The organism is Pseudomonas sp. Je.1.5.c (assembly GCF_051129895.1).
GTDB lineage: Bacteria > Pseudomonadota > Gammaproteobacteria > Pseudomonadales > Pseudomonadaceae > Aquipseudomonas > Aquipseudomonas urmiensis.
Genome location: NZ_JBCPSP010000008.1, coordinates 57,018 through 169,748 on the forward strand (window position 1 = coordinate 57,018; position 112,731 = coordinate 169,748).

At 62.8% G+C, this 112,731-nt stretch carries 104 protein-coding genes and 2 pseudogenes (2 of these 106 running past the window's edge); 56 read left to right on the forward strand and 50 right to left on the reverse strand.

The window, feature by feature from the left end:
- The 8 genes and pseudogenes from paaC to AAZU54_RS09040 form a co-directional block, all read left to right on the forward strand.
- Positions 1–556, forward strand: partial view of a 1,2-phenylacetyl-CoA epoxidase subunit PaaC gene (gene paaC / locus AAZU54_RS09005; RefSeq protein WP_405129160.1) — the 3' portion only. It extends 203 nt beyond the left edge of the window; only the last 556 of its 759 coding nucleotides appear in the window; its start codon lies beyond the left edge, outside the window; it ends in the stop codon at positions 554–556.
- Positions 543–1,076: a 1,2-phenylacetyl-CoA epoxidase subunit PaaD gene (paaD, locus tag AAZU54_RS09010; protein WP_434727029.1), complete on the forward strand. Its 534-nt coding sequence runs from the start codon at positions 543–545 to the stop codon at positions 1,074–1,076. The genes paaC and paaD overlap by 14 nt, the downstream gene beginning before the upstream one ends.
- A 15-nt stretch (positions 1,077–1,091) precedes the next feature.
- Complete coding sequence (gene paaE / locus AAZU54_RS09015; RefSeq protein ID WP_186554478.1) at positions 1,092–2,168, forward strand: 1,2-phenylacetyl-CoA epoxidase subunit PaaE; 1,077 nt, start codon at positions 1,092–1,094, stop codon at positions 2,166–2,168.
- A 163-nt stretch (positions 2,169–2,331) separates the two neighbouring features.
- Complete coding sequence (locus tag AAZU54_RS09020; RefSeq protein ID WP_186554477.1) at positions 2,332–2,640, forward strand: DUF485 domain-containing protein; 309 nt, start codon at positions 2,332–2,334, stop codon at positions 2,638–2,640.
- Positions 2,631–4,199 (forward strand): annotated as a pseudogene (locus tag AAZU54_RS09025) (cation acetate symporter); the annotation flags it as partial. The gene AAZU54_RS09020 and the pseudogene AAZU54_RS09025, both read left to right, overlap by 10 nt.
- A 32-nt stretch (positions 4,200–4,231) precedes the next feature.
- Entirely contained in the window at positions 4,232–5,464 is a 1,233-nt protein-coding gene (locus AAZU54_RS09030) for an OprD family porin (RefSeq protein ID WP_186554475.1), read from the forward strand.
- Between the two features lie 37 nt (positions 5,465–5,501).
- Positions 5,502–7,556 (forward strand): phenylacetic acid degradation bifunctional protein PaaZ, encoded by a 2,055-nt coding sequence (gene paaZ, locus AAZU54_RS09035; RefSeq protein ID WP_434727030.1) that lies wholly within the window; start codon positions 5,502–5,504, stop codon positions 7,554–7,556.
- Between the two features lie 276 nt (positions 7,557–7,832).
- Positions 7,833–8,144, forward strand: coding sequence for a hypothetical protein (locus AAZU54_RS09040; protein ID WP_264232857.1), 312 nt, complete (start codon positions 7,833–7,835; stop codon positions 8,142–8,144).
- 40 nt (positions 8,145–8,184) lie between these two features.
- On the opposite strand, the gene AAZU54_RS09045 is transcribed toward AAZU54_RS09040, so the two are convergent.
- Entirely contained in the window at positions 8,185–9,804 is a 1,620-nt protein-coding gene (locus tag AAZU54_RS09045; protein WP_405129164.1) for an ATP-binding response regulator, read from the reverse strand.
- Positions 9,805–9,919: 115 nt separating this feature from the next.
- Between AAZU54_RS09045 and AAZU54_RS09050 the strand changes: the two genes are divergently transcribed.
- Together AAZU54_RS09050 and AAZU54_RS09055 are read left to right on the forward strand one after the other, a co-directional pair.
- Positions 9,920–10,534, forward strand: coding sequence for a LuxR C-terminal-related transcriptional regulator (locus tag AAZU54_RS09050; RefSeq protein ID WP_186554471.1), 615 nt, complete (start codon positions 9,920–9,922; stop codon positions 10,532–10,534).
- A 207-nt stretch (positions 10,535–10,741) separates the two neighbouring features.
- Entirely contained in the window at positions 10,742–10,912 is a 171-nt protein-coding gene (locus AAZU54_RS09055; protein ID WP_404690479.1) for a hypothetical protein, read from the forward strand.
- A 38-nt stretch (positions 10,913–10,950) separates the two neighbouring features.
- Here AAZU54_RS09055 and AAZU54_RS09060 read toward each other — a convergent pair whose 3' ends face one another.
- The 5 genes from AAZU54_RS09060 to AAZU54_RS09080 form a co-directional block, all read right to left on the reverse strand.
- Positions 10,951–11,241 carry a DUF6555 family protein gene (locus tag AAZU54_RS09060; protein ID WP_186554470.1) on the reverse strand — a complete coding sequence of 97 codons (291 nt, stop codon included), beginning with the start codon at positions 11,239–11,241 and terminating at the stop codon, positions 10,951–10,953.
- A gap of 116 nt (positions 11,242–11,357) precedes the next feature.
- Positions 11,358–11,897 carry a hypothetical protein gene (locus tag AAZU54_RS09065; protein ID WP_264232854.1) on the reverse strand — a complete coding sequence of 180 codons (540 nt, stop codon included), beginning with the start codon at positions 11,895–11,897 and terminating at the stop codon, positions 11,358–11,360.
- Positions 11,898–11,906: 9 nt separating this feature from the next.
- Complete coding sequence (locus AAZU54_RS09070) at positions 11,907–13,109, reverse strand: zinc-dependent alcohol dehydrogenase (protein ID WP_186554469.1); 1,203 nt, start codon at positions 13,107–13,109, stop codon at positions 11,907–11,909.
- A 97-nt stretch (positions 13,110–13,206) separates the two neighbouring features.
- Entirely contained in the window at positions 13,207–13,758 is a 552-nt protein-coding gene (locus AAZU54_RS09075; RefSeq protein WP_186554468.1) for an ATP-dependent Clp protease proteolytic subunit, read from the reverse strand.
- 44 nt (positions 13,759–13,802) lie between these two features.
- Complete coding sequence (locus AAZU54_RS09080; RefSeq protein ID WP_186554608.1) at positions 13,803–14,183, reverse strand: low affinity iron permease family protein; 381 nt, start codon at positions 14,181–14,183, stop codon at positions 13,803–13,805.
- A 196-nt stretch (positions 14,184–14,379) separates the two neighbouring features.
- Here AAZU54_RS09080 and AAZU54_RS09085 point away from each other — a divergent pair, with 196 nt between their 5' ends.
- Genes AAZU54_RS09085 through AAZU54_RS09105 form a run of 5 tightly spaced genes read left to right on the forward strand, consistent with a single transcriptional unit; the run spans position 14,380 to position 18,695 of the window.
- On the forward strand, positions 14,380–15,297 hold the full coding sequence (locus AAZU54_RS09085) for a DUF72 domain-containing protein (RefSeq protein WP_367616020.1): 918 nt from the start codon (positions 14,380–14,382) through the stop codon (positions 15,295–15,297).
- A complete protein-coding gene (locus AAZU54_RS09090; protein WP_434727031.1) occupies positions 15,294–16,079 on the forward strand; it encodes an endonuclease/exonuclease/phosphatase family protein in 786 nt (261 codons plus the stop codon). The genes AAZU54_RS09085 and AAZU54_RS09090 overlap by 4 nt, the downstream gene beginning before the upstream one ends.
- Complete coding sequence (clsB, locus tag AAZU54_RS09095; RefSeq protein ID WP_186554465.1) at positions 16,076–17,278, forward strand: cardiolipin synthase ClsB; 1,203 nt, start codon at positions 16,076–16,078, stop codon at positions 17,276–17,278. Before AAZU54_RS09090 ends, clsB begins: the two co-directional genes overlap by 4 nt.
- The gene (locus AAZU54_RS09100) at positions 17,278–18,237 is read left to right on the forward strand and encodes a lysylphosphatidylglycerol synthase domain-containing protein (protein ID WP_186554464.1); all 960 of its coding nucleotides are present in this window, start codon (positions 17,278–17,280) and stop codon (positions 18,235–18,237) included. Before clsB ends, AAZU54_RS09100 begins: the two co-directional genes overlap by 1 nt.
- A 29-nt stretch (positions 18,238–18,266) precedes the next feature.
- Positions 18,267–18,695 carry a hypothetical protein gene (locus AAZU54_RS09105; protein ID WP_186554463.1) on the forward strand — a complete coding sequence of 143 codons (429 nt, stop codon included), beginning with the start codon at positions 18,267–18,269 and terminating at the stop codon, positions 18,693–18,695.
- Between the two features lie 188 nt (positions 18,696–18,883).
- On the opposite strand, the gene AAZU54_RS09110 is transcribed toward AAZU54_RS09105, so the two are convergent.
- Together AAZU54_RS09110 and AAZU54_RS09115 are read right to left on the reverse strand one after the other, a co-directional pair.
- Positions 18,884–19,060 (reverse strand): metallothionein, encoded by a 177-nt coding sequence (locus tag AAZU54_RS09110; RefSeq protein ID WP_312152666.1) that lies wholly within the window; start codon positions 19,058–19,060, stop codon positions 18,884–18,886.
- A gap of 2 nt (positions 19,061–19,062) precedes the next feature.
- Positions 19,063–19,539 (reverse strand): phosphotransferase system, HPr-related protein, encoded by a 477-nt coding sequence (locus AAZU54_RS09115; protein ID WP_186554461.1) that lies wholly within the window; start codon positions 19,537–19,539, stop codon positions 19,063–19,065.
- A gap of 153 nt (positions 19,540–19,692) precedes the next feature.
- Here AAZU54_RS09115 and ligD point away from each other — a divergent pair, with 153 nt between their 5' ends.
- The 6 genes from ligD to AAZU54_RS09145 are packed head-to-tail and all read left to right on the forward strand — an operon-like array spanning position 19,693 to position 25,477.
- Positions 19,693–22,182 (forward strand): DNA ligase D, encoded by a 2,490-nt coding sequence (gene ligD, locus AAZU54_RS09120; RefSeq protein ID WP_186554460.1) that lies wholly within the window; start codon positions 19,693–19,695, stop codon positions 22,180–22,182.
- Positions 22,182–22,430 (forward strand): hypothetical protein, encoded by a 249-nt coding sequence (locus tag AAZU54_RS09125; RefSeq protein WP_186554459.1) that lies wholly within the window; start codon positions 22,182–22,184, stop codon positions 22,428–22,430. The genes ligD and AAZU54_RS09125 overlap by 1 nt, the downstream gene beginning before the upstream one ends.
- Entirely contained in the window at positions 22,427–23,470 is a 1,044-nt protein-coding gene (locus AAZU54_RS09130) for an acyl-CoA dehydrogenase (protein ID WP_434727032.1), read from the forward strand. The genes AAZU54_RS09125 and AAZU54_RS09130 overlap by 4 nt, the downstream gene beginning before the upstream one ends.
- Positions 23,467–24,222, forward strand: coding sequence for a PIG-L deacetylase family protein (locus AAZU54_RS09135; RefSeq protein ID WP_312156478.1), 756 nt, complete (start codon positions 23,467–23,469; stop codon positions 24,220–24,222). Before AAZU54_RS09130 ends, AAZU54_RS09135 begins: the two co-directional genes overlap by 4 nt.
- Positions 24,219–24,818, forward strand: a complete 600-nt coding sequence (locus AAZU54_RS09140) for a class I SAM-dependent methyltransferase (protein ID WP_434727033.1) — start codon at positions 24,219–24,221, stop codon at positions 24,816–24,818. Before AAZU54_RS09135 ends, AAZU54_RS09140 begins: the two co-directional genes overlap by 4 nt.
- Positions 24,815–25,477, forward strand: a complete 663-nt coding sequence (locus AAZU54_RS09145; protein WP_434727034.1) for a glycosyltransferase — start codon at positions 24,815–24,817, stop codon at positions 25,475–25,477. The genes AAZU54_RS09140 and AAZU54_RS09145 overlap by 4 nt, the downstream gene beginning before the upstream one ends.
- Positions 25,478–25,900: 423 nt before the next feature.
- Here the strand turns inward: AAZU54_RS09145 and AAZU54_RS09150 are convergent, their stop codons facing one another.
- From AAZU54_RS09150 to AAZU54_RS09185, 8 genes are all read right to left on the reverse strand, one after another.
- Positions 25,901–26,773, reverse strand: a complete 873-nt coding sequence (locus AAZU54_RS09150) for a Ku protein (RefSeq protein WP_186554454.1) — start codon at positions 26,771–26,773, stop codon at positions 25,901–25,903.
- 13 nt (positions 26,774–26,786) lie between these two features.
- Positions 26,787–26,924, reverse strand: coding sequence for a PSPA7_2676 family Cys-rich small protein (locus tag AAZU54_RS09155; RefSeq protein ID WP_186554453.1), 138 nt, complete (start codon positions 26,922–26,924; stop codon positions 26,787–26,789).
- Between the two features lie 81 nt (positions 26,925–27,005).
- The gene (locus AAZU54_RS09160) at positions 27,006–28,148 is read right to left on the reverse strand and encodes a carboxylate-amine ligase (RefSeq protein WP_434727035.1); all 1,143 of its coding nucleotides are present in this window, start codon (positions 28,146–28,148) and stop codon (positions 27,006–27,008) included.
- A gap of 6 nt (positions 28,149–28,154) precedes the next feature.
- Positions 28,155–29,108 (reverse strand): methyltransferase, encoded by a 954-nt coding sequence (locus tag AAZU54_RS09165; RefSeq protein ID WP_434727036.1) that lies wholly within the window; start codon positions 29,106–29,108, stop codon positions 28,155–28,157.
- Complete coding sequence (locus AAZU54_RS09170) at positions 29,108–30,430, reverse strand: iron-containing redox enzyme family protein (protein WP_186554450.1); 1,323 nt, start codon at positions 30,428–30,430, stop codon at positions 29,108–29,110. Before AAZU54_RS09170 ends, AAZU54_RS09165 begins: the two co-directional genes overlap by 1 nt.
- Before the next feature lie 18 nt (positions 30,431–30,448).
- Positions 30,449–30,643: a hypothetical protein gene (locus tag AAZU54_RS09175; protein WP_186554449.1), complete on the reverse strand. Its 195-nt coding sequence runs from the start codon at positions 30,641–30,643 to the stop codon at positions 30,449–30,451.
- A 59-nt stretch (positions 30,644–30,702) separates the two neighbouring features.
- Positions 30,703–30,870, reverse strand: a complete 168-nt coding sequence (locus AAZU54_RS09180; protein ID WP_186554448.1) for a general stress protein — start codon at positions 30,868–30,870, stop codon at positions 30,703–30,705.
- A gap of 158 nt (positions 30,871–31,028) precedes the next feature.
- The gene (locus AAZU54_RS09185) at positions 31,029–32,210 is read right to left on the reverse strand and encodes a porin (protein WP_434727037.1); all 1,182 of its coding nucleotides are present in this window, start codon (positions 32,208–32,210) and stop codon (positions 31,029–31,031) included.
- A gap of 327 nt (positions 32,211–32,537) precedes the next feature.
- Here AAZU54_RS09185 and AAZU54_RS09190 point away from each other — a divergent pair, with 327 nt between their 5' ends.
- Together AAZU54_RS09190 and AAZU54_RS09195 are read left to right on the forward strand one after the other, a co-directional pair.
- Positions 32,538–33,608, forward strand: a complete 1,071-nt coding sequence (locus AAZU54_RS09190; protein WP_186554446.1) for an enoyl-CoA hydratase/isomerase family protein — start codon at positions 32,538–32,540, stop codon at positions 33,606–33,608.
- Between the two features lie 16 nt (positions 33,609–33,624).
- On the forward strand, positions 33,625–34,776 hold the full coding sequence (locus tag AAZU54_RS09195; protein WP_186554445.1) for an acyl-CoA dehydrogenase family protein: 1,152 nt from the start codon (positions 33,625–33,627) through the stop codon (positions 34,774–34,776).
- A gap of 92 nt (positions 34,777–34,868) precedes the next feature.
- Here the strand turns inward: AAZU54_RS09195 and pedF are convergent, their stop codons facing one another.
- Positions 34,869–35,267: a cytochrome c-550 PedF gene (gene pedF / locus AAZU54_RS09200; protein ID WP_372353281.1), complete on the reverse strand. Its 399-nt coding sequence runs from the start codon at positions 35,265–35,267 to the stop codon at positions 34,869–34,871.
- A 297-nt stretch (positions 35,268–35,564) separates the two neighbouring features.
- On the opposite strand from pedF, the gene exaA reads away from it, so the two are divergent.
- On the forward strand, positions 35,565–37,424 hold the full coding sequence (gene exaA / locus AAZU54_RS09205; protein WP_186554443.1) for a quinoprotein ethanol dehydrogenase: 1,860 nt from the start codon (positions 35,565–35,567) through the stop codon (positions 37,422–37,424).
- 78 nt (positions 37,425–37,502) lie between these two features.
- On the forward strand, positions 37,503–38,147 hold the full coding sequence (locus AAZU54_RS09210) for a pentapeptide repeat-containing protein (protein ID WP_186554442.1): 645 nt from the start codon (positions 37,503–37,505) through the stop codon (positions 38,145–38,147).
- 297 nt (positions 38,148–38,444) lie between these two features.
- Here AAZU54_RS09210 and AAZU54_RS09215 read toward each other — a convergent pair whose 3' ends face one another.
- A complete protein-coding gene (locus AAZU54_RS09215; protein ID WP_434727038.1) occupies positions 38,445–39,080 on the reverse strand; it encodes a response regulator in 636 nt (211 codons plus the stop codon).
- Positions 39,081–39,281: 201 nt separating this feature from the next.
- On the opposite strand from AAZU54_RS09215, the gene AAZU54_RS09220 reads away from it, so the two are divergent.
- Complete coding sequence (locus AAZU54_RS09220; RefSeq protein WP_186554440.1) at positions 39,282–39,947, forward strand: response regulator transcription factor; 666 nt, start codon at positions 39,282–39,284, stop codon at positions 39,945–39,947.
- Positions 39,948–40,567: 620 nt separating this feature from the next.
- The gene (locus AAZU54_RS09225; protein WP_186554439.1) at positions 40,568–41,644 is read left to right on the forward strand and encodes a 3-deoxy-7-phosphoheptulonate synthase; all 1,077 of its coding nucleotides are present in this window, start codon (positions 40,568–40,570) and stop codon (positions 41,642–41,644) included.
- A gap of 60 nt (positions 41,645–41,704) precedes the next feature.
- On the opposite strand, the gene AAZU54_RS09230 is transcribed toward AAZU54_RS09225, so the two are convergent.
- Positions 41,705–44,662 carry an Ig-like domain-containing protein gene (locus tag AAZU54_RS09230; protein ID WP_434727039.1) on the reverse strand — a complete coding sequence of 986 codons (2,958 nt, stop codon included), beginning with the start codon at positions 44,660–44,662 and terminating at the stop codon, positions 41,705–41,707.
- 161 nt (positions 44,663–44,823) lie between these two features.
- Between AAZU54_RS09230 and AAZU54_RS09235 the strand changes: the two genes are divergently transcribed.
- From AAZU54_RS09235 to AAZU54_RS09280, 10 genes are all read left to right on the forward strand, one after another.
- Positions 44,824–45,105 (forward strand): peptidylprolyl isomerase, encoded by a 282-nt coding sequence (locus AAZU54_RS09235; protein ID WP_186554437.1) that lies wholly within the window; start codon positions 44,824–44,826, stop codon positions 45,103–45,105.
- A 25-nt stretch (positions 45,106–45,130) separates the two neighbouring features.
- Positions 45,131–47,086, forward strand: coding sequence for an extracellular solute-binding protein (locus tag AAZU54_RS09240; RefSeq protein WP_434727040.1), 1,956 nt, complete (start codon positions 45,131–45,133; stop codon positions 47,084–47,086).
- Positions 47,083–48,141, forward strand: a complete 1,059-nt coding sequence (locus AAZU54_RS09245) for a microcin C ABC transporter permease YejB (RefSeq protein WP_186554436.1) — start codon at positions 47,083–47,085, stop codon at positions 48,139–48,141. The genes AAZU54_RS09240 and AAZU54_RS09245 overlap by 4 nt, the downstream gene beginning before the upstream one ends.
- Positions 48,141–49,157: an ABC transporter permease gene (locus AAZU54_RS09250; RefSeq protein ID WP_405130089.1), complete on the forward strand. Its 1,017-nt coding sequence runs from the start codon at positions 48,141–48,143 to the stop codon at positions 49,155–49,157. Before AAZU54_RS09245 ends, AAZU54_RS09250 begins: the two co-directional genes overlap by 1 nt.
- A 120-nt stretch (positions 49,158–49,277) precedes the next feature.
- Positions 49,278–50,669 (forward strand): sigma-54 interaction domain-containing protein, encoded by a 1,392-nt coding sequence (locus tag AAZU54_RS09255; protein ID WP_312152504.1) that lies wholly within the window; start codon positions 49,278–49,280, stop codon positions 50,667–50,669.
- Between the two features lie 245 nt (positions 50,670–50,914).
- Positions 50,915–52,306: a GntP family permease gene (locus AAZU54_RS09260; RefSeq protein WP_186554433.1), complete on the forward strand. Its 1,392-nt coding sequence runs from the start codon at positions 50,915–50,917 to the stop codon at positions 52,304–52,306.
- A gap of 11 nt (positions 52,307–52,317) precedes the next feature.
- Positions 52,318–53,088, forward strand: coding sequence for a 3-hydroxybutyrate dehydrogenase (hbdH, locus tag AAZU54_RS09265; protein WP_434727041.1), 771 nt, complete (start codon positions 52,318–52,320; stop codon positions 53,086–53,088).
- 55 nt (positions 53,089–53,143) lie between these two features.
- Positions 53,144–53,623 (forward strand): serine protease inhibitor ecotin, encoded by a 480-nt coding sequence (gene eco, locus AAZU54_RS09270; RefSeq protein WP_186554431.1) that lies wholly within the window; start codon positions 53,144–53,146, stop codon positions 53,621–53,623.
- A 58-nt stretch (positions 53,624–53,681) separates the two neighbouring features.
- A complete protein-coding gene (locus tag AAZU54_RS09275; protein WP_434727042.1) occupies positions 53,682–55,640 on the forward strand; it encodes an acetoacetate--CoA ligase in 1,959 nt (652 codons plus the stop codon).
- A 34-nt stretch (positions 55,641–55,674) separates the two neighbouring features.
- Positions 55,675–55,950, forward strand: coding sequence for a peptidylprolyl isomerase (locus AAZU54_RS09280; RefSeq protein ID WP_186554429.1), 276 nt, complete (start codon positions 55,675–55,677; stop codon positions 55,948–55,950).
- Between the two features lie 6 nt (positions 55,951–55,956).
- Here the strand turns inward: AAZU54_RS09280 and AAZU54_RS09285 are convergent, their stop codons facing one another.
- Positions 55,957–56,580, reverse strand: coding sequence for a LysE family translocator (locus AAZU54_RS09285; protein ID WP_186554428.1), 624 nt, complete (start codon positions 56,578–56,580; stop codon positions 55,957–55,959).
- A 133-nt stretch (positions 56,581–56,713) separates the two neighbouring features.
- Here AAZU54_RS09285 and AAZU54_RS09290 point away from each other — a divergent pair, with 133 nt between their 5' ends.
- On the forward strand, positions 56,714–57,613 hold the full coding sequence (locus AAZU54_RS09290) for an AraC family transcriptional regulator (RefSeq protein ID WP_434727043.1): 900 nt from the start codon (positions 56,714–56,716) through the stop codon (positions 57,611–57,613).
- Here the strand turns inward: AAZU54_RS09290 and AAZU54_RS09295 are convergent.
- The 3 genes from AAZU54_RS09295 to AAZU54_RS09305 all read right to left on the reverse strand — a co-directional run bounded on the left by AAZU54_RS09295 (position 57,586) and on the right by AAZU54_RS09305 (position 60,746).
- Positions 57,586–58,863, reverse strand: a complete 1,278-nt coding sequence (locus AAZU54_RS09295) for an NTP/NDP exchange transporter (protein ID WP_434727044.1) — start codon at positions 58,861–58,863, stop codon at positions 57,586–57,588. The genes AAZU54_RS09290 and AAZU54_RS09295 overlap by 28 nt on opposite strands.
- Positions 58,864–58,867: 4 nt before the next feature.
- On the reverse strand, positions 58,868–59,776 hold the full coding sequence (locus AAZU54_RS09300; RefSeq protein WP_392467027.1) for an aldo/keto reductase: 909 nt from the start codon (positions 59,774–59,776) through the stop codon (positions 58,868–58,870).
- A gap of 88 nt (positions 59,777–59,864) precedes the next feature.
- A complete protein-coding gene (locus AAZU54_RS09305; RefSeq protein WP_404690501.1) occupies positions 59,865–60,746 on the reverse strand; it encodes a Dyp-type peroxidase in 882 nt (293 codons plus the stop codon).
- A gap of 194 nt (positions 60,747–60,940) precedes the next feature.
- Here AAZU54_RS09305 and AAZU54_RS09310 point away from each other — a divergent pair, with 194 nt between their 5' ends.
- A complete protein-coding gene (locus AAZU54_RS09310; RefSeq protein WP_428627360.1) occupies positions 60,941–61,846 on the forward strand; it encodes a bile acid:sodium symporter family protein in 906 nt (301 codons plus the stop codon).
- 42 nt (positions 61,847–61,888) lie between these two features.
- Here AAZU54_RS09310 and AAZU54_RS09315 read toward each other — a convergent pair whose 3' ends face one another.
- Complete coding sequence (locus AAZU54_RS09315; protein WP_312154604.1) at positions 61,889–62,362, reverse strand: sterol desaturase family protein; 474 nt, start codon at positions 62,360–62,362, stop codon at positions 61,889–61,891.
- A 434-nt stretch (positions 62,363–62,796) separates the two neighbouring features.
- On the opposite strand from AAZU54_RS09315, the gene AAZU54_RS09320 reads away from it, so the two are divergent.
- Positions 62,797–63,504 (forward strand): MgtC/SapB family protein, encoded by a 708-nt coding sequence (locus AAZU54_RS09320; protein WP_392467017.1) that lies wholly within the window; start codon positions 62,797–62,799, stop codon positions 63,502–63,504.
- Positions 63,505–63,522: 18 nt separating this feature from the next.
- On the opposite strand, the gene dksA is transcribed toward AAZU54_RS09320, so the two are convergent.
- From dksA to AAZU54_RS09335, 3 genes are read right to left on the reverse strand one after another with little or no spacing between them, the layout of a single operon-like run.
- A complete protein-coding gene (gene dksA, locus AAZU54_RS09325; protein ID WP_434727045.1) occupies positions 63,523–63,930 on the reverse strand; it encodes an RNA polymerase-binding protein DksA in 408 nt (135 codons plus the stop codon).
- Positions 63,931–63,943: 13 nt separating this feature from the next.
- On the reverse strand, positions 63,944–65,281 hold the full coding sequence (locus AAZU54_RS09330) for a dihydroorotase (protein WP_434727046.1): 1,338 nt from the start codon (positions 65,279–65,281) through the stop codon (positions 63,944–63,946).
- A 2-nt stretch (positions 65,282–65,283) separates the two neighbouring features.
- On the reverse strand, positions 65,284–65,844 hold the full coding sequence (locus AAZU54_RS09335) for a carbonate dehydratase (protein ID WP_428627366.1): 561 nt from the start codon (positions 65,842–65,844) through the stop codon (positions 65,284–65,286).
- A gap of 126 nt (positions 65,845–65,970) precedes the next feature.
- On the opposite strand from AAZU54_RS09335, the gene AAZU54_RS09340 reads away from it, so the two are divergent.
- Positions 65,971–66,480, forward strand: coding sequence for a GNAT family N-acetyltransferase (locus AAZU54_RS09340; protein ID WP_434727047.1), 510 nt, complete (start codon positions 65,971–65,973; stop codon positions 66,478–66,480).
- A gap of 44 nt (positions 66,481–66,524) precedes the next feature.
- Here the strand turns inward: AAZU54_RS09340 and AAZU54_RS09345 are convergent, their stop codons facing one another.
- From AAZU54_RS09345 to AAZU54_RS09355, 3 genes are read right to left on the reverse strand one after another with little or no spacing between them, the layout of a single operon-like run.
- Positions 66,525–68,087, reverse strand: coding sequence for a sensor domain-containing diguanylate cyclase (locus AAZU54_RS09345; RefSeq protein WP_434727048.1), 1,563 nt, complete (start codon positions 68,085–68,087; stop codon positions 66,525–66,527).
- 41 nt (positions 68,088–68,128) lie between these two features.
- Positions 68,129–68,923 carry an exodeoxyribonuclease III gene (gene xth, locus AAZU54_RS09350; protein WP_428627372.1) on the reverse strand — a complete coding sequence of 265 codons (795 nt, stop codon included), beginning with the start codon at positions 68,921–68,923 and terminating at the stop codon, positions 68,129–68,131.
- On the reverse strand, positions 68,920–69,162 hold the full coding sequence (locus AAZU54_RS09355; protein WP_312152166.1) for a hypothetical protein: 243 nt from the start codon (positions 69,160–69,162) through the stop codon (positions 68,920–68,922). The genes xth and AAZU54_RS09355 overlap by 4 nt, the downstream gene beginning before the upstream one ends.
- A gap of 167 nt (positions 69,163–69,329) precedes the next feature.
- On the opposite strand from AAZU54_RS09355, the gene AAZU54_RS09360 reads away from it, so the two are divergent.
- Positions 69,330–69,830, forward strand: coding sequence for a DUF4142 domain-containing protein (locus tag AAZU54_RS09360; RefSeq protein WP_186554413.1), 501 nt, complete (start codon positions 69,330–69,332; stop codon positions 69,828–69,830).
- Positions 69,831–69,855: 25 nt separating this feature from the next.
- Positions 69,856–70,107 (forward strand): hypothetical protein, encoded by a 252-nt coding sequence (locus tag AAZU54_RS09365; RefSeq protein ID WP_368972111.1) that lies wholly within the window; start codon positions 69,856–69,858, stop codon positions 70,105–70,107.
- A gap of 66 nt (positions 70,108–70,173) precedes the next feature.
- Here the strand turns inward: AAZU54_RS09365 and AAZU54_RS09370 are convergent, their stop codons facing one another.
- Positions 70,174–70,350: a DUF6021 family protein gene (locus AAZU54_RS09370; RefSeq protein ID WP_225915688.1), complete on the reverse strand. Its 177-nt coding sequence runs from the start codon at positions 70,348–70,350 to the stop codon at positions 70,174–70,176.
- Positions 70,351–70,408: 58 nt separating this feature from the next.
- The gene (locus tag AAZU54_RS09375; RefSeq protein WP_434727049.1) at positions 70,409–71,419 is read right to left on the reverse strand and encodes a DNA-binding protein; all 1,011 of its coding nucleotides are present in this window, start codon (positions 71,417–71,419) and stop codon (positions 70,409–70,411) included.
- Between the two features lie 380 nt (positions 71,420–71,799).
- Between AAZU54_RS09375 and AAZU54_RS09380 the strand changes: the two genes are divergently transcribed.
- Entirely contained in the window at positions 71,800–73,119 is a 1,320-nt protein-coding gene (locus tag AAZU54_RS09380) for an MFS transporter (RefSeq protein WP_434727050.1), read from the forward strand.
- A 131-nt stretch (positions 73,120–73,250) separates the two neighbouring features.
- Here the strand turns inward: AAZU54_RS09380 and AAZU54_RS09385 are convergent, their stop codons facing one another.
- Both AAZU54_RS09385 and AAZU54_RS09390 read right to left on the reverse strand, forming a co-directional pair.
- On the reverse strand, positions 73,251–74,480 hold the full coding sequence (locus AAZU54_RS09385; protein WP_434727051.1) for an NADH:flavin oxidoreductase/NADH oxidase family protein: 1,230 nt from the start codon (positions 74,478–74,480) through the stop codon (positions 73,251–73,253).
- Positions 74,481–74,547: 67 nt separating this feature from the next.
- Positions 74,548–74,967: a MerR family transcriptional regulator gene (locus AAZU54_RS09390; protein ID WP_392466987.1), complete on the reverse strand. Its 420-nt coding sequence runs from the start codon at positions 74,965–74,967 to the stop codon at positions 74,548–74,550.
- Between the two features lie 136 nt (positions 74,968–75,103).
- Between AAZU54_RS09390 and AAZU54_RS09395 the strand changes: the two genes are divergently transcribed.
- The 4 genes from AAZU54_RS09395 to AAZU54_RS09410 all read left to right on the forward strand — a co-directional run bounded on the left by AAZU54_RS09395 (position 75,104) and on the right by AAZU54_RS09410 (position 80,288).
- Positions 75,104–75,934 (forward strand): alpha/beta fold hydrolase, encoded by an 831-nt coding sequence (locus AAZU54_RS09395; RefSeq protein WP_434727052.1) that lies wholly within the window; start codon positions 75,104–75,106, stop codon positions 75,932–75,934.
- A gap of 139 nt (positions 75,935–76,073) precedes the next feature.
- Entirely contained in the window at positions 76,074–78,398 is a 2,325-nt protein-coding gene (locus tag AAZU54_RS09400; protein ID WP_434727053.1) for a putative bifunctional diguanylate cyclase/phosphodiesterase, read from the forward strand.
- The gene (locus AAZU54_RS09405; protein ID WP_434727054.1) at positions 78,389–79,258 is read left to right on the forward strand and encodes a phosphate/phosphite/phosphonate ABC transporter substrate-binding protein; all 870 of its coding nucleotides are present in this window, start codon (positions 78,389–78,391) and stop codon (positions 79,256–79,258) included. The genes AAZU54_RS09400 and AAZU54_RS09405 overlap by 10 nt, the downstream gene beginning before the upstream one ends.
- 79 nt (positions 79,259–79,337) lie before the next feature.
- Positions 79,338–80,288, forward strand: coding sequence for a site-specific integrase (locus AAZU54_RS09410; protein WP_405130105.1), 951 nt, complete (start codon positions 79,338–79,340; stop codon positions 80,286–80,288).
- On the opposite strand, the gene AAZU54_RS09415 is transcribed toward AAZU54_RS09410, so the two are convergent.
- Together AAZU54_RS09415 and AAZU54_RS09420 are read right to left on the reverse strand one after the other, a co-directional pair.
- Positions 80,278–81,387 carry an SMP-30/gluconolactonase/LRE family protein gene (locus tag AAZU54_RS09415; RefSeq protein ID WP_434727074.1) on the reverse strand — a complete coding sequence of 370 codons (1,110 nt, stop codon included), beginning with the start codon at positions 81,385–81,387 and terminating at the stop codon, positions 80,278–80,280. The genes AAZU54_RS09410 and AAZU54_RS09415 overlap by 11 nt on opposite strands.
- Positions 81,385–81,990, reverse strand: a pseudogene (locus AAZU54_RS09420) (SDR family NAD(P)-dependent oxidoreductase); the annotation flags it as partial. The pseudogene AAZU54_RS09420 and the gene AAZU54_RS09415, both read right to left, overlap by 3 nt.
- 272 nt (positions 81,991–82,262) lie before the next feature.
- Between AAZU54_RS09420 and AAZU54_RS09425 the strand changes: the two are divergent.
- Complete coding sequence (locus AAZU54_RS09425) at positions 82,263–83,234, forward strand: LysR family transcriptional regulator (RefSeq protein WP_264232736.1); 972 nt, start codon at positions 82,263–82,265, stop codon at positions 83,232–83,234.
- Here AAZU54_RS09425 and asnB read toward each other — a convergent pair.
- From asnB to AAZU54_RS09460, 7 genes are read right to left on the reverse strand one after another with little or no spacing between them, the layout of a single operon-like run.
- Positions 83,223–85,058: an asparagine synthase (glutamine-hydrolyzing) gene (asnB, locus tag AAZU54_RS09430; RefSeq protein ID WP_434727055.1), complete on the reverse strand. Its 1,836-nt coding sequence runs from the start codon at positions 85,056–85,058 to the stop codon at positions 83,223–83,225. The genes AAZU54_RS09425 and asnB overlap by 12 nt on opposite strands.
- Positions 85,059–85,069: 11 nt before the next feature.
- Positions 85,070–86,455: an amidase family protein gene (locus AAZU54_RS09435; protein WP_434727056.1), complete on the reverse strand. Its 1,386-nt coding sequence runs from the start codon at positions 86,453–86,455 to the stop codon at positions 85,070–85,072.
- Positions 86,442–87,434, reverse strand: coding sequence for an AMP-binding protein (locus AAZU54_RS09440; protein WP_405130107.1), 993 nt, complete (start codon positions 87,432–87,434; stop codon positions 86,442–86,444). Before AAZU54_RS09440 ends, AAZU54_RS09435 begins: the two co-directional genes overlap by 14 nt.
- Positions 87,431–87,715 (reverse strand): acyl carrier protein, encoded by a 285-nt coding sequence (locus tag AAZU54_RS09445; protein WP_186554401.1) that lies wholly within the window; start codon positions 87,713–87,715, stop codon positions 87,431–87,433. The genes AAZU54_RS09440 and AAZU54_RS09445 overlap by 4 nt, the downstream gene beginning before the upstream one ends.
- Positions 87,712–88,119: a hypothetical protein gene (locus AAZU54_RS09450; protein ID WP_405130109.1), complete on the reverse strand. Its 408-nt coding sequence runs from the start codon at positions 88,117–88,119 to the stop codon at positions 87,712–87,714. The genes AAZU54_RS09445 and AAZU54_RS09450 overlap by 4 nt, the downstream gene beginning before the upstream one ends.
- 10 nt (positions 88,120–88,129) lie before the next feature.
- Positions 88,130–89,872, reverse strand: a complete 1,743-nt coding sequence (locus AAZU54_RS09455; protein ID WP_405130110.1) for a prenyltransferase/squalene oxidase repeat-containing protein — start codon at positions 89,870–89,872, stop codon at positions 88,130–88,132.
- A complete protein-coding gene (locus AAZU54_RS09460; RefSeq protein ID WP_434727057.1) occupies positions 89,869–91,185 on the reverse strand; it encodes an AMP-binding protein in 1,317 nt (438 codons plus the stop codon). The genes AAZU54_RS09455 and AAZU54_RS09460 overlap by 4 nt, the downstream gene beginning before the upstream one ends.
- A gap of 295 nt (positions 91,186–91,480) precedes the next feature.
- On the opposite strand from AAZU54_RS09460, the gene AAZU54_RS09465 reads away from it, so the two are divergent.
- The gene (locus AAZU54_RS09465) at positions 91,481–92,731 is read left to right on the forward strand and encodes a 3-deoxy-7-phosphoheptulonate synthase (RefSeq protein ID WP_434727058.1); all 1,251 of its coding nucleotides are present in this window, start codon (positions 91,481–91,483) and stop codon (positions 92,729–92,731) included.
- Positions 92,732–92,767: 36 nt separating this feature from the next.
- Complete coding sequence (locus tag AAZU54_RS09470) at positions 92,768–93,964, forward strand: MFS transporter (protein WP_434727059.1); 1,197 nt, start codon at positions 92,768–92,770, stop codon at positions 93,962–93,964.
- A gap of 3 nt (positions 93,965–93,967) precedes the next feature.
- On the opposite strand, the gene AAZU54_RS09475 is transcribed toward AAZU54_RS09470, so the two are convergent.
- Both AAZU54_RS09475 and AAZU54_RS09480 read right to left on the reverse strand, forming a co-directional pair.
- Complete coding sequence (locus tag AAZU54_RS09475) at positions 93,968–95,107, reverse strand: glycerate kinase (RefSeq protein WP_186554396.1); 1,140 nt, start codon at positions 95,105–95,107, stop codon at positions 93,968–93,970.
- Positions 95,108–95,285: 178 nt separating this feature from the next.
- Positions 95,286–96,383, reverse strand: coding sequence for a sugar diacid recognition domain-containing protein (locus tag AAZU54_RS09480; RefSeq protein ID WP_186554395.1), 1,098 nt, complete (start codon positions 96,381–96,383; stop codon positions 95,286–95,288).
- Between the two features lie 162 nt (positions 96,384–96,545).
- Between AAZU54_RS09480 and AAZU54_RS09485 the strand changes: the two genes are divergently transcribed.
- The 4 genes from AAZU54_RS09485 (at position 96,546) to AAZU54_RS09500 (ending at position 103,815) form a co-directional block, all read left to right on the forward strand.
- Complete coding sequence (locus AAZU54_RS09485; RefSeq protein WP_434727060.1) at positions 96,546–97,874, forward strand: MFS transporter; 1,329 nt, start codon at positions 96,546–96,548, stop codon at positions 97,872–97,874.
- Between the two features lie 138 nt (positions 97,875–98,012).
- Positions 98,013–99,548 (forward strand): FAD-dependent oxidoreductase, encoded by a 1,536-nt coding sequence (locus AAZU54_RS09490; RefSeq protein WP_434727061.1) that lies wholly within the window; start codon positions 98,013–98,015, stop codon positions 99,546–99,548.
- A 78-nt stretch (positions 99,549–99,626) separates the two neighbouring features.
- Positions 99,627–101,642: a DUF262 domain-containing protein gene (locus tag AAZU54_RS09495; protein WP_434727062.1), complete on the forward strand. Its 2,016-nt coding sequence runs from the start codon at positions 99,627–99,629 to the stop codon at positions 101,640–101,642.
- Positions 101,643–101,889: 247 nt separating this feature from the next.
- Positions 101,890–103,815 (forward strand): sigma-54-dependent Fis family transcriptional regulator, encoded by a 1,926-nt coding sequence (locus AAZU54_RS09500; protein WP_434727063.1) that lies wholly within the window; start codon positions 101,890–101,892, stop codon positions 103,813–103,815.
- A 232-nt stretch (positions 103,816–104,047) separates the two neighbouring features.
- On the opposite strand, the gene aldA is transcribed toward AAZU54_RS09500, so the two are convergent.
- Both aldA and AAZU54_RS09510 read right to left on the reverse strand, forming a co-directional pair.
- Positions 104,048–105,481: an aldehyde dehydrogenase gene (gene aldA, locus AAZU54_RS09505; RefSeq protein WP_434727064.1), complete on the reverse strand. Its 1,434-nt coding sequence runs from the start codon at positions 105,479–105,481 to the stop codon at positions 104,048–104,050.
- Positions 105,482–105,488: 7 nt separating this feature from the next.
- Entirely contained in the window at positions 105,489–107,681 is a 2,193-nt protein-coding gene (locus tag AAZU54_RS09510) for a PQQ-dependent dehydrogenase, methanol/ethanol family (RefSeq protein WP_434727065.1), read from the reverse strand.
- 302 nt (positions 107,682–107,983) lie between these two features.
- Between AAZU54_RS09510 and AAZU54_RS09515 the strand changes: the two genes are divergently transcribed.
- Positions 107,984–108,991 carry an aldo/keto reductase gene (locus AAZU54_RS09515; RefSeq protein ID WP_186554389.1) on the forward strand — a complete coding sequence of 336 codons (1,008 nt, stop codon included), beginning with the start codon at positions 107,984–107,986 and terminating at the stop codon, positions 108,989–108,991.
- 43 nt (positions 108,992–109,034) lie between these two features.
- On the opposite strand, the gene AAZU54_RS09520 is transcribed toward AAZU54_RS09515, so the two are convergent.
- The 3 genes from AAZU54_RS09520 to AAZU54_RS09530 all read right to left on the reverse strand — a co-directional run.
- Positions 109,035–111,272, reverse strand: a complete 2,238-nt coding sequence (locus AAZU54_RS09520; RefSeq protein ID WP_434727066.1) for a PAS domain-containing hybrid sensor histidine kinase/response regulator — start codon at positions 111,270–111,272, stop codon at positions 109,035–109,037.
- Complete coding sequence (nosP, locus tag AAZU54_RS09525; RefSeq protein ID WP_312155389.1) at positions 111,202–112,353, reverse strand: nitric oxide-sensing protein NosP; 1,152 nt, start codon at positions 112,351–112,353, stop codon at positions 111,202–111,204. The genes AAZU54_RS09520 and nosP overlap by 71 nt, the downstream gene beginning before the upstream one ends.
- Positions 112,354–112,552: 199 nt before the next feature.
- Positions 112,553–112,731, reverse strand: partial view of a hypothetical protein gene (locus AAZU54_RS09530; RefSeq protein WP_312155391.1) — the 3' portion only. 40 nt of this gene lie beyond the right edge of the window; 179 of the gene's 219 nt are visible here — the last part of the coding sequence; the start codon falls outside the window, past its right edge — the gene reads right to left on this strand; the stop codon is at positions 112,553–112,555.

The following is a 112,731-nucleotide window of genomic DNA, read 5'->3' on the forward strand; positions in this document are numbered from 1 at the left end:
CGACGCCCTGGCGTTTCGCCGCGATGAGCGGGCCTATCGCAACCTGTTGCTGGTCGAACAACCCAATGGCGATTTCGCCGTGACCATGCTCAAGCAGTTCTTCTATGACGCCTGGCATTTCGCCGTGCTCCAAGAGCTGAGCCAATCGCAAGACCCGCGCATCGCCGGCATTGCTGCCAAGGCCCTGAAGGAAGTCACCTATCACCTGCGCCGCTCTGGCGAGTGGGTGCAGCGCTTGGGCGGCGGCACCGAAGAAAGCCGCCGGCGCATGCTCGCCGCGATCCCGCTGCTGTGGCGCTTCACCGTGGAACTGGCGGCCGGCAGCGATGCCGAGCTGCGCCTGGCCGAAGCGGGCATCGGCGCAGATCCTGCGCAGGTCGGCGCGGCTTGGCTCAAGCAGGTCAGCGCGATCTTCGCCTCGGTCGAGCTGCCGCTGCCCAAAGCGGCCAACCATTTTTATCTGAGTGGTCGCACGGGCCTGCACAGCGAGCACCTGGGCCTGCTGCTGGCCGAGATGCAGTTCTTGCCACGGGCCTATCCCGATGCAACCTGGTGAGCTGATCGCCAGCGACCGTGGCGCCCGCGCGGCACGCGGCGATGACCTGGCGCGGGCCTGGGCGGTGCTGGAACAGGTGATGGACCCGGAAGTGCCGGTGGTCAGCGTGGTCGATCTGGGCATCGTGCGTGACCTCGACTGGCGCGCCGGCCACCTGCACCTGGTGGTGACCCCGACGTACTCCGGCTGCCCGGCAACCGAAGTGATCGAGGGCGATATCCGCCAGGCGCTGGAGCAAGCCGGATTCGCCGAGCCGGACCTGGAACGGCGATTGACCCCGGCCTGGAGCAGCGACTGGATCAGCGACCAGGGCCGCGAGCGGCTACGGCAGTACGGTATCGCCCCGCCCGTGGGCAGCCAGAGCAAGCGCAGCCTGCTCGGCCAGGCGCCGCAGGTGTGCTGCCCGCAATGTGGCAGTAGCCATACCGAGCTGCTCAGCCAATTTGGCTCCACCGCCTGCAAGGCGCTGTACCGCTGTCGCGAGTGCCTGGAGCCCTTCGACTATTTCAAATGCATTTGAGCCGTGGAGAACACCATGAGCCAGTTTCATAGCCTGACCATCAAAGACGTGCGCACCGAGACCCGCGACGCGGTTTCGATCGCCTTCGACGTGCCTGCGCACCTGCAGGCGGCATTTCGCTTCACCCAGGGCCAGTACCTGGTGATGCGCACCCAGCTGGATGATGAAGAAGTGCGCCGTTCGTATTCGATCTGCAGCGCGGTGCACGATGGCGAGTTACGCGTGGCAGTCAAGCGGGTACCCGGTGGGCGCTTTTCCTCGTTTGCCAACGAAGCGCTCAAACCGGGCCAACAATTGGAGGTGATGCCCCCCGCCGGCAGCTTCTTCGTGCCCCTGGAGCCGAGCCGCCAGGGTAATTACCTGGGCGTGGCCGCTGGTAGTGGCATTACCCCAATCCTGTCGATCATCGCCAGCACCTTGGCCAGCGAGCCGCACAGCCGCTTCACCTTGCTGTATGGCAACCGTTCAAGCTCCGCTGCGTTGTTTCGCAACACGCTTGAAGACCTGAAAAACCAATACCTGGATCGCCTCAACCTGATCTTCGTGTTCAGCCGCGAGCAGCAAGACGTTGACCTGTACAACGGCCGTATCGACGCCGACAAGTGCGGCCAGCTGTTCTCCCGCTGGATGGATGTGGCGAGCCTGGATGCGGCATTCATCTGCGGTCCGCAAGCGATGACCGAAACCGTGCGCGACAGCTTGCAGGCCAATGGCATGGCCAAGGAGCGTATCCATTTCGAGCTGTTCGCCGCGGCCGGCAGCCAGGCGCGGCGTGAAGCGCGTGAGGCGGCGCGCCAGGTCGATTCGGCGATCAGCCAGGTCACCGTGATCAGCGATGGCCGCGCGCTGGCGTTCGACCTGCCGCGCAATACCCAGAACATCCTCGATGCCGGCAACGCGATTGGCGCCGAGCTGCCCTACTCGTGCAAGGCCGGCGTCTGCTCGACCTGCAAGTGCCGGGTGATCGAGGGCGAGGTGGAGATGGACAGCAACCATGCGCTGGAAGATTACGAGGTGGCGGCGGGCTATGTGCTGTCGTGCCAGACCTATCCGATCAGCGACAAGGTGGTGCTCGATTTCGACCAGCTGTGAGATCCAGTAGACCTCATCGCGGGGCCAGCCCGCGCCCACGTACCTCGTCGCAATCGAATCCATTGCGTGGGAGCGGGCTTGCCCTGCGATGAGGCCCTCAGCAACACCGCACTAACCGCGTGACCTCAGTAAAAACAATTACAACACCAAGAGATCGCTTCCCATGACCCCCGAGCACATCGAGCGCATCAGCAATCACCCCGACTTCCAGCAACTGATCCAGCGCAAACGCCGCCTCAACGGCTCGCTGACCCTGATCATGCTGGCTGCCTACTACGGCTTCGTCCTGCTGGTGGCGTTCGCCCCTGGCCTCCTCGGCCAGTCACTGAGCGGCGGCGTGACCAGTGTCGGCATGCTGGTCGGGGTGCTGATGGTGCTGTTGTCCTTCGCCCTTACCGGCATCTACATGCACCGCGCCAACAGCGTGATCGACCCGCTCAACGACAAGGTCAAGCAGGAGTTCGCCCAATGAACTGGACAGCCATCTCGATGTTCATGGTGTTCGTCTGCTTCACCTTGCTGGTGACCCGCTGGGCCGCCTTGCGCACCCGCTCGGCCAGCGATTTCTACACCGCCGGCGGTGGCCTGACCGGCATGCAGAACGGCTTGGCGATCGCCGGCGACATGATCAGCGCCGCGTCCTTCCTGGGCATCTCGGCGATGATGTTCATGAACGGCTACGACGGCCTGCTGTATGCCCTGGGCGTGCTGGCCGGCTGGCCGATCATCCTGTTCCTGATCGCCGAACGCCTGCGCAACCTGGGCAAGTACACCTTCGCCGACGTGGTTTCCTACCGCCTGGCGCAAACCCCGGTGCGCCTGACCTCGGCATTCGGCACCCTGGCCGTGGCCTTGATGTACCTGGTCGCGCAAATGGTCGGCGCCGGCAAGCTGATCGAACTGCTGTTTGGCATCAGCTACCTGTATGCGGTGGTGCTGGTCGGCGTGCTGATGGTGCTCTACGTGACCTTTGGCGGCATGCTGGCAACCACCTGGGTGCAGATCATCAAGGCGGTGATGCTGCTTTCGGGCACGACCTTCATGGCGTTCATGGTGCTCAAGCACTTTGGCTTCAGCACCGAGGCGATGTTTGCCAGCGCGGTGTCGGTGCATGCCAAAGGCCAGGCGATCATGGCCCCGGGCGGCTTGCTGTCCAACCCGATCGATGCGATTTCCCTAGGCTTGGGGATGATGTTCGGCACCGCTGGCCTGCCGCATATCCTGATGCGCTTCTTTACCGTCAGCGATGCCAAGGAAGCACGCAAGAGCGTGTTCTACGCCACCGGCTTCATCGGCTACTTCTACCTGCTGCTGATCGTCATCGGCTTCGGCGCCATCGTCATGGTCGGCACCGAGCCGTCTTATCGCGATGCCAGCGGCGCAATCATCGGCGGTGGCAACATGATCGCCGTGCACCTGGCCCAGGCCGTAGGTGGCAACTTGTTCCTCGGCTTCATCTCGGCCGTGGCCTTCGCCACCATCCTGGCGGTGGTTGCAGGTCTGGCGTTGTCTGGCGCCTCGGCAGTCTCCCACGACCTGTACGCCTGCGTAATGCGCAAAGGCCAGGCCAGCGAGCAGGATGAAATGCGCGTGTCGCGCCTGGCAACGTTGGTTATCGGCGTGTTGGCGATCATTCTCGGCCTGATGTTCGAGTCGCAGAACATTGCCTTCCTCTCCGGCCTGGTGCTGGCGGTAGCGGCCTCGGTCAACTTCCCGGTGCTGCTGCTCTCGATGTTCTGGAAGGGCCTGACCACCCGTGGGGCGGTGTGCGGCAGCATGGCCGGGCTGATTTCGGCGATCGTGCTGGTGGTGCTCGGCCCGGCGGTGTGGGTCAACGTCCTGCACAACCAGCAAGCGCTGTTCCCCTACAGCAACCCGGCGTTGTTCTCCATGAGCCTGGCGTTCTTCAGCGCCTGGGCGTTCTCGGTCACCGACGGCTCTGAACGCGCCGCGCAGGAGCGTGGGCGCTACCTGGGCCAGTTCATCCGCTCCATGACCGGTATTGGCGCGGTTGGCGCCAGCAAACACTAACCCTTGAACTTCGAATGTCGGGTACAACAATAATGAACCACACTCGCTTCAAGTCGCTGGCCTGGCTGGCCAGCCTGGCCCTGCCCTCGCCCGCCATGGCGGATTTGATCGCAGACAGCCACGCGCGTATCGAGCTGCGCAACCACTACATCAACCGCGATTTTCGCCAGGCCAATGCCCCGCAGTCCAAGGCCGAGGAATGGGGCCAAGGCTTCACCGCGCGCTTCGAGTCGGGCTTCAGCGAAGGCCCGCTGGGGGTTGGCCTCGACGCCATGGGACAGCTGGGGATCAAGCTCGACTCCAGCCGTGATCGGCGCAATACCGGCCTGCTGCCGTATGGGCCGAACAGCCACGAGCCGGTCGACAACTACAGTGAGCTGGGCCTGACCGGCAAGCTACGGCTGTCCAAGAGCACCCTGCGCCTGGGCACCCTGCAGCCGATCCTGCCGGTGGTGGTGTACAACGACACCCGCTTGCTGTCATCGACCTTCCAAGGTGGCTTGCTGACCAGCCAGGAAATCGACGGGCTGACGGTCAATGCCGGGCGTCTGACCGAGGCCAACCTGCGTGACTCGTCCGGGCGTGACGATATCGGCTATGGCGCAGCGCAGAGCGATCATTTCGACTTTGCCGGTGGCAGCTACGCACTCACCCCACAGACCAGCCTGAGCTACTACTACGCCAAGCTCGACGAGATCTACCGTCAGCAGTATGTCGGCCTGCTGCATACCCAACCGCTGGGCGAAGGCCTGAGCCTGCGCAGCGACCTGCGCTACTTCGATAGCCGTGGTGACGGCGCCGAGCGCGCCGGGCGCATCGACAACCGCAACTTCAACGCCATGTTCACCCTTGGGGTGCGCGCGCATAAGTTCACCGCGACCTGGCAGCAGATGTCCGGCGACAGCGCCTTCCCGTTCCTCAATGGCGGCGACCCCTACACCGTCAACCTGGTCACCTACAACACCTTCACCCGCGCCGGGCTCGACTCCTGGCAGTTGCGCTACGACTACGACTTTGTCGCCTTGGGCATCCCCGGCCTGAGCTTCATGACCCGTTACACCGACGGCCGCCACGCCGAAACCGCAACCCTCAGCAATGGCCGCGAGCGCGAACGCGACACCGACCTTACCTACGTCATCCAGAGCGGCCCATTCAAGGACGTCAGCCTGCGTTGGCGCAACGTCACCTTCCGCTCTGGCAACGGCCTGACCAGCAAGCTGGACGAGAACCGCCTGATCATCGGCTACACCCTGGCGCTGTGGTAACCGCGCCCCTGTCCATCACAACCGCTTGGAGAACAGTATGTCTGACGCCCCTACCCTGCAGAGCTTCATCGCTGGCCGCTGGATTGGCCAGCACGGCGCCCAGGCCCTGCGTAGCGCCCTGGACGGCCACATCCTGGCCTACAGCCATGAAGAGCGTCCTGATTTCGCCGAGGCTGTGGCATTTGCTCGCAGCCAGGGCCTGGCCCAGTTGCTGGCCATGGATTTCCAGCAGCGCGCTGCGCGCCTCAAGGCGCTGGCCCTGTACCTGGCCGAACGCAAGGAACAGCTCTACGCCCTGTCCCATCACAGCGGCGCGACCCGCGCCGACAGCTGGATCGACATCGAAGGCGGCAACGCCACGCTGTTTTCCTATGCCGGCATCGGCAGCCGCGAGTTGCCTTCGGGCAATCTGCTGCACGAAGGCCCGGCCATCGCACTGGGCAAGCAAGGGCACTTTGCCGGCAGCCATATCCTGGTGCCGCGTGCCGGCGTGGTGGTGCACATCAACGCCTTCAACTTCCCCATCTGGGGCATGCTGGAAAAGTTCGCCCCGACCTTCCTCGCGGGCATGCCGTGCATCGTCAAACCGGCCACTTCGACCAGCTACCTGACCGAGGCAGTGGTGCGCCTGATGAACGAGTCCGGCCTGCTGCCCACTGGCAGCCTGCAACTGGTGATCGGCAGTACCGGTGACCTGCTCGACCGCCTGCAAGGCCAGGATGTAGTGACCTTCACCGGGTCTGCCGACACCGCGGCCAAGCTGCGGGTAAACCCCAACCTGATCCGCCATTCGGTACCGTTCACCGCCGAGGCCGACTCGCTCAACTGTGCCATTCTCGGCCCGGACGTGACGCCGGACGACGAAGAGTTCGAACTGTACATCAAGGAGGTGGTGCGCGAGATGACCACCAAGGCTGGGCAGAAATGCACCGCCATCCGCCGCGCCATCGTCCCGGCCAAGCACCTCGATGCGGTCGCCACTCGCCTGCGCGAGCGCCTGGCCAAGGTGGTGGTCGGCGATCCCTCGGTGGAAGGCGTGCGCATGGGCGCGCTGGCCTCGCATGATCAACAGCGCGATGTCGGCGAGCGGGTGCGCAGCCTGCTCGCCAGCTGCGACCAGCTGTTCGGCGCCAGCGATGGCTTTGCGCCAGTGGGTGACGGTGTGGCTGAAGGGGCCTTCTTTGCGCCAACCCTGCTGCACGCGCGCGACCCGCATGCCGAAGGCGGCGCGCACGATATCGAGGCGTTTGGCCCGGTCAGCACGCTGATGACCTACCACGATCTGGACGAAGCCCTGGCACTGGCCGTACGGGGTAAAGGCAGCCTGGTCGCGAGCCTGATCACTGGCGAGCGCGCGGTCGCCGCCAAGGCGATTCCGCTGGCGGCGGCCTGGCATGGCCGGTTGCTGGTGCTGGACCGGGAAGCGGCCAAGGAATCGACCGGGCATGGATCGCCCCTGCCGCAGCTCAAGCACGGCGGCCCAGGGCGGGCCGGGGGTGGTGAGGAGCTGGGCGGTTTGCGAGCGGTCAAGCATTACCTGCAACGCGCGGCCGTGCAGGGCTCGCCGAGCATGCTCAGTGCGGTGACGGGCGAGTATGTGCGCGGCGCCGAGGTGATCGAGACCCAAGTGCATCCGTTCCGCCGCTATTTCGACGAGCTGCAAATCGGCGAATCGCTGCTGACCCATCGACGCACGGTGACCGAGGCCGACCTGGTCAACTTCGGTTGCCTGTCGGGCGATCACTTCTACATGCACTTTGACGAGATTGCCGCCAAGCAGTCGCAATTCGGCAAACGGATCGCCCACGGCTACTTCGTACTGTCGGCTGCCGCCGGCTTGTTCGTCTCGCCTGGCGAGGGGCCAGTGTTGGCCAACTATGGGTTGGATACCTTGCGCTTCATCAACCCGGTCGGGATCGGCGACACCATCCAGGCGCGGCTGACCTGCAAGCGCAAGATCGACCAGGGCAAGAGCAGCCCGCTGGGGCAGCCGCAAGGTGTGGTGGCGTGGGATGTCGAGGTGACCAACCAGCTGGGTGAGTTGGTGGCCAGCTATGACATTTTGACCCTGGTGCTCAAGCGGGCGGGCTGATGCGGGTCAGTCTCGCGTGAGTGTCCCGGCCTCTGCGCGGGCAAGGCCGCGCCTACACGATCAGCGCAACACCTGTGGGGGCGGGCTTGCCCGCGAAGAGGCCATAACTGACACCCCATCAGTAGCGGCACTACGCCACCTCGTACATCTGCCCTAATCCCAGCGCCCCATCCTCGGCGTTATAGTCCGGCCACTCACCCGCTTTCCACGCGCCGTCCCCGCGGCGCCAGGCCGGCGTGTGGCCGAACAATCAGAACAACGCCAAGGAAGCACCCCATGAAGCCCCGTCATCCCCTGCTCAAGCCAATCCTGACCCTCGCAGCATTGGCCACCCTGGCTGGCTGCCAGACCGTCAAACCCACCGAAGACACCCTCAAGCAGCGTTCCGAAATCGCCCTCGGCGTGCCGGTGACCAAGGTCTCCAACGTGCGCAACGACAGCACCCTGACCTACTTCACCGCCACCACCGCCAAAGGCGAGTACGACTGCCAGATGCCGAGCGGCGCTATCGTTGCCGTCGCTGGCATGGGCCTGTACGACCCGACGCCGTCGTGCCTCAAGGAAGGCCAGCCGCTGATTCTGCGCTGAGCGACACTGTCCGCGTTTCCCCTTCAGCCCCAACGCCGGTCTAACCCACCGGCGTTGCTGGCTCCTCCCGCAAGGCCCGTAGGGCTGCACGCAGTTCGGCCGGACGTACCGGCTTGGACAAAATGGCGATATTCCGGTCATGTACTGCCGCCTGAATCCGTTCAATGTCGTGCCCGGTCATGATCAAGGCCGGCACTTGCCTGCCGCGTTGCGCGCGCAGGCTGTCGATGCAATCCAGCCCAGTGGCCTCCGGCCCCAGGTCGTAATCGGCGACGATCACATCACAGTCACTGCTCAGGCCCTTGGCCGAGCTTTCTGCCTGCACCTGGCAACCCCAGCGCCCGAGCAATGCCGAGGTGGCCTGCAATACGTTGTGGTCATCTTCCACCAGGCACACCCGCAGCCCGGTCAGCAGGCCCGCCTGCAAGGCTGGGTCGACGCCGCTGTGCACGGCTCGCGGCGCTACCCGCGCCAGCCCCTGCAGGGTGACGCTGGTGCCATGGCCCGGACGCGAACGCAGGCTCACGCGCAGATCCATCAACTGGGCCAAGCGCTTGACGATGGCCAGGCCCAGGCCGACGCCTTCGACATCCTTGTCGCGCATTTCGCGAATCCGGTAGAACTCCTCGAACACCTTGTCTTGATGCTCGGCGGCAATGCCGCGGCCTTGGTCATGAATCTCGATCTGCAAGTGATCGCCGCGCCGGCGTACGCCAATCAGCAGCGGCCGCTGCGCGGCGTACTTGAAACTGTTGGACAGCACGTTCTGCACCATGGTGGCGAGCATGCCTGGGTCAGCCAACGTCCAGTGCCGACCGGCGCGCAAGCGCATCTCCACCCCCGCCCAGCGCGCAGCTTCGGCGTTCTGGCGCAGCAACTCGCGCAAGAACGGCTGCACAGCGAAGGTTTCGTACTTGGGTTGCACCCGGCCGTTGTCGAGGGTGTACAGGTCGAGAATCGAGCGAAACAGCTGGGAGACGTTGAGCAAGGAGCGATCGATATTGTCCACCAGGCGCCGTTCTTGCTCACCCAACTGCCCTTCGCGCAGGCAGGCGGTGAACAAGCCGATGGAGTGGATTGGCTGGCGCAGGTCGTGGCTGGCCTGGGCAAGGAACCGCGATTTCTCGCGGGTGGCAAGCATGGCCAGTTCCGAGGCCTTGCGCGTGCGCTCCAGCAGCAGGTGGGCATAAATCGGGATCAGTGTGCTGGTGGTCAACAGCATCAACACCATGAACGGCTGCTGCTGCCAATACGGCGTGATCTGGTACACCACCAGCAACGCCGCCAGCGCCAGCACCGTGGCGATGGCCAGGTAGCGCGAGCCGAAGCGCATGCCGTTGCCCAGGTTCACCCAGACCATCACCGCATACAGCGGCAAGGCCGCCTCGCCGCCGACCACCAGGCCAAAGCAGGTGCCGGTATAGTCATGCACCATGCCCAGCACGCGCCGCCACGGGTAATGCCCAGGCCAATGGGCGATGGCCTGGCGCAAGCCGATCGACACCAGCAGGAACGCTGCGATGTAGTACACCACTGGCAGGTAGGTCTGGTAGGTGCGCCCCGGCAGAAAACCGAGCACCCCCATGTAGACCAGTGCGCAGGTCGCGACGATGATGCGCAGGTTGGCCTGGTCCAGTTCGTTATTCTTGTCAAAGTCCATTGCAAGCATCCTTGTGCGCCAGTCGACATCCGCGCCATGCGCGCCAGGAAGGCTGCGCAGGCAGGTGCTAAATTAGCATGACCCGGACAACGGGCGTTTTAAGGAGCGACAAGACGTGAGCTGCCGCATCATCGTCGCGGACGACCATCCGCTATTCAGGGAAGCCATGGTCCGTACCGTGCAACGGATATTACCGCAGGCTTGCCTGGAGGAAGCGGGCAACCTCGGCCAAGTGCTGGAGCTGATTGATCACGGCGATACGCCGGATACGCTGATTCTCGACCTGCGTTTCCCCGGCCTGACCTGCCTTGAGCGGTTGGCTGCGCTGCGCAAGCAGTTGCGCCGCACCTCGCTGATCATTGTCTCGATGGTCGATGAACCGGAGCTGATCAGCCAGGTGATGGCCGCCGGCGCCGACGGCTTCATCGGCAAGAGCATCACCCCCGAGGAGCTCGGCGCGGCGATCCTGGCCATCCGTGAAGGTGAAGTCGTGGTCAAGTACCAGCCTTCTGGCCTGCTGCCCGCGCTGGGCGCAGAAAGCGAAGTCGAACAGCTCACCCAGCGCCAGCAAGACGTGCTGCGCCTGATCGCCCAAGGCAAGACCAACAAGGAAATCGCCCGCGAACTGGATATCTCGCCGTTCACCGTGCGCATTCATGTGTCCTCGCTGTTGCGTACGCTGAATGTCTCCTCACGTACCGCTGCTGCAGTCAAGTACACCGGCACCTGATGCCGCTGGTCGGGCTGGTGTGGCTGGCCATGGAGCATTGAGGGTGCTGAGCGGTTCTCAATTGTTGAGGGGCTTTCAGATTTAGGTCCGTTTTGCGGCCCTTCGCGGGCGAGCCCGCTGCCACAGGTACCGCGCTGTTTTCTGGGTAAGCGCTGTACCTGTGGCAGCGGGCTTGTCGGGCAGCAAAGCGGACCCAAAGGAGGTGTTATGAACAAGACTCTGAACATGGGCGGCGGCAATGTCGAGGACGACTGGCCAGAACTGCAACCTGATCGGCGCAACGACCGCGCCGATGATCCCGATGCCGATCCAAACCTCACCGATGAGGAAGAAAATCGCCCCGGCGTGCCGGCCAGTGATCCTGAGTCCGGTGCATGAGCTGAAAATGACTGGGGCCGCAATCAGCGGCCCCAGGGTCAAGCAATAGGCGAAGTGGCCTGGGCATCGTCGCCGCTGGAGGCCTCGACCGGGGTCGGCCTACTGCCCGACAGGCGCCAGTTCACCTCACTGATTCCATAGCGTTCAGCCATGGGCCGGCTGACCTTGCGAATCTTCTCCCGGCCAAACTTGGGAATGATGCCAATACCGGCATCGCAACTGGCCCAATGCCAAGCCTCGGCATTGTCCATCCGTTCCAGGCGAATAATGAAGCTACGCGGCTCGCCATGCAGCCGGTAGTCGATGATGTAAAGCTGTGGGTTTGGCATCTGTGGGGCCCTCCTCTTCTCCATGGATGACAAGCCAATGGATCAGCGATTTACGTGAAAATTCAAAACATTGTCGAACAATGTGAATGAGCGGTCAGGTGGCAAAAAGCCGCCCCTTAACTGCCGGCCGGATCAAGCTGCAAAAAAAGGCAATAGCCTCCCAATAGCACCCAAAACACCAGAAACAACCACGGCGCGCGAATCGAGAACATCAGCGACTTGCGATAGCCGCGGTGGCTCGATTCGGTCTCGCAGAACAGCGGCCAGTCGTCATAGGCCATACCGACGCTGGGCTCACTGCGTAAAAGCTGGCTCTGCTTGAAGTGCCAGTGATCGATGATGCCGTAGGCGGCGCGAATACCTGGCCAGGCGTTGAGCGAACTGAGCGCGCCCAACAGTGCAAGAAACGGTGGCACGATCAAGGTGAATTGCCCGCCCCATTTCTGGTTGAGATTGGCCATGCACGAGATGAAGGCAATCACCAGGAACGATTGCGCCGCCAGAAAGGCGTCGGTGCGGTTGGCCAGGATCGTGGTCTCGTACTGGATCTCGCGTCGATAGAACTCCAGCCGTTCGCGCGGGCTTTCGAACAGCAGGCCTTGTTCTGGCGGGTGCAGATCCTCGCTGTTGACCGAAGTGATGATGCGTCGTGACATGCAATCCTCTCAAGGGTGAACGCTGAGCACGGCGTCTGCTGCCTCACCGGGCACCATGATCACCTTGCGGCAGCGTTCTTGTTGTTCATCGAACATCTCATAGCCGCGGATCGCGTCTTCCAGGGCGATGCGGTGGGTGACGATGGCTTCGGGGTTCAGGCGGCCGGCTTCGATATGTTCGAGCAGCTCCGGCAAGTAGCGCTGTACATGGGTCTGTCCCATGCGGAAGGTCAGGCCTTTGTCGAAGGCGTCGCCAAACAAGAAACCGTGGATAAAACCGGCGTAGACCCCTGGCACGCTGACCACACCGCCGCGACGAACGGCTGCCATGCTCTGGCGCAACGCCTTGCCACTGCTGCCTTCGAGTTTGAGCGCGGTGAGCACCGACTCGGTGGTACTGCCTTTGGCTTCAAAACCCACGGCGTCGATCACCGCATCCACACCGCGCATGCCGCGAGTTTGGCGGATGATGGTGTCGGCCGGATCATCATCGTGGGAAAAATCGATAGGGATCACGCCGTAGGCGTCACGGGCGTAGTCGAGGCGATAACCACACTCATCGACCATGAAGATCTGTTCAACCCCCAGCATCCGCGCGCAAGCCGCCGACAGCAGCCCAACCGGGCCTGCGCCGAAGATCGCCAGTGACGCGCCTTGGCCGACCTCGGCATTGAGCACCGCCTGCCAGGCAGTGGGCAGAATGTCGGAGAGAAACAGCACCTTGTCGTCCGCCAGGTGACCCGGCACTTTGAACGGCCCGACATTGGCCTTGGGCACGCGCACGTAATCGGCTTGGCCGCCAGGGATACCACCGTACAGGTGGCTGTAACCGAACAGCGCCGCACCCGGTGGGATGGCCTTTTTGTTGAGGATGGCGCCGCGACCGGTGTTGGTGGTTTCGCATGCGGCAAACAAATCGTGCTGGCAGAAGAAACAGCTACCGCAGGCAATCACGAACGGGATCACCACCCGATCACCCGGGCTGACCGCGGTCACTTCGCTGCCCACCTCTTCGACAATACCCATGAATTCATGGCCAAGGATGTCGCCAGACTCAACCGCTGGAATCTTGCCGCGGTACAGATGCAAGTCCGAGCCACAGATGGCCGTGGCGGTCACCCGCAGCACGATATCGTCATTTGCCTGAATCACTGGATCAGGCACAGTATCGACCCGTACGTCGCCAGCACCGTGGTAGGTCAATGCGCGCATGATCAGGTCTCCTTGGCACGAATTGCTCTTGTCATTAACTCCGAGCGTCTTGACTGCCCTGGCGCTCAATCGCGGTCGGTTCTAACTGACGAGCGGCTCATGCATGCACGCTCCATTGGCTGTCGTGCTCCTCGATGGGCCGCTCATCGATGGCGTGGATCATGCCGCTGGCCAATGCCTCGCTCGGCCCAAGAATGCGCGGATAAGCCATCAGGTAGCGTTGTACATCGAGCGCTTCGGTGGCGCCTTGGGTACGTTCGGCGACGATCTCGGCGTACAGGCGCAGGTCGTAGTCCAGGCTCATGGCGTATTCGGCCATGCGCGCGTGGTCGACCGAGCCATGCAAGGTCCAATGAAACGGGTGGAACAAGAATTTGCTCAGTGCACAGGCCGTGCGATGGGCGCCAGCGAGAAAGATTATGTTGCCCATCGACTCCACTGTGCCCAGGTTATGGGTGTGCACCGGCACCGGCAGCGAGCGCAGGAAGTTGTACAAGGTAAAGCCGTAGCTGCACTCCCCGCCCATGGTGGCGATGTTGAGCTGCAGTACCTCAGGGCTCTGCTGGAGAATGCGCGAGCAGGTATTGATCAGGTTGCCGCAGGTGCTTGAGTTGATCGGGCCGGTGAAGTGAACGATATGCCTGGCCATGCGTGCCTCCAGAGTCGGCGGGTCTTGCCCGGATGGGCGAACGCTCAATCGGATGTGTCCTTGGCGGATGCTTGATCGCCCTGCTCGCCCATGCGCTGGTACTGCTTGCGTAAGGCATGCAGCTGGGCGGGATCCATGTCTTCCAGATCCAGCAGGGCCTTGTGCGCCTTGCGCGTGGTGCGCAGCAGTTCGTCGATTTTCACGTGCAGCTCGTCGCTGTCGCGGTTCTGGGTGTTCTGGATCAGAAACACCATCAAGAAGGTGATGATGGTGGTGGAGGTGTTGATCACCAGCTGCCAGGTGTCGTTGAAGTCGAACAGTGGGCCGCTGATCCCCCAGATCAAGATCATCAACATGGCGATGGCGAACGTAACCGGGCGTCCCGTGCAGTTGGCCAGCCATTGGGCGAAGCGATCGAACTTCATCGGCGTGTCCTCCAATGTCAGGCGAGCGATGAAACTCATGGCCCACCTTTGGTGGAATCGTCCGACGCGGCAAAGTTCAACTCATGCACACCTGCAAGCCCGGGCCATTCGTCAAATCCTGCTGAACCCTGGGCGGCGCGCCAAGGTCGCAACTCAAGGATTGCCTGATTCCCGTTCCAGGATTGAAGGAGGCAGTGTGAGCGAGATCCGTATCGGTATTTCAGGCTGGCGTTATGGCCCCTGGCGCAAAGATTTCTACCCCGAGGGGCTGCCCCAGGACAGCGAACTGGCGTTCGCCTCGCGGGCAGTCAACAGCATCGAGATCAATGGCTCGTTCTACAGCCTGCAAACGCCAGAGCGCTATCTTCATTGGGCTGAGCAAACCCCGCAGGACTTCGTGTTTTCGGTCAAGGGCCCGCGCTATATCACCCATATGCGCAGGCTTAAAGACATCGAACAGCCGCTGGCCAACTTTTTCGCCTCCGGCCCCTTACTGCTGGGCGACAAGCTCGGGCCGATTGTTTGGCAGTTTCCACCGAACATGCACTATGACGAGGAGCGTTTCAGCCAGTTTCTCGAGCTGTTGCCGTTCGATCGCAAGGCCGCCCGGCGCTGTGCCCAGCATTGCGCCGAGCGCTTGGTGGGCAATAGCGGTACCCAGATCAAGGGCGATGCGCCGTTGCGCCATGCCGTGGAGATCCGCCACGAGAGCTTTCTCTGTGAGTCGTTCATCAAGCTGCTGCGTACCCACAATGTCGCTCTGGTGGTCGCCGACAGTGCCGGCAAATGGCCCTACGTCGAAGATCTGACCGCCGATTTCGTCTATATGCGCTTGCATGGCGATGTCGAGCTGTACAGCAGCGGCTATACCTCGCGCGCCCTACGCCGTTGGCGCATGCGCGTCGAAGCCTGGAGCCAGGGTGAGCAGCCGGCAGATGTCCAGCTGGTCAGCGCGCACGCGCCGCGCAAACGGCGTTCGCGAGATGTGTACTGCTATTTCGATAATGACCAGAAGGTCCATGCGCCCTATGACGCCCGCCGCCTGCTGGCCAAGCTCAATCTCGATGGTGAGCTGGTGACCGAGCCCGGCGTGGAACCGGAGGTAGAATTGTGAACTCACCGCTTACCGACCCTCGCCAGATCACCAACAGCGATACAGCGGTGCACCGGCTCAATGTGCTGACGATCAACGTGCACAAGGGCTTCACCTTCTTCAATCGGCGTTTCATCCTGCCCGAGCTGCGCGAAGCGGTGCGGGCCACGGGGGCTGACCTGGTGTTCTTGCAGGAGGTGCATGGCAGCCACGAGCGCCATGCCGAGCGCCATGCCGCCTGGCCGCAGACCCCGCAGTACGAGTTTCTTGCCGACAGCATGTGGCCGCAGTTCGCCTATGGGCGCAATGCGGTGTACCCCGACGGTGACCACGGCAACGCGCTGCTGTCGAAATTTCCCATCAGCGAATACCACAACCTGGATGTGAGTATTGCCGGCAACGAGCAGCGCGGTTTGTTGCATTGCCGCCTGCAAGTGCCTGGGCATGAGCAGGTGCATGCCATCTGCGTGCATTTGGGCTTGCGCGAAGCCCATCGCCAGCGCCAGGTACGTTTGCTGTTGGAGTTTCTTGACAGCCTGCCAGCGAAGGCGCCGGTGATCGTCGCCGGAGACTTCAATGACTGGCGGCTCAAGGCTGATGCGCTGCTATCGGAGCGGCTGGTAGAGGCGTTCGGCGAGCACTTTGGCACGCCCGCCCGCAGCTTTCCGGCACGCCTGCCGTTGCTCCGGCTGGACCGCATCTACCTGCGTAACGCCATGCCCTGCAAAGCCCAGGTGTTGGCCAAATACCCGTGGTCGCACTTGTCTGACCATGCGCCCTTGGTTGCGGAGGTGAGCCTGTGAAAACCCCTTGGACAGACGGCAACAGTGTACAGCTGCTGATCAATGGCGAGGAGTACTACCCGCGCGTGTTCGAGGCCATGGCCCAGGCGCGTGAAGAGATCCTGCTGGAAACCTTCATCATCTTCGAGGACAAGGTCGGCCAGCAGTTGCAGCAAGTGCTGATCGACGCTGCCAAGCGCGGCGTGCGTGTCGAAGTGGCGGTCGACGGCTACGGCACAGCGGACCTGACCGATCAGTTCATCGCGGCCATGACCGAGGCTGGGGTCAGTTTCCATGCTTTCGATCCGCAGCCGCGGCTGGTCGGGATGCGCACCAACCTGTTCCGTCGCTTGCACCGCAAGATCGTCGTGGTCGACGGCGAGCGGGCGTTTATTGGCGGAATCAACTACTGCCTCGACCACTTGGGCGAATTCGGGCCGATGGCCAAGCAGGATTACGCCGTGGAAGTCACAGGGCCGGTGGTGGCCCAGGTCCATGCGTCCAGCCGACGGCTACTGGCGCCCGTCCTGCAACCGCCAAGCCAGGTGCGGCCAGTCAGCGCGCCTACCGGCAACGCCAGTGCGGTCTTGGTGGAGCGCGACAACAACCGCCACCGCACCGATATCGAGCAGCAGTACCTGCAGGTGTTTCGCCAGGCCCAGCGGCGAATTGTAGTGGCCAATGCCTACTTCTTCCCCGGCTATCGCTTGCTGCGAGAACTGCGCAATGCCGCCCGCCGCGGGGTCGAGGTGACCTTGATCCTGCAAGGGCAACCGGACATGCGCTGGGTCCGGGCGTTGTCCCGGCTGCTCTATAACTACCTGCTGCGCGATAACGTGCGCATTCACGAGTACTGCCAGCGGCCGCTGCACGGCAAGGTTGCGCTGGTCGACGAGGAGTGGTCGACGGTCGGTTCGAGCAACCTCGACCCGTTGAGCCTGTCGCTCAACCTGGAGGCCAATCTGCTGATTCGCGATCGCGCCTTCAACCAGATGCTCTACAAGCACCTCAGCGAACTGGCCATGCAGCAATGCAAGGCGGTAACCCTGGAGCGGATGATTCGCGGCTATTGGTGGCGGGCACCGTTGATTTTCATGGGTTTCCACCTGACCCGCTGGTTCCCCCGCGTCGCCGGCTGGTTCCCGGCCCATCGCCAGCGCCTGCAATCGCTGCAACCGGACACCGATAGCCACGCCAACTTTCACGAGGGTAAGACCTGATGCAGACCAAGCGCTGGCATACCTGGGCCAAACGGCTGTTCACCGTGGCGTTCCTGATCCTGATTCCTGTGCTGCTGTATACCCTGGCGCGCAATCTGGACTGGAACGAGGTGCGCCAATCGTTGCTCGCCTATAAACCCAGCACCTTGGTGATCGGCCTGGTGCTGGCGTTATGCAGCTATCTGGTATTTGCCAGCTACGATCTGCTCGGCCGGGCCTACACGGGGCACTCGTTGCCGGCGCGCCAGGTATTGCCGGTGGCGTTCGTCTGCTATGCCTTCAACCTCAATTTCACCACCTGGGTGGGTGGCGTGGCCCTGCGTTATCGGCTGTATGGCCGGCTAGGGCTGGATACCGCGACCATCACCAAGATCCTCACCCTGGGTCTGCTGACCAACTGGATGGGCTACATGCTGCTCGCTGGGGTGGTGTTCGCTTCACGTCAGGTCAAGCTGCCGGACAGCTGGGCAGTGGGCGTTAGCGGGCTACAGCTAATCGGTTTTCTGTTGTTGGCTATCGTTACCGGATACCTGTTGGCCTGCGCCTTTGCCAAGCGGCGTACCTGGCAGTGGCGTGAGCATGAGATCACCCTGCCCTCGCTGCGCCTGGCGCTGTGTCAGGTAGCACTGGGGGCCAGCAATTGGGCCTTGATGGCCGCACTGATTCATTGGCTGTTGCCGCATGAGCTGTTCTACCCCTCGGTGCTGGGTATTTTGCTGATCAGCTGTGTGGCCGGTGTAGTGGCGCACATCCCGGCAGGCCTGGGGGTGCTCGAAGCGGTGTTCCTCGCCCTGCTCCATGGGCAGTTGGGCCAGGGCACGCTGGTGGCGGCGCTGCTTGGCTATCGCACTTTGTATTACCTGATTCCATTACTGCTGGCGGTGGTCGCCTATCTGGTCCTGGAAAAGCGCGCCAGGGCCATGCGCCAGCAGGGCAAGGCGACATTGCGCAAGACCTGAACAAGGGCCGACGGCCCAGGAGGTTAGCCATGCGTGTCCCTGTTCTGCTGTTGGTGCTGGCAAGCTTGACCAGCACCCAAGTGCTGGCCGAGGCCTGCGATGTGATCACGCGTTCGTCCAGCGAGGCGGTCAAACCGGTGGACCGACATACCTGCTACAGCTACAGCAATATGCCTGCCGAAGCGATCAACTGGTCGTGCAGCAATGAAAGCAAGGACATGCTCAGCACCGAGAAGCACAAGGTCGCCCGCTGCGCCGATGGCAGCGTTGGCAGTTGCATCGCGCCGTTGACCCAGGAATCGCTCGCCAATCCGAAAGCCGCTGGCAGTGACCAACCCTCGACCCGGCCAGCTCTGCCCAAGGATGCGCGGGTGATCACCTACTACTACGACACCCCAAGCCTGGGGCAGGCGCGTAACGATTGTGAGCGGAACAATGGTATCTGGCAGACTCATTGACCGGTGAGATGGCTGTTGGGGCCGCTTTGCGGCCCTTCGCGGCGGTTCGGCGCCCCGACTAGCCCGCTCCCACAGGGACGGCGTGGACTTCAAAATAGGTATCTTTCTGATACGACGCTATCTTGGCTCGCCGCCGTCCCTGTGGGAGCGGGCTCGCCCGCGAAGGGCCGCAGCGCGGCCCCAAAAACTTAGGTCTGCTCAGATGGATCAGGCTTGCCGCAGGAACAACCCCCCATCCGGCACCGTTCACCATTACGATGCCCCGTGGCACAGGCTTCACAGCAATAAGCCTTGCCCCCTTGCTGCACGGCATTGGCGTCTACCGTGCAATTGCAGTGTGGGCAGGCGCAGCGTTGCTCTTTCATGGTCAGCTCCTTTTCTCTTCATCGTGCGAATCAACCGGCGAGACCTCATCGGTCCAGGGCTCGCCGTCCAGCGGTGCTGAGCGGGCCAGCTCTGCTTCATCCAGGCCAATCCCACCGCCAATCTCATTGGCCTCGACTTCGCGCAGGGTTTGATCAGCCGGGCCATCGCCGTCACCCAGTTCATCGGCATCGCGGGCACCGGTCTCGTCATACAAGGTGTCGGGGCTAAGGTCGTCGAGGGTGACGTTGTCCTCGTGCAGGCTGTCGCTCAGCGCCTCACCGCCGGTCATGCCACTCTCGGCAACGCGCCGGGCGGGGTATTCGTGGTCCACTTCGCGTGCCGGACGCTCATCGCCAATGCGGCCTCGGCGCTGGTCATTGCGCTCGTCGAAATCCAGTTCGTGGACGCTGCCCATACGGTCCTCGGTGTCGTCGATCTCGACCTGAGGGCGGTTTTTCCGATCATCTGGCTGGGCCATCTTGGTTCTCCGGCAAAGGGTTCATTCGGTCGACTGCCAACCCCTGGCAATGATTCAGAGTTTCTGCCAGGTGGCGCCTGCCAACAGATTGAACTCTGTCTGGCGCCGGCCTCTCCCACCTCTAGAGACCCGCGAATCGTCCCGGAGCCGGCCATGGCCAAACCCTTGCAGGAGTACCAACGCAAGCGCGACTTCAGCGCTACCCCTGAGCCTGCTGGCAAGCGCCAGCGCGGCAAGCAGGTGCATGCCTTGCAGTACTGCATCCAGAAACACGATGCCAGCCACCTGCACTACGACTTTCGCCTGGAGCTCGATGGCACGCTGAAAAGCTGGGCCATCCCCAAGGGGCCGTCTCTGGATCCGAAGGTCCGGCGCCTGGCCGTGCACGTCGAAGATCACCCGCTCGATTACGCCGATTTCGAGGGCAATATCCCCGAGGGGCACTACGGCGCGGGCGATGTGATCGTCTGGGACCGCGGCATCTGGGAGCCCGAAGGCGATCCGCATGCCAGCTACGCCAAGGGCAAGCTGCGTTTTCGCTTGCAAGGAGAAAAGCTCTCCGGGGTGTGGAACCTGTTTCGCACTCATCTGGCAGGCAAGAAAGAGCAGTGGATGCTGGTCAAGTCGCATGATGACGAGGCGCGTAGCGAAGCCGAATACAGCATCGTCGAGGCGCAACCTGATAGCGTGCTCAGTGATCGCACGCTGGTGTCCCGGCGCGCCAAGGTCGCCGACCAACCGGCCAAGCGCCCCGCGGCCAGCCGCAAGCGCGCCAGCTCTACAGCCAAGACAGCGTTGCCTGATCATTTGCAGCCGCAACTGGCGACCCTGGTCGACTCCCCACCCAGCGGCGATTGGCACTATGAGGTGAAATTCGACGGCTACCGGATTCTGGCCCGCATCGATGGCGAGGACGTGCGCCTGTTCACCCGCAACGGCCATGACTGGAGCGCGAAGATGCCGCATCAGGTGCAGGCGCTGCGCAAGCTCAAGCTCAAGTCCGCCTGGCTCGACGGCGAAATGGTGGTCACTGGCGACAACGGCGTGGCTGATTTTCAAGCGTTGCAGAACGCCTTCGACACCGAGCGCGACGAGCAGATCAGCTACTACCTGTTCGACCTGCCGTTCTTCGATGGCCAGGACCTGCGCCAGGCGCCGCTGCAGGCGCGTCGTGAGCAGCTTGCCAAGCTGTTGAAGAAAGATCGCAGCGATGTGCTCAATTTTTCCGCCGATTTCGATGAGCCGGTGCAGTCGTTGCTCGACAGTGCTTGCCGCCTGGGGCTTGAAGGGCTGATTGGCAAGCGCCTGGACAGCCCCTACGTCAGCCGCCGCAGCAATGACTGGATCAAGCTCAAGTGCCAACAGCGCCAGGAATTCGTCATCGTCGGCTACACCGATCCCAAGGGCAGCCGCAGTGGCTTCGGCGCCTTGCTGCTGGCGCTGCATGACAGCGACAGCGGCGCGCTGCGCTATGCCGGCAAGGTCGGCACCGGGTTCACCGCCACCACCCTGGCCAGTATTCATGCCCGGCTCAAGCCCCTTGAGGTCGGCAAATCCGCCCTGGCCAAGCCACCCACAGGCGCCGAGGCGCGTGGCGTGCATTGGCTCAAGCCGACGCTGCTGGCCGAGGTCGCCTATGCCCAGATGACCCGCGACGGCGTGGTGCGCCATGCGGTGTTTCATGGCCTTCGCGACGACAAGCCGGCGCAGTCGATCGACCTGGAACGCCCGGCGAACAAAACCGCCAAGAACAAGGAGAACACGCTTTTGAGCGACCTGCACCTGACCCACCCCGAGCGGGTCATCGACGCCACCACGGGTGTGACCAAACGCGAGATCGCCGAGTACTACGCTGACGTCGCCAAGTGGCTCATGCCCCAGCTGAAAAACCGCCCCGTGGCGCTGGTCCGCGCCCCTGAGGGGCTAAGCGGCGAGCTGTTCTTTCAAAAAAATGCCGGCCAGCTGCACATCCCAGGCGTGCTCAGTTACGAAAAAGCCGAGGCGGGCCAGGCGGCGATGGTCCTCAATCGGCCTGACTCGTTACTGGGCGCGGTGCAGATGAACATGCTCGAACTGCACACCTGGAACGCCACCGACAAGGATTTCGACAAGCCCGATCGGTTCGTCCTGGACCTCGACCCAGACCCTGCGCTGCCGTGGAAATCGATGGTCGAGGCGACCCAGTTGACCCTGACCCTGCTCGATGAGCTGGGTTTGAAGGTGTTCCTCAAGACCAGCGGCGGCAAGGGCATGCACCTGGTCATACCGCTGAGCCGGCGCGACAGCTGGGACCAGGTCAAGGACTTCAGTCACGCCATCGTCGACTACCTGGCCAAGCTGTTTCCGGATCGGCTCAGTGCGGTGTCCGGGCCGAAAAACCGCGTCGGACGGATCTTCATCGACTACCTGCGCAACGGCAAAGGCGCCACCACCGCGTGCGCCTATTCGCTGCGCGCGCGCGAAGGGCTACCGGTCTCGGTGCCGATCTGGCGCGAAGAGCTGACCCAGCTCAAGGCCGCCAATCAATGGACTATCAGCACTATTCGCGAGCGTCTGGCCGAGGTCGATGACCCCTGGGCGCAGTTAGGCAAAACCCGCCAGATGATTACCGCGCGGATGCGCAAGCAGCTGGGGTTGACGTAATGGAACGCTGGATCGACATGCTGCAATGGCCCGCCATGCTCCTGACCGTACTGGCCGCCTGGTGCATTGGCTCGCGCCAGCCCGGGCGGCGGCGACTGGGTTTTTGCTGCTTTATCACCAGCAACGTGTTGTGGGTGCTGTGGGGCTGGCAGATCCAGGCCTGGGCGCTGATCGTGCTGCAGTTCTGCCTGGCAGCCATGAACCTGCGCGGCTGGAAGAAGAACATGAGCATGGAGTCGCAGACATGAATACCTTTTCACATCTTGCCCCACCGCGCCTGGAAGGCCTGCTACAGGCATTCGCCGAGCGCAAGCAGCCGCTGCTGATCGAGGATCAGCTGGCGCAGCTGATGCGCGCGCTGCAGGCCGATCATCTGGATGTGCTGCCGTTGCCAGGTCAAGGCCAGACCCTGCAACGTTGGCAGATCCTGGCGCAAGTCGCTGGCTGCGACCTGGCACTGGCCAAGCTCTACGAAGGGCACACCGACGCCCTGGCGATTCTGGCCGAATGCGGTGCACCGGAACTGGCAGATGATGGCATCTGGGGGGTGTACGCCGCTGAGCCGCCCGATGCTCGGGTAGAGATCGTCGACCGTGCCGGCGACCAGCTGCGTCTGCGCGGGCGCAAGGCCTGGTGTTCGGGTGCCTTGCAGATCGACCGCGCGTTGATCACGGCCTGGGACCAGAATCAGCAGCCGCAACTGGTGGCCATCGATTTGTCCGATCCCAGTCTCACTCTTGCGGCGGATCATTGGCAGGCGGTGGGCATGGCCAGCACTGCCAGCGCCGATATCCTCTTCGACGACTCGCTTGGCACCGCGGTGGGCCAACCGGGTCAGTACCTGGCCCGCCCTGGGTTCTGGCACGGCGGCGCAGGGATCGCCGCGTGCTGGTATGGCGCGGCGCAGGCGCTCGCTGGGTATTTGCGTGCGCATTGCGCAAAGCCGAGCCCCGAGCCGCACGCCGCTGCCCACCTTGGCGCTGTAGATGCGGCGCTCCTGGGTGCCAGCGCCGCCCTGCGCGAATGTGCCAGCTGGATCGACCAGCAGCCGATGGCGGACGCCAGTTTGCAGGTACGCCGCACCCGCGCCCAAGTCGAGCTGGCGGTGGACTGCGTGATCCAGCACGTCGGCCGCGCCCTTGGCGCCACCCCGTTCTGCCGCAACAGTCACTTCGCCAGGCTCAGCGCCGACCTGCCGGTCTATCTGCGGCAAAGCCATGCCGAACGCGATCTGGCTGCCCTTGGCGTACAGCTGGCGCAGCTGCCAACAGGAGCCTGGCAACTATGAGCGAAAACCTGATCCAGTCCAGCACTGGCACCCCGTGGGCCGACTGGCAACACTCTGCGCACCTGGCCCGGGCCAGTTGGATCGCCCCCCAGCAGCTATGTCCGCCAGGCCGCCGCCTGGTGCTGGTGGCGCCGCACCCGGACGATGAAATCCTCATGGCTGGCGGTTTGCTGGCCAGCTTCAAGGGCCGTGAACAGGAGCTGGTGCTGATCTCGGTCACCGATGGCGAAGGCAGTCACCCACATTCGACACAATGGACCGAGCATCGCCTGCGCCGCCAGCGCCCACTGGAGAGTCGCCATGCCCTGCAACAACTGGAACTGGACCTCAATACCCTGGACTGGCGGCGGCTAAACCTCAAAGACGGCGCCCTGCCCCGCGACGAGGCGTTTCTGGTCAATCACCTGAACCAGCTGCTCAAGCCCGACGACCTGCTCCTGACCACTTGGCGCAACGATGGCCATTGCGATCACGAGGCGGTGGGTCGTGCTGCCGCTCAAGCGGCGCTGGCGCGCAAGGCGCAGCTGGCCGAGGTGCCGGTATGGGCCTGGCACTGGGCGACCCCAGACGACCCGCGCCTGCCTTGGCCACGGGCGCATCGTATCCAGTTGGATGAGGCCCTTGTGGCCCGTAAGCGTCAGGCGCTCGCCGCCCATGCCAGCCAGTTGCAGCCTGACGGCGACACGCCAGCGGTGCTGCCCCAACGTTTGCTCGATTGCCTACTGCAACCTTTCGAATTGGTATTCCTATGAGCCTCGATGCGCAGTACTTCGCCCAGTTGTATGCCGGTAATGATGACCCCTGGGCCTTTCGCACCCGCTGGTACGAGCGGCGCAAGCGCGACCTGGTCATGGCCAGCCTGCAACGCCAATGCTACGAGCGAGTGTTCGAGCCGGCCTGCGCCAATGGCGAACTCAGCGTATTGCTGGCCGATCGCTGTGCCAGCTTGCTGTGCCAGGACCTCGACCCCACTGCAGTGAACCTTGCCCGTGAGCGACTGGCCGGAGTGGATCATGCCCGCGTCGAACAAGGCCACCTGCCCGCAGACTGGCCGGGGCAACGCTTCGACCTGATCGTGTTGAGTGAAGTGGGTTATTACCTGGATCCGACCGATTGGCTGCAAGTCATCGAGCAATCGGTCGCCAGCCTTGACTACGACGGCGGCCTGCTGGCTTGTCATTGGCGCCATCCGATTGCCGGTTGCCCGCAGGATGGCCGCCACGTGCATGACCTGCTGGCCAAGCATTTGCCGCTGTACCCCGTGCTTCGCCATGAAGAAGCCGATTTTCTGCTCGAATACTGGTCATGTCAGCCCAGCGTGGTCGACCTGGATGAGAGGTGCGAATGATTGCAGTGATCATCCCCGCGCATAACGAAGCCCGGCGTCTGGGGCGATGCCTGAAATCGGTCAAGGCCGCCGCTCTGCTGGCCGAGCAGGCAGGCCATCGGGTCGAGGTGTTGGTCGTGCTCGATCGCTGCAGCGACGGCAGTGCTGGCGTTGCGGATCGCCACGGGGTCGCCACGCTCGCCGTCGATGCGGGTAACGTCGGCCTTGCCCGGCGTGCCGGGGCAGCGCTGATGCTTGAGCGCGGCGCCTCGTGGTTGGCCTGTACAGACGCCGACAGCCGCGTGCCCAGTCATTGGTTGCTGTGGCAGCTGGCGTGCGCTGCGGATGCTGTGTGCGGCACCGTGCACATCGAGCGTTGGCAGCCCTGGCAGAAGGCGGCGTTACGCGAGCTGTATCGCAGCCGCTATGAAGCGCGTGAAGGGCATCGGCATATCCACGGGGCGAACCTGGGCGTGTGCGCCAAGGCGTATGAAAAAGTGGGCGGGTTCGCGCCGTTGCCGGCGCATGAAGATGTGCATCTGGTACGTGCGTTGGAAGCCCACGGAGCGCAGATCGTCTGGACGGCCAAGCACAGTGTCGCGACCAGTAGCCGGCGGGACAGCCGTGCCCGCGAAGGCTTTGGGGATTATCTGGCGGGGTTGGAAACTGTGAGTGTTTGAGGGGCTGTGCTGGCCTTTTCGCGGGCAAGCCCGCTCCCACAGGGATCGCGGTGTTTTCAGATCTGCGCTGTGCCTTTTGAAGACGCAAGCACAGCGCAAACTGGAAATCACCTAGATTACTGTGTGAGTGTTGAGGGCTGTGCTGGCCTCTTCGCGGGCAAGCCCGCTCCCACAGGGATCGTGGTGTTTTCAGGTCTGGGCTGTGCCTTTTGAAGACGCAAGTACAGCGCGCACTGGAGAACAACTAGATTACTGTGTGAGTGTTGAGGGGCTGTGCTGGCCTCTTCGCAGGCAAGCCCACTTCCACAGGGATCGCGGTGTTTTCAGGTCATTGGAGCCACAAGCACAGCGCGCACTGGAGAACACCTAGATCCCTGTGGGAGCGGGCTTGCCCGCGAAGAGGCCGATACAGTCCCCATAAGATCAAGAAGCCTTGCGCGTGCGCTTGGCTGGTTTCTTGTCAGTTTCTTTGGCCGGTGCAGCCTTCTTCTTCGGCGCAGGCGCCCCCTTGCCACCCAGGCTGCGTTTGAGCAGCTCGGTCAAGTCGATGATATCGGCGCCTTTCGAAGCGCCCTCGCCTTCGGCTTTCTCCACCACGCTGATCTTGCCTTTGCTGGCCTTTTCTTCGACCAGGTCCATGATGGTCTGGCGGAAGGCATCGTGATATTCGTCGGGGTTCCACGGCCCGCTCATGTCCTGCACCAGCCGCTTGGCCATGTCCAGCTCACGCTTGTCGAGCTTGCTGTCGGTCACGCTCTTGTCCAGCTCCAGGGTATCGATGCCGCGCACTTCCTCGGGCCAGCGCAAGGTGATCATCACCAGCGCATCCTCAAGCGGCCGCAGCAGCGCCAAGTGTTGCCGGGTGTGCAAGACCACCGTGGCCAGGGCCACCTTGCCGGTGCCTTCCAAGGTTTCGCGCAGCAAGGCATAGACCTTGCCGCCACGCCGGTCTGGGCTCAGGTAGTAGGGGGTATCGAAGTGCTGCAAGGGAATGTCACTGGCCTCGACGAACGAAAAGATGTCGATGGTCTGGGTCGCTTCCGGCCGGGCATTGCGGATTTCTTCTTCGCTGATGATCACGTAGCGGCCTTTCTCGTACTGCACGCCCTTGACGATGTTGTCCTTGTCGATTTCCTTGCCGGTGGCCTTGTTCACCCGTTTGTAGCCGACCGGATCCATGCTGCGCTTGTCCAGCCAGTCGAAATCGACCCGCTCGGTACGCACGGCGGTGTTGAGGGTGACAGGGATGTGCACGAGGCCGAAGCTAATCGCGCCTTTCCAGATTGCCCGGGCCATGGTCGGTCAGCTCCTAGGGTTGGCAGGTTTGGCCAGACTGGCAGTAGCGCAAGGCGCCGCAACGCTCGCAGCATTGGCACTGTAGGCCAGCAATTTCACCACTGAGTGTGGTGCGCCACTGGCAGCCACGCAGTAGGCAGAGGAGTTTCATCAGCCACCTCCTTGACCCGCGCTTTCGCGGGCTCTTACTTGCACTGACTGCGCGCTGGCGCGAAGGTTTAATCGTATTGCCCTATGGCAGCGGTTTTGCGCCGCTGGCGCTGCTGCGGCCCTCGGCCAGTACCTGAGCGACCACCTGATGCAATGCCTTGGCGCTGTCCAGCCCGGCACCGCGCGCCTCTGCCAGGCAGCTGAGCTGGCGATCGGCGCTGGTGCCGTGCTCAAGGATGTTCAGACCATGGATGAAGGCTCGCTCGGCATCTGCGGTATCCGGTGGGTGCTGGCTGCGCAATTGCGCCAGCCAGGCTTGGGCGGTGACCGGCTGTTGCTGATGAACGCCGAGGAACTGGCCGTGGCGGCCGTAGCGCAGCGCGCGCCAGTAGTTTTCCTGGGTAATCCAGTGCTGTTCACGGCTGAGTGGCAAGGGGCTGTAATGCGCCAGGGCGCACTGCTCGACCAGATGACGAAATACAGCAGCGATGGCCAGCGCGTCCTCCAGCTGCGGGCAGGCATCGCAAATGCGCAGCTCGACCGTGGGATAGCGCTGCGAGGGCCGTATCGCCCACCAGAACGCGCCGTCCTTGGCCAGGGCGCCGGTGCGCTGGTGCAAGGCGCGATAGCGCTGGTAGGCGGCCCAGTCGGCCAAGGGCTCGGGCAGCCCCATGTGCGGCCACTCGCCACAGATCACCCGCCGATAACTCATGTAGCCGGTGTTCTGCCCGCTCCACAACGGCGAAGAGGTGCTCATGGCCAGCAGCAACGGCAGCCAATACAGCACGCGGTTGATCAACTGCATGCGATCGCAGCCGGGCGGCACGCCGACATGCACGTGCAGGCCAGATAACAGACTGCGCTTGGCCACCTGCTGATAGTCGTCGAACAACTGCCGAAAGTGCGTTGAGGTCCGCGGTCGTTGTCGCCGCCAATGGGCGCTGGGGTGGCTGGCAGCGCAGTAGAGGCCAGCGCCCTCCTCGGCCAGTGCTTGGTTCAGGCGTTGCCGGTATTCAACGACAAAGCTTCGTGCCTGGTGCAGGTTGGCAAACACCGGTGAGGCGATTTCGATCTGGCTGCGAAACATTTCTTCGGCAAAGTAGCTGCCGGCGACTTCTCGGCAACGCCGGGCTATCGCTGGCGAGGGTGAGGCCAGCACACGACCGCTGGCGAGGTCCACCAACAGGTATTCCTCCTCGATGCCAAAGGTACATGGCCGGTACATGGCCCGTCAGCCAATGCGGGTAACGCGCAAGGCAACCGCGGCGATGCGCTCGACCTGCTCATAGCCAGGCTCAAGCAGTTGCTCGCCAAACACATCCGGATCCAGCTCCTGATACAGCCAACTCCAGCGCGGCCCCGCCAGGCATTGGCGGGCAGCTTGCAGGAGGGCATCGCGACCTTCGACGATGGCAACGCCGGTGTACAGCAGCAAGGTCCCGCCAAGGCTCAGGCGCTGGCAGGCTTGCTCGATGATCCGCATCGACAGCTCAGCGCCGAGCGCAGCGCCACCATGGCGATACTGGCGCTGCTGGGTATCGAGCATGTACGGCGGGTTGGCGACGATCAGGTCGAAGCTGCCCGTCAGCCCCTGGAGCAGGTCGCTCGGCTCGACCGACACGTTGCTGAGCCCGGCCAACGCGGCATTGATCGCGGTGTAGCGCAGCGCCAGGGGGTTGATGTCGACCGCGCTGACTTGCGCATGGGGTGCGGCCTGGGCGATCAACAGCGCACCAATACCCGCGCCGCAGCCGATGTCGACGGCGTGCTGGACCGGCTCGGGGCTGCGTTGTAGATGATCGCCAATGACCTGGGCGAAGCGGTAGCTGTCCGGGCCGAAAAACACCGCGTCACTGGCCTCGGTAGGATAGGCTGAGTGCACCAGCAGCAGCTCATCCAGGTTCGACCAGCGGACCTTGCTGCGCAGCAGCTCAGCCTGCTGCTCGACAACCTGCGCACTGTGTAGCAGTGCCAGCTCATCGGCAGACACCAGCGAGGGGGCAAACGGTCGGCTCCAGCCAAACACATCGCGCACATTGTGCGCCTGCTCGGCGCCGGGGCGAGCGTTGTTGCGCGCATGGGTGGCGGGCGTGACGCAGGTAAAGCGGTAGCCATCGGCGCGTAGGCGTTGGCCCAGCTGCAGCAGGGCTTGGTCGGCGTGGATTTGCCCCTGGGACAGTTGCATCAGTGCGCGCCCTCCTGGGTAAGCCCGGTGGCGCGGATATACGCCTGGGTCGCCAGCAGGCCTTCTGGCAATGCGTGACGGTTGCCAGCCATCCGCTCGATCAGTACGTCAATAGGCTCAAGTGCCGGGTCGGCCGCCGAGGGTTGCACGGATGAATCAGCCTCCCAGCTGCCGGGTATCAGCCGGCGCGGTTTGGGCCCTTGCCAGTCACCGGCAATCCAGTCGTACCAAAGCTGCTTCTCGTAGGCGCTGAACACCCCGAACATAGCGGCCGAAGGGCCCTCAATCAAACCCCAGAAGCGGCTCTGATCCGGCGCTTGATTGCGCTTTATCCAGCCTTGCGCTTGCATGGCTTGGACGAACTCGGCGATCGCCTCTGAGCCTGCCAGCCATTGGTTGACCGTACGGCCTTGCAGCTTGCAGTGGTCAGAGTGCATGAACTGGCCAAACCCACGCTTGCGCTCCAGGGCTGCGAACAGCTCGCCTTGCAGGTCAAAACGGGCTATCAACTCGGCGGCCGGAACGCCCAGGTCATTCAAGCGATAACCGCCTCGCACGCGTTGGTAGAACGCCTGCGGATCTGATTGCGGACACAGGTGCAGCAGTGCCTGGATCGAGCGCTGGGCATGGCCGCTGGCAGCATTGTCGATGGTGACGTGGAGCTGGAAATAGTGCCCGTCGATACCCAGCTCAGCCAGCTCGTAGGTGGTGATCAACAGGTGCAGCGGCGGTTGCTCGTAGCCCAGGTTGTAGCCGATCACTTCAGCCAGGAACTGCTCGGTGTTCTGCCCCAAGGCCAATTGCACAGCGCCTTGTAGATAGCGGGCGTCGTCCAGCGCGATCGACTCAAGGCAACCCAGGCGACTGAGCAGGCGCTGGTAGATCAACACATGGTTACAGCGCGAATCGCCGTCGCCCAGCTCTTCCAGATAAGTGCGGATCAGGCCGTGGTAGCGTGGGTCGCGCCACTGGTGCAAGGTGCCGTGCAACCAGGCGCCATCGACCGCCTTGGTCGGAGCGACTTGCTGCAAGTACCACAGCGCCTGCGCCCGGTTGGCGAAATACCGCCGGGGTTCGCCCTGGCGGCGCTGTTGGAGATAGGTAGCGTAGTCACGCGCGACCCGGGCAGCGGCGTGTGCGCTCCACTGCGCCAGTTGCTGCGGATCATCAGGCAGGTCATCAGGCATTTGCGCGGCCCGTTGCAACTGCTCGGCAAGCCACTGCGCGCCGTTGCCGCCTTGCAGCAAGGCGTGGTAGCGCTGCTGTAGGCTGCTGCTCTGGGCCGGTACCAGCAGGTCAGTCTTGCGGGTCATCACCGTCATGCCTGACTCCTTGCCCAACTACGGACGTTTGCTGTCTTGGGGGATCGGCTCAGGGCCGGGGGTTGGCTGCGGTGCAGGTTGATCGGGTTTTTGCATTTGCAGGGAAGGCTTGCTTTGGTCGGCGTCTTCGGCCGGATGATCGGTGTCTCGGTCAAAGCAACCGCCAAGCAGTGCAAGGCTGCTCAACAGGCAAACGGTAGATACCAGGCGCATGGGCTGTCCTCCTGCGAATAAAAAACGCAGTGCCGCGCAAACGGCACTGCGTGCTTCATTTACGAGCGGCCACCTTTGCGGCCCGACTCGCTGCGGTCGGTAGTGGTGCCCGATTGCTGGCCGCCTTTACGGCCAGCCTCGGAGGCTTTCTGCCGGTCATTGGCGAAATTGCCAGGGTTCTTGGTGCCGCCCTGACTGCCCGACTTGCCACTTTCTTTGTTAGCCATGGTCATGAACCTCATGAGGCTTGGGAAAATGCACAGCGCTGCGCCGTACATAGTGTGGGAGTACGGCGATAAGCGCGGATTCGCTTTATTTCCGAAGCGGCCTGACCGGTGGCATTAAATAAGCACCAGGCGCTTATTTGGTGCGCAAGCCTTGCGCGCTACCAGGTCAGCACTGCGCCCACCGCGAAGGTGTCAGTGTCTTCGTTCTGCGCATCCCCTTCATGGCCTTCGATCTCGAATTGGTTGTACTCGGCGACCAATTTGAGGTTGTCATTGATGTCGTGAAACAGGGCAATGCCGCGGGTTTGATAATCGGCCCCGGTATTGACCGCGCCATTGCCATCATCCTTGGTCTTGCCATACGACAGCGCCAGGCGGTTCTTGCCCAAGCGATACGAGCCCTGCAGCAGGTAGCCCTTGCTGTCGACCTCGCGCAGGGTCGCCTCGCCGGCATTGTTGGTGAAAAACGGGTTGATGCCTTTGGCGGTAAAGCCAGAACCGGTCAGGGAAAACGCCCCCATTTTGGCCTGCACGCCATAGCCCACGCCCTTGGAGGTCACCGACTCGACCGTACTGTCGGTGTTGTCGGAGGTCTGGTAGCTGCCGTTGAGCCAGCTGTAGATCTGCGCGCCGGCCAGGTCGAACTGGTAGGTAATCTCGCTCTCGGTGCGCGGATTTTCCTGGTAGGCCTTGCCCACCGCGCTGTCATCGTTGGTATCGACCGGGTCCATGATGCCCACGGCGATGCGCAGGCCGTCCATTTGCGGGCTGCGGTAGGTGATCTGCGAGGTCGGGAACGGGTACGGGTAACCGCTGCCGATGTTGCCGAACGACACCCCGCCGCCGTCCACCAGGCCCAGGGTATCGCTGACCTGACCGTAACCGGCGAGCAGTTCATCGAGGAGGATGTTGGAGCGGGCGAACAGGCCAAAATCCTTGCCGATCAGCACTTCGCCCCATTCAGGGTTGGCCACGGTGCCGTAGAACTGGCGCACATCGATGGCAGTGTCGGTGCCGTTGGTCTCGCTGTCGTTGATGGTGACCCAGAACGAGGAGCGCCCGCCGAGCTTGAGATCGTCGATCTGGCGGGTCATGTTGAAGCCTAGGGTGTTGGGCAAAAAGCCCATTTTTACCCGCGATTGGCGCCGGTCGTACTGCTCGCCAGCCCGGTCGATATCGCTGTTGACGTAGAAGGCGTTGATGTAGCCGTCGGTGGAAAAGGTGGTCTGGTCCTTGTCATAGAGCATGATTTCGGCGCTGGCCATTGGGCTCAGGGCCAGGCTGGCAAGGCCGCCAAGCAGCGGCAGGATACGGCGTTGGGCATTGTTATTGTTGTGCATGGCGCGCTCCGCAATCGGTAGGGACGGGTGTCGGGCCGATTATCGAAAGCGCGTGCGCCCTGCCCTACGCTGCCTTGGCAGCGATTGGCCAGTGCCTTGGCCGGGCGCAAGTGGATGGCGGCACAGCGAACTAATCCCTTGTCCACCCGTGTCACACGGCTAAAGTGGCAAGACCCGGTCCGGAAGGCGCGCCTTTAAGGCAAAAATGCAAGCAGGCCCTGCATATTTGTCGATTGTGCAAGGCAAAATCGCATGACAGGATCCCCCGATCCTCCAGCGCACTCCAGACTTCACTTGGAAAATCAATAACAAAGCAGGGAGAACGCGATGACCGCGCATGCTCACATTTCGGCAACGGATCATGTCTTGGCCGAAGTCCGCAATCAGATTGGCCACCTCACCCTCAACCGCCCCGCCGGCCTCAATGCCCTGACCCTGGATATGGTGCGCAGCCTGCAGCAGCACTTGGACGCCTGGGCCGATGACAGCCAGGTGCAGGCCATTGTCCTGCGTGGCGAAGGCCCCAAGGGCTTTTGCGCCGGCGGCGATATCCGCTCGCTGTATGACAGCTTCAAGGCCGGTAGCACGCTGCACGAGCAGTTCTTCGTCGAGGAGTACGCCCTCGACCAGTGCATCCACCGCTACCGCAAGCCGGTACTGGTGCTGATGGACGGCTACACCTTGGGCGGTGGCATGGGCCTGGCCCAGGGCGCCGACCTGCGGGTGGTCACCGAGCGCAGCCGTTTAGGTATGCCGGAGACTGCCATCGGTTACTTCCCGGATGTCGGCGGCAGCTATTTCCTGTCGCGCATTCCCGGCGAGCTAGGTACTTACCTGGGCGTCAGTGGCGCGCAGATCCAGGCGGCCGATGCCTTGTATTGCGGTCTGGCCGACTGGTACCTGGCCAGCGACAAGCTATCGGCCCTGGATCAAGCACTGGAGCGCATCAGCTTCGGCGAGCATCCGCTAAAAGACCTCCAGGGCCTGCTGGCCAAGCTTGGCACCCAGGTCCTCGACGACGCGCCGCTGGCCAGGCTGCGCCCAGTGATCGATCACTTCTTCGCCCAGCCCGACCTGGCCAGCATCATCGAGCAACTGCGTGCGGTGACCATTGGCGACAGCCATCAATGGGCACTGGCCACCGCCGACCAGCTGGAAAGCCGCTCGCCGCTGGCAATGGCGGTTACCCTGCAGATGTTGCGCCGTGGTCGCCATCTGGGGCTGGAGGACTGCTTTGCCATGGAGCTGCACCTGGACCGCCAGTGGTTCGAATACGGCGACCTCATCGAAGGTGTGCGCGCGCTGATCATCGACAAGGACAAGCAGCCCCGCTGGAATCCACCGAGCCTCAAGCAGCTGCAACAGGCCCGAGTCGACCAATTCTTCGAAGGCCTGTAAGGCCGGGAGTACGCAGATGCAAGACCTGGAACTGAGCGAAGAGCAAATCATGATCCGCGATATGGCCCGGGACTTTGCCCGTGGCGAGATCGCCCCGCATGCCCAGGCCTGGGAAAAAGCCGCCTGGATCGATGATGGCGTGGTGCGCAAGATGGGCGAGTTGGGCCTGCTGGGCATGGTCGTTCCGGAAGACTTTGGCGGCAGCTACACCGATTACGTCGCCTATGCCCTGGCGGTTGAAGAGATTGCCGCAGGTGACGGCGCCACGGGCGCCTTGATGAGCATCCACAACTCGGTCGGCTGCGGGCCGCTGCTCGCCTACGGCACGCCTGAACAGCAACAGGCCTGGCTGCCACGCCTGGCCAGCGGCGAAGTCATTGGTTGCTTCTGCCTGACCGAACCCCAGGCCGGTTCCGAGGCGCACAACCTGCGCACCCGCGCCGAGCTGGTGGATGGCCAGTGGGTGATCAACGGCGCCAAGCAGTTTGTCAGCAATGCCCGTCGCGCCGGCTTGGCGATTGTGTTCGCGGTGACGGACCCGGAGCTTGGCAAGAAGGGCCTGTCAGCCTTCCTGGTGCCCACCGACAACCCTGGCTTCAAGGTTGATCGCAGCGAGCACAAGATGGGCATTCGCGCCTCCGATACCTGTGCGGTGACGTTGGACAACTGCCGCATTCCCGCTGCCAACCTGCTCGGTGAACGCGGCAAGGGGCTGGCGATTGCCCTGTCCAACCTGGAAGGCGGGCGCATCGGCATCGCTGCGCAAGCATTGGGTATTGCCCGCGCCGCATTTGAAGCAGCGCTGGTCTACTCGCGTGATCGCATCCAGTTTGGCAAGCCGATCAATGAGCACCAGAGCATCGCCAACCTGCTGGCGGACATGCAGGTGCAGATCAATGCCACGCGCCTGTTGATCTTGCATGCCGCGCGTCTGCGCAGTGCCGGCAAGCCGTGCTTGTCGGAGGCCTCACAGGCCAAGCTGTTCGCCTCGGAGATGGCTGAGCGGGTGTGCTCGATGGCGATTCAGGTACATGGTGGCTATGGCTATCTGGAGGACTACCCGGTGGAGCGCTATTACCGGGATGCGCGGATTACCCAGATTTATGAAGGGTCGAGCGAGATTCAACGGATGCTGATTGCGCGGGAACTGAAGAACTATCCGTTGTAGGCGCAACACCTACCGGCCTCATTGCGGGGCCGGCCCGCGCCTACCCGCTGGGGGGGCGGGCTTGTCCCGCGATGAGGCCGGCCCTGCCGCAATCATTCCGTCACATGCACACTGTCCAGGTAGGTACGCACTGCCCACAACGCCTCCTGGCTGAGAAAATCCGCCATCTTGGGCATATACACCCGCCCATCGCGTACCGCGCCATTGCGCACGCGCTCGACAAACCACTCATCCCCCGCCGCGCCTTCATCGAGCATGCGCAGATCCGGGGCAATCCCGCCCGACTTGGCCTCCAGGCCATGGCATGCCGCGCAGTTCTGGTTATACGCCGACGCACCGATGGACACCGCCTTGTCGTGATCCTTGCTGTCGCGATACGGGTTTTCGGCGCGCCATTCGCTGCCAAGCGGCTCCAGCCCTTCGGTATTGACTGCCGTTGGGGTGACGTTGCCATGGGCGCTGGCAGCGCCGGCAGCGCACAGGCCAAGCATCAGCAGGGTGGATTTGCAGGCGTTTTTCACGATTGTCATTGTTCTGGCCTCGACTTCTGAGAGTGCACGCGCCACCTCTGAGAGCGAGGCGGTTGGAGCATCCTAGAAAGCGGCCAGGCCGGCCCCCATGCTGCTTTGGTGGCCGCGCCCTCCTCCCTTGGTCGTAGCCCGTGCGGGGCAGTGCCAAATCATGCCCGCCCTGGGAAGTTTTCCCGTAATGGCCGGGAAGATTTCCGTATCTCGCCGCGCGGTGGCGTTCCAGGCTATGCAGGCCACAACCTCACTGGGAACTCCACCATGACAACAAGAACGTTACCCGCCATGCTTTCGCCCCTTTCTGCTGCCCTGCTGCTGGCGAGCCTGGCCATTGGCGGTACCGCCCAGGCCAAGCCGGTCACCTGGGAAGACATCGCCGACGACCACAAGACCACCAACAACGTGCTGCAGTACGGCATGGGCACCAACGCCCAGCGCTGGAGCCCGCTGGCGCAGGTCAACGAGCAGAACGTGTTCAAGCTCACGCCAGCCTGGTCGTTCTCCTTCGGCGATGAGAAACAGCGCGGCCAGGAGTCCCAGGCCATCGTCAACGACGGGGTGATCTACGTCACCGGCTCCTACTCGCGGGTATTTGCCCTCGACGCCAAGACCGGCAAGCGCCTGTGGACCTACAACCACCGCCTGCCGGACAACATTCGCCCCTGCTGTGACGTGGTCAACCGCGGCGCGGCCATCTATGGCGACAAGATCTACTTCGGCACCCTCGATGCACGCTTGGTCGCGCTGAACAAGGACACCGGCAAGGTGGTGTGGAACAAGAAGTTCGGCGACCACAGCGCTGGCTACACCATGACCGGCGCCCCGACCATCGTCAAAGACCAGAAGAGCGGCAAGGTGCTGTTGATCCATGGCAGTTCTGGCGATGAGTTCGGTGTGGTCGGCCAGCTGTATGCACGTGACCCGGACACCGGTGAAGAGGTATGGATGCGGCCCTTCGTCGAAGGCCACATGGGCCGCCTCAATGGTAAGGACAGCACGCCCACCGGCGACGTCAAGGCGCCCTCCTGGCCGGATGATCCGAGCACCGAGACCGGCAAGGTCGAGGCCTGGAGCCACGGTGGCGGCGCGCCTTGGCAGAGCGCCAGTTTCGATGCCGAAACCAACACCATCATCGTCGGTGCCGGTAACCCCGGCCCCTGGAACACCTGGGCGCGCACCTCAAAGGACGGCAACCCGCACGACTACGACAGCCTGTACACCTCAGGCCAGGTCGGGGTCGACCCCACCACCGGTGAGGTCAAGTGGTTCTACCAGCACACCCCCAACGATGCCTGGGACTTCTCGGGTAACAACGAGCTGGTGCTGTTCGACTACAAGGACAAGGACGGCAAGCAGTTCAAGGCCACCGCCCACGCCGACCGCAACGGCTTCTTCTATGTGGTCGATCGCAGCAACGGCAAGCTGAAAAACGCCTTCCCGTTCGCCGACAACATCACCTGGGCCAGCCATATCGACCTGAAAACCGGCCGCCCGGTGGAAAATGAAGGTCAGCGCCCGGCCAAGCCGGAGCCTGGGCAGACCAAGGGCAAGCCCGTGGAAGTGTCGCCGCCGTTCCTCGGCGGCAAGAACTGGAACCCCATGGCTTACAGCCAGGACACCGGCCTGTTCTATGTACCGTCCAACCAGTGGAAAGAAGAGTATTGGACCGAAGAGGTCAACTACAAGAAGGGCTCGGCGTACCTGGGCATGGGCTTTCGGATCAAGCGCATGTACGAGGACCACGTAGGCTCGCTGCGCGCCATGGACCCGACCACCGGCAAGATGGTCTGGGAGCACAAGGAGCGCTTGCCGCTGTGGGCCGGGGTGCTGGCAACCAAGGGCAACCTGGTGTTCACCGGCACCGGTGACGGCTACTTCAAGGCCTTCAACGCCAAAACCGGCGATGAGCTGTGGAAGTTCCAGACCGGCAGCGGCATCGTCTCCCCGCCTATCACTTGGGAGCAGGATGGTGAGCAGTACATCGGTGTGACCGTGGGCTACGGCGGCGCGGTGCCGCTGTGGGGTGGCGACATGGCCGAGCTGACCAAGCCGGTGGCGCAGGGTGGATCGTTCTGGGTGTTCAAGATCCCTGCGTGGGACACCAAGACCGCTCAGCGCTGAGCTAGATCACCGATTCACACCTCCCCTGCAGGAGCGGCGCACCGCCGCTCCTGCACATTTGAAACCCTGGAGCCTGTCATGAACTACCTGCCACTGGCCCTGCTGCTACTGCTCCCCAGCGCCTTCGCCGACGACCAGGCCGACGCGCCGCTGACGATCAATGGCTGCGTCATCGCCGCAGAAAGCAAATGCCCCAACGCCAACCTGCGGGGCGCCGACTTGAACAACCAGGACCTGCGCAAGATGGACCTGTCCGGCGCTGACCTGCGCGAGGCCAATCTGCGCCATGCCCGGCTTGATCTGGCCAATCTGGAAAAAGCCGATCTGCGCGGCGCCAACCTGACCCGTGCCAGCCTGCAACAGAGCAACCTGCGCCTGGCCCAGCTGCAAGGGGCGACACTGGTCGCGGTCCAGGCCTGGGGGATGTTTGCCCAGGGTGCCAACTTCGAAAAAGCCGACCTGTCTGCGGCCTACCTGGAGTTCGCCAGGCTGTCGGGGGCCAAGCTGCATGGCACCTCGCTGAAGGCGGCCGACCTGGAAATGACCTGGCTGAGCAAGGCTGACCTCAAGGGTGCGAGCCTGGCCGATGCCAATTTGCAGGAGGCCAAGTTTGGCGAGAGCAACCTTGAGAATGCCGACCTGCGCGGGACGCGGCAGCACTATGCGAATTTCCAGGACAGCAATATGGAAGGTTGCCAGGGCTGCCCGGATTCTTGGCAGTGAAGCGGCTTGGTGAGTCAGTTGCGGCCTCTTCGCGGGCAAGCCCGCTCCCACAGGTACCGCCCTGGCTTCGAACTCAACGGGGTGCCTGTAGGAGCGGGCTTGCCCGCGAAGAGGCCCGTGTTGCCACCACCACACCGGGCTGTGAGCATCGTTTGGAGAACGCTTCAGCGCAGGCAGGATTCAATGATTGGCTTGCCCATAACCATAGAATCTCCCACAGGTACCGCGCTGATCTTGATGCTGCCGCTAAGCCTGTAGGAGCGGGCTTGCCCGCGAAGAGGCCTGTATTGACACCCCTCAGGCGGCAACCCGCAGCAACCCCGCCTCGATGGCCAGGTGCACCAGTTCGGCCTGGCAACTGACCTGCAATTTGCTCTTGAGCAAGGTCAGGTGATTGGACACGGTCTTGCTGCTGATACACAGCTGCTCGGCGATAGTGCGTACCGCCGTGCCCTTGGCCAGCATCAGGAAAATCTCCGTTTCGCGCTGGGTCAATCCCTGCAAACGGTCCTCTCCATGCTGACGCGGCTGGCAAGCCAGCGCGGTCGCCAAGGCTTGCTCGATATAGGCATGTCCAGCCAAGGTTCGCTGCACCGCTTCGAGCAACACCTGCGGCGCCACCTGCTTGGACAAGAACCCACACGCCCCCGCTGCCAGGGCCTGACGTACCAAGCCAAGCTCGGTATGTTCACTGAGAAACAGCACGCGTAACTGCGGCAGGCGCTGGCGCAGTCGCTTGGTAGTTTCCAATCCGCTGATGCCGGGCAAATCGAAGTCCATGATCACCAGCCCCGGCACCTGGGCCTGGACCTGGGCCAGGGCCGCCTCGCCACTGTCGGCCTGCAGCACTCGCATCTCGGGCATCGCCTGGGCCAGGGTCGCCGCCAGGCCGATGCGCAGCAGCGGATGATCGTCCACCAGCAAAATGGCCATGGGGTGCTGCTCCTGCGCAAAGGTGTCGCCCCATGCTAGAAGTAGCGCGCCTGCCACCCTCTACTACTTTGGTACTGGTTTGCCTGGCGATGGTCGCATTCACAAAGCCTTGCTACCGGCTCTTAATAGCGGCATAACAAGGGCTGCCGAGCAATTTGCCCCTTGCGTGCGAGCACACATACAACAATAAGGTGCACAGCCATGTACAAGATCCTCATTGCCGACGATCACCCGTTGTTTCGCGAGGCCATCCACAATGTGATCGCCGATGGCTTTCCCGGTAGCGAAGTGATGGAGACCGCCGACCTCGACAGCGCCCTGGCCCTGACCGGTGAACACGATGATCTGGACTTGATCCTGCTGGATCTGAACATGCCGGGCATGCATGGGCTGGGCGGGTTGATGAACCTGCGCAACGAAGCCCCGACCATTCCGGTGGTGATCGTGTCAGCCGAACAGGACAAGCAAGTGGTGTTGCAGGCGATCACCTATGGCGCGGTGGGATTTATCACCAAGTCCTCGCCGCGCTCGCAGATGACCGAGGCGATCGAGCAGATTCTCAACGGCAACGTCTACCTGCCACCGGACATCATCCGCACCCAGAAACCGGGCAGCCGCCGCACGACCAGCGAGCACCACGGCTTTGCCCCGGAGCTGCTGCAGGCGCTGACGCGCAAGCAACTGCTGGTGCTCGAGCGGATGACCAAGGGCGAGTCGAACAAGCAGATCGCCTACAACCTGGATATCGCCGAGACCACGGTCAAGGCGCATGTCTCGGCGATTTTGCGCAAGCTCAATGTGCATAACCGCGTGCAGGCGATTCTCAGTGCTGGGGATATCGATTTCAGTGCTTATCTGCGCCGGTGAACCTTAGTGCCTATTCGCGGGCAAGCCCGCTCCTACAGGGGGCCTTGCTGGTTTTGAGCGCAATGGTGTGTCAGAAAAATCATTGCGCCGATAGCATTTATCCATTGAACACCTTGTTACAGGTGCAGTAAGCTCGGGCTCATTCACTGGAGAGCAACATGAGCCACAGCATCCACGACCACGCCAACCACACCGCTCGCATCCTGCGCCGCGTGCTGGCCGTTGTCGGCTGCTCGTCCGTTGCCAGCTTTTATTTTGGGTATTGGTTTAGCCACTAGGCGCCGCTGATACCCCAACGGCGCCCACTCTTCGAGGGGCCGCCGAATACGAGAATACTCAACCCCCGGTCGGCTCCCCGACCGGGGGTTTTGCTTTTCCAGACCTTTGAAAAACACACAGATTGCACCTGAGGACAGATCGATGAACTACGCCACCTACGCCTACCCAAGCACCTGCGCCTGGCGATTTAGCCAATCCCGTTCGGGCCAGCCTGCCGCCTCCGTTCGGTCGATTCGTGGTGGCAATGCCGCACAACAACCCCATTTGACGATCTGTCGAACACCTCGATAGGGCCGACTGCGCGGGCATCAACCCGCCGTCCGCCCAGGGAACAATACGCCATGCAAGCCTCCAACCTCGCCCTGCCCCTGACCCAACCGCAAGCTGCCAACACCACCGTCAGCCAGCGTCTACCCAGCCCACACCTGCTCAAGCAGCAGATGCCGCTCTCCAGCGAGCTCGCCCAGCAAGTGCAGCAGCACCGCCAGGCCATCCGCAATATTCTTGAAGGCCGCGATTCGCGCCTGCTGGTCGTGGTTGGCCCGTGCTCGATCCACGACCCACGTTCAGCCCTGGAATACGCTGACCGCCTCGCCGCCTTGAGCCGTGAGGTCGATGACCAGTTGCTGCTGGTGATGCGCGCCTACGTGGAAAAACCGCGCACCACGGTCGGCTGGAAAGGCCTGGCCTACGATCCGCACCTCGATGGCAGCGACGACATGCACGCCGGTATCGCCCTCTCCCGTGGCTTGATGCTGAACATGCTCGAACGCGGGCTGCCGATTGCCACCGAGCTGCTACAACCGATGGCTGCTGGCTACTTCGATGATCTGCTGGGCTGGGCCGCGATTGGTGCGCGCACTACCGAATCGCAGATTCACCGCGAGATGGTCAGTGGGCTTGAGTTGCCAGTGGGCTTCAAGAATGGCACCGATGGCGGTATTGGCATTGCTTGCGATGCCATGCGCAGCGCGGCGCACCCGCATCGCCACTTCGGGATGGATGCGCAAGGCTACCCGGCGATCATCGAGACGCTGGGCAATCCTGATACACACCTGGTGCTGCGCGGTGGCCACAAAGGGCCGAACTACGATGCCGATAGCGTGGCTCAGGCACGCATTGGCTTGGCCAAGGTCGGCCTGGCGGCGCGGATCATGGTGGACTGCAGCCATGCCAACAGTGGCAAGGATCCGGCCAGGCAGCCGGCGGTGTTCGAACAGGTGCTGGCGCAACGCTTAGCAGGCGATACGTCGTTGGTAGGGGTGATGCTCGAGGGGCATTTGTTCGATGGGTGCCAGGCGCTGGGCAAAACACCGTTGAAATACGGTGTGTCCATCACTGATGGTTGTTTGGGTTGGGACAAAACAGCGCAACTTCTCACGACTGCAGCGAGCAAACTCGCCCGCCAGGGTGCTTGAGCCTTGGCCCAAAAGCACCCGCACTGCTGTCGGGCGGTTGCGGGTGCTGCTTAGCTGCATTTAGGCGTTGTACAGCCTCGCGCAGACTCCATTCAAGCGCTGGTGTGGGCCACCATCAGCGCCCCAGGCAGCGCTGGCGCGAGTGGTTGTGTGGAAGAACCACCAATATCGCGGAGTATTTGGAGGAACGCTTAACCAGGTAAACTGGCTCAGCTGCATGGCGCCATACACTCGAGCGATGTCATAGCTCATTGGGTGGCTCAGATGCACACCCGTCTGTCTCAGCCAGGTATTGAACTGAGCGTCACTAAGCTTGCCGGTGTTGACTACCAGAGTGTAGACGTTACTCACCTGCACCTGATAGGAGACCCGTGTTCCTCTTGCATCTGCAATAGTGATGGTTGCACTTCCATTTCTTTCTCCCACCACGCGCCCGGTAGAGGTCACTGATGCAACCGCAGGATTGCTAGAACTGTAGGTGTAGGGTGCTTGTCCACCAGTCGCGGCCCTAACGGCGGTGTTATTAATAGAGTCCGCCCCGGTTCTTGTCCAACCTGGCATTTTTACAGAAATGCCATTAAGCACCAGCCGACGTTGATCCACCATCAGCGGTGGGTTGACCAATAAGTCTAATTGGGCTGAATGCTGAGGAGCTTGCCCGTTTCGAGTCAAGGTGTAATAGACCCGTACGGTCTTCAGTAGACTGGACAAAATGACGTTTCGAGGAACAACAAACGTGAGCGGCCCAGGACGGCTGACGGTTTGAACTGCGCTGGCATGTGAACCAACACCGCTCACCAATAATTGCACTTGATCCAGCGGGAGCATCCCGGGGAAATTCACGGTAAAGGTTGCACCGGGCATCTCTGGAATCACGGCTGGAGCGAGCAGCCCACCGACAGCAAGCGGCGACTCTGGGCGCACCAGGTTCAAAGGTTGAGGGTCGGCAACGATCATCGTCTCTTGCTGCGATAGACGTACGCGACCAGTGCGATCTCTCACTGTGTAGAAGACCTGCACTACTTCATTCAGCCAGCTGGCAACGACATCTTGCATAACGGTGATCGACACCGGCGTTGTAGAGCCAGACTGTTCGATGGTATGAGTTGCACTCCTCGACGGTACCAACACCAGACTTACAAAATCTTCCGAGCTCATGCCGTCGTAGGTGATCGTGACGGTAGCGCTGCTAGTGGAGGGTAAGGTTCTGTTCTGGCTCAGCCCCTGCACTGAAGGAGCGGGTAGCAATGCCACTTGATCACCCACCAGCAAGTTAAGCACTGCGGACGACACCGGCTCAGCCTCGCCTTGCTGCACTCGGTAACTTACCGTCAGCCGGCCACCATTCAAATCAGCCAACATCCCAGACGCATTGAGCCTTACAACTTTGACCCCGCTCTCGACATCCCGGCTATCGATGGGAAATGCAAATGTACTCTGGAAGCTCCGGTTAGCGGCCGACGTGCCATCGAGCACGACTGTAACCCGCTCCTGCAGACTGATCGTCGGCCAGCGCAGCTCGACCGTCAGTTCAGGCAGATTGGCGGCTAGCAACAGCCCCCGGGCTTCGCGTACGACGGGCGCCGGCAGACGACGAACCGCAGCTCTGATAAACCGGCTGATGCGCGGCGAACGATCGATCTGAGCGCCGTTACGTAACTGCACATAGTTGACCCACAACTGACCGGCGGCGCCAAGCAGTAGATCAGCATTGGGGATTGCACTGTCATGGTCCCCTCCCACTGCGTCACCGACTGGCAAGATGGGTAGGTTTCTGCTTAGGACCGATTGCCCATCGCTGGAGGTGATTTCATAGCTGGTGACGATTTGATCTGAAGTCAAAAACGGTGGGCTGGTCGCGCGAATGCGGACCTGAAGATCTTGCCTGCCAAGCTCGTCCAGATGAATTTCAGTATCCTGCCGCACGTTGTCGATCAGCAGCAGCGGGACACCAAGTCGTCCATCGCTGAAATTGGGCCTGAGCAGTGTTGATTGGGAGGGTTTGGGCTGAGGGTTGAGCACCAGGTCGACCACCCTCCAGAACACCGTTACCGTGTCCAGACTCTGGATAGGTTCCAGCGCAGTGCTGGAGACCATCAGTACCAACGGTTGGCCCGTGTTGACTTGGCTTGCCAACACCGTATGGCTGATCACCACGTTGCCGATGAACAGACTGATGACATCGCCCGCAGTTAGATTCACATACGGCGCAATGGTGACGGCAATCTGTGACTCGGGTACCAGCTGCGGCGGAAGCGTCAGTGTGGGCGCCAGTAAGCCCGGGTGCGTTGCAGCAGGACTGTCGTCGACACCGCCGGGCACAGTGTCCTTATAGAACACATCGAGCGGTACAGTTTCAATTGGGTTGCCAACCCCGGCAGTGGTGACCCTGAGATACCACAAGCCGTTACCGACTACCGCAGCGGCTGCCGGAATAACCGCCAGAATAGTTTCCTGTTCTTGCCCAGCCCGGACCGGCACGGTCAATACCGGAGCAGGATTGACGATGCCTGCTTCATGCCAGAACAGCTGGTAAGTGTGCTGGGTCGACCGGCCTTCGAACGGTCTGAGAGCCACCTGTAAACCCACGACTGCTTGGTTGGTATCGGGATCGAGGTGGCGCCCCAGCACGCCAGCCAGATTGAGCCCGATAACCGGGTCATCTTCAGTGCCGATCAAGACAAACACTGTCGGTACCGCTGGCCCGAAACCGTCTGGCTCCTGCTGGGTGGATACCGTCAATGCGCGGTTAGTCGCCTGTCTTGCTACAACTGAAGCATAGGTCGACTTCATTGTTTCGATTGCTGCTTCCCCCTCCAGCAACCGATGGGATCGTTCAGGTTCCAGGAAAGTCAGGCCGAAGTGCATCCTGCCTTCAATTTTAGGCTCACTGTCTGGTTGCGAGGGTTCAACGGAGGGTTCCTCAACTGGGGTTGGCGTGGGTTGGGCACTTGTCGGATTGTTGGCAGCTTCTTGCTTCTTTTGGTACATCGCATCGAAAGCTTTCAGATCGGTCATGGCAGCGTTTCCTGGGCGAAGAGCGGCGGTGCTCTAACGGCCAATCTGATGCCGCGCCGCAAAACCAACAACTGGCAAAAATGCTAGGTCCGCACCACAGCCCAGCTGTCAAAACGCAGCGATTAGGCTACCCTGTGCCTTTTCTCACAAGGAGTTACCCCATGGCCCGCGCCACTGCCCGTCACATCCTGGTTGCCAGCGAAGAGAAGTGCAACGAACTCAAAGCCCAGATCGAAGCGGGTGCCGATTTCGCCGAAGTTGCCAAAGCCAACTCGACCTGCCCGTCCAGCCGCCAAGGCGGTGACCTGGGCTCGTTCGGCCCAGGCCAGATGGTCAAGGAATTCGACACCGTGGTGTTCAGCGCGCCGATCAACGTCGTGCAAGGCCCGGTCAAGACTCAGTTCGGTTACCACCTGTTGGAAGTGACCAGCCGTCAGGACTGATCGGCGATTGTTCCTCAGGAACGCTATGCAGCCTGTGGGGGTGGGGTGCTCCGTCGAGGGTGATCCGGCTGGTAACTGTGGTGACTTTGCTGGCGCTATCGCGGGGCAAGCCCGCTCCTACAAGGTGCTGAGTCGTTTGGGGAAATGCGCCTGGCGCGGGTTGCTGGTCGGTCTGCTGGTGCAGTCATCCAGCGCCTATGCCGGTGCTTCACACGCACTCACGGTCTATGGCGACCCCCCCCGCTACGCCGAAGCGTTCCGCCACTTCGATTACGTCAATCCCGATGCCCCCAAGGGCGGTTCGCTGCGCCGCTCGGCGATCGAGATCGGTCAGTTCGACCACATTTTGCCTTACATCGACAAAGGCACCGGCGTCAGTGAAGTCGATGGCTGGCTGTATGCACCGCTGGCAGTGCGTTCGTTCGATGAGCCTTATACCGTTTATGGGCTGATCGCCCGTCGCATGGAGCGTGGACCGGACGATGCCTGGCTGCGCTTTGACCTCGATCCGCGCGCGACCTTCGCCGATGGCAAGCCGGTGCGTGCCGAGGATGTGCGTTTTACCTTCGAGCTGCTGATGAGCAAGGGCAGCCTGAAATTCCGCACCCAGTTCGCTGAAGTCGCCAAGGTGACGGTCGAAGGCCCGCAGCGCGTGCGCTTTGATTTCAAGCAGCCTCATGGCCGTACCCTGCCCTTGGATCTGGCCAGTCTGCCGGTTTTGCCCGAGCACGATTGGCAACAGCGTGACTTCGCCAATGGCGCAGGCTTCAGCAAACCCGTTGGCAGTGGGCCTTATCGTATTGGCCGGATCGACAACGGGCGCAGCATTACCTTCGAGCGCGATGCCAATTGGTGGGCCAAAGACCTGCCGGTCAGCCGTGGGCGCTATAACTTCGAACGTATCCGCATCGAGTTTTTCGGCGATACCGAAGTCGCGCGCCAGGTATTGCGGGGCGGTGGCTACGATTACAACCGCGAGTTTTCCGCCACCGCCTACACCATTGGCTACAACGGCGCGCAACTCGACGATGGCCGCTTGCAACGTGCACACCTGGGGCCTGCCAAGCCACAGACCGCCCAGGGTTTTGTGTTCAACCTGGACCACGCCATGTTCAAGGACCGTCGCACCCGCCAGGCGCTGGCCATGCTCTGGGATTTCGAATGGAGCAACCGGCAGATGATGCGCAAGATGTACATCCGCCAGCAGAGCGTGTTCTCCAATACCCCCCTGGCCGCGCGGCAACTGCCGGATGCCGAAGAACTGAAGTTGCTGGAACCGCTGCGCGGCCAGGTGCCGGATGAGGTGTTCAGCACAGTCTTCAGCGCGCCGGTCACCGATGCCTCCGGGATCATCCGCCCACAGCAGTTGCAAGCGTTGCAGCTGCTGCAACGCGCGGGTTGGCAGCCCGAGGGGGATCGCCTGGTGAACGCCCAGGGCGAGCCACTGGAGTTTACCTTCCTCAACGGCCAGTCTGGCCTTGAGCGGTTGTTGCTGCCGTGGAAGCGCAACCTGGCACAGATCGGCATCACCCTGAACATCCGCAACGTCGACTCGGCGCAATACATCAACCGGGTGATGGCGCGCGACTACGACATGATCGTCACCGGCTACCCAGTCACCCTGTCGCCGGGCGCTGAGCTATACAACTACTTTGGCTCGGCGTCGGCCAACGACCCGGGCTCGAACAACCTCATGGTGCTCAAGGACCCTGCCGTGGACACCCTGCTCGATGGCCTGGTGCGGGCCGACAGCCAGGCGAGCATGTTGCGCTACGCCCACGCCCTGGACCGGGTGCTGCAATGGAACTACTACTGGATCCCCAACTACTACCCGCCCGGCAGCTCGACCGTGTGGTGGAATCGCTTCGGCCTGCCCAAGGTGCAAGCGAGCTATGACGAAGGCCTGGATACCTGGTGGGAAATCAGCCCCACCGCCCTGACCAACGAACAGATGGCCGAGCGCCGGAAGACTTCGCCATGACGACCTACATCCTGCGCCGGCTGTTGTTGATCATTCCCACCTTGCTGGCGATCCTGCTGGTCAACTTCGCCATCGTCCAGGCAGCGCCTGGTGGCCCCGTGGAGCAAGCAGTCGCGCGTCTGCAAGGTATTGGCGGTGGCGCACCTGGGGCACGGGTCGAGACGCTCCAGGGGGAATCGCGGGCGACCCGCGGGCTGGACCCAAAGCTGATCGAAGAGATCAAGCGCCAGTACGGTTTCGACAAGACCGCCCCGGAACGCCTTTGGTTGATGCTCGGCCAGTACGCCAGGCTCGACTTTGGCAACAGTTTCTTTCGCGGCGCCAAGGTCACCGAGCTGATCCTGGAAAAACTACCGGTGACCCTGTCGCTGGGCTTTTGGGCGACGCTGATCACCTACCTGGTGTCCATCCCCCTGGGCATTCGCAAAGCCGTGCACCACGGCAGTCGGTTCGACGCCTGGAGCAGTGCGCTGATCGTGATTGGCTATGCCCTGCCCTCGTTCCTGTTCGCCTTGCTGTTGATCGTGCTGTTCGCGGGCGGCACGTCGCTGAACTGGTTCCCGGTGCGCGGGCTGGTCTCGGAAAACTTCGACCAGCTCAGCTTGCTGGGCAAAGTCGCGGATTACTTCTGGCACTTGGTGCTGCCAGTCGGCGCCTTGGTGATCGGCGGTTTCGCGACGCTGACCCTGCTGACCAAAAATGCCTTTCTCGATGAGATTTCCCGTCAGTACGTGGTCACCGCCCGCGCCAAGGGCCTGAGCGAGCGGCGGGTGCTGTATGGGCATGTGCTGCGCAATGCCATGCTGCTGGTGGTGGCTGGAGTGCCGCAGGCGTTGATCACGGTGTTTTTCGCAGGCTCCTTGCTGATCGAAGTGATCTTCTCGCTCGATGGCCTGGGGCGGATGAGCTACGAGGCCGCTGTATCACGCGACTATCCGGTGGTGTTCGGCACGCTGTTCATCTTCACCCTGGCCGGGCTGCTGATTCGCTTGATCGGTGACCTGTGCTACACCCTGCTCGATCCGCGTATCGACTTCGACACGAGGGCGCACTGATGCTCTCGCCTGTCTCGCGACGCCGCCTGCGACGCTTTCGCGACAATCGTCGCGGCTGGATTTCCCTGTGGCTGTTTGCCGGGCTGTTGCTGCTGAGCCTGGGCGCTGAGCTGGTGGCCAACGACAAACCGCTGCTGCTGTCTTACAAGGGCGAGCTGTACGTACCGGCGCTCAAGCGTTACACCGAGCAGGCGTTTGGCGGGCAATTGCCGTTCCAGCCGGACTATCGCAGCCAGTACGTACGCGAGCTGATCGAGGGCCAAGGGGGATGGATGCTGTTTGCCCCGATCCCGTTCAGTGCCGATACCCCCAACTACGACTTGCAAGTGCCGACACCCAGCCCGCCGTCCACCGCTAACTGGCTGGGCACCGATGATCAGGGGCGCGATGTGCTGGCGCGGGTGCTGTATGGCACGCGGGTATCGCTGCTGTTCGCTTTCGCCCTGACGGTTGTCAGTGTGCTGATCGGGCTGCTTGCCGGGGCCTTGCAGGGCTATCACGGCGGTTGGGTCGACTTGCTCGGGCAGCGCTTGTTGGAGGTCTGGTCGGGGTTGCCGGTGCTGTATTTGCTGATCATCCTCAGCGGCTTTGTCGAGCCGGATTTCTGGTGGCTGCTGGGGATCATGGCGTTGTTTTCCTGGCTGACCCTGGTCGATGTGGTACGTGCAGAGTTCCTGCGCGGGCGCAACCTTGAGTACGTCAAGGCGGCCCGTGCGCTGGGCCTGGCGGACAGCCAGATCATGCTGCGGCATATCCTGCCCAATGCCATGAATGCCACCCTGACGCTCATCCCGTTCATGCTCACCGGCGCCATCACCACCCTCACCGCCCTGGATTTCCTCGGTTTCGGCATGCCTGCTGGCAGCGCCTCGCTGGGCGAGTTGGTGACTCAGGGCAAGCAGCATCTGGAGGCGCCTTGGCTAGGCTTCACCGCGTTCTTTGCCCTGGCCTTGATTCTCTCGTTGCTGGTATTCATGGGTGATGCCCTGCGCGAGGCGTTCGACCCGCGCAGGTAACAGGCTCAGCACTGGCAAGCGGATCGCTGCGCTCCCTGATGGAGCGGGCTTGCCCGCGAAACAGGCAACCCGCTACGACTGACAAACCTTTAATCATGCTCCACCTATCCAGGCCTCCCCATGCACGACAGCGACAGCCTCAAGGACTATCCCCAAGTACGCCAGTTGGCGATCCGTTCGCTGTTCGAGATCATCGAGCAGTCCAGCGAAGGCACGGTGATCGTCGACCGCCAGGCGCGCATCGTCTGGATGAACGAGCGCTACGCCCGCCGCTTTGGCCTGCCGGACGCTGCCAGTGCCATTGGCCAGCCGTGCGAGGCGGTGATTCCCGGTAGCCTGATGCGCGAGGTGGTCAGCGATGGCAAGCCGATCCTGCTGGATATGCTCGATACGCCCAATGAACCCTTGGTGGTCATGCGCCTGCCGATTCATGACGACCAGGGCAAGCTGATCGGGGCGATTGGCTTTGCCTTGTTCGATGAACTGCGCAGCTTGTCACCGCTGCTCAAACGTTATTCGAGCATGCAGCAGGAACTGGCATCGACCCGTTCGCAGTTGCGGGCGCGCCAGGCCAAGTACACCTTCGCCCAGTTCGTCGGCACCAGCCCAGCCAGCCTTGAAGCCAAACGCCGTGCCCGGCGTGGCGCCAACAGTGATTCGCCGGTGTTGCTGCTGGGTGAAACCGGCACCGGCAAGGAGCTGCTGGCCCACGCCATCCACGCCGCCTCGGCCAGGGCACACAAGGCCTTTGTCAGCATCAACAGCGCCGCGATTCCTGAAACGCTGCTTGAGGCCGAGTTCTTTGGCACCGCGCCGGGTGCCTTTACCGGCGCCGAGCGCAAGGGCCGTTCCGGCAAGCTGCAATTGGCCGAAGGCGGCACGCTGTTTCTCGATGAGATCGGCGATATGCCGCTGGCATTACAGAGCAAGCTGCTGCGGGTGCTGCAAGAGAAAGAGTACGAGCCGGTCGGCTCCAACCAGATGCTGCGCAGCGATGTGCGGATCATCGCTGCAACGTCCATCGATCTGCAGGCAGCCATGGCCGAAGGCCGGTTCCGTGCGGATTTGTACTACCGGCTGAACGTGCTGCCGATCCAGGTGCCGCCGCTGCGTGAGCGTCTGGATGACCTGCCGGCACTGTGTGAGGCGATTCTGGCGGATTTGGGCAGTCAGTATGAGCTTGAAGATGAGGCGCAGGCCTTGCTGATGCGCCATGCCTGGCCGGGCAATATTCGTGAGCTGCGTAACGTGCTGGAGCGGGCGACGCTGTTGGCGGATCAGCCGCGCTTGGGGTTGTGTGATTTGCAGGAAGCGCTAGGGCCTCTGCTGGTTGTGGAAGGGGCGCCGGTTGCGTTGAACCTGCGCGAAGCGTGTGAGCAGTTTGAGCGTAAGGTGATTGTCGAGGCCTTGGCGCGTTGTGCCGGGAATGTGCCGCAAACGGCGCAGAGCCTGGGGGTGGGACGGTCGACGTTATACAAGAAGATGGTCGCGCTGGGGGTTTTGTCTCAATAATGAGATTGGCGATCTATAGTTAGAGACCGCAGCGTTGGGGCCGCGTTGCGGCCCATCGGAGCGGTTCGGCGCCCCGACGAACCGCTCCGATGGGCTGCAAAGCAGCCCCAACAATCTCAAATCAGAGACATACATTCCTGAGCTAAAAGATAAACACATATAAATCAATCACTTAAGCAACTGGCACGATTCCCGCTATCCCCTCCAAACCCATAAAAACAAGATTCACCCAGGAGATAGACCCGATGACTGTGCTCATCGCCTTGGCAGCCCTCGCGCTGCTGATGCTCGCCGCCTACCGCGGCTACAGCGTAATCCTCTTCGCCCCCATCGCCGCCCTCGGCGCGGTGCTGCTCACCGACCCTTCTGCTGTTGCCCCCGCTTTCACCGGCGTGTTCATGGAAAAAATGGTCGGCTTCATCAAACTGTACTTCCCGGTATTTCTGCTCGGCGCGGTGTTCGGCAAGCTGATCGAGCTGTCTGGCTTCTCTCGCTCGATCGTTGCCGCCGCCATCCGCCTACTGGGCACCCGCCAGGCCATGCTGGTGATCGTGCTGGTCTGCGCCCTGCTCACCTATGGCGGTGTGTCGCTGTTCGTGGTGGTGTTCGCGGTGTACCCGTTCGCTGCGGAAATGTTCCGCCAGAGCAATATCCCTAAACGCCTGATCCCAGCGACCATTGCCCTGGGTGCGTTCTCCTTCACCATGGACGCCCTGCCCGGCACGCCACAAATCCAGAACATCATCCCCAGCACCTTCTTCAACACCACGGCCTGGGCCGCGCCCTGGCTGGGCTTGATTGGCACAATCTTCGTGTTCTGTACCGGCATGCTCTACCTGCAGCGCCAACGCAACAAGGCTCAGCGCGCCGGCGAAGGCTATGGCAGCGAACTGCGCAATGAGCCAGAAACCGCTGACGACCTGGCCCTGCCCAACCCGCTGCTGGCACTCGCCCCGCTGCTGCTGGTGGGGGTGATGAACCTGCTGTTCACCCACTGGATCCCCCAGTGGTACGGCAGCAGCCATAGCCTGCAACTGCCGGGGATGGCCGCGCCAGTGCAGAGCGATGTGGCCAAGCTGACCGCGATCTGGGCGGTGCAGGCGGCCTTGCTGGTGGGCATCTTGATGGTGCTGGTGTGCGCCTTCGGCGCAATCCGCCAGCGCCTGGCCGAGGGCACCAAAAGCGCTGTCAGCGGCGCCTTGCTCGCTGCCATGAACACCGCATCGGAATACGGCTTCGGTGCGGTGATCGCCTCGCTGCCGGGCTTCTTGGTGCTGGCCGATGCGCTACGCGGTATCCCTAATCCGCTGGTCAACGAAGCCATCACCGTGACCTTGCTGGCGGGCATCACTGGCTCGGCATCAGGCGGGATGAGTATTGCCCTGGCGGCGATGGGCGACAGTTTCATCGCAGCGGCCAACGCCGCCAACATCCCGCTTGAAGTGCTGCACCGGGTGGCGGCGATGGCCAGTGGCGGCATGGACACCCTGCCGCACAACGGCGCGGTGATCACGTTGCTGGCCGTCACCGGCCTGACCCACCGCGAAGCCTACAAAGATATTTTTGGGATTACCCTGATCAAGACCCTGGCGGTTTTCGTGGTCATCGCGACTTTCTACGCCACCGGCATCGTCTAAGGAGCTTTTGCATGACACTGACTGGCAAAACTGCACTCGTCACCGGTTCCACCAGCGGCATCGGCCTGGGCATTGCCCAAGTGCTGGCAGGCGCTGGGGCGAACATCATCCTCAACGGCTTTGGCGATCCGGCGCCGGCACTGGCCGAGATCGCCCGCCACGGGGTGAAGGTTGCCCATCACCTGGCAGACTTGTCCCAGGTCACGCAGATTGAAGACCTGTTCGCCCTGGCTGAGCGCGACTTTGGCGGGGTCGATATCCTCGTCAATAACGCCGGGATCCAGCACGTCGCCCCGGTCGAGAACTTTCCCCTCGAAAGCTGGGACAAGATCATTGCCCTGAACCTCTCGGCGGTGTTTCATGGCACGCGTCTGGCCTTGCCCGGCATGCGTGCGCGCAACTGGGGGCGGATCGTCAATATCGCTTCGGTGCATGGCTTGGTGGGCTCTACTGGCAAGGCCGCGTATGTGGCTGCCAAACATGGCGTGATCGGCCTGACCAAGGTGGTGGGGCTGGAAACCGCTACCAGCAATGTCACCTGCAACGCCATCTGCCCCGGTTGGGTGTTGACCCCGCTGGTGCAGAAGCAGATCGACGATCGCGCCGCGGCCGGGGCCGATCCGCAGCAAGCGCAGCACGATTTGCTCGCCGAAAAACAACCTTCTTTGGCGTTCGTCACCCCCCAGCATCTGGGTGAGCTGGTATTGTTCCTGTGCAGCGAGGCCGCAAGCCAGGTCCGCGGCGCCGCCTGGAACGTCGATGGTGGCTGGCTGGCCCAGTGAGGGTTGGCGGTGGGCCTGGCGCGGTCTTGCATTCGTTCAATTGCAAGGAGGCCGTATGCGCCCATTCCCACTGACCGCGATCTTCTCCCTGACCCTGGCCGCCGCCGTTCCGGCAATGGCGGCCACGCTCAAGGACGTCGCGCCCTATCCTGAGGCGGAACAAGGCTTCACCCGCCAGGTCATTCGCCTGCCCGCGCAGGCAGATGAATCGGCCCACAAGCTGGAGATTCTGGCTGGCAAAACCCTTGAGGTAGACTGCAATCGTCAGCGTCTGGCCGGAACCCTGGAAGAAAAAACCCTGGAAGGCTGGGGCTACAGCTACTACCGGCTGGAAACAGTCGGCGGTCCGGCCAGCACCCTGATGGCCTGCCCGGATGGCAAGAAAACCAAGGCCTTCGTGCCGGTAATCGGCGAAGGCTTCATGCTGCGCTACAACAGCAAGCTGCCGGTGGTGGTCTACGTGCCCAAAGGTGTCGAGGTGCGTTATCGCGTATGGTCGGCGTCCGAAAAGGTAGAAACAGCTAAAGTGGAGTAATAGAGCCCTTGTAGGCGCGGGCTTGCCCTCGCCTACACGCCTTTGCGGAGATTTCGGCATGAACGATGTGCTCTGGCGCCCCTCCACGGCGCGGATCGAGGCCAGCCGGATGGATGCCTTCCGCCGCCGGGTCAACCTGCGATTCAATCTGCAGCTCAACGATTACCCCGCCCTGCACCGCTGGAGCATCGAGCACCGCGCAGCCTTCTGGCAGACCCTGGCGGAGTACTTCCACGTACAGTGGCAATCCCCCGCCAGCCAGGTACTCGAAGAAGGCCCACGCATGCCCGATGCGCGCTGGTTCCCTGGCGCCACCCTCAACTACGCCGAACACCTGCTGCAGCGCCGCGACGACCGCCCGGCGGTTATCGCCGTACGTGAAGACGGTAAACGCCAGGGGTTCACCCATAGCCAACTGGCCGCCCAGGTGGCCGGTTTCCAGCGTGCCTTGAGCGCGTGTGGCATCCAGGCCGGTGACCGGGTTGCTGCGGTCATGCCCAATACCTGGGAAACGTTGGTGGCCATGCTCGCCTGCGCCAGTATCGGCGCGGTCTGGTCCAGCTCCTCACCCGAATTCGGCCTGCACGGCATCATCGATCGCTTCGGCCAGATCGAGCCGAAACTCCTGATTGCCTGCGCCGGCTACGAGTACGCCGGCAAGTGCATCGACCAGGTGGACAAGATCAACCAAGTGGTCAGCCAGCTGCCAGGCCTTGAGCGCTTGCTGATCGTGCCCTATACCCGCAGCCATACCCAAGCCGAGGAGTTCGTCGCGCCCAACGTCAGCCTGTGGGATGCGTTCTACCAGGCTGGGGGCGAGCCTCAGTTCACTGCGCTGCCCTTCGACCATCCGCTGTACATCCTCTACTCCAGCGGCACCACCGGCGTGCCCAAGTGCATCGTCCATCGCGCTGGCGGTGTGTTGTTGCAGCACCTCAAGGAACATGGCCTGCATAACGACTTGAAGGCCGACGACGTCCTGTTCTACTACACCACCTGCGGCTGGATGATGTGGAACTGGCTGGCCAGTGCCTTAGCCGTTGGCGCAACGATCGTGCTCTACGACGGCTCGCCATTTCACCCAGGCGCCGAACGCCTGCTCGACCTGATCGATAGCGAGCAGGTCACCGCCTTCGGCACCAGTGCCAAGTATCTGGCCGCGCTGGAGCAAGAAGGCCTGCAGCCGGCCACCAGCCATCGCCTGGACAGCCTGCGCCTGATCCTCTCGACCGGCTCGCCGCTGTCGCCGCACAGCTACGACTACGTCTATCGCAAGATCAAGGCCGACGTGTGCCTGGCTTCGATGTCTGGCGGTACCGATATCGTTTCCTGCTTTGTCCTGGGGAATCCGTTACTGCCAGTGCGCCGTGGCGAGATTCAGTGCAAAGGCCTCGGCATGGCGGTGGAGGTGTGGGACGAGCACGGCCAGCCGCTGATCGGCGAGAAAGGCGAGCTGGTCTGCACGCGCACCTTCCCCTCGATGCCGCTGGGGTTCTGGGGCGATAGCGATGGCAGCCGCTACCAACAGGCGTATTTCAGCCAGTTTGCCGGGGTCTGGGCCCAGGGCGACTATGCCGAGCAAAGTGCCACAGGTGGCCTGATAATCCATGGCCGCTCCGATGCAGTGCTCAACCCGGGCGGGGTGCGCATTGGCACGGCAGAGATCTACCGGCAGGTAGAGAAGGTCGAAGAAGTGGTCGAGAGCGTCGCCATTGGCCAGCAGTGGCACAACGATGTGCGCGTGGTGCTGTTCGTGCGCCTGCGCGAGGGGCTGCAACTGGATGACGCCCTGCGCCAACGTATCCGCCAGGTGATTCGCCAGTACACCACGCCGCGCCACGTGCCGGCGGTGATCGCCCAGGTCAACGATATCCCGCGGACCATCAGCGGCAAGCTGGTGGAATTGGCGATTCGCAATGTGGTCCACGGCCAGCCTGTGAAAAATACCGATGCCCTGGCCAACCCTGAAGCGCTGGAGCAATTCCGCGACCGCGCAGAGCTGCGCGATCAGGCATAATGGCGCCCTTTTTTGCCCGATACACAGGTGTCCCATGAAAGCTCAAGCCCGTCACATCCTGGTCAAGACCGCTGCCGAGGCCGAACAGCTCAAGCAGCGCATCGCCAAGGGCGAGGCCTTCGACGTCCTGGCGAAGAAGTTTTCCACCTGCCCGTCGGGCAAGCGCGGCGGCGATCTGGGTGAAGTGCGCCCAGGGCAGATGGTCGGCGCGATCGACCAGGTGATCTTCAAAAAAGCCCTGCGAGAGATCCACGGGCCGATCAAGTCCAAGTTTGGCTATCATCTGGTGCAGGTGTTCTACCGCGATTGATGAAGCCTAGCGCCGCGCTGCCAGCAACCCTAACCCGGCACAGCCAAGCAGCGAAGCACTGACCCGGTTGAACACCCGTCGTGGTCCAGGCCGATTGAACCAGCGCTGCAGGTAAGCGCCCAGCCCCGCATAGATCGCGATTGCCGCCCACTCCAACAGCAGGAACAGCCCGCCCAGCCAGAGGAACTGTTCACTGACCGGCGTGGCGCTGTTCATCGATACGAACTGCGGCAAAAAGGCGGTGAACAGCAAAATCGCTTTCGGATTACCCGCCGCCACCCAGAACTCTTGCCGCGCCAGGCGCCAAGTGCCGCGCGGGTGTTCACCCGTCAGTTGTGCCTCAGCAACCGGTGCCCGCCACAGTTGCCAGGCGATGTAGAACAGGTAGGCCGCGCCAATCACCTTGATGCTTAGAAACAGGTATTCGCTGGTGTGCAGCACCACCGCCAGGCCCATTGCCGCCAGGGTGATCATGCCGCTGAAGGCGAGAATCCGCCCAGCGCCGGCCACACAGGCGGTGCGCAGGCCATAACGGCTGGCGTTGTGCAGGGACAAGAGGTTGTTGGGGCCAGGTGCCATGTTCAGGGCAAAGCAGGCGGGGATGAAAAGCAGCAGGCTCGACAGGTCCATTATTGTTCTCCGTTGCGACCGGGCCAGCCTCGCCGCCCTGGCCTGCCGGCGTCAAGCACAGTCACGGGGTAAATGGCCGCAACAGTGGGCCACAGGTTAGACTGCGCGCTCCGCTGACACCCGAGACAGGCCCATGCATTGCGCAAGCAGCGAAATCTGGCATGACCCCGCCCTGCCCTTCGTCGAAAGTCGCCGCGCTTGTCATAGCCGCGCCTGTTACAAGGCCCATAGCCACCCAACGTTTTCCATAGGTGCGGTCGATGTGGGTTTTAGCCGTTTCAGCGGTGCCGGCAAACGGCAAGTGCGCCTGACGCCAGGCACCCTGGTGCTGGTGCCGGCGCAGCGGGTGCACGCTTGCAACCCGGAACCGGGTACGGCCTGGAGTTACCAGATGCTGCACCTGGATGCCCAATGGTTGCAGCAATTGCGCCTGGAGATGGGCACGCCAGCGGCTGATGCGGGTGAACCGGCGCGCATCGTCCGCTCAGCGGAGCTTTACCAGCACTTTTGTCAGCTCAATGCGCTGTTGTTCTCAGGCGCCGGGGTTGCCGAGAAGCACGCAGCGCTGGTGACGTTCATGGGGGACCATGATTTCAGTGCATACCCTGCGCTGGAGGCAGCTCCCATTGCACCGCTGGGGCGGTCTGTTCTGGGTCAACTGATTGAGCATATCGAACAGGCGGAATTGGCCGAGTTGAGCCTCGACTCGCTGGCACGCCAAGCCGACCTTGGGCGCTATCAGCTGATTCGCGCCTTCCGTGCAGCCACTGGTTTTACGCCCCACGCTTATCTGCTCAACGCCCGGATCAACCGGGCGCGGCAGCTGCTTCGCCAAGGTGAGGAACTTGCCGAGGTGGCCTACTGCCTGGGTTTCGCTGATCAGAGCCATTTTCAGCGGGTATTCAAGGCCCATACGGCGGCTACCCCGGGGTATTACCGAACTGCTGCACACCTAAGATTAGGGGCGCCTGTATTGAGGCCGCACAGCGGCCCCAAGGCCGCATTTCAGTTTCGCTCCTCCAGCCCCCGCTGACGGCGTCCCAGCCAGCCCCCGGTAACCGCCCAGCCCAGGGCAATCGCCGCACCAATCAGCATGGCCAGCTGCGGGTGGTCGCCCATCACATCCAGCGCACGCTTGACCCAGCCGCTCAAGGCATCGCCGCCGCGATAGACCACGGTGTCGATGAAGTTCTTGGCCTTGTACTTGTCTTCGGCAGGTAACACCGTAAACAGCATTTCTCGCCCAGGGCGAACCAAGGCGTATTCACCGGCGCGGCGTACCACCATCACCACCACGAACACAGCAAACACCGGCGCCATGGCCAGCCAGATGAAACCGGCCGCCATCACCAGCGGTACTGCCACCAAAAGCACGCCGACCCCAAGGCGCCGGGCCAGCCGCCCGGTGATAAACACCTGGGTCAGTATGGCCAGCGCCTGCACCACGCTGTCGATCAGGCCAAACACCTGGGTTTGCCGGGTCCGGTCAGAGAACGTTTCACTGACGATGCGTGCCTGTTCGAAGTACAAGAACGTACTGACACTGGCCAGCAGCACCACGAACAGTGCGATGCCCAGTAAATACGGCGAGCGCAGCACCGCGGTAGCGCCGGCGAACGGATTGCCACCCAAGGGCTTGGAGGCCGGATGCTCACTCATCGCCGGCAACGGATGGCGGTCACGCCAGCGCTGCAGGTAGAGCGTGGCGCCGATGCTGCCAAGCAGCAACAGACACGCCAGGACCAGCAACCCAGCATGCCCCAGCGGCGCCACCAGCAAGGTGCCGAGCACCGGACCGGTCAAGCCGCCAAAGCTGGCGCCGGCCGCCAGCAGGCCGAACAGTCGCTTGCCCTGTTCGCTGGAAAACAGGTCAGCCAACACGCTCCAGGCCAGGGAAATGGCCAGCAGGTTGAACACCGACAGCCAGATGTAAAAAGCCCGCGCCGGCCAGATATCGTCAGGGTCGCGGGCAAACAGCACGGCAAATAGCAGCAGGTTGCTGGCAAAGAAGGCATAGGTCCAAGGCAGGATGCGCCGTCGTTTGACCCGCGAAGCCAGCCAGCCGAACAGCGGCAGGCAGATCAGCGTCACCACGAAGGTGCCAGTGAACAGCCATTGCAGGTTGTCCACCCCGCCAGCTACGCCCATGGTCTCGCGTACCGGCCGCAGCATGAAGTAACCGGTGAACAGCAGGTAGAACAAGGCCAGACCGGCGATTACCGCCAGGCCCTCGTCGGGCTTGAGGTTGAGCCCTTGATCCAGGCGCCGCCGCCAGTTGCTCATCGGCTCAGGCGAACTGCTCGATCAGCGCTTGCTGCTGCGTCTGGCTGAGTAACGCACCACTGCCGGCCTTGAGTTGATCGAGCTGGCGGTCCGGGCGACTGGTCGCGGGGATCACCGCCGTCACGGCCGGATGGCTGATGGCGAACTTCAGGAACAACTGCGCCCAGCTGCTAACCCCGGCCTCTGCCGCCCAGCCCGGCAACGGCTGATCCTTGACCTTGGCGAACAGCCGGCCGTCATCGAAGGCACGGTTGATCAGCACCGCCACGCCCTTGTCCTGGCACAGCGGTAGCAGGCTTTTCGCCGCCTCAGGCGAGTTGACCGAATAGTTGATCTGGATGAAATCGAGCTTTTCGCTGCGCACAATCCGCTCGACATCATCCTGGCCGCTGGCCAGGTAGTGGGTAATGCCAATGTAGCGGGTCTTGCCCTGGGCCTTGAGCTCGCGGGCGTAGGGCAGTTGGCGTTGCCAGTCTCGCAGGTTGTGGATCTGCAGCAGGTCGACCTTGTCGGTGCGCAGGCTCCTGAGCGTGCCGGCCCACTGCTCCTGGGCGGCAGCGGCGCTGTCGGCGGCGATCTTGGTGGCGATGAAGCACTGGCGGTGCCAGCCGCCCTCCTCCAGCAACTGGCCGAGAATGGCATCGGCGCCGCCGTAGTTGGGCGAGGTGTCGATGACCTTGCCGCCACCGTCGAAAAACGCCTTGAGTACTTGCTTGAGCTGCTGGTACTGCGCAGAGCCCGCCTCGACCTCGAAACTGCCAGAGGTGCCAGCGCCGATGACCGGCAAGGCTTCACCGGTTGCGGGGACCTTGCGGGTGAGCATGCCGCTGGCGGCTTCAGCGCGTAGCCAAGGGCTGGCAGCCAGTAGGCCTAAAGCCGCACCAGTGCGTAGGACATCACGACGACCGTACATAGAAAAGCTCCCGTCATGAATCGGAAACTTTCAAGGCTAGCCGCTCTACCCCGCACCGGTGGGTGTTTCTGTATCTGGATGTTTAGCTTTAGGCCTGCAGCAGCAAGCTCAAGTCCAGACCGCCAGCATTGAGCGGTGGGCACCAGTAGTAACCGCCGGTCAGTGGCCGGCTGAAGCGGTACAGGCCGTCGATCACGCCGTCTTCCAGGCCGCTCATGCGGCGCAGCTGCACCTCGAAAGCGTCGAAGCTATGCCCCAGGGCAACGAATGCCAGGCCCGCGCCACGCTCATCGGTCCAGGCGACCGAACGCCTGACCATGAAGGCTTCAGGGTCGAAGCTCTCCTGAGCGGTACGTTTGACGTGTGCCGACTCTGGCGCATCGTCCAGCTCTTCGTTGTCGCTGAGACGGCGGCCAATGATGTTGTCTTGCTCAGCCTGCGGCAGCGACTTGAAGTAGTTCAGGTCATGCTTCCACAGCTGGAAGGCAGCAAAGCTCGAACCGCTCAGGCCTGGCTGCTCGCCGGCAACGATTGCCGCGTCTACTGCCGCTTGCTCGACCGGGTTCTCAGTACCGTCCTCATAGCCGGTCAGGTCGTGACCGCCGCGGTGCAGGAAGCCATCGACACTGTCTACCAGGCGCAAGGCCGGTGCCAGCAGTTGTTCCAAGGCCTGCGCGCGCAGGAACAGCTCACCGCGCTCAGCACCGCGCAGCCACAGCCACAGGGCGTGCTGGGTGCTAGGGTTCTCGACCGCCGCGTCCAGTTGCGGGAAGCTGCGTAGCCCCGGGACTTCGCGGCCCAGGGCCTTGGCCAGCGGCGCGCCGATGCCGACGATCAGTTGCTGGCCATCGACTTGCGTCAGCAAAGCGTCAAGCACCGCAGGCAGCGCCTGGCTTGCGTGCAAGGTGAAGAACAGGTGACGGGCGTGCGCCGGCACCGGGGTGGCAAGCAGACCTTGCTGGAACGGCATGACAGGCTAATCCTCGGCAAAAGCGCGAATCCTACTGCGCCCGCCGCCAGTAAGCAACGCGGCGCAGAGCCGCTGTAGCGGTGCTTTGGCCACAGGTGCAGTAACAAAACTTTACCAAGACCTGGCCTAGTGCGATTAGCGATCGTTCGAGCGCCACCTACACTGCTGGCACTACTTTGCTCGAGACAGTGCCCATGACCGCCTCACCCTTGCTTACCGCCGTCCTGCCTATCGCCTTGGGCATCATCATGCTCGGGCTTGGCTTGTCGCTGACCCTGGCTGACTTCGCCCGGGTGGTAAAGTACCCCAAGCCGGTAGTGATTGGCCTGGCTTGCCAGATCCTGCTGCTGCCGTTGGTGTGCTTCCTGATCGCCAATGGTTTTGGCCTGGAGTCGGCACTGGCGGTCGGCCTGATGCTGTTGGCAGCCTCGCCCGGCGGCACCACGGCCAACCTGTTCAGCCACCTGGCCCATGGCGATGTGGCGCTGAACATCACCTTGACCGCGGTCAACTCGCTGATCGCGATCCTGACCATGCCGCTGCTGGTCAATCTGTCGCTGATCTGGTTCATGGAGTCGGACCAGGCCATACCGCTGCAATTTGCCAAGGTCATGCAAGTGTTCGCCATCGTCTTGCTGCCGGTGGCGCTGGGCATGATGATCCGCCGCTGGGCACCGGGCTTTGCCGCGCGCATGGAGAAACCAATGAAGCTGGTGGCGGCGCTGTTTCTGGCGTTCACCATCGTCCTGGCGCTGGCCAAGGATTGGCAGACCGTGGTCGAGTACGCACCGATCGTCGGCGGCGCTGCGCTATTGTTCAACCTGCTCAGCCTGGGCGTGGGCTACTGGGTGCCGCGCTTGTTGAACATCCCCAAGCGCCAGGCGATTGCCATTGGTATGGAGATCGGTATTCACAACGGCACCTTGGCCATTGCCCTGGCCTTGAGCCCGTCGCTGCTCAATAACGCCACCATGGCAGTGCCAGCGGCGATCTATAGCTTGCTGATGTTCTTCACGGCGGCGGGGTTTGGCTGGTGGGTGAGCCGTGGCCACAAGGCAGAGCCAAGCGCGGCGGGTTCCGGGCGTACCGCTGAAGATTGACCTTTGCAGGGGCGGGCTTGATCCGGGATGAGGCCCGCTGCTTCAGCGCTCGATGTGCGTACGCCGCGCACGCAATTGGCGCTTGAGCACGGCCAAGGGCGGTGCATAGAAAAACCCGAACGAGACGCAGCCCTGGCGCCCCTTCACTGCATGGTGTAGCCGGTGCGCCCGGTGCAGTCGCTTCAGGTATCGATTGGCTGGGCGCAGCTTGCGCGGCCAATGCCGGTGAAACCAGCCGTCATGGGCCAGCACATACAGCAGGCCATAACCCGCCACCCCGCCGCCGACCCACTGCAATGGCGCATGCCCGGCCTTGCCCAGCGCCACCAGGCCGGTCGCAATCAAGGCCAGCGCCACCAGGTAGACGTCGTTGGTTTCCAGCATCCCCAACTGCGGCTGATGGTGCGAGCGGTGCAACCACCAGCCCCAGCCATGCATGATGTACTTGTGCGCCAAGGTGCCGACGCCTTCCATGGCCAGCACGGTGGCGAAGAGGATGGCGAGATTGAACAGCATGGGAAAATCCGCAGTAGATGACCAAAGGCGCAAGATTACCACCGCAGCCGGTACGGATCAGCCCAGCCTGATCAAGCAAACGCCTCTATGACGCAATTGTCATCTTTGTGTCGTTGACCTTGCCCCGTGCCAGGGGTAAGGTCCGCCGCGCAATTACGCATCCCCACACAGGAGTCCTGCATTGGACAGTAGCCCCAGTCGATTGCGACAGGTCCACACGGCGAGCTAGTCCGGCAGTATTTCTGCCACTGTCTCGCCAAACACGGTAGACGGTGGTTCAGCACGGCCCAAACGGGTCAATGCTCCCTCCCCCCTCTTCTTTACACCGCCGCCCGAAGGGCGATGGTTGCTGTGGTCCTGCGCATTCTCATTTTTCAACGTGCCATCTGCCGATGGTGCTCGTACGGGCGATTGCCCGTGCAACGAGGTTTGCTATGGATTGGAAAGTCTTTCTGCTGCGCGTCAGCGTAGCCCTGCTGCTCGGTGCCTTGATCGGCGCTGAGCGACAACTGCGTCAACGCCTGACCGGCCTGCGCACCAATGCGCTGGTCAGCACCGGCGCTTGCCTGTTCGTGCTGATGACCCAGGCGGTGCCGGGCATGGCCCCGACCGATGCGTCGCGGATCGCCGCTTATGTGGTGTCGGGTATCGGTTTTCTCGGCGGCGGCGTAATCATGCGCGACGGCTTGAACGTACGCGGGCTCAATACTGCCGCGACCCTCTGGTGCACCGCCGCTGTCGGCGTGCTGTGCAGCGTTGGGCTGCTGTTGGAGGCAGCGGTGGGCAGCCTGGTGGTGCTCTGCGCCAACATTTTGCTGCGCGATATCGCCCAACGCCTGGATCACCAGGAAGTGTTGCCGGCCAGCGAGGTCGAGCAGCGTTTCGAGGTGCGTATCGTTTGCCGCGCCGAGGATGAGATCCAGGTGCGCAGCCTGATGCTGCACAGTCTCAGCGACCCTGGCCTGCGCTTGCAGTCGCTGCACAGCGAGGATCTGCCTGACGCCAGCCGCCTGGAAGTGCGCGCCGAACTGCTGGGCAATCCGCAAGCCACGGCTCAACTGGAGCGGCTGGTCGGCCGGGTCAGCCTGGAAAAAGGCGTCAGCGCGGTGCGCTGGCAGGTGCGTGAGCTGGGGGCAGACTGAACGCCAGCGCGGGGCGGCTCAGGCGCCGTCCCGCTGGTGCTTTTCCTTCAGCTCCTGGCGCTCCTTGGCTTCGATGCACAAGGTGGCGGTCGGCCGCAGCAGCAAGCGGCGCAGGCCGATCGGCTCGCCGGTTTCCTCGCACCAGCCATACTCACCACGGGCCAGGCGCTCCAGGGCCTGGTCGATCTTGTCCAGCAGCTTCTTCTCGCGCTCCAGCGAGCGCAATTGCCAGTGCCGCTCCTCCTCGGCGCTGCCAATGTCGGCGGGGTCGCTGAGCACTTCCTGTTCGCGCAAGGCGCGAAACTCTTGCTCGATGCGCTGCTGCAGATCGCTACGCTGGCTTATCAGCAATGTGCGAAAAAACTGGCGCTGCGGCTCGTTCATGTAGGCCGCAGGGCTTTGCTTGAGTAACTCTTGTTCGTTCATGGCGGTGCTTCCTTCATCGTTCAAACATCAAGGGCAGCCCCTGGCAGCTGTCTATCACCTGGCCCTGGTGCCAAGCCAACTGCCCCGACACCACCGTGCTGCGCACGGCATGGCGAAAGCTGCGCTGGACAAAGGGGGTCCAGCCGCAGTGGGCGAGTATCGGTTGCGCGCTGGCTGGCAGGGGTTGGGCCAGGCGCTCGACCACCGCAAAATCCGCCCAGTAGCCTTCGCGCAGGTAGCCGCGCTCGCGAATGGCGAACAAGTCCGCTACTGCATGGCTGGTCTTGCTGACCATCTGGCCCAGGCTCATTACCCCTTCGCTGACCAGCTCCAAGGCGGCCGGCAGGGCATGCTGGACCAATGGCAGCCCGGACGGTGCCTGGAGGTAATCGCGCTGTTTTTCTTCAAGGCTGTGCGGTGCATGGTCGGTGCCGATCACATCGATGAGATCGCTGGCCAGCGCCTGACGCAAGGCGTCGCGGTCGGCGCGCGACTTGATCGCCGGATTGCACTTGATCAGATGGCCAAGCGCTGCGTAGTCGCTGTCGTCGAACAGCAAATGATGCAGGCAGACCTCGGCGGTGATGCGCTTGCCGGTCACCGGGCCTGGCTCGAACAACGCCAGCTCGCCGGCTGTGGTCAGGTGCAGCACGTGCAGCCGAGTGCCGAAACGCCGGGCCAGCTCGACGGCCAGCTTCGAGGAGCGATAGCACGCCTGGGCGTCGCGAATCTGTGGATGCGCGCCAGGCGGGATGAACGTGCCATGGCGCTGCTGCCACCGCGCCTGGTTGGCAAGGATGCTGGGGGTGTGCTCGCAGTGGGCGAGCAGGATGGTGGGGGCACAGTTGAACAGCTTTTCCAGTACCTGAGGGTCATCCACCAGCATGTCGCCGGTGGATGCGCCCATGAACACCTTGATCCCGGCGACCGCGCGAGGGTCGAGCGCGGCGATGGTTTCCAGGTTGTCGCGGCTGACGCCAAAGTGAAAACCATAGTTGGCCCGCGCAGTCGCCGCCGCGCGGCGCTGCTTGTCGGCCAGCGCTGCCAGGGTCAGGGTGGGCGGATGGGTGTTGGGCATGTCCATGAAACTGGTAATGCCGCCGGCCACTGCGGCACGCGACTCGCTGGCAATGGAGCCTTTGTGCGCAGCGCCTGGCTCACGAAAGTGCACCTGGTCATCGATCATGCCCGGCACCAGCCAGCGGCCATCGGCGTCGAGTTCGATACGCGCCTGGGCGTTGTCGATGCTCGCGGCGATTTTTTCGATGCGCCCGTGGGCGACCAGCAGATCGGCGTCGAACTCACGCCCTTCATTGACCACCCGGGCATTGCGTATGAGCAAGTCGGCCATGCTCAAAACTCGTTCTGCAAGGCCTTGTAGCCCTGGACCAGGTCGATATTGGTGCGCGCGACGTCTTCGGAGAACTCCGAGGCCGAAACGCTGACCGGCGGGTAACTTTGCAAATCGGTGTGGGGGCCGATGTGCTCGGTGGGCGGCACGTAGAAGCGTTCGGGCAAATCCCTGCCGTCGACCACCGAGTTGTGCCGCACCACGCTGCCATTGCCCACGCGGCAGTTGAACAACACGCTGTTGAAACCGATGAATACCCGATCACCCACCGTGCAGGGGCCGTGGACGATCGAGCGGTGGGCAATCGAGGTGTATTCACCAATGTTTACCGCGGCGCCAGACTTGGAGTGGATCACCACGCCATCCTGGATATTGGAGTTGGCGCCGATGACGATCGGCTGCATATCGCCGCTGGCGTCGACTTCATCGGCGCGGATCACGGCGTAGGGGCCAACGAACACGTTGTCCTTGATCACCACCTTGCCGCAGATGATCGCGGTTTGGTCGATGTAGGCCGACTCAGCGATTTCTGGGAGGTGGCCGGAGGGGTTTCTGCGAATCACAGTGGTTGATCCTGAGAGGGTGAGCAGACTCAAATGTTACGTTATAACAATTAACTTGCAAGCCCCCGCTTGCTCACCGCTCCGTCAGCTCTCAGACTTGCCGCTTTGCCTGCCCGAGACCGTCCTATGCGTATCCGCCCTACCCTGGCCAAGGATATCCCGCTGCTGCCAAGCATCGAGCGTTCGGCAGCCCAGGCATTTCTCAGTGTGCCCAGCTTGGCCTGGCTGGCTGCCGGTGAGGTGCTGGGCGAAACCGAGCATCGGACATTCATTCAGGCCCAGACGAGCTGGGTGGCAGTCGATGCGCACGAACGGGTATTGGGGTTTCTCTGCGCCCGTCTGGAGGGTGATGCGCTGCATATTCATGAAGTGTCCGTGGCTCAGCAGGCGCAGGGCCAAGGGCTTGGCCGTGGGCTGATTGCCCAGGCAGTCAGTGCGGCTCGAGAGATGGGTTGTACTGGGGTGACGTTGACAACCTTTGCCGAGGTGCCTTGGAATGCGCCGTTTTATCAGCGGCTTGGTTTTGCCGTGATTAGCCAGGAGCAGTTGGGCGAGCGGTTGCTAGGGATCTTGGAGGAAGAACAGCGCCAGGGGCTGGGTGGGCGCTGCGCCATGCGCATGATTCTGGCCGGATAGTGTCAGTGCCGGCCTCATCGCGGGGCAAGCCCCAAAACCTCTGGCTAGGCACTCGTGGCCGGCGCACCAGCCAGGCAATAACGGTCCCTACCCTGGCGTTTGGCTTCATACAGCGCGCTATCGGCCACCGCCATCAAGCCCTCTGCGGTAATCGTCTCAAGGGCCGGATAAGCCACCGCAATCCCAGCACTGGCCGACACCTGTCCCAACGGGCTGCCGGCGTGCTCAATACCCAAGCGGCGCAGCATATGCAGCGTTTCTTGGACGATCAACACGGCACCTTGCGCGTCGGTATCGGGCAGCAACAGGGTGAATTCTTCACCGCCATAGCGCACCGCCAGGTCCGCAGGGCGCTTCAACATGTGCCGTAGTAATTCGCCAACCCGGCGCAGGCATTGGTCGCCTGCCGGGTGGCCGTAGCGGTCGTTGTAGGCCTTGAAGTAATCCAGATCCATCATCACCAAGGCCAGCGGATAGCCTTGCCGACGTGCCCGGCCGACTTCAGCTTCGAACACCGCATCGAGTCGCCGGCGGTTGCCCAGGCCGGTCAGGCTGTCGGTCAGGGCCAGGTCCTTGAGGGTCTGGTGCGCCTGATGCAGAGCGCGTTCGATGGCAATCCGTTCGCGCAGCTGGCGTAGCACCACCCAGCCGAATACCGCCAAGCCCAGCAGCAAGACCAGCAGCACGCCAATTGACTTGATCATGTCATGCCGCCACGGCGCGATGATCGACTCGCGCGACAGCCCCGCCTCCACCACCAGCGGATACCGGCTCAGTGCCCGGTAGGCATACAGCCGCGGCGTGCCGTCGACCACTGCCACCGCTTGCGTGATGCCTTCGTTGGCATACGGCAGGTGGTTGCGAAACACCTCGCTGTCGGCCAGGCTGCGGCCAACCACCTGCTCGACGAAGGGCCGGCGTACCAAAATGGTCCCATCGCGCTTGGCCAAGACCAGGGCACCGCGCTCGTCGATCTTGAAATCGCCGTAATAACGCACGAACCAGTCGACTTTGATGGTGCCCAGCAGCACCCCGGCAAAACTGCCGTCGGGATAGTTCAAGCGCCTGGAAATCGGAATGATCAAATCGCCGGTCGAGCGGCTTTTGACTACCGAGCCGATGCGGACATGGCGATCGGTGTGGCTGCGGTGATAGCTGAAATAGTCGCGATCGGCGTTGTTGGCGTTGGCCGGGATGGCGTCCTGGTCAGTGACGATCCAGCTGCCGTCCGGGCCATACACGAACAAGCCGTGCAACTGCGGCATGATGGTGGCCTGCTGACGCAGCAAGGCGTGCAGGCGCGGTCGGTCGAGGTGCTCGAAGCCGTCGCCTTCCAAGCGCTCGGCCAATGCTGCGGTAATCGCATCGACCTGGCGGATAGCATCTTCGGCGTGTTGCGCAGAGGCACGGGCCAGGTTGGTGACCGAGTCTTCGGCATTGACGAACGCATGCCGATAATCACGCCAGATGCGCCAGGTTTCGGTCGACACGAATGCCAGCATCACCACCGCCATGAACACCAGTACCAGACGAAACAAGGCCACGGCGCGGCCCTCGCCGGTTACCGCGAACAGCCCGTCATCGTCGTGTTTCCTGGCAGCACGCATTGAAATCCCTTGTTGTCGCAATTGCCGTCCTTGACTATAGATCAGCGCCGTTTGCGCGAGCCCAGCTCGATCCAGGTCGGCGCGTGATCGCTGGCTTTGGGCTCGTTACGCACCCAGGCGTCGACCCCTGCCGCCTTCAGATAGGGGGCTAGCGCGCGATTGAGCAGCAAGTGGTCGATGCGCAACCCAGCATTGCGCGCCCAATGATTGCGAAAGTAATCCCAGAAGGTATACACCCGCTCATCCGGGTGCAGGTGGCGCACGGCATCGGTCCAGCCTTGCCCAAGTAGGCGCTGGTAGCAGGCGCGCGATTCCGGTTGGAGCAAGGCGTCCTTGAGCCAGGAGCGCGGGTTGTAGATGTCTTGATCGGTGGGCACCACGTTGAAGTCACCGGCCAGCACCGTCGGGTGCTCGCTTTCGCATAGCCCCTGGACATGCTCGATCAGGCTTTCGAACCAGGCGAGCTTGTAATCGAACTTCGGCCCCGGTTGCGGATTGCCGTTGGGCAAGTACAGACAGGCGACCAGCACGCCATGGGTCGCAGCCTCCAGGTAGCGGCTCTGGCTGTCGTCTTGCATGCCCGGCAACCCCCTGCGTACTTCCAAGGGCTCACTGTCGCGGGCCAGTATCGCCACCCCGTTCCACGCCGGCTGGCCCTGGTACACACAGCCATAGCCGGCAGCTTCCAAGGCCTGACGGGGAAAGTCCTTGTCTGCGGCCTTGAGCTCTTGCAAGCAGGCGATATCCGGTTGTTCACGCTCTAGCCAGGCCAGCAAGCCAGGCAAGCGACTGCGGATGCCATTGATGTTGAAGGTGGCAATCTTCAGTGCTTTCATGCGTCTGGATCGTTGACGTGGGCCTGCACGGCGTCCTCGAGGGCGCGGACATGGGCCTGGTCGGCCAGCGTCTTGAGGGCCAGCCAATCATCCCAGTCGAGGGCGCCGTCGTCGCGCAGCGCCTCGGCAGTGCGAATCAGCTCGTGGTGATAAGCATCCGGCGATTCGCGCCTATAGCTCTCGTCGTCGTACTGGGCGTACCAGGCTTCAAGCTCGGGAATGCTGCGTTCAATGCTCATGCCCCCTGCTCCTTCATGCAACCTTTGAATCTCTGAGCCCTGCCCGCTGGCATCGTTCCCCAGTGGTGCACAGGAGGCGCTGTGCGCAGAAAAATTAAACCTTTGCTCGGCGCCATGGCTCAACCATAAGCGACATTGAGGTCGCGCCAACTGAGAAGGAGTGCGTCATGAACAACCTGTTCCTCAAGCGGGTCGGCTTGTCCGTCGCATTGGGCATGGCTTCGTTGCATGCCATGGCCGCAAGTTCAGATGACTTTGTCGATGCTGCCACCGAAGCCGGTATTGCCGAAGTGGTGACCGGCAACCTGGCCATGCAGAAGAGCCAGAATGCCGACATCAAGGCCTTCGCTCAACAAATGGTCACCGACCATACCAAGGCCAATCAGCAACTTGGCGATGTCGCCCGCAAACACGATATCAGCGTGCCGGATGAGGCCGCGCTGACCGACAAGGTGAAGAAGGTGATCCTGGAGTGGCGTGACGAGTCGTTCGACAAGTCGTACATCAACAACCAGGTCGATGCCCACGAAAAAGCCGTGGAGTTGTTCCAGAAAGAGGCCAGCTCTTCTGACAAGCCTGACCTGAAAGCCTTCGCCAGCGACACGCTGCCGACCCTGCAAAAACACCTGGAGCATGCCAAGCAGCTCCAAGCCAAACACGGCAAATGAATTGATTCTGCGAGGTTAGCCATCCATGAGTAACGATCCACTACGCTCAGAAGTTCTCACCCGCCTGCTGCATGCCCACCCGCAGGGGCTGGGCAAGGAAGTGCTGGACAATTATCGCGGCGAGAAAGCCGTGGCCGGCATGCTCAAGACCCTGCAGGACGAAGGGCTGATTCACGATGGCAGCGTTGGCGTCGACGCCGAGCACCAGATCAGCGTGCAGTATCCGATCAAACTCTCCAGCGCGGGGGTTGAGGCAGCCAAGCAAGTCGAAGGCTGACCATTCTGACTGGTTTAAGCCCATTCCGGCCTCTTTGCGGGCTCACCTGCAAAGAGGCCGGAGTCTTCATTGCTTCTTCTCAAAATCCCGCGGCGGCTTGGCCGGCCCCTGGGGATCAACTTGCGGATCATCGACATCTGGCGAGTCCGGATCAAACCCCAGATCATCCTTTTGAGTGGAATGCTCGGAAGAATGAGGCCCCTTCCCTGGCTGTTCAGTAGGCTGTTGCTCTGGCTTGGACATGGTTGAGCGACTCCGGTGGGTGTTTATAGAAGAAACCACCGACAGCGCAAAGTTTGATTTATCCGCCTTCACCAAGCCGATTGGCATGCTCTTTGGCAGTCAAAGCCGCGCGGCATTCGCTCAACGCGGCAGACCGACTGCCGAGGTCAGCCTGCAAATAATCCAACTGCTGCTTCTGCTCACTGCACAACTCACGCTTTTGCTCCAACTGCTGGGCTTGCGCCTCAAGCTGACGGCGCATCTCATCACTGCTGCCCTGCGCCTGGGCCAGGATCGAACGCAGCCCCTGCACTTGTGCATCGCGTTGCTCAAGTTGCTCGTTCATCAGGGTGTGCTGCGCGGTCAACTGACGGCTCTCGCCTAGCAAACGCTCATTGTCGCGGTGCAGGCGGGTCAATTCTTCCTGGCGCACGATCAAGCCCTGCTGCAATTGCCGCTGTTCGACCTGCAGCTGTTGAACCTGCGCCTCATGCCGGCGCTGTTCTTGCTCGCGCTGCTCGCGGCTGGCGGCGCGGTAGTGCTCGAGCGCATCGCGAGCGTGGCGATGTTTGTCTTCCAGCGAACGGATTTGCTCATCCTTGTCGGTCAGGCGCAGCTGTAACTCGCCCAGCGACTGGTTGAGGCTGGCACTGCGCAATTGCTCAGCTTGCAGGGTACTCAAGGTCGAGGCGAGCTTCTCCGATTCGGCCTGCAAGGCGGCGGCCTGGATCTGCTGCTGTTGGTGCGCCGCAGCCAGCGCCTGCTGAGCCAGCTGCAGCTGCGTCTGCAGCTGTTCACGTTGCTCGACGAATACCGCTTCGGCCTGGCGAATGTGCGCCTCTGCTTGCTCATGCAACTGCGCCGCCAGCTGATCCACCAGCCGTGCCAATTGCTCGTTCAGCCCTGACATCGCCAACGGCGCCGCGGGTTGCTGGGCCTCCAGTTCTTTGAGGTAGCGGTGAATGGTGGTTTTCGAGCCCGTGTTGCCCAACTCGATTCGTACCGCATCGATGCTTGGGTGTTCGCCACGGGCTATCAAGGCCTGGCGCGCCTGCTGCACTACCGCTTTGTTGATACCGCCGCGCGCCATGTTTGCTCCTACGATTTCGTAATGTAGTACGTACTATGTAATTACGTACCAATTCTGATCGCAGTGAAACGGCTTTTCAAGGACTAGATGACAATAAACACGGCTTATCGCATGTGATAGGCAAATGAGTCGCTAAGAGTTGCCGGCAGATGTACAGAAGCGCGCGGCGGGAGTACTGGATAAGGAAAAGCGGCCGATACCCAGACGCAAGGAAACGCGGCCCGCTACTGTTCGATGATCGAACACAAGCGCCCCCCTTGAATTGACGGTCTGTGATTCACTGCGCACCATTCACCGACCTCGCGCCCCGCTCTGCCTAAAAGCTGGTCGCGTTCGATAAGCCATTGCAGCTCATAACAAGTTCAATAAACGACCCTTAAATGACCGATTCCAAGATCACCACGCCCCGCCTCACGCAGGGAGGCATCGGCGACAAAGTTCGCGATGCCTTCGCCGTCGGCAAGACCCGCTGGGGCATGCTCGCCCTGGTGTTCTTCGCCACCACCTTGAACTACATCGATCGCGCTGCCCTCGGGATCATGCAACCGATGCTGGCCAAGGACATGAGCTGGACGGCGATGGACTACGCCAACATCAACTTCTGGTTCCAGGTCGGCTATGCGATCGGCTTTTTGTTGCAAGGCCGGCTGATCGACAAAGTAGGCGTCAAGCGTGCGTTCTTCGCCGCCGTGCTGCTCTGGAGCCTTGCCACAGGCGCCCACGGCTTGGCGACCTCGGCGGCGGGGTTCATGGTTTGCCGGTTCATCCTTGGCCTGACTGAAGCGGCCAATTACCCCGCTTGCGTCAAGACCACGCGGCTGTGGTTCCCCGCTGGCGAACGGGCGATTGCCACCGGCCTGTTCAACGCCGGCACCAATGTCGGCGCCATGGTCACCCCGGCGCTGCTGCCGCTGATCCTCGCCGCCTGGGGCTGGCAAGCCGCGTTCATCGCCATGGCTTGCCTGGGCCTGGTCTGGCTGGTGTTCTGGGGGCTGAAATACTTCGACCCTGAGCAGCACCCGCGGGTGCGCCAGAGCGAACTGGACTACATCCAACAGGACGTCGAGCCAGAGGCGCGCCGGGTACCCTTCAAGCGCATCCTGCGCATGCGCGGGACCTGGGCCTTCGCCGTGGCGTACTCGATCACCGCCCCGGTGTTCTGGTTCTACCTGTACTGGCTACCGCCGTTTCTCAATCAGCAGTACGACTTGGGCATCAGCGTTACCCAGATGGGCATCCCGCTGATTCTGATCTGGCTGACCGCTGATTTCGGCAGCATCGGCGGCGGCATCCTGTCTTCCTGGTTGATCGGTCGCGGCGTACGGGCCATCCGCGCGCGGCTGATCTCGCTGCTGATTTTCGCCTGCAGCATGCTCAGCGTGACTTTTGCCGCGCACGCCAGTGGCCTGTGGATTGCGGTACTGGCCATCGCGGTGGCGGTTGGCGCGCACCAGGCCTGGACGGCGAATATCTGGAGCCTGCTGATGGACTACACGCCCAAGCACCTGATCAGCTCGGTGTTCGGCTTCGCCAGCATGTGCGCGGCCATTGGTGGGATGTTCATGACCCAGATCGTGGGCAGCGTGCTGACTGCAACCCATAACAACTATGCGGTGTTGTTCACCCTGATTCCGGCCATGTACTTCCTGGCGCTGATCTGGCTGTACTTCATGGCGCCGCGCAGTATCGAAACGCTGTAAGCAGGCATGGTGCTTTCCTCGCAGGCCCGTCATGGGCCTGTTTTTTTGTGTTGTAGTTGCGGGCCTCATCGCGGGACGAGCGCGGTCCTTGTAGGACGTGCCCCGCGATGAGGCGGCACTGACACCGCCCATCACCCACGCTGCGCGATCCAGCGCCGATACTGCCGCGCCCGCCAGGCATTGCCCAGCTGCTGCACGATCAGCGCGCGCAACGGCGACACCCCAGGTTTGGGCGCCTTGGCGCAGCTGAGCTTGCGCAGTTGATACTTCACCACCGCCATATTCGCCACCGCACCCAGTGCCTTGTTGCGCCAGGTAATCGGCGGCAACTGCGGCGCGCTATCGCGCCCTTCGCGCCAATCCTGCGGTAAACCTGGGTCAATGGCCAACGCCGTGCCAATCCCCACCATGTCCACCCCGCTCTGCACCACCTGCTGGGCAATGGGCTTGCGCCGAATACCGCCGGTGACCATCACCGGCATGTGCGCAACCTCGCGTATGTGCTGGGCGAACTCGACAAAGTAGGCCTCCCGGGCCAGGGTCCGCCCATCGCGCGCTTCGCCCTGCATGGCCGGTACCTCGTAGCTGCCGCCCGACAGCTCGACCAGATCAACCCCCAGCCCATTGAGCATCTGCACCACCTCACGCGCATCATCGGCACTGAAGCCACCGCGCTGGAAATCTGCCGAATTAAGCTTCACCGCCACCGCAAACCCTGGCGCAACCACGCTGCGCACGGCCTTGACGATTTCCAGCAACAAGCGCGCGCGATTGGCCAGCGCGCCGCCCCAGCGATCGGCCCTGTGGTTGGTCAGTGGCGACAGGAACTGGCTGAGCAGATAGCCGTGCGCTGCGTGGATTTGCACACCGGTGAACCCCGCCTGTTCGGCCAATTGGGCGGTGCGGGCAAAGCGGCGGATAACCTCCTCGATAACCGCGTCCGTCATTGCATGGGGCGTAGCGAAATGCTTGGACATCGACCCCAGCTGCAATGCTACGGCTGAGGGTGCCCAGGTCTTCTGGCCGAGATTGGCCGGCATCTGCCGACCGGGATGGTTGATCTGCAACCAGAATTGCGCGCCCTTGGCCCGGCCGACCGCGGCCCAGCGGCGAAACCCATCGAGCTGGGCGTCGTCCTCCAACACCACGCCACCTGGCCCGGTCATCGCCCGTCCATCGACCATGACGTTGCCACTGATCAGCAGCCCGGCGCCGCCCTGGGCCCAAGCCTGATACAAGCGCAGCAGCTGCGGCGAAGGCGCCTGGTGCTGGTCGGCCATGTTTTCTTCCATGGCCGCCTTGGCAATGCGGTTGGGGATGGACGAGCCATTAGGCAGCAGCAGCGGGGTAAACAGGGTCATGGCGATGGCCTCGTGGAATCGAGGCCTCACCTTAAGCTTAAAGCCAACTTTAAGGTCAATAGGTCTATCAAGCTTGTTGGTCGTGCTCGCGGCGCAGCCGTTGCAGAACGCGCTGGGCGTTGTCGCTGCAGGGCATTTGATCGGGCTTGCTCTCGATACTGTCTATCGCCAGCAATAGCCGCGCCTTGCTTTGCGCTAGACGCTCCTGCAGCACCTCGATTTCTGCCACCTTGCTACGCAGGCCACCCACCAGCGCGTCGTGCTGCCATTCGTTGCTAGTGGATGGCAATAGATGTCGGATCTCGTCCAGCGAGAACCCCGCGCGCTGCGCCCCGGTGATGATTTCCAGCAGCACCACCGCCTCTGGCGAATAATCGCGGTAGCCATTGGCCTTGCGTGCCACCGAGGTAATCAGGCCGCTCGCTTCGTAGAAGCGAATACGCGATGCCGCCAGGCCGGTTCGTTTGGCCAGTTCGCCAATCCTCATGCCACACCTCAGAAAATTCTCAGACCTTGAAGCTTACTTTAATCCTACGCTGGATAGGCGACCGAGCGATCAACCGGCTCAGGCTGTGCGGCGGATGTCGGTCACCACGCCACCCTTTGATACAGGAGACGCGAGCATGGGATACGTCACAACTAAAGATGGGGTCGAGATTTTCTACAAAGACTGGGGACCACGCGACGCCCAGGTGATCCACTTCCACCATGGCTGGCCGCTGAGCGCCGATGACTGGGATGCGCAATTGCTGTTCTTCCTTGACCAAGGCTTTCGCGTGGTCGCCCATGACCGGCGCGGACATGGGCGCTCCAGCCAGGTCTGGGATGGACACGACATGGACCACTACGCCGATGACGTCGCCGCTGTGGTCGACCACCTGGGGACGCAGGGCGCGGTGCATGTCGGCCACTCCACCGGCGGCGGCGAGGTGGTGCGCTATATCACCCGTCACCCCAAGGATCCAGTTGCCAAAGCCGTGCTGATTGCAGCGGTGCCCCCGCTGATGGTCAAGACCGAGGCTAACCCGGGTGGGCTGCCCAAGTCGGTATTCGACGACTTCCAGGTGCAAACCGCGACCAACCGCGCGCAGTTTTTCCACGATGTGCCCGCCGGCCCGTTCTACGGCTACAACCGACCTGGGGCCGAGCCTGCCGAAGGGGTCATCCTCAATTGGTGGCGCCAGGGCATGATGGGCTCGGCCAAGGCTCACCATGACGGCATCGTTGCCTTCTCGCAGACCGACTTCACCGAGGATCTCAAGCGCATCACCATCCCGGTGCTGGTCATGCATGGCGATGACGACCAGATCGTGCCCTACGAAAACTCCGGCCCGCGCTCGGCAGAACTGCTCAGCAACGGCATCTTGAAGACCTACCAGGGCTACCCGCATGGCATGCCGACCACCCATGCCGATGTGATCAACGCCGATCTGTTGGCGTTCGTGCGCGGTTGATCAATGCGCAGCCATAGGCGTTGTGAGCCTATGGCTGCGCGCTCGGTAGAAAAAATGAAAGCAAAGTGCCATTAGTCATCCAGCTGTCATCTGCCTGTCGTATTTTCCGAGCATTACCCAGGGTCGGGAACCACCAGCAGTGATCCGCCGAACATCATCCTCCGCAGGCCTTCTGCCGATTCTGATCCTGGTGCTGTGCGCCGCGACCCTGGCATTTCTCTGGGGCCTGCACTTCACCCAGAAACACGCCGCCCGCCAGGGCGCTTTGTCAGCCAAAGCGGCCGAGCACCTGAACCTTGCCAGTATCGTCGCCGAGAGCCTGCGCCAATTGGTCGATCGCGCCCAGGCGGTGGGCCGCGGTACCCAGGACGATATGAAAGCGCTGCGCCAAGGCAGCTTCAGCCTGGCGCGGATTCTCGCGGAAGACCCCGTATTCAAGCGCATGAGCCTATATGACCGGCACGGACAGCTGGTCTCGGCCAGCCATGGCGACGAAGTCCAGCGCCTGCCTGATGATTGGCTGGAGCAGCTGAAAAACCACGTCTCGCGCTACGGCTTCAAGCCGTTCCTGCCGCGCATCGCGGCGAGTGACAATCCCTCCGCCCTGCCCGACTGGCGCCTGCCCTTCCTGCTGCCCCTGACTGATCTGCCGGGGCGCGAGATCGACACTATCCTGGTGGTGCAACTGGACATCGGCTACCTGGCGGTGCTGTTTCAACACATCGACCTGGGCCGCAGCGGGCTGATGCGGCTGCTGCAGGATGATGGCCAGGAGCGCTTGCGGATCGACACCAGCGGCGTAGTAGTGGCCGGCGACACATTGATGCCCGACCTGCCAGACACCGGTGATGACGCCGGGGTGCTGACCCAATATGCCGCCGAAGGGCCCTACCAGAGCCTGTATCGGCGCGTGGCTGATCGCGGTTTCAGCATCGTGGTCAGCCAGCGCTATGAAGAAATCCTCACCCCGTCGGCACTGACCTACGAAGGCCAATTCTGGCTGAACCTGTGCATGACCCTGATGATCCTCGCCAGCCTCGCCTGGAGCCTGCGCCTGCTGGGCAAGCGCCAGGAAGCCTTCAGCGCGCTGGAGCAGGCCCAGCAGGTCAACCATGAGCTGATCGAGCGCCTGGAAGACGAGCACCGGCGCAGCAGCCATGCGGCAGCTACCGATCACCTTAGCGGCCTGCACAATCGCCGCCAGTTCGTCGAAGTAGCTACCCAGACCCTCAGCCGGCAACGTGGCAAACGCCGCCTGATGGCAATCCTGTTCATCGACATGGATCGCTTCAAATCGATCAACGACTCGCTTGGCCACCGCATTGGCGACCTGCTGTTGCAAGCGGTCGCCGGGCGCATCCAGCGCCTGCTTGAACCCGGCGACGAAGCCTCGCGCTTTGGCGGTGACGAGTTCGTGGTGCTGCTGGCCGGGGAACGCAGTGAAGAACAGATCAACACCTGGGTGCGCACATTGGTGCAAAAGCTCTCTGCCACCTATGCCCTGGATGGCCAGGAGGTCAACACCAGCCCCAGCGTCGGCGTCAGTATCTGCCCGCGCGATGGCCAGGACATCGACGCACTGATCCGCTGCGCGGACGCGGCCATGTATTCGGCCAAGCAAGCCGGACGTGCCCAATACCGCTTCTTCGATCCCTCGTTGAACCTGAGCGACATCCAGGCCTTCACCCTCGAACAGGCCTTTGGCAGCGCATTGGCCGAGCGCCAGTTCGTGTTGCATTATCAGCCGCAGATTCGCCTGGATACCCTGCAAGTGCTGGGTTACGAGGCTCTGGTGCGCTGGGACCACCCCGAGTTCGGCCTGCTTTACCCCGACCGGTTCATTGGCGTTGCCGAGCGCAGCGGCTTTATCGTCGAGCTGGGCTGGGAAGTGCTGCGCCTGGCCTGCGAGGAACTGGTGCGCTGGCGCCAACGCGACCTCGATTCGCGCCTGGCGGTGAATGTCTCAGCGCTACAACTGCGCCAGGGCGATTTCAGCGAGCGCCTGCTCGCCGAGCTCAAGCGCCTGCAAATTGCCCCGCAACGGCTGGAGCTGGAGATCACCGAAACCACCGTGCTCGACCCCGAAGGCGCCGCCGTCGACCACCTGCACCGCTTGCGCGCGGCAGGTATCGGCATCAGCCTGGACGATTTCGGCCGCGGCTACGCAGGTTTTGCCCATCTGCACTCTCTGCCGCTGAGCAAGCTGAAAATCGACCGTGCGTTGATCGCGCCACTGTGCAACAGCCACGACGACAGCCCGATCGTTTCTTCGACCATCATCCTGGCCAAGCGCCTGGGCCTGGAAGTGGTTGCTGAAGGCGTCGAAACCCGCGAGCAGGTGGTGTGCCTGAAACTTGCCGGTTGCGACATTGCCCAGGGTTATCACTTCAGCCGGCCGTTGTCGGTCGCTCAACTGCAAGACTATCCACCGTTCAGAAGCCTCGAGGTCAAAGCATGCGTGTAGCCAAGGCGCTGGCCGCGCTGAGCCTGGCCCTGAGCCTTATCGGTCACGCCCAGGCCGACTGCAGCCCTCGTGCGTTGCGCCTGGCGGTGATCCCGATCAAGAGCGCGCAAGACATGCAGCGTGAACACCAGCCACTGATCGACCGTTTGAGCCAGGCAACCGGTGTGCCGGTGGAGCTGGTGATCGCCTCTTCCTATGAAAGCGTGGTCGATGCGATCGTCTCCGGCGGTGCCGATATTGCCCGGCTCGGCCCGGCCTCCTACGTCCTGGCCCAGCGTCGCGACCCGCGCATCGAGCCCTTCGCCAGCTTCACCCTCAGCGCCGGCACCTATACCCCGGCGGGCAACTACTACCAGGCACTGCTGCTGACCCGCGGCGATGGGCCTGAACAGATCGACAGCCTGCGCGGCAAGCGGGTCGCGCTGAGCGACCCGGCCAGCACTTCAGGCAGCCTGGTGCCCAGCGTCGAGTTCGCCGCCACAGTGGGCGTGGCGCTACCACGTTACTTTGGCGCGCTGGTGTATGCCGGCAATCATGACAACGCGCTGGAGGCGCTATTGGACGGTCGCGTCGATGCCGCATTCGTCGCCAGCGAACGGGCCGATGCGTATCTGGCCAGTCATGCAATCAAGCCTGAACGGCTGCAGGTACTGTGGCGCTCGCAGCCGATTCACTACGACCCGTATGTATTCAGTGCCAGCCTGTGCCCGACCACCAAGGCACGGATTCGCAATGCCATGTTGAACGACCCACAGGCACTGGCGGGGTTCGTTGCCTCCCAGGAAGCCAGCGGTTTGGTGCCGGTGAGCCATGCCGATTACGCCGCATTGCAGCGGATGATGGACGCCGCCGTGCAGTGATACCCATGCTGGCCTCATCGCCTCCCTGCCCCAACTGGTTTATCGTATCAGCTCGATCCACTGCCTCACCGCCCAGCCCATGACCGACATCGAGCGCTACGTACGCGCCGCCACCCGCGACAACACCCGGCGCAGCTACCAGTCCGCCATCGAGCATTTCGAAGTGCGCTGGGGTGGCTTCCTGCCGGCTACCGCCGACAGCATCGCCCGCTACCTGGTCGAGCACGCCGAGCAACATGCGGTAAGCACCCTGCGCCAACGCCTGGCAGCGCTGAGCCAATGGCACGTCAGCCAGGGCTTCCCTGACCCGACCAAGGCGCCATTGGTGCGCCAGGTGCTGCGTGGTATCCGCACCCTGCACCCAGCGCCGCCCAAACAAGCCGCACCGCTGCTGCTGCACCACCTGCAAACCGCTGTCGAGCGCTTTGAAGAGGAGGCCCGCCTGGCCCGCGAGCGGCATGACCTGCCAACCCTGCTACGCGCCCGGCGCGATACCGCGCTGTTGCTGCTTGGCTTCTGGCGAGGTCTGCGTGGCGATGAACTCGCACGTTTGCGCATCGAGCATATCCAGGCCGAAGCCGGCGTCGGCCTGACCTTGTTCCTGCCACGCAGCAAGGGCGACCGCGAGGCACTGGGCGTGCAACACCGCACCCCGGCGCTCAAGGCGCTGTGCCCGGTCGCAGCTTATCTGCAATGGCTGGAAGTGGCCGCCATCGCCCATGGCCCGGTGTTTCGCAAGCTCGACCGGTGGGGCAACCTGGGCCAGGCGCCGCTCAACAGCAACAGCCTGGTTGCGCTGCTGCGCGGCATGCTTGAGCGCGCCGGGGTGCCCGCTGCGCTGTACAGCGGCCATTCGCTGCGCCGTGGCTTTGCCACCTGGGCGACGGCCAACGGCTGGGAGCTGAAGTCGTTGATGAGCTATATCGGCTGGAAGGATGCCAAGTCAGCGCTGCGCTACATCGATGCAGCGCAGCGCTTTGGCGACCTGGCGGTGTTGCCGGGCGGTCAGGACAAGCGCCTCATTCCTTGAACAGGTGACGCGCCACCCCCGGCACCTCGGGGCGAATCATGTACAGATCGCCGGCATCCGGATAGTCGACCAGCTGCGCCGGCGCCATGCCAAAGCGCGCGGTGGTGATGTACAGGGTATCGAGCCCCTCGCCGCCAAAGCAGCAGCTGGTTGGGCGCGGTACCGGCATCAGCACCTGATCGCTCAGGTGGCCCTCGCGATCGTAGCGCAACAGGCAACTGCCATTGAACTGGCACACCCACAGACCACCCTCGCGGTCCAGGGCGATGCCGTCCGGGCGGCCCAGCTCGGCCGGGGTTTCAGCAAACAGGGTGGCCTCGCCCATCGTGCCGTCGGGCAGGTATTGAGCGCGGTAGATCCTGCGGGCAACCGAACAGACGAAGAACAGGGTCTGGCCGTCCTCGCTCCAGGCCAGGCCGTTGGGCAGAGACAGGTCGCGCTGAATCACCTCGGCATGCAACTCACGGTCAAAACGATACAGCGCGCCGGTCTTGCCGCTGGGGCCTTCATCCATCAGGCCGGTGACGAAATACCCCTGCGGATCACAGGCGCCGTCGTTGAAACGGTAGCTTGAGCGATGATGCACCGGCGCCGAATACTGGCGCACCTTGCCTTGCGCCACATCGAGCAGTGCTGCACTGGCATCTTCGGTAAAGATCAGGTTGCCCTTGTCTGTCAGGGCCAGGGCGCCGATACGTGCAGCCGACGCATACACTTCCTCTACCTCGCCACCCGGGCGCAGCCGATTGATCCGGCCCCCGGAGATATCAACGAAGTACAGCTGCCCGTTTCGTTCATCCCAAACCGGACTCTCACCCAGATCGGCACGGGTTCGGGCGACCTTGGTCGGCACGTAGTGACACTCCTTGATGCGGCTCCAGCGCTCGGCCACCTCGTTCAGGCTGCCCGCTTCGACCCGGGCCAGGTCACGGGGATAATTGACGCCGCTGTTCTCGCAAAAGCGCGTGGCGGTGAACTGGCCATTGCTGGCGCGCAGGATATACCCGGTGTCGCGGCACAAGTCGCTGGCCAGGTACAGCACGCCAGGGGTGACCCACTCGGGCTTGAGGTCTTCTGGCGGCTGGGTTACGCCCCACATGCGGGTCTTGGCCACCGGCGAGATCGCATTGACCAGAATGCCGTGCTCCAGGCCCTCCATGCTCAGCGCGTTCATGATGCCGACCTGGGCCATCTTGCCGGCGGCATAGGCCACCAACCCTGGCTGGGCATAGCGCTGGTACATTGCCCGGTCCGAGGTGGTCAGCACCACCCGCGGCGCGGCGGAACGCTTGAGGTGCTTCCAGGCATGCTTGGCCAGCCACACCGGTGCGTGCACGCTGATGCCCAGGGCGCGCTCAAGGAATGCCTCTTGCTGGTCTTCGATATCCTGGTAGCCGACCCAACCGGCGTTGTGGATCAGAATGTCCAAGGCGCCGAACTGTTCGATGGCCAGCTCCACCAGCTGCTGGCAGCCCGCTTCATCATCCAGGTGGCCAATATGCGCCACCACCTGCCCGCCGGCGGCCTGCAAGGCGCTGACCGCCTCAGTCACCAGCGCTTGATTCTCACCTTCGCCTACGCGATCAGTGCCCAGGTCACTGACAACCACGCGGGCGCCCTGGGCCAGCAACGCCTTGGCATACTCAAGCCCCAGCCCCTGGCCGCCACCGGTGACAATGGCGACCTTGTTCGTGAATGACATCGTCGAATCCCCTCCGATTCTTATCCACGAACCATAACAATAAAAAAATCAATGACTTAATACTAAAAGCATGCAACCTTGATATCTCCTGGATATCACCGAAGATTATCAATTGGATGAAGCAGGCTTTAAGACCTGTGCGTTTAGATAGGAAAAGCCCTCGTCTAGAGGCTTCTGCATGGCCAAGTCACACTCTATGATGGCGCGCTTGCAGGAATGGCCGGCGCCCGTCGCCGACCTGGCACCAGTTCGACTCGATGAAGGAACGTAGAATGATCGAGACACGTTTGCTCAGGCAGTTCATCGCCGTGGCCGAGGAGCTGCACTTTCACAAGGCAGCCATTCGCCTGCACATGGCGCAACCGCCCCTGAGCCAAGCGATCAACCGACTCGAGGAGAAGCTTGGCTTCAGCCTGTTCCTGCGCAACAAGCGCGGGGTCAAGCTCACAGCGGCCGGGATGGCTTTCCTGGAAACCGCGTATCGCACCCTCAAGGAGCTCGAAGAAGGCATCGAGTATGCGCGCAATGTCTCCGAGGGTATCTGCGGCAAGCTGACCATCACCGCCATTTCCATCGCTTACTACGAATCACTGCTCAATTCGCTGCGGCGCTTTCGCGAAACCTACCCCAACGTGCGCCTGACCATCCGCGAAATGCCCTCGGCCTCCCAGGCCACGGCGCTGATGGCCGGCGAAGCGGACATCGCCTTCATGCGCAAGCTGCCGATGCCGCCTGACCTGATCGAATCGCGCTTGATCCTTAACGAGCAGATCGTGATGGCCTTGCCGGCCCATCATGAAAAAGCCCGCCAGTCGATGGTCGATCTGCGAGATTTTGCCGAGGAAGATTTCGTTTTCACCCCGCAGGTATTGGGCAATGGTTACTTCAGCCAGCTGATGGCCCTGTGCGAAGCGGCCGGTTTCTATCCCAAGGTGGTGCAGGAAGCTGGCCAGATCCATACCCTGATCGGCCTGGTCGCGTGTGGCTTCGGGGTGGCGCTGGTGCCGGAGTCGATCGCCCACTCGACCCTGCGCGACCGGGTGCTGTTCCGCCCGATCAAGCCGGTCAATGAACAACCCAACCCGAGCATGGGCCTGTACATGAACTGGAACAGCCAGAACGCCTCCCCTGCCCTGGGCAGCTTCATCTCGATGCTCGACCTGGGCGCGCCGAAGCGCTTCAGCGATACCCTGCTGGACCTCGCTACCCAGGAAGAGATCGTGCGCCGCGAACTACACCGCTAGCCCATGCAGGCGCATCCAGGCATCCAGCGCCAAGGCCGTTTCCAGGTTGTTGCGGCGTAGCTGCGAGTTGAAATAACCCTGCGCCTGGTTGAGCTGCGCCGCCAGCTGGGCGCGGTCGATGACCTGGAACACCGGGCTGTGTGAATCGCTCAGCAGCAGCCGGATGCGATCACGCAAGAACCGCTCATACGCCAGGTTGGCCGAGGTCGGGTAAGGGCTTTTCTTGCGTTCCAGCACCGCAGCGGGCAGCAAGTCGGCACAGGCCTGCTTGAGCAACCACTTCTCCTGGCCATCCTTGCCCTTGATCGACCAGGGCACGTTATAGACGTACTCCACCAGTTCGTGGTCGGTATACGGCACCCGCACCTCAAGGCTTGCGGCCATGCTCAAACGGTCCTTGCGATCGAGCAGGATCGGCAGCCAGTGATGCAGGTGCAGGTGGCAGATCTCCCGCATCCTTCGCTCGTGCCGGCTGTCGCCGGGCAGATGCTCGACCCGGTCCAACGCTTGGTGATAGGCGCTGTCCTGATACCCGGCAAAATCGCACAAGCGATTGAACTCAGGGTTGATCAGGTCGGCTTGCAGCAGTTGCATGCGCGACAGCCAAGGCAAGCGCGGCGCGGCAATCGCCTGCGGATCGCGGAACCAGGCATAGCCGCCAAACACCTCATCGGCCGCTTCACCGGAGATCGCCACCGTGGAATGCCCGCGAATCGCCTTGAACAGCAGGTACAGCGAGGTATCGACGTCTCCGAAGGTATTGGCCGAATCGTTGGCCCGGTACACCGCCTCGCGCGCGGGCCCTGCGACCAGCTCGCGGTTGTCGATCAAGATAGTCTGGTGCTGGCTGCCAATGAACTGGGCAGCGGCCAGCGCATAGGGCTCATCACGCTCGGGGCGAAAGCTATCGGCCTGGAACTGCTCGGCCTGGCCGACAAAATCCACCGAGAACGAATTGACCGTAGCGCCATGCTCGGCCTGCAGCTTACCCTGGGCCATGGCAGTGAGAATGCTTGAATCCAGCCCGCCGGACAGCAGCGAGCATACCGGCACGTCAGCATAGAGCTGCTCGCCGAGCGCCTTGCCGAGCAGCTCGCGGGTGCGCTGCACTGTGCTGTCGAGGTCATCTTCATGCTCGCGCCGGCTCAGTTGCCAATAGCGACTGACCTTGACCTGGCCTTGCGGGCGCCAGGACAAACGATGCCCGGGCGGCAGCTCGCTGATGCCGCGAAACGCCGTGCGCGCTGTAGCGCGTGACAGGCTCAGGCCATCCACCAGGCCGACCACATCCAGCGCTTTGGCGAACTCCGGGTGGGCCAGGATGGCCTTGATTTCCGAGCCAAACAGCAGCCCTCGCCCCTGCTGCGCGTAATACAGCGGCTTGACCCCTAGGCGGTCGCGCACCAGCAGCAAATGCCCGTCACGCGTGTCGAACACGGCGAAGGCGAACATCCCCGAGAGGTACTCGCAGCAGGCCTCGCCCCACTGCAGATAAGCGTGTAGCACCACTTCGGTATCGCTGCGGGTCTGGAACTGGTGCCCCAGCGCCTGCAGGCGTTCGCGCAGCGGGTTGTGGTTGTAGACTTCGCCGGTGTACACCAGCGCCACTTGCTGGCCGTCGGCGAACCGGTAGGTCATCGGCTGCACGCCACCGGCCAGGTCGATGATCGCCAGCCGCCGGTGACCGAGCAGCGCGTGGCGGTGGCGCCAGCTGCCATGGGCATCCGGGCCGCGCAGGGCCAGGGTGTCGGTCATGGCGGCGATGATGGGCTGTTGTTGTTCAAGGTCGCGGGTGAAGTCCACCCACCCTGTAATTCCACACATGTGCGCCTCTCCTACTGTGCCTGGGTGTCTGCCGGCACCAGGCCGACCAGCGCTTGCAAGCGCTTGGCGATATCCAGCAACTGCCGTTCACTGTCGCGCCGGCCCATGATCTGCACCGCCAGCGCCGCCTTGCCATCCGTGCTCTGGCTGATCGGCACGGTGATCGCCGGCAGGCCGCTGAAGCTGGCCAGCGGGGTAAAACTGATTTTCTGCGCGTAATCGGCGTCTGCTGGCGACGGGATGGTCGAGTCGCCGGGCTGCGGATGACGCAGGTCGAATGGCCGGTTGGGGTCCATCGGGAACACCACGAAGTCGACCTCGGCAGCGTCGAACCAGGCGTCAATCCCGCCACGAATCTGATCCATACGCTGGTGAATGCGCTGGTATTCGCTGTCGCTCACCCCGGCGCCTACGGCCAGGGCGCTTTGCGTCGACCAGTGCAGCTCACAGTCGAAGGCCTGTTGCCAGGCTGCCGAAGCCAGCCAGGCATCGCGTGCGCACAGCTGCCAGGCGTCGCCACGGCAGGCCCACAGTTCAGGCATCTGCACCTCGCTTTGGCGCATGCCCAGCTCAGTCATGGCATGGCGGGTCTTGTCGAGCATGGCCAGCATCTGCGCGCTGGTCAGGCCCGGCTCGTGCACATGGCTGAGAAAGCCGACCCGGTAGTGCTGTTTGAGGGGTTGCTGCTCGCCGAGCAGGCCTTCGATGCCCAGCAAGGGAAACAGGAACTCGAGGTCGTCAGCGGTGCGCGTCACCCAGCCCAAGGCATCCATGCGGGGCGACAGCGGGAACACCCCGGCCAGGCTCTGGGCCTTTTGTGTCATGCGCAGGCCGACCATGCCGTTGTGCGACGCAGGCCAACGTACCGAGCCGAGCACGTCGGTGCCCAACGAGATATCACACAGCCCCGCTGCCACCGACACCGCCGATCCCGTGCTGGAGCCCGAAGGGTCGATCGTAGGGAAACGCGGGTTGCGACAACCGCCGCCAAAGGCAATGTTCAGCTCGGTGGTGGTGACCTTGCAGGTCAGCGCCACACGCGGGTCCAGCCAGGTTAGCGCCTCGGCGCTGCGCGCTGGGTAATGGCGGTAGCTGCGCAGGCCCAGGCGGGTCGGCAGGCCCGCCACGTCGACCGTGTCCTTGACGCCTAGGCGATACCACGGCGCTGCGACCTCTCGGCTACTGACCAGGCAGCGATAATGCTGATCGGCATGCACGGACCACTGCTCGTACTGGCCAGCCCATTCAGCGGCCAGAGCCGGGTTGGCTTCCAGGCGTGCGTGGCGCTCGCGCAGGCTCAGCGCCAGGTACTGCGGCGGCTGCCGGCCATGCGCTGGATCGGCGCCGCAGTCGGCCAAGTAAGCGGCAATGGCATCTTCGGTTTTAACGTGTGACATCGGTGTATTCCTTGACAGTAGAGGCAGCCGCCCAGGGTTGCGGCTTGCCGGTTGCAGACAGCGGCAGATGCGCGACCCGCCGCACCGCGAGCGGGCGCGGGGTGGCAGGCAGCAGTTCGGTGAAAGCACCCAGTACTTCGCGTTCGGTCAGCGAACTGGAGCAAAACAGCAGTTCATAAGCCTCGGCGCGCAGGGCATCGCGCAGCGGCACGCAGGCCAACGCCGGACAGCCGAGATGACCACTCAGCTCACTGCCCAGTCTTGCCAGATCGACGCGCAGGCCGTTGACCTTGATCAGGCTGCTGACCCGGCCGAGCCACTGGAAGCGCCTGGCATCCAGTGGCTGAATCAGGTCGTCGCAGCGGTGGCTGGCAGCGGTGGCCTGGCCTTGCTCACAGGCGATGCGCGGGCTGGCCACTTCGAGCGGCGCCGGTTGCCCTGCCGGGGTCAGCAGTTCGACATCGTCGAGCAAGGTCCAGGGCTGATCGGCCGTGCTCTGCACATCGAGCTGCCGAAACGCCATGGCACCGGTTTCGGTCGAACCTAACAGCTCGATGAAGCGCACCTTCGGCCCGGCAAAGCGCTGCACGATGGCCAAGGCATCCGGTGGCAACAATGAGGCGCTGTGCAGGACCAGCACCTGGCGCTTGCCCACTAACCTTTCCAGCAGCCCCGGCAGCAGGCGCCAAGTGCTGGCGATCGCCAGGATCACGCAATGTCCTGTGCCATCGAGCGTTGGCAGTTGTTGCTGTTCCAGCGAGCAAAACTGCACCGGCGCACCGCTCACGCTTGCGCCGAACTCGCCGAGGATCTTGCCGTAGCTGTGGCTCGCGGGAGCGAACGCGATAATCTCGCCGACATCCGCCGCCCAGCGCTGGTAGATCAAGCGCGCCTCGCAGGCCATCTGCGCATGGCTGCGCAACCATTGCCGCGGCGCCCCAGTGGAGCCTGAGGTTTGAAACAGCTGGTGCTGGCTCACACGCTGGCCTGCAAAGTCAGTTGGTCCTCGAGCTTTTGCGCGACGAAGCGCTGCATCTTGTCCAGGGTCTCGAACCAGAAGCGCACGTCGTCGCTGAGGTAGTCCACTTCGATCTCAAAGCACTGCTCGATCGCGGTGATCACTTCGACCGCCATCAGGCTATCGAAGCGCTCGCCGATGAAATCGCGAAAACTGGCGTGGCGATCGAGGCAGGCGACCTCGGCGCCGAGCAGTTGCTCAAGCGTGTGACGAATGCGCTGTTCAATAGAGAGGGTATTCACGAGCGTGTGCTTCCTTGTGGTGAGCCTGCGTTGATCAGCGCGGAACCTGCGCTGTAGAACACCTGTGCAGGCGCGATGGGGTCGAATTGCAAATAAATGAATGCGCCGCTGTAAGTGGCGCGTAGCCCGGCATACAAGCCGTCGGCCAGCACCTGCTGGGCGAGCGCGTCGCGCTCTTCAGAGCAGGTGATGCGCAGGTGAAATTGCGCAGGCTTGCCGTGGCGATCGACGCTGGGCAGCGGCATGCCGGCGCTGAACACGCAGTCCAGCGGCAAGGGGGCGAAGAACACCATGCAGTGCGCAGGGTCGGCGCCGAGCTCCTTGAACACCCGGGTGAAGCCCAGGGCGATGCGCTTACGCTCGATCAGCGCCAACGGCGCGCAGGCGACAGTAATGGTGGGCATGGGCCAGTCCTTAGGAGAGGTGGAGGTTGGGTAGCTGCGTACGTGCGCCGTTGACCAACGCCAGCAATAGCTGGCCCAGACAGGCAGACAGTGCGTCCTGGCCCTCCAGGTACAACGGCGACCAGGCAAAGCCCTGCCCAGCGCCGACCTTGTCGAGGAAAAAGCCCAGGTGCGGGATATCGATCGGCAACTCAAGGGCGAGCGCCAACGCCAGCGCCTGATAGGTGCTGAGCAAATCAGGGATGCGCTGGCCCTGATTGGCAAAGCCACCTTGGCGCACTTTGTGCGCGGCGAGCAGCGTCGCAGCCTCGGCCTTCACGTCCAGGCCCAGATAGGCCAGGCAGCCCAATGCCTGCAACCCCGCGCGCAAGGACGACTGGCCTCGGGGATAGGCCGAATAGGCAATTACACCGCCCTCCTCGCGGCGGCAGCTGCGCACGAAGCGTTCCAGGCTGGGCAGATCCACCCCGGCACTGTCGTTCAGCGCTTGCAGGATCGACACCGCCGAGGCGCTGGAGACCAGATCCGAGCCGCGCCCTTCCCAGAAACCGAAACCACCATCGGGGTTCTGTAACGAGGCCAGCCACTGGCCGATGGCCTGGCGCGCCCTTGGCTGCTCGGCAAACGCCCCAGCGGCCAGGCCCCAAGCAGTGCAGCGCAGCTCGGCGCCACGCCCGGGCATGTACATGATCCCGGCTTCATTGGGCATCTGGCAGCCTTCGATCCAGCGCAATGCAGCATCACGATCATCATCGCCAAAGCCATTGCCGAGCAGGCCCGCTGCGGTGCTCAAGACATCGGCGGCGCTGCTCACTTCACGGTAGCTGTAGCCACCCTGGGGCATGGCCAGGGTAGCGATGAACGACGCCAGCGCATCGGCCATATGCTCAACCGGTTGGCCCATCGCCTTGAGCGAGCCCACGGCGCAGAACACCGCCCAGACATCCTCGCCGTCGTAACCATCCCAACGCACGAATCCGCCACCTGGCCCACGCAGGGCCTCGATCCAGGCCACGCAGCGCTGTTGATCCAGCGGCTGCGCGTTGAGTTCGGCCAGGCTTGCGGTGGCGCGATAGGTCGCCCACAAGCACGGCGATTGCGCCGTCTCGCTGAAGCGAAAGCCGCCTGCCTCAACTTGCTGCGCCTGCAGCCAGCCGATCAGCCGCGGCCGGTCCCAGGCCGGTGCGCGCAGGCCCGCTCGTGCAAGGGCGCGGGCGGCCATCACGCCGTAGAAGCAGGCGCGGGTATCGGCCACATCACGCTTGGCGAAATCAGCTGACCAGCTCAGGCCGCCGTTGGCGCACTGCAAGCCGTCGAGCCAGCGGTACAGGGCGTCGGCGTCGCGTACCTGGCCATTACACACGTCCAACAAGGTGCGCAGTGCATAGTGAGTTGCCCAGGCATCTGCGGTTTGCCCTGGGCACATGGCATAGGCGTCGCCATCGAACAAGGTATCGATCCACTGCGCGGTAGCCTCGCGCTGATCGACCGGCGCGGCGAGATCCTTGAGCGTTTCGGTGCAATAAAATGTCGCCCAGGCATCGGAGGGCATGCCTTTGCTCCAGGCATAGCCGCCATCACGGTTGCGCCGAGACTGGATATAGGCCTGCAGCTGCGCCACGTTCGCGCTGGGCAGCCGCTCGATCCAGGCCAGGCTGCGGATTGCCGCGTAGGTGCACCACAAATCCGGTTGATGGTTAGCCAGGCCTCGCCCTTGCGGGAAGCGCGGCTGTTGCAGCAAACGCTCGTTCATTGCTGGCCACCGACAAAACGCAGGTTGGTTTTTTTCCAGCTTTTCTGCGAAGCGCCGCTCTTGCTCAGGGCCGAGAGATTGTTGACGAACAGGATGCGGCTCCAGCGCAGGCGCATGCGCGCCTCGGACTGGGCTTGCAGGTGCTGCTGCAGGGCGCCCTCCTGGTCATTGTCCCAAAGCACATCACGCTCCAGGATCAGTGCCGCGGTGTCGCTGCCACGGTCGACTTCGATCATGTAGCCGGTCGCGTCGCAGCTGCCGTACACCACCTCTTCCACGGCCCGGATTTCCAGGCCGACACCGCTGACCGTGACACTGTCATTATCGCGGCCATTGATCAGCACGGTCGGGCTGATCTGCCCTGGCTCACAGCCACCGGTGATGGTGACACTGTCGCCGGTGTCCAGGCGCAGGAGCGGCCGGGCGTAGAGATTCAGCGGCGTGACCAACAAACGCCCAGTCAGGCCCTGGGCTGGCGCGACCACGCGGCCATCGGCCAGCAGCAGTTCGAAGTAGTTGGTCGCAGTGGCCAGGCGCATCACCTGATCGTCGCCCACCGCCGCCAAGGTGCCGGTCTCGGTGCTGCCGTAGCTTGCGTCGAACACCTCGCACTGCCACCAACGCGCCAGGCGCTGGCGAAACGGCTGGGTGTTGACCTCGCCCAACAGCATGATAGAACGCACCGACTGGGCGAAGTCGGCAAGCATGTCGCGCTGCTTCAGGTAACGGGTCAGTTGCACCAGTACGCCTGGGGCGATGAACAATACCGTGGGTTGGTAGGTGGCGAAGGTCTTGCACACCCGTTCCCAGTCGGTGATGCCGGTGGTGAACGGGTACAGCCGCACATGGCAGACATCCAGGTATTCGCAGACATTGGCGATCAAGTCACCGACCGGGACGATGTCCGAGGGCATCAGGTTGGCCACCCGCGCCCCGGCCGGTAACAGCGAGCGCCAGTGACTGGCAACGCTGATGGCGTTCCAGATGATGTCCTGTTTCAGGCGCGGGGTGGGTGTCGGCTCACCTGTGGTGCCGGTGGTGGCGTAATACTTGGCAGCATCGCCAAGTACTACGGTGCAAAAGTCCAGCGGCCGTGCCTTGAGGCAGGCCTTGGCGGTCGGTTGCAGCTGGTCAAAGGCTGCCAGGCTGAAGGCTGGCAAATCCCTGTAGAAGGTGCTGGCCCGAGCACGCTCCCAGGCCGCGTGCAACTTGCCGGTATAAAAAGCCTGTTCGGGCATGCGCCCGAGTTGCTGTCGAAGTTCGCGTTCGGCGTCCTTAACGACAGCGTAATCATGATCCGTGTGAACTAACATCGACCCGCCCCTCTCGAATAAGTCGCGACGAGAATTGGCGAGTGCCTGCGCTGAGTAAAATACTATTTTCGACCCTGCGGTGAGAGTCGCGAAGTATTAGTTGCCCTTGAAATACAATGATTTAGCGTAGGAAGCGAGGCCAGAAAATAACCATCCGCCGACGCCACGGGGGTGTTGGCCGAGTATCAGATAAAGACGTTTATTGTATTTCCCAAGCTGTGTCGTCACTGCGCACTATCGCCGCCACCTGCAGCACTTGCAGATTGAGCGACGATCATTCAGGGAGACACAGATCATGTTGAGCACATGCGCCCAGGTGCTGGACGGCCAGACGGCCTGGACACCCGATTCATGGCGCGAACGTATCGCCGCCCAGCAACCCCACTATGCCGATGCCCAGGGCTTGCGCCAGGCCGCTACCCACCTGCGCCAAGCCGCCCCGCTGGTCAGTGCGCAATCAATCGATTTGCTCAAAACCCGCTTGGCTCAGGCGCAACAGGGCCGTGCCTTCGTCCTGCAAGGCGGCGACTGCGCCGAGGCCTTTGCCGACACCGACCCCGCTGCGCTCAAGCGCCTGCTGGTGCTGATGGAACACATGAGCCAGGCGCTGATGCCCGGCCTGCAACGGCCGGTGATCAAGATCGGCCGCTTGGCTGGGCAATATGCCAAACCGCGCTCCAGTGATATCGAGACCCATGCTGGCCTGAGCTTGCCGGTCTATCGCGGCGATATCGTCAACCAAGCCGAGTTCTGCCCGCAGGCACGCCGGGCTGATCCTGCCCGCTTGCTACAGGCCTACGCCCACTCCGCCAGTACCCTGGAGCATGCCCGGGCGATCCAGGCCATCATGCACAGCGACAACCTGGCCGAGCGAAGCCTGTTCATCTCCCATGAGGCCCTGCTGCTCGAATATGAGCAAAGCCTGACCCGCCAACAGGCCGATGGACGCTGGCTCAACCAGTCCACCCACCTGCCTTGGATCGGCCTGCGCACCGCCCAGCCCGACGGCGCCCATGTGGAGTACCTGCGTGGGGTGGACAACCCGCTGGCGGTCAAGGTCGGTGCCGACACCACGGCCAGTGACCTGCTGCAGTTGGTCGAGCGCCTCAACCCGGGCAATCAGCCAGGCCGATTGACCCTGATCCACCGCATGGGCGCGCTGTTACTGGGCGAGCGTCTAGGTGCGCTGATCGATGCGCTAAAGCGCGCCGATGCCAAGGTGTTGTGGCTGTGCGACCCCATGCACGGCAACACCCGCACCCTGCCCTGCGCCACCAAGACCCGCGCCTTCGACGACATCCTCGCGGAAATCGCCATGGCCTTCCGGGTGCATGCCCGGCACGGTTCGATCCTCGGCGGCCTGCACCTGGAAATGACCGGCGAGGCGGTCACCGAATGCCTCGGCGGCCCCGCCGATCTGCAAGCGAGCGACCTCGGCCAGTGCTACCTGAGCAAGGTCGACCCACGCCTGAACGGTGAGCAAGCCCTGGAGCTGGCGCGGCGGGTCAGCCTTGATCGCCTCGCCTGCAACGCCGACATCCGTTAACCTTCTCCTTCACTCAAGGATGAGTCTGATACACCAATGCCTATCGTCATTTACGTTTTTTCGCTGTGCACTTTCGCATTTGGCCTGTCTGAATTCGTCGTCGCCGGTCTGGTCTCGGTCATGGCTGACGACCTTGGCAGCCCAATCACCGCAGTAGGTTCGGCGATTGCCGCGTATGCCTTGGGCGCTGCCATTGGCGCACCGATTCTCACTGCGCTGCTGGTGACCTGGCGCGATCGCGCGGTATTGCTGATGACCCTGGCGGTGCTCGGCCTGGGCAGTTTGCTGCTGGCTAAAGTCGATCAACTACTGGCGCTGTACCTGCTGCGCTTCCTGATTGGCCTAGCCCATGGGGTGTTCATGGCCGTTGCCTCCAACGTTGCAGTCAAACTGGTCGAGCCGGCGCGCGCCGGCCGCGCGCTGTCGGTGGTGTGGATCGGCCTGACCTTGTCGTTGGCGCTGGGTGTGCCGCTTGGCACCGTGCTGGGCAGCTTCTGGTCATGGCGGGTGATTTTTGTCGTGCTGGGTGTGCTGGGCTTGTTCAGCGTGATTGGGCTGCTGCGGCTGATGCCCAGCGAGGGCGCGCCCCAGACTGCCCCGCAGGGTGGGCCGATTGCCAGTCTGGCGGCAATCATGCACACCGCGCTGCTGTCGGCTGCGGGGATTGCCATGTTGGTCAGCGTGGCGGTGTTCTCATTCTTCACTTATGTGTCACCGTTTGTGCTGGAGGTGACCGAGGGAGGCGTGCAGCTGCTAGGGCTGGCGATGCTGATGTTCGGTGGCTGCACGATCCTTGGCAACCTGCTGGGCGGCTATGTCGCCGATCGCTACGACAGCACGCGCTGCCTGATGGCTGCCCTGAGCTTGCTCGCCGCGAGCTTGGCGCTGCTGTACGTCGCCAAGCATTGCGCGTGGGCGGTGCTGGTATTGGTCGGCGTGCTCGGCGCGCTGTTCTTTGCCATTGTCACCCTGTCGACCTTGCGTCTGCTCAACCTGGCTAAAACCCTCGCACCCCATGCCACCGGCGTGGCCTCCGGCCTGAGCATCGCCGCGTTCAACCTCGGCACAGCAGTGGGTGGCGGCATTGGTGGCGGGTTGATCACTCACCTGGGCTTGGCCTACTTGCCCCTGGCCGGGGTTGGCGCGGCGCTGATCGCGCTGCTGGCACTGAGCGCGCAGGCAGCGCCTGATCCGGCACCTGCTGCGCACGCCGAACCGCAACGCCAGCGCTGATCTTCAGCCTTGGCGGGCGCAGCGCCACAGCCTGGCGATGTCACTGGCGCGTGCCCGCAGCAGCTCAGGTGCATTGGCACAGGCTTGCTCCAGGGTCATCGGGCCACTGGCCAAGGCAAAGGCTGCATCGATACCGTGGGCATACAGCTGCTGATAGCCCTCGCCCAAGGTGCCGGCGAGCACTACCACCGGCACGCCGTGGCGCTTGGCGACCCGGGCTACGCCCATTGGGGTTTTGCCGCGCAGGGTCTGCGCATCGAACCGGCCTTCACCGGTAATCAGCAGATCAGCCCCCTGGACCAGCGCATCCAGGCCGGCCAGCTCGGCCACCACTTCGACCCCAGGGCGGAAACGCGCGCCCATGAACGCCTTGGCCGCAAAGCCCATGCCGCCGGCTGCGCCACACCCTGGAAAGTCACGTACATCTTCACCCAAAAGTGGCGCACAGTGATCGGCAAAATGGCCCAAGGCCTGGTCCAGCGCCTGCACCTGCGCAGGGCTTGCGCCCTTCTGCGGGCCAAAGATGGCCGAGGCGCCGTTAGGCCCGCACAGCGGATTGTCGACGTCTGCCGCGACCTCGACCTGTACTTCGGCCAGACGCGGGTCGAGGCCGCTGGCGTCGATCCGCGCCAACTGCGCCAGGGCCAGGCCGCCCTCGGCGAGAGGTTGGCCGTTGCCATCCAATAGGCGCAGGCCAAGCGCACGCAGCATGCCGCTGCCGCCGTCATTGGTGGCACTGCCGCCGATGGCCAGGACGATCCGCCGCGCACCGGCCGCCAGGGCCGCCGCAATCAGCTCGCCAGTGCCCCAGGTGCTGCTGCTACAAGCATCGCGCTGACCGGTCGGGACCAGTTGCAGGCCGCTGGCCTGGGCCATTTCGATGATCGCGGTGCGGCTTTGCGCAAGCCAACCCCAGCCGGCTTCGACGCTCTCGCCCAGTGGGCCACGGACCTGTTGCCGACGCAGTTCGCCCTGGCTTGCGGCCAGGATCGCCTCCATGGTGCCCTCGCCGCCGTCGGCCATGGGGCATTCAACGTAGTCGGCGTGCGGCCAGACCTCGGCCAGGCCGCTGGCAATGGCCCGGGCGACACCGGCAGCATCGAGGCTGTCCTTGAACGAATCGGGGGCGATAACGACTTTCATGGGGATTCTCCTGATCCAGATAGCCCGCATGCTGACAGTTGCGCCGCGCAGGGGCCTCGGTCGGATGCACAAAAGCCTGGCTGGGTTGTTTGGGCATATGCCTTTGCACGGGTGTTTGGGTTGCTTGGGCTGGCCTCATCGCGGGGCAAGCCCGCTCCCACGATAATCAGCCGAGCTATTACTGCGCAGGTAACAATTGCAGTCCCAAGTACAAGCTCAGCATCCCTTCCAGACGCTGCGGGTCGACCTCGCTCAGCTCGGCGATGCGCTCCAGGCGGTAGCGCAGGCTATTGCGATGAATCCCCAGCGCCTCGGCACAGGCCTGGCTCTGCCCATCATGCGCGCACCAGGCGCGCAGGGTCGCCAGTAACTGGCCACTGGCATCCTTGGCGCGAATCCGCTGCAACGGCTCAAGCAGCTCATCCAAGGCATCATCGTTGCGGTGGCGCCAGAGCAGGGTCGGCAAGCGATAACGCGCCAGGCTCAGCAGCCGCTCGCCAGGCAAAACCTCGCGGCCATAGGCCAACAGGTCACGTACTCGCCGATAGCCTTTGCGCAACTGCTCCAGGCTCTGCGCCGGTTGCCCCAGGGCCAGGCGCTGCACCTGCCAGCCGTGGCGTTGCAAACGCTCGAGCAAACGCTGCTCGTCCAATACCAGCCCGGCCGGCCGACACCACAGCAACGACTCGCGTGCGGGGCTGACGCACCAGCTGTCTGGGTAACGGCTCATCAGCCAGGCCGACAGTGCCTCGGCCGGTGGCCCAGAATGCAACTCGAACAGGCACGGCACCCGCGCCAGTTGTGGTTTCAGGCCTAACTGCTGGGCCTCGTCCAGCAACCGCGTGGAGTCGCCGCTACTGCCCAGCAGCAAGGCCAGCAGATCATCACAGCGCTGGCGCCGCCATTGCTGCTCGACTTGCAGGTGGCGCTGGGCAAGCAGCATCTCGGCGGTCATGCGCACCAATTCGCCGAAGGTGCGCAGTTGCTGCGGATCGCCAGTCAGGCCGAGCACGCCGATCAAGCGGCCATCGAGCATCAATGGCAGGTTCACCCCAGGTTGCACGCCCTTGAGGCACTTGGCGGCTTCACCGTCCAGCTCGACGATACGCCCGTTGGCCAGTACCAGCTGGGCGCCCTCGTGACGGGTATTGATCCGCTCCGGCTCGCCACTGCCCAGGATCAGGCCCTGGCTGTCCATGACGTTGACGTTGCACGGCAAGATGGCCATCGCCCGATCGACGATGTCCTGCGCCAGGTCATGGTCCAGTTCGAACATTCAACGATCCTTGCAGTGATAGGATTTGGGCCGCAGCACAGCAGCCAGCGCACCGAGCTGTGCAAAAGCACAAAGACAGCCGCGCCGCGGTCCCCGAGACTCGTCAGGGCGAGCGCCGGCACAGGCGACGCGGCGACAACCATAACAACAGAGAACCCGATCATGGCACACAGCCCTGCCCCTGACCAAGGCCAAGACATCAGCCGCAACGCGCTCTACCGGCGCATCACCTTGCGGTTGATTCCGTTCATTTTCATCTGCTACCTGTTCAACTACCTGGACCGCGTCAACGTCGGCTTTGCCAAGCTGCAGATGCTCGACGCACTGAAATTCAGCGAAACCGTCTACGGCCTCGGCGCCGGGATCTTCTTCATCGGCTACGTGCTGTGCGGCCTGCCCAGCAACCTGGCGCTCAACCGCTTCGGCCCGCGGCGCTGGATCGCGGTGATGATGATCGCCTGGGGCAGCCTCTCGACCTGCCTGCTGTTCGTCACCACCCCCACCGAGTTCTACGCCCTGCGCCTGCTCACCGGCGCCGCGGAAGCTGGCTTCTTCCCAGGCGTGGTGCTGTACCTCTCGCGCTGGTTCCCGGCCGATCGGCGTGGGCGGATCATGGCCCTGTTCATGTCGGCGATTCCGGTTTCCGGCCTACTTGGCGGGCCGTTCTCCGGCTGGATCCTGGAACACTTCGCTGCCGGCCAACATGGCTTGGCAGGCTGGCAATGGATGTTCCTGATCCAGGGGCTGCCGACTGTGGTGCTGGGGATCCTGGCGATCAAGCTACTCAGCGATGGCTACCACAAAGCCGCCTGGCTGAGCCCGGCCGAACGTCAACTGATCGAAGCCGACCTCAAGGCCGATGCTGCCAGCAAGCCGGCCACCAGTGGCGACAGCGTGCTGTCAGTGTTGACCAATCCGCTGATCTGGACATTCGGTTTCGTCTATTTCTGCATCCAGAGCGGGGTCTACGCGATCAACTTCTGGCTGCCATCGATCATCAAGAACATGGGCTTCGACAACCCGCTGCTGATCGGCTGGCTGAGTGCCATCCCGTACCTGCTGGCGGGCGTGTTCATGATCATCGTGGGCCGCTCGGCTGACCTGCGCAACGAGCGTCGCTGGCACTTGGTGGTGCCGATGCTGATGGGCGCTATCGGCCTGCTGATCGCGGTGAACTTCGCCGCCAGCCCGACCATCGCCATCCTTGGCCTGTCGATTGCCACCATGGGCGCGTTGACTGGCCTGCCGATGTTCTGGCCGATGCCTACCGCGCTGCTTAGCGCCGGTGCAGCCGTCGCGGGGCTGGCGATCATCAACTCGGTGGGGCAGATGGCCGGTTTTCTCAGCCCGTACCTGGTGGGCTTCATCAAGGACCAGACCGGTTCCACCGATGCCGCGCTGTACTCGCTGGCCGGCTTGATCGTGGTCGGCAGCCTGGTGGCCTTGCGCGTTACCCGTAGCGGTGCGCTGAAGGCCGCTCGCGCCAACTGAAGCGGTTTGCGGGCAAGTCGCTAACGACTTGCCCGCACACTTGCCGGTTTAGCCCCTGCCCCCGTCCAATCGTCAGTTCGCTGCACCCTCCTCCCGGCAAAGGCGTCCAATGACCCACAAGGTCCTTGGAGAACGCTCATGACCCAGCACGCCGTGGCCCGCCTAGAACAGCTCGAACAACAGCGCCCCCTGCGCGTACAGGTCGGCAGTGAAGAGGTGATCCTGCTCCGCCAGGGTGACCAGGTACACGCCTACCAGGCCAACTGCCCCCATGCTGGCGCACCGCTGGAAGAAGGCACGGTGTACGGCGAGCTGCTGATCTGCCCCTGGCACAAGGCCGCCTTCGCGGTGGATGAAGGGGCCGTCTGCGAGCCCCCCGCCCTGTGCGACCTGCGCCGTTACCCCACCCAGGTCAAAGCCGGTGAGGTCTGGGTCGACGACCAGCCGCTACCTGACACCCAACCCCCACGGCACAGTGATGCGCGTTGCTTTGTGGTCATCGGTGCAGGCGCTGCCGGCTGCGCGGCCGTTGCCACCCTGCTCGGCCACGGTTTTGGCGGCCGCCTGGTGTGGATCGATCAAGAGCGCCACCCCGCCTACGATCGAACCTCGCTGAGCAAATTCGTCATTGCCGGCGAAATGTCGCCTGATGAAATTCCAGCCTTGCTGGAGGCGGATGACCTGCGCCAAGGCCATCTGCAACGTGTGCACGGCAAGGTGCGTCTGCTCGATACCGGCAAACGCCAGGTGCTCCTCGCCGACGGCCAGCGCATCAACTATGACCACGCGCTGCTGGCCACCGGCGGCAAACCGCTGCGGCCCGATATCGCTGGGGTGCAATTGAGCGGTGTGTGCGTGTTGCGCTCGCGCGACGATGCCGCGCACCTGCTCGACAGCGCCGAGCCAGGCCAACCAGTGGTGATCGTCGGTGACGGTTTCATTGGCCTGGAAGCGGCCTCGGCCCTGCGCAAGTATGGGATGCAAGTGCATGTGGTGAGCCGCCACCACGTGCCATTGGCCAAGCAACTGGGCGAGCGGATTGGGCGCAGCATCCGCGAGCTGCACCAACGCAAGGGCGTGATCTTCCATGGCCCGACCGAGGTTGAACGCATCGAGGGCAGCGACAAGGTCGAAGCCGTGCTGCTGGCCAATGGCGAACGCTTGCCGACCGCATTAGTCCTGCTGGGCACCGGGGTGAAACCGGCCACCACGTTCATCCAAGGTGTGCAGTTGGCTGACGACCATTCTTTGCGGGTAGACGCGCGCATGGTGGCTGCAGAGGGCCTGTGGGCCGCCGGCGACATCGCCACCTTCCCCCTCGCCGGCCAGCCAGTGCGCATCGAACACTGGCGCCTGGCCCAGCAGCACGGAGTGATCGCTGCGGCCAATATGCTTGGCGAGCGTAGCCGCTATGACGACGTGCCGTTCTTCTGGACCTATCAGCATGGGCGAACCTATGAAGTGCTCGGGCATGGCCGCAACTGGAATCGGATCGAGTATGTCGGCGAGCCGGAGCAAGGCGATTTCATTGCCTTGCAGTGTATCGATGACCAGGTCGAGGCCGTGATCGCCAAGGGTTACGGGCGGGCGATGGCGGTCTTGTCGCAGCGCATGAAGCGGCCTCTATCAAGCAAAGATGCGCGGGCGTTGATCGATAGCTGGCCAACGGTTTGATCCAGCCGTAATGGCAAAACGCCTTGAATCAAGGCAGAATCTTCGCCCCTTACGCTGATATCTACAGGGAGTAATCAGATGGGTTTCAGCAGTGCCAACCTGCTCACCGTCCAACAGGCTTGTAACCTCTATACATTCGAGGTTCCAGAATTCCAGCGTGGATATGCCTGGGGGCAGGAGCAGTGGCAAGCGCTATGGGATGATGCGGTCAATCTTTCTCGAATGGACCGGGCGGCGCAGCACTACTGTGGGACGATCATCATTTCCCCACAGTCGGGCAGTAATGGCAAGGTCGATCTAGTTGATGGCCAACAGCGCATGACCTCAATCGCGCTGATGCTCGACGCGCTCGATACCGATGGACCGTGCATCACATTTCGCCACAACGAACCCTTGCAAACCTACTTCAACTTCTACGCTCTCAGGCAAACACACCTGAGCACCAGCCTGAAACAACATACGTCTTATTACGCACGCAACATCGCTGCGGCCCACGGTTTTTTTGTTGAGCAGGCAGAAGAACTGAGTGTCGATGAGCGCCTGGACCTGGCGATGGTGCTGCTGGAGCGGTTCAAGTTGTTCGTTTTGCAGATTCAACCTGATTTCGATGTGCATGTGGCTTTCGAGACGATCAATAATCGAGGCAAGCCGCTCTCCACCCTTGAGAAGCTGAAAAACCGCCTGATTTATCTCGCTTCCAATGCGCCGGCTAAAAAGGCTGGAGATGCCGCTATCGCAGAGGTCCATCGCTGCTGGAAGCAGGTGTACTACTCACTGGGGGCTGGCACCCACTTGCTCGACGACGATGAGTTCCTGCGGGCTCACGCGATGGGTTGGTTCCGTCACGAGCGGCGTGCCGAATGGCTGACCGCGCAATTGTTCGAGAGTGAATTCTCGATTCATGGTGAGTGCACGCCAAAGGACATCATTGCCTACGTACGTAACCTGGAGGTGGCCGCCGCCTGCTGGTTGCTCCTGCATGAACCTGAGCGGCTCGCGCCGAGTGTTGTCCAGCCGCTTCTAGCGCTGCAGAAGACGGCCAATGCTTCGGCTAAACCGCTATTGTTGTGGGCACTGGTTGGACTCGCGCTGGCGCATGATGGCCTGCTGCAAAACCCTAATATCGACGCCACCTGGTGGCGCCCGTTTGTAGACTTGGTCAAGCAGGTCGAGCGGTTCAGCATCCTTGTGGTCATGGCTAACAACCGCAGCTCAAGCATTGGCCAAAGTGACCTGAATCGTTGTGCGTATGCATTAGCCAACCCAGGACAACCAATGTATCCGGATCGTCCAGATTTACTTGCAGGCGCAGCGGGTACGGTGGCCGTCACATTTGCCCATGACTACCTCAAATCCATCATCTACAACCGCAACATCGGTCTCTATGCGGAAGACGACGATGAGGACCAGTTCTACTTCGATCCGCGCTTTGCATGGCCGGGACACTTCGATCCGACCAGGGTCCAGACCACGATTGCCGACCGGCTGCGCAAGAAGAAAGGCTTCTATAGCTGGCCGCTGGGCAAATTTATCCTCTACGCCTGGGAGGATTTCCTCTGCGGCGACCGAGGGCGCCCGCAAAAGCGCATGCCTTGGGAGAAATTCGCCTGGGACGAATCGGTAGAGCATATCTATCCGCAAACGCCCGTTAAGCTATGGCACAGTGCTATCGCACTGGACGGCCGCACCGCCCAAGCCACGCGCAATGCCATTACTCATTCCTTGGGCAACCTGGTGCTGCTGTCTCGTCCGAGAAACGCATCAGTGTCCAATGCCGCCTACCCCTCTACGAAAAACGCTCAAGGTAAGCGTGACCACTATAAAAGCGGATGCTATTCAGAGATCCAGGTTGCCCAACACTGCGAGCAGTGGACCGTACTGCAAATCGCCGCCCGAGGCATTGCGATGATGCAGCACGCTCAAAAAACCTGGGACTTTGAAGTCGTCGGCGCTGATGAGAGGCTCGTCGCCTGGCTTCCACTTCTATTCGGTGATCTGGCAGAGCGAGTGAGAAAAGGCGATTTCACCGAGCGTCCTGTCGACAATCGGGCGCTTGCCCCGTGGGTCGCTAAGTTCTCGAGGGGCCTGCAGTAGCACGTCTGCAACGGTGGAGGCAGGCTGAAGTAACCGCAGCCGCTCATGCTGCGTTGAAACGGGGCTCGGGGCGTTCCTCGCCCCGTTTCGCCTCGACTGGCCTTGACGCATGGACATCTCATGCAGCCCCTTGCATGACAACTGGCCCGCAAATCAGAGCATGCATTCCCTTGTGCAACCCGCTATGGTTTCCCTCTGACCGGCACTCGAACCGGCCCCCAGACAACGACATAACAGGGGAGCGCCCATGCCCGCGCACACCGCTGACACCCGCGCCAGTGAACTGGCCGCCTTTATCGACTGCCATTTCGCCGAACGCGGCCTGGCGCCCGAGGCGCTGATTGCCGAGTCCTGGTACCGCAGTATCAACCAGCACCGCCTCGACCCTAGCCTGCGCCATGTCGACAATATCCTCAGCGCCGCCGAGATCCGCCAGCACCAAGCCCAGCACCAGGCTTACCTGAGCATCGCCGGCCAAGGTGTCAACGGCCTGGCCCGGCGCGTGGTCGACGCCGGTTTCGCGGTACTGCTCAGCGATGCCGATGGCATCACCCTCGACGCCCGCCTGCCCCAGGACCCGCAACGCTATACCCGCGCCGGGTTGATCGTCGGGGCACGCTGGGACGAGTCGATCGCTGGCACCAACGGCATTGGCACTGCGTTGGCCTCGGAGCAGGCACTGACCATCCACCGCCAAGAGCACTTTCTGGCGGCCAATGCCCGGCTCAGTTGCTCGGTCTCACCGATTTTCGATGCGCAGAACCAGTTGCTCGGCTGCCTGAACGCCACTTGCCTGCACAACGAAGGCCCCAAGCAAGCCCAGCACCTGACCCTGCACCTGGTGATGCTGTATGCGCGGCTGATCGAAAACACCCATTTTCGCCAGTGCTACCGCGACCGCCTGACCCTGGCGCTCAAAGCGCATGACGACATTACTGACCTTGCCAACGAGCAGTTGCTCGCGCTGGACGAAGGCGGCCGGGTGATCGGCGCCAATCGCGCAGCGTTTCTCGCCCAGCCCGGCCAGTTGCTCGGCCAGCGCATCGAGCAGCTGTTGCCGGCCACCATCGATGAGCTGCTGGATCTCACTCGCGGTGGCGCACGCGGCACCCAGCTGCGCGCGCCGAACAGTGAGCACATCATCGAAGTGGGCCTGCGGGTGCCGGCAGGCTACGGCCAGCAGGCAAAACCCAGTCGGCCCGCTGCAGTGCCAAGCCATCCGGACCTTGAGCAACTGGCCGGTGGCGATGCCCAGCTGCAACAAGGCGTGTGCCGCCTGCGCAAGGTGCTGGACAAAGACATCTGCATCCTCATCACCGGCGAAACGGGTACCGGCAAAGAAGCCTTCGCCCGCGCTATCCACCAGGCCAGTCAGCGTCACGCCGGGCCTTTCGTCGCCCTCAACTGCGCGGCGATCCCCGAATCGTTGATCGAGAGCGAGCTGTTTGGCTATCGCAGCGGCAGCTTCACCGGCGCCAATCGCAAAGGCATGAAGGGCAAACTGGAACTGGCCAATGGCGGCACGTTGTTCCTCGATGAGATTGGCGACATGCCCGCCCACTTGCAGACCCGCCTGCTGCGGGTGCTGGCCGAGCGCGAATTGCAGCCGTTGGGCGCCGAGACGGCTGTTGCCTTGGATATCCAGGTGGTGTCTGCAACGCACCAGGACCTCAGCGCAATGATTGGCGAGAAGCGTTTTCGCGAGGATCTGTACTATCGCTTGTGCGGGATGCGCGTGTGCTTGCCGGCGCTGCGCGAGCGCAGCGATCGTGGGCAGTTGATCGAACGGGTGTTGGCGCGCTTGCCGGGAGGCGCCAGGGTTCGTCTCAGTGACGAAGCTCGGCAGTGTCTTGAGGGATATGCTTGGCCGGGTAACGTACGCCAGTTGCTCAATACCCTGCGCTATGCGCTGGCTTTGGCCGAGGATGGGCTAATCGAGTGCGATTGCTTGCCAGAAGAGCTGTTCACCCCGCCAGCTGCGCGGGTAACGCCTGCCCTGGGGCTGCGCCTCGGCGACCAGGTCGGGGATGCCGAAGCCAGGCATCTGCTGGGTGTTCTGCGTAACGAGCGGTGGAATATCAGTTCGGCGGCCGAGGCGGCGGGTATTTCCCGCTCGACCCTTTATCGCAAGATGAAACGCTACGGGATCGTACCGCCGAACCTGGTCGATTGACCGGGCCGGCCTCTTCGCGGGCAAGCCCGCTCCCACAGGGGCAGCGCGAATATTACCAATGGTGCTCGACGCTTTATCGCCAGTGAAACGCTACGGGATCGTACCGCCGAATCTGGTCGATTGACCGGGCCGGCCTCTTCGCGGGCAAGCCCGCTCCCACAGGGTCAGTACAAACCTTACGGCTGGCGCTGTGCCTGTGGGAGCGGGCTTGCCCGCGAAGAGGCCAGTAGGATCAGCCTTGGATATAGACCACTTGGGTACGGGTGTATTCATACAAGCCATGCTTGCCATCCGCCCCACCGATCCCCGATTTGCGCGTACCGGCGTGGAAGCCCTGCATGGCCTCGAAGTTCTCCCGATTGATATAGGTCTCGCCAAAATCAAGCTCGCGGCTGGCCTTGAGCGCTGCATTGAGGTCGCGGGTATAGATCGACGAGGTCAGTCCGTACTCGCTGTCGTTGGCCAGTGCGATGGCCTGGTCAAGGTCGTCGATTACCTGGATCGGCAACACCGGGCCAAAAATCTCTTTGCGCATGATCTCCATGTCCGTCGCGCACCCGGCCAGCACCGTCGGCTGATAGTGGAAACCCGCCCCCAGGTCCGCCACCTGCCCGCCCGTTACCAATTGAGCGCCCTGGCCAACGGCGGTACGCACCATCTGCGCGACCTTGTCCAGGCCGGCCTGGTTGACCAGTGGGCCCATGTCCAGATCACTGTCCTTGGATGGGTCGCCATAGCGGGTGGCAGCCATGGCATGGGCGACTTTGTCGATGAACGCATCGGCCACCCCGCGCTGCACATACACGCGCTCGGCGCAGTTGCATACCTGGCCGGTATTGATCACCCGTGAGGCAACGATGGCGCGCACTGCCAGGTCAAGGTCGGCGTCAGCCAGGACGATGGCCGGTGCCTTGCCGCCGAGCTCAAGGTTGAGCTTGGTGATGTTCGGCGCTGCCGCCGCCATGATCCGCGCACCCGTAGCCACGCTACCGGTGAAGCTGACCAGGTCGATACCGGCATGGCTGCTCAAACCCTGGCCGACACTGGCACCGCTGCCGCCGACCACGTTGAACACCCCAGCCGGCAAGTCAGTTTCAGCGACCAGCTTGGCGAATTCATAGCAGTTGATCGGCGTCTCCTCGCTCGGCTTGATGACGATGGTGTTGCCGGTCAGCAAGGCCGGCGCCATCTTGCGCGCGATAAGGAAGAAGGGAAAATTCCAGGGCAGGATCCCGGCCACCACGCCCAAGGGCTTGCGCAGCAGGAAGATGTGTTCGTTGACGCGGTCGCTGGTCAGTACCTCACCTTCCAGGCGGCGCGCCCATTCGGCCATGTAATCCAGGTAATCGGCGGTGAAGTTCACCTCTACCATGGCCAAGCCGGCAACCTTGCCCTGCTCCTGGGTGATTGTGCGGGCCAAGCGCTCGGCATTGGCGCGCACCTTGCTGGCGATCTGGCGCAGGTAGCCTGCGCGCTCGATTGCAGGCTTGGCCGCCCAACCCTTTTGCGCCTGGCGAGCGGCGGCAATTGCCCGCTCGACCTGCTCGTTGGAAGATTCGGGCACCCTGGCCAGTAACTGGCCATTGGCCGGGTTGAACACCTCGATCAGTTGCTCACTGGCGACAAAGGCGTTGTCGATGTAGTTCTGATAGATCGCGTCGTGCATGGTCGTCTCACTCCTTGGGATTGTTGTCAGCCAGCGGCGTAGCGGCGCTTGGCTTGGCGCTGAAGCGCTGCCAGGCAGTGCCTTCGCCTTTGAGGTCATGGGCGCGCTTGATCAGGTATTGATGCACCTGCTCCACCTGCTCAGGTTTGAGCGCATCGGCGAACGACGGCATGCCATCGGGCACCCGGCCGCCATAGAGAATGCCGAGGAACATCTGGTGTTTTTCCGGCGTCAGCTTGCGCAAGTCCGGCAATACCCCGCCGCTCACTGCGTGAATGCCGTGGCACTGCGAGCAGTTACCGTCATACAGCGCAGCGCCGGCCGCCACGGTCTGCTCATCGGCGCTAAGCGCGGGCGGCTCAGGCGCGTCGGCCGGGGGTGGTGGTTCGCGCAGCACCGCGTTGCCACCAATCTTGTAGGTCAACACCTGGGAGAACGGCTGCACCCCGGCACGCAGCGACAGCGCGCCGGCGAAGGTCGAGAACGCTCCGCCCCAGCCGGCCATGAAGGTCACGTACTGTTCGCCGTCCACCGAATAGGTGATGGGTGCGGCCATCACCCCGCTGGCAGCGGGCGATTCCCAGAGTTTCTTGCCACTGTCGGCGGCATAGGCAATCACCCGCCCATCGGCGCTGCCCTCGAACACCAGGTTGCCGGCAGTGCTCAGGGTGCCGCCGTTGAAGATGGTGATGTAGGGCACTTCCCAGGCCGGCGCTTGCTTGACCGGGTCCCAGGCGATCAGCTTGCCCGACCAGGTCTTGGCCATGTCCAGCAGGCCATCCGGGCCTTCAGGCATCATCCCGGTACGCAGGCCGAGCTGATACACGCTCTTGAACGGGTTGCGCTTGGGCGCCTCGGGGATGTGCTCGTAGTAGGCCGACATGATGTGCGCCGGGATGTACACCAGCCCAGTGTTGGGGTTGTAGGACATCGGGTGCCAGTCATGCGCCCCCCAGAACGCTGGCGTCACCAGCTTGCGTTTGCCGTCTTTCCAGTAGGCGGCGGCCTGGTCATCGAAGATTGGCCGGCCGGTTTTCATGTCGATGCCCTTGGCCCAGTTCACCGGCACGATGTTCTTGGCCGATAACAGCTCACCGGTGGCCCGGTCGAGCACGTAGAAGAAGCCGTTTTTCGGGGCCTGCATCAGTACCTTGCGCTGTTGGCCGTTGATCGGCAGCTCGGCGAGGATCATGTGCTGGGTGGCGGTGAAGTCCCAGGCGTCGCCGGGGGTGGTCTGGTAGTGCCAGGCGTATTCGCCGGTATCGGCGTTGATCGCCACGATCGAAGACAAGAACAGGTTGTCGCCCTTGGCCTGGCTGCGCCATTTCGGATCCCAGGTCGAGCCATTGCCAACGCCGATGTACAACAGGTTCAGCTCCGGGTCATAGGCAAACGAATCCCAGGCGGTACCGCCGCCGCCCTGTTCGACGAAGGCATCGCCGTGCCAGGTTTTGCTGGCAATCTCCATGGCCTTGTCTTCCGGCGGCAACTTGGGGTCGCCCGGCACGGTGAAGAAGCGCCAGGCCTGCTTGCCGGTCTCGGCGTCATAGGCGGTGACATAGCCACGCACGCCGAACTCGGCGCCACCGTTGCCGATCACCACCTTGCCGTTGACCACCCGCGGGGCGCCGGTGATGGTGTAGCTGCGCTTGTCGTCGTTGCGCGTGTCGACCGACCAGACGCGCTTGCCGGTCTTGGCATCGATCGCTTCCAGGCGCCCGTCCAGCACGCCGACATAGACCTTGCCCTGCCACACCGCCACGCCGCGGTTGACCGCATCGCAGCAGGCTTCGCCGGCGCGGTGGCGGTCCGATTGAGGGTCGTACTTCCACAACAGCTTGCCGTTGCGTGCATCCAAGGCGTAGACCACCGAGAACGGGCCAGTGGTGTACATCACCCCATCGACCACAATGGGCGTGGCTTCCACCCCACGATCGAGGTCGAGCTTGTAGCTCCAGGCCAGGCCCAGTTGGTTGACGTTGGCATCGGTGATGTTCTTCAGCGGGCTGTAGCGCTGCTCATCGTAGGTGCGGCCGTGGCTCATCCAGTTGCCGGGCTCCTTGTCGGCATCGATGATGCGCTGGCCGTCGACCTGGGCGGCAAAGGCCGGGTTCAGGCAGGCCAGGGCGAACAAGGCGCAGCCTGCGGTGGTCATCAAGGCAGTGGGCAGGGGCCGGCGGTGCGGGCCTGATCGGGTCATCGGCGGATCTCCGTTTCTTGTTATTGGCGAAAGCTCAGGGCTGTCGACAACAGCAGGAGCAACGCCTGTGCCAGCGTTGCGCGATTGCCCTGAAACGCCGCGCCAGAGCGGTCTGTGTGTGAACCTTGAGCAGATCGCCCGCGACCACACTGAGCCATCGCTGACGCACCTGGCGCAGACCTGACACAGGTGTGTCATGCCCTTGGCCACAGTTGAAGCGTCAAGCCCAGCACCCTTTCAAAGCCTGCGGGATGTGTGTAAAACAATCCGATCACCCTGATGACCGGAAAAGGATCCAGCGCATGATCTACCGCCCTCTCGGCCGCAGCGGCCTGCAGGTTTCCGCCCTTACCCTGGGCAGCATGATGTTCGGCGAGCAGACCAGCACCGAAGATTCGCTGCGCATCATCGACAAGGCCTGGGACCAAGGCATCAACTTCATCGACACCGCCGACGTCTACAACGGTGGGCGCTCGGAGGAGATCGTCGGTGAGGCGGTGGCACGTCACCGCCAGGACTGGATCGTTGCCTCCAAGGCGGGCTTCGGCCCGGCAGAAGGTCTGCCCAACCGCAGCGGGCTGTCGCGCAAGCACCTGTTCAATGCCATCGAAGCGACCCTGACGCGGATGGGCACTGACTATCTGGACATCTACTACTTGCACCGCGAAGACCACAGGACGCCTCTTGAGGAGACTGTCCGGGCGATTGGCGAACTGCTGGCGCAGGGCAAGATCCGCTATTGGGGCGTTTCCAACTTCCGCGGTTGGCGCATCGCGCAAATCTGCAACGTGGCCGAGCGCCTGGGCGTGGCCAAGCCGGTGGTGAGCCAGCCGCTGTACAACATCGTCAATCGCCAGGCCGAGCCTGAGCAGTTGGCGGCTGCGGCTTTCCATGGCCTGGGCGTGGTGCCGTTCAGCCCGCTGGCCCGAGGCGTGCTCAGTGGCAAGTACGCTCCCGGTGCTCAGCCCGATGCCGGCAGCCGCGCCGGGCGCCAGGACAAGCGCATCATGGAAACCGAATGGCGCCAGGAATCGTTGAGCATTGCCCGCAAGATCCAGGCCTACACCGAGGCCAAGGGCGTGGGGATGGTCGAGTTCGCCATTGCCTGGGTACTGAACAACCAGCTGGTCAGCTCGGCTATCGTCGGCCCACGCACAGAGGCCCAGTGGGATACCTATGCCGGGGCGCTGCAGGTCAAGGTTACGGCAGAGGACGAAGCCTTCATCGATACGTTGGTGACGCCGGGGCATGCCTCAACGCCGGGGTTCAATGATGTGGCGCATTACGTCAGTGGGCGGATTGCCCGGTAGCTGCTCGGGGACCGCTGCAATGGCACGCGCAGCGGTCCCGGCTTTATACCTGCCCACCCAACAGATGACAGATAGCCGTTTTAAGCTTCATCGGCCTGACCGGCTTGTGCATCAAGGTATGGCCTAGCTCACGCACCTGCTGCTTGAGCTCATTGCTGTAGTTGGCGGTAATCATCAGCACCGCAATCGACCGATCGCGCCGCGCATTGATCGCAGCTACCGCCTCGATCCCGGTACGCTCATGATCCAGGTGATAATCGGCGATCAACAGCTCCACCCGCGCCCGCGCGACATTCACCTGCCGGGCCAAGTCCTCCTCGCTCAACGCCGTGGTCACCCTGCAGCCCCACTGCTGCAACAGGCTGCGCATCCCCTCGCAAATGGCCGCATCATTATCCAGCACCCAGATACGGACCCCCTGCAACGACTGCAAAATGGGCATGTGCCCCACCAGCGTGTGCGCCTGGCGCGGCACGCGCCGGCAGCACGGCACCTCGATCGAGAACACCGAGCCCTTGCCGGGTTGCGAGCGTAACTGCACCGGGTGGCCAAGGATGCCGGCAATCTTGTCGACGATGGCCAAGCCCAAACCCAAGCCACGGTCCTGATCGGGGCGCTGGGCCTCGCCACGCTTGAATTCCTGGAACACCTCGCCGCATTTGTCGGCGGCAATGCCGATTCCGGTATCCCACACCTCGATCGATACCTTGCGCCCACGCCGACGGCAGCCCAACAAGATCCGCCCTTTGGGCGTATAGCGGATGGCATTGCTGAGCAAGTTGCGCAAGATCCTCGCCAGCAACTGGACATCGCTGCGCACCCGCAAACGGCTGGGTACATAGGCCAGGCGCAGGCCTTCGCTGGCCGCCACCGTGGCGTATTCGGCGGCCAGGTTATCGAGCAAATCGCTCAGGGCGAAGCTGGCGACATCGGCGCGGATCACCCCGGCATCGAGCTTGGAGATATCCACCAACGTGCCCAACAGGTTCTCCACGCCATCGAGCGCATTGCTGACGTTGTGCACCAACGGCCCCACGCCCGGTTGCTCAAGCAAGGCGCTGGTGAACAGGCGCGCAGCGTTCAACGGCTGCAGCAGGTCGTGGCTGACCGCCGCGAGAAACTTGGTCTTGGACAGGTTGGCCTGCTCGGCCTCGGCCTTGGCTTCACGCAGGTTGGCTTCCATGCGCCGGCGCTGGTCGATTTCGCGCAGCAGTTGCTGGTTGAGGCAGGTCAGCTCGGCTGTGCGCTCATGCACCCGCAGCTCCAGGTGCTGATAGGCCTGGTGCAGCGCTTCGGCATGGGCATAGCGCTCGGTGATATCGGTGAAGGTATTGACGAAGCCGCCAGTGGGCAACGGATGGGTGCGGATTTCCAGCATGCGCCCATCGAACAGGCGCTGCTCCAGCTCATGTATCGGCTGGCCATGGTCATCGCGGCTGGCCGGCGTCAGCAGGGCCAGTTCACTGTCGGCAATCACATCGCAAAAGTGCCGGTGGCTGGCAATCGGCGCCAAGCCGCTGACCTCCAGAAACCTGCGGTTCCACAACTCCAGCACGCCTTCGGCATTGACCATGGCCAAGCCTTGCGACAGGTTGTCCACGGCGCGCTGGAGCAGGTACGACTTGTGCGCCAGGGCCTGCTCGCGGCGGTGATTCTCGCGCAGCTTGACCCGCGTGACATCGGTGAACAGCATCACCCGCCCGCCATCGCGGGTGGGCCGCTCGCTGACCTGCAGCCAGCGCTCATTGCGCAGCCGATACAGCGGTTGCTCGTCGATGCTTGCCCGCGGCTCCTCGCGCAACAGGCTGTGCATCAGGCGTTTGACCTCCACCAGGTGCATACCGCTGGCCACCCGTAGCCGGCTATTGGCCCATAGGGCCTTGAAGCGGCGATTGAACAACACCACGCGCAAGTCTGGATCGAACAGCACAAAGGCATCTGAGATGCTCTCGATAGCGTCCACCAGGCGCTGATGCGCGGTTTCGGCGCGCTGGTGAGCCTCGCTGAGCAACAGGTGGCTGGCCTTGAGTTCATGCAGCGCATGATTGAGCGCATCGGTGCGCTCGCGCACCTGTTCGGCCAACACCACTGAGTGCTGAAAGGCGGCAAAGGCATCATCGGGCCGCGCCGCGCCGGATTCGAGGCGCTCGATCAGCGCGGCGTTGATCCGCCTGAGCTTGGCGTTGTCCTTGTGTAGCTGGGCGATCTGCTCAGCTGGCAAGAGGCTCGCGGGGCCGTCCGATGGCAACGCCGGTGAAGGTCTGGTTGATGTGCATGCCATTGAACTGTTCCCCATAGGTGTTGAAACCCAGCACCTGCTGCTCCCGCAAGAACGCCCCAACCTCGGCCACACCGCCCTCGCCTTCCAGCTCCAGGCGGCGCAGCACGCAGTCGCAACCAATGGTCAGCAGCAACGGGCCAAGACGTTGCCGCAGCCCGGCAAACAACGCCTGCAAGTTGGCCAGCAACGGGCCCGGGCGCATGGCGGTGAGGACGATGCCATTCTCCACCGCACAGTAGAAACTCAGGCTACCGTCGTCATGCACCTGCTGGATGGCGCGCACGTAGTGCTTGTGGTTGATCCGCATCGCCAGCGGGTGGGCAGCGAACACGCGATGATCGAGCGCCGCTTGCGCCACACCGATCAGCTGCGCGTACTCCTGGGCGGCGGGCTCGGCGTTGAGTTCGTACACCCGGCGTAACTGGCGATCGGCACGGGTGACCACCAGCTTCTCCTGGCGAGGTTGGATGTGATCGGTACTGAACACCTCGAACTCAAGCCAGGTATTGACCAGCAGCAACACCGCCGCGCCGCTGTGAAAGGCGCCGTCGAAATACACATGGGTACGGCTCAGATGATTGTCATCGCCCGCCGAACCGCCAAATTGCGGGATATCACCCAACGCTGCGGCCAGGGCGGCGAGCACCACCTCTTCGCGGCTGGAAAGGCCATCGAACAGGGTCAGGGCAAAACTATGCCCCTTGATCGGCGCCAGGCTGTTGCCTCGGCACTCATCGACCAAGCGCGCCACCATTGCCTGGGCGTCCAGCAGGCTGAAACCGGGCATGGCTTCCACCAGGCCGGCGGCGATGGAGAAATAGCGCCGATCAAAACCCAGCGCGGTAATGCAGCCACGCCCGTAGCCCTCTGGGGTGAGCTCGCCAGCGCTGGTGCAGCCGACCAGGCGCACCTCGGCGAACTGCTTTTGCAATGCCGTAGCCAAGGCCGGCAGATCGTATTCGGCCGAACAGAAGAACAGCACCAAGCCCAGCTCGGCATGCAGCAACTGCTCGGCAAGCTCGCGCGCGGCCTGGGCGGCACTGCTGGCGCGCGAAAGTGCGCTGAGGACGCCTTCGCTCATGGTTCGGTTCCGTAGAGAGGGGAATGCCTTGGCGGCAGGATAGGCAAGCCAGGGGTTGGCTCGAATGCTACTTGCGTACTGGGTGGGGGTGGCATTGGTTGTAGGGGCTTGGGCGTATCGTCAATCGAACACCTGCATGAATGATGAAGAAAGGGCACTTCAGGCCCTTTTTTCAATGGTCTCAATACCCCATGCATCGCTAATGAAAGGAGGGCTCTGCATGCACTTCTATATTAGTAGCATACAGCCGCCCATCCGCTCGGCGTTCCACTTCGTAGGTCACAACCTGACCGTCACGGATGATAGCGTCGGGTTGTTTGAAGTCAGCCTCAAGAAACAGGATTGTTTCTTGCTGGCAACCGGTTGGCTCATTGAGTT

Coding starts and splice junctions, on each gene's coding strand:
- AAZU54_RS09360 (WP_186554413.1), top strand. CDS start 69,330: ATGAACAACCTGTTCCTCAAGCGGGTCGGCTTGTCCGTCGCATTGGGC.
- asnB (WP_434727055.1), bottom strand. CDS start 85,058: ATGTGTGGAATTACAGGGTGGGTGGACTTCACCCGCGACCTTGAACAA.
- AAZU54_RS09190 (WP_186554446.1), top strand. CDS start 32,538: ATGACCGCGCATGCTCACATTTCGGCAACGGATCATGTCTTGGCCGAA.
- AAZU54_RS09080 (WP_186554608.1), bottom strand. CDS start 14,183: ATGAAGTTCGATCGCTTCGCCCAATGGCTGGCCAACTGCACGGGACGC.
- AAZU54_RS09410 (WP_405130105.1), top strand. CDS start 79,338: ATGACCGACATCGAGCGCTACGTACGCGCCGCCACCCGCGACAACACC.
- AAZU54_RS09135 (WP_312156478.1), top strand. CDS start 23,467: ATGAGCGAAAACCTGATCCAGTCCAGCACTGGCACCCCGTGGGCCGAC.
- AAZU54_RS09515 (WP_186554389.1), top strand. CDS start 107,984: ATGATCTACCGCCCTCTCGGCCGCAGCGGCCTGCAGGTTTCCGCCCTT.
- paaZ (WP_434727030.1), top strand. CDS start 5,502: ATGTCTGACGCCCCTACCCTGCAGAGCTTCATCGCTGGCCGCTGGATT.
- AAZU54_RS09475 (WP_186554396.1), bottom strand. CDS start 95,107: ATGAAAGTCGTTATCGCCCCCGATTCGTTCAAGGACAGCCTCGATGCT.
- AAZU54_RS09405 (WP_434727054.1), top strand. CDS start 78,389: ATGCGTGTAGCCAAGGCGCTGGCCGCGCTGAGCCTGGCCCTGAGCCTT.
- AAZU54_RS09380 (WP_434727050.1), top strand. CDS start 71,800: ATGACCGATTCCAAGATCACCACGCCCCGCCTCACGCAGGGAGGCATC.
- AAZU54_RS09230 (WP_434727039.1), bottom strand. CDS start 44,662: ATGACCGATCTGAAAGCTTTCGATGCGATGTACCAAAAGAAGCAAGAA.
- AAZU54_RS09115 (WP_186554461.1), bottom strand. CDS start 19,539: ATGGCCCAGCCAGATGATCGGAAAAACCGCCCTCAGGTCGAGATCGAC.
- AAZU54_RS09280 (WP_186554429.1), top strand. CDS start 55,675: ATGAAAGCTCAAGCCCGTCACATCCTGGTCAAGACCGCTGCCGAGGCC.
- AAZU54_RS09470 (WP_434727059.1), top strand. CDS start 92,768: ATGCCTATCGTCATTTACGTTTTTTCGCTGTGCACTTTCGCATTTGGC.
- AAZU54_RS09455 (WP_405130110.1), bottom strand. CDS start 89,872: ATGAACGAGCGTTTGCTGCAACAGCCGCGCTTCCCGCAAGGGCGAGGC.
- AAZU54_RS09295 (WP_434727044.1), bottom strand. CDS start 58,863: ATGAGCAACTGGCGGCGGCGCCTGGATCAAGGGCTCAACCTCAAGCCC.
- AAZU54_RS09355 (WP_312152166.1), bottom strand. CDS start 69,162: ATGAGCATTGAACGCAGCATTCCCGAGCTTGAAGCCTGGTACGCCCAG.
- pedF (WP_372353281.1), bottom strand. CDS start 35,267: ATGCTTGGCCTGTGCGCTGCCGGCGCTGCCAGCGCCCATGGCAACGTC.
- AAZU54_RS09055 (WP_404690479.1), top strand. CDS start 10,742: ATGAACAAGACTCTGAACATGGGCGGCGGCAATGTCGAGGACGACTGG.
- AAZU54_RS09365 (WP_368972111.1), top strand. CDS start 69,856: ATGAGTAACGATCCACTACGCTCAGAAGTTCTCACCCGCCTGCTGCAT.
- AAZU54_RS09500 (WP_434727063.1), top strand. CDS start 101,890: ATGCCCGCGCACACCGCTGACACCCGCGCCAGTGAACTGGCCGCCTTT.
- AAZU54_RS09495 (WP_434727062.1), top strand. CDS start 99,627: ATGGGTTTCAGCAGTGCCAACCTGCTCACCGTCCAACAGGCTTGTAAC.
- AAZU54_RS09125 (WP_186554459.1), top strand. CDS start 22,182: ATGGAACGCTGGATCGACATGCTGCAATGGCCCGCCATGCTCCTGACC.
- AAZU54_RS09320 (WP_392467017.1), top strand. CDS start 62,797: ATGGATTGGAAAGTCTTTCTGCTGCGCGTCAGCGTAGCCCTGCTGCTC.
- AAZU54_RS09150 (WP_186554454.1), bottom strand. CDS start 26,773: ATGGCCCGGGCAATCTGGAAAGGCGCGATTAGCTTCGGCCTCGTGCAC.
- AAZU54_RS09510 (WP_434727065.1), bottom strand. CDS start 107,681: ATGACCCGATCAGGCCCGCACCGCCGGCCCCTGCCCACTGCCTTGATG.
- AAZU54_RS09245 (WP_186554436.1), top strand. CDS start 47,083: ATGACGACCTACATCCTGCGCCGGCTGTTGTTGATCATTCCCACCTTG.
- AAZU54_RS09045 (WP_405129164.1), bottom strand. CDS start 9,804: ATGGACTTTGACAAGAATAACGAACTGGACCAGGCCAACCTGCGCATC.
- exaA (WP_186554443.1), top strand. CDS start 35,565: ATGACAACAAGAACGTTACCCGCCATGCTTTCGCCCCTTTCTGCTGCC.
- AAZU54_RS09170 (WP_186554450.1), bottom strand. CDS start 30,430: ATGACGGTGATGACCCGCAAGACTGACCTGCTGGTACCGGCCCAGAGC.
- AAZU54_RS09215 (WP_434727038.1), bottom strand. CDS start 39,080: ATGGCCATTTTGCTGGTGGACGATCATCCGCTGCTGCGCATCGGCCTG.
- AAZU54_RS09180 (WP_186554448.1), bottom strand. CDS start 30,870: ATGGCTAACAAAGAAAGTGGCAAGTCGGGCAGTCAGGGCGGCACCAAG.
- AAZU54_RS09210 (WP_186554442.1), top strand. CDS start 37,503: ATGAACTACCTGCCACTGGCCCTGCTGCTACTGCTCCCCAGCGCCTTC.
- AAZU54_RS09370 (WP_225915688.1), bottom strand. CDS start 70,350: ATGTCCAAGCCAGAGCAACAGCCTACTGAACAGCCAGGGAAGGGGCCT.
- AAZU54_RS09315 (WP_312154604.1), bottom strand. CDS start 62,362: ATGCTGTTCAATCTCGCCATCCTCTTCGCCACCGTGCTGGCCATGGAA.
- AAZU54_RS09305 (WP_404690501.1), bottom strand. CDS start 60,746: ATGCCGTTCCAGCAAGGTCTGCTTGCCACCCCGGTGCCGGCGCACGCC.
- AAZU54_RS09490 (WP_434727061.1), top strand. CDS start 98,013: ATGACCCAGCACGCCGTGGCCCGCCTAGAACAGCTCGAACAACAGCGC.
- AAZU54_RS09340 (WP_434727047.1), top strand. CDS start 65,971: ATGCGTATCCGCCCTACCCTGGCCAAGGATATCCCGCTGCTGCCAAGC.
- AAZU54_RS09140 (WP_434727033.1), top strand. CDS start 24,219: ATGAGCCTCGATGCGCAGTACTTCGCCCAGTTGTATGCCGGTAATGAT.
- AAZU54_RS09195 (WP_186554445.1), top strand. CDS start 33,625: ATGCAAGACCTGGAACTGAGCGAAGAGCAAATCATGATCCGCGATATG.
- AAZU54_RS09385 (WP_434727051.1), bottom strand. CDS start 74,480: ATGACCCTGTTTACCCCGCTGCTGCTGCCTAATGGCTCGTCCATCCCC.
- AAZU54_RS09040 (WP_264232857.1), top strand. CDS start 7,833: ATGAAGCCCCGTCATCCCCTGCTCAAGCCAATCCTGACCCTCGCAGCA.
- AAZU54_RS09480 (WP_186554395.1), bottom strand. CDS start 96,383: ATGTTCGAACTGGACCATGACCTGGCGCAGGACATCGTCGATCGGGCG.
- eco (WP_186554431.1), top strand. CDS start 53,144: ATGCGCCCATTCCCACTGACCGCGATCTTCTCCCTGACCCTGGCCGCC.
- AAZU54_RS09220 (WP_186554440.1), top strand. CDS start 39,282: ATGTACAAGATCCTCATTGCCGACGATCACCCGTTGTTTCGCGAGGCC.
- AAZU54_RS09260 (WP_186554433.1), top strand. CDS start 50,915: ATGACTGTGCTCATCGCCTTGGCAGCCCTCGCGCTGCTGATGCTCGCC.
- nosP (WP_312155389.1), bottom strand. CDS start 112,353: ATGAGCGAAGGCGTCCTCAGCGCACTTTCGCGCGCCAGCAGTGCCGCC.
- AAZU54_RS09435 (WP_434727056.1), bottom strand. CDS start 86,455: ATGTCACACGTTAAAACCGAAGATGCCATTGCCGCTTACTTGGCCGAC.
- AAZU54_RS09310 (WP_428627360.1), top strand. CDS start 60,941: ATGACCGCCTCACCCTTGCTTACCGCCGTCCTGCCTATCGCCTTGGGC.
- AAZU54_RS09330 (WP_434727046.1), bottom strand. CDS start 65,281: ATGGCCGACTTGCTCATACGCAATGCCCGGGTGGTCAATGAAGGGCGT.
- AAZU54_RS09290 (WP_434727043.1), top strand. CDS start 56,714: ATGCATTGCGCAAGCAGCGAAATCTGGCATGACCCCGCCCTGCCCTTC.
- AAZU54_RS09250 (WP_405130089.1), top strand. CDS start 48,141: ATGCTCTCGCCTGTCTCGCGACGCCGCCTGCGACGCTTTCGCGACAAT.
- AAZU54_RS09415 (WP_434727074.1), bottom strand. CDS start 81,387: ATGTGGGGCGTAACCCAGCCGCCAGAAGACCTCAAGCCCGAGTGGGTC.
- AAZU54_RS09110 (WP_312152666.1), bottom strand. CDS start 19,060: ATGAAAGAGCAACGCTGCGCCTGCCCACACTGCAATTGCACGGTAGAC.
- AAZU54_RS09105 (WP_186554463.1), top strand. CDS start 18,267: ATGCGTGTCCCTGTTCTGCTGTTGGTGCTGGCAAGCTTGACCAGCACC.
- hbdH (WP_434727041.1), top strand. CDS start 52,318: ATGACACTGACTGGCAAAACTGCACTCGTCACCGGTTCCACCAGCGGC.
- paaE (WP_186554478.1), top strand. CDS start 1,092: ATGAGCCAGTTTCATAGCCTGACCATCAAAGACGTGCGCACCGAGACC.
- AAZU54_RS09345 (WP_434727048.1), bottom strand. CDS start 68,087: ATGCGTGCTGCCAGGAAACACGACGATGACGGGCTGTTCGCGGTAACC.
- AAZU54_RS09065 (WP_264232854.1), bottom strand. CDS start 11,897: ATGTCACGACGCATCATCACTTCGGTCAACAGCGAGGATCTGCACCCG.
- AAZU54_RS09225 (WP_186554439.1), top strand. CDS start 40,568: ATGCAAGCCTCCAACCTCGCCCTGCCCCTGACCCAACCGCAAGCTGCC.
- AAZU54_RS09235 (WP_186554437.1), top strand. CDS start 44,824: ATGGCCCGCGCCACTGCCCGTCACATCCTGGTTGCCAGCGAAGAGAAG.
- ligD (WP_186554460.1), top strand. CDS start 19,693: ATGGCCAAACCCTTGCAGGAGTACCAACGCAAGCGCGACTTCAGCGCT.
- AAZU54_RS09275 (WP_434727042.1), top strand. CDS start 53,682: ATGAACGATGTGCTCTGGCGCCCCTCCACGGCGCGGATCGAGGCCAGC.
- AAZU54_RS09155 (WP_186554453.1), bottom strand. CDS start 26,924: ATGAAACTCCTCTGCCTACTGCGTGGCTGCCAGTGGCGCACCACACTC.
- AAZU54_RS09285 (WP_186554428.1), bottom strand. CDS start 56,580: ATGGACCTGTCGAGCCTGCTGCTTTTCATCCCCGCCTGCTTTGCCCTG.
- AAZU54_RS09160 (WP_434727035.1), bottom strand. CDS start 28,148: ATGTACCGGCCATGTACCTTTGGCATCGAGGAGGAATACCTGTTGGTG.
- AAZU54_RS09390 (WP_392466987.1), bottom strand. CDS start 74,967: ATGAGGATTGGCGAACTGGCCAAACGAACCGGCCTGGCGGCATCGCGT.
- AAZU54_RS09240 (WP_434727040.1), top strand. CDS start 45,131: ATGCAGCCTGTGGGGGTGGGGTGCTCCGTCGAGGGTGATCCGGCTGGT.
- AAZU54_RS09185 (WP_434727037.1), bottom strand. CDS start 32,210: ATGCACAACAATAACAATGCCCAACGCCGTATCCTGCCGCTGCTTGGC.
- AAZU54_RS09395 (WP_434727052.1), top strand. CDS start 75,104: ATGGGATACGTCACAACTAAAGATGGGGTCGAGATTTTCTACAAAGAC.
- paaD (WP_434727029.1), top strand. CDS start 543: ATGCAACCTGGTGAGCTGATCGCCAGCGACCGTGGCGCCCGCGCGGCA.
- AAZU54_RS09460 (WP_434727057.1), bottom strand. CDS start 91,185: ATGTTAGTTCACACGGATCATGATTACGCTGTCGTTAAGGACGCCGAA.
- AAZU54_RS09145 (WP_434727034.1), top strand. CDS start 24,815: ATGATTGCAGTGATCATCCCCGCGCATAACGAAGCCCGGCGTCTGGGG.
- AAZU54_RS09070 (WP_186554469.1), bottom strand. CDS start 13,109: ATGCGCGCATTGACCTACCACGGTGCTGGCGACGTACGGGTCGATACT.
- AAZU54_RS09075 (WP_186554468.1), bottom strand. CDS start 13,758: ATGGCCAGGCATATCGTTCACTTCACCGGCCCGATCAACTCAAGCACC.
- AAZU54_RS09165 (WP_434727036.1), bottom strand. CDS start 29,108: ATGCAACTGTCCCAGGGGCAAATCCACGCCGACCAAGCCCTGCTGCAG.
- AAZU54_RS09375 (WP_434727049.1), bottom strand. CDS start 71,419: ATGGCGCGCGGCGGTATCAACAAAGCGGTAGTGCAGCAGGCGCGCCAG.
- AAZU54_RS09175 (WP_186554449.1), bottom strand. CDS start 30,643: ATGCGCCTGGTATCTACCGTTTGCCTGTTGAGCAGCCTTGCACTGCTT.
- AAZU54_RS09030 (WP_186554475.1), top strand. CDS start 4,232: ATGAACCACACTCGCTTCAAGTCGCTGGCCTGGCTGGCCAGCCTGGCC.
- AAZU54_RS09425 (WP_264232736.1), top strand. CDS start 82,263: ATGATCGAGACACGTTTGCTCAGGCAGTTCATCGCCGTGGCCGAGGAG.
- AAZU54_RS09300 (WP_392467027.1), bottom strand. CDS start 59,776: ATGTACGGTCGTCGTGATGTCCTACGCACTGGTGCGGCTTTAGGCCTA.
- AAZU54_RS09465 (WP_434727058.1), top strand. CDS start 91,481: ATGTTGAGCACATGCGCCCAGGTGCTGGACGGCCAGACGGCCTGGACA.
- AAZU54_RS09485 (WP_434727060.1), top strand. CDS start 96,546: ATGGCACACAGCCCTGCCCCTGACCAAGGCCAAGACATCAGCCGCAAC.
- AAZU54_RS09020 (WP_186554477.1), top strand. CDS start 2,332: ATGACCCCCGAGCACATCGAGCGCATCAGCAATCACCCCGACTTCCAG.
- AAZU54_RS09100 (WP_186554464.1), top strand. CDS start 17,278: ATGCAGACCAAGCGCTGGCATACCTGGGCCAAACGGCTGTTCACCGTG.
- dksA (WP_434727045.1), bottom strand. CDS start 63,930: ATGAACGAACAAGAGTTACTCAAGCAAAGCCCTGCGGCCTACATGAAC.
- AAZU54_RS09130 (WP_434727032.1), top strand. CDS start 22,427: ATGAATACCTTTTCACATCTTGCCCCACCGCGCCTGGAAGGCCTGCTA.
- AAZU54_RS09450 (WP_405130109.1), bottom strand. CDS start 88,119: ATGCCCACCATTACTGTCGCCTGCGCGCCGTTGGCGCTGATCGAGCGT.
- aldA (WP_434727064.1), bottom strand. CDS start 105,481: ATGCACGACGCGATCTATCAGAACTACATCGACAACGCCTTTGTCGCC.
- AAZU54_RS09255 (WP_312152504.1), top strand. CDS start 49,278: ATGCACGACAGCGACAGCCTCAAGGACTATCCCCAAGTACGCCAGTTG.
- xth (WP_428627372.1), bottom strand. CDS start 68,923: ATGAAAGCACTGAAGATTGCCACCTTCAACATCAATGGCATCCGCAGT.
- AAZU54_RS09520 (WP_434727066.1), bottom strand. CDS start 111,272: ATGGCATGCACATCAACCAGACCTTCACCGGCGTTGCCATCGGACGGC.
- AAZU54_RS09060 (WP_186554470.1), bottom strand. CDS start 11,241: ATGCCAAACCCACAGCTTTACATCATCGACTACCGGCTGCATGGCGAG.